The sequence below is a fragment of the Mucilaginibacter ginkgonis genome, assembly GCF_009754905.2.
Taxonomy (GTDB): Bacteria; Bacteroidota; Bacteroidia; order Sphingobacteriales; family Sphingobacteriaceae; genus Mucilaginibacter; species Mucilaginibacter ginkgonis.
Genome location: NZ_CP066775.1, coordinates 1,614,274 through 1,729,616, shown reverse-complemented (window position 1 = coordinate 1,729,616; position 115,343 = coordinate 1,614,274). Strand labels below are relative to the sequence as shown.

The 115,343-nt window shown below is 44.1% G+C and carries 99 protein-coding genes and 1 tRNA gene (2 of these 100 only partly in view); 56 read left to right on the top strand and 44 right to left on the bottom strand.

Annotated elements, in window-relative coordinates; all coding sequences use genetic code 11:
• The 7 genes from lepA to mnmA form a co-directional block, all read right to left on the bottom strand.
• A protein-coding gene (gene lepA / locus GO620_RS07995; RefSeq protein WP_157524052.1) for a translation elongation factor 4 crosses the window boundary here: on the bottom strand, positions 1-336 show its beginning. 1,452 nt of this gene lie to the left of the window's left edge; 336 of the gene's 1,788 nt are visible here — the first part of the coding sequence; its start codon is at positions 334-336; its stop codon lies beyond the left edge, outside the window.
• A gap of 207 nt (positions 337-543) precedes the next feature.
• A complete protein-coding gene (gene bla / locus GO620_RS07990) occupies positions 544-1,296 on the bottom strand; it encodes a subclass B1 metallo-beta-lactamase (RefSeq protein WP_157524050.1) in 753 nt (250 codons plus the stop codon).
• Positions 1,297-1,339: 43 nt separating this feature from the next.
• Positions 1,340-1,882 (bottom strand): hypothetical protein, encoded by a 543-nt coding sequence (locus GO620_RS07985; protein ID WP_157524048.1) that lies wholly within the window; start codon positions 1,880-1,882, stop codon positions 1,340-1,342.
• A complete protein-coding gene (locus tag GO620_RS07980) occupies positions 1,867-2,862 on the bottom strand; it encodes a PorP/SprF family type IX secretion system membrane protein (protein ID WP_157524046.1) in 996 nt (331 codons plus the stop codon). Before GO620_RS07980 ends, GO620_RS07985 begins: the two co-directional genes overlap by 16 nt.
• 4 nt (positions 2,863-2,866) lie before the next feature.
• Positions 2,867-5,281, bottom strand: a complete 2,415-nt coding sequence (locus GO620_RS07975; protein ID WP_157524044.1) for a gliding motility-associated C-terminal domain-containing protein — start codon at positions 5,279-5,281, stop codon at positions 2,867-2,869.
• A gap of 75 nt (positions 5,282-5,356) precedes the next feature.
• Complete coding sequence (gene topA / locus GO620_RS07970; RefSeq protein ID WP_157524042.1) at positions 5,357-7,789, bottom strand: type I DNA topoisomerase; 2,433 nt, start codon at positions 7,787-7,789, stop codon at positions 5,357-5,359.
• A 439-nt stretch (positions 7,790-8,228) separates the two neighbouring features.
• A complete protein-coding gene (mnmA, locus tag GO620_RS07965; protein ID WP_157524040.1) occupies positions 8,229-9,317 on the bottom strand; it encodes a tRNA 2-thiouridine(34) synthase MnmA in 1,089 nt (362 codons plus the stop codon).
• A 371-nt stretch (positions 9,318-9,688) separates the two neighbouring features.
• On the opposite strand from mnmA, the gene GO620_RS07960 reads away from it, so the two are divergent.
• Genes GO620_RS07960 through GO620_RS07950 form a run of 3 tightly spaced genes read left to right on the top strand, consistent with a single transcriptional unit; the run spans position 9,689 to position 12,341 of the window.
• On the top strand, positions 9,689-10,156 hold the full coding sequence (locus GO620_RS07960; RefSeq protein WP_157524038.1) for a RidA family protein: 468 nt from the start codon (positions 9,689-9,691) through the stop codon (positions 10,154-10,156).
• The gene (locus tag GO620_RS07955) at positions 10,153-11,271 is read left to right on the top strand and encodes a D-TA family PLP-dependent enzyme (RefSeq protein WP_157524036.1); all 1,119 of its coding nucleotides are present in this window, start codon (positions 10,153-10,155) and stop codon (positions 11,269-11,271) included. Before GO620_RS07960 ends, GO620_RS07955 begins: the two co-directional genes overlap by 4 nt.
• The gene (locus GO620_RS07950; RefSeq protein WP_317198318.1) at positions 11,232-12,341 is read left to right on the top strand and encodes a dipeptidase; all 1,110 of its coding nucleotides are present in this window, start codon (positions 11,232-11,234) and stop codon (positions 12,339-12,341) included. The genes GO620_RS07955 and GO620_RS07950 overlap by 40 nt, the downstream gene beginning before the upstream one ends.
• On the opposite strand, the gene GO620_RS07945 is transcribed toward GO620_RS07950, so the two are convergent.
• Together GO620_RS07945 and GO620_RS07940 are read right to left on the bottom strand one after the other, a co-directional pair.
• Positions 12,338-13,090, bottom strand: coding sequence for a YdcF family protein (locus tag GO620_RS07945; RefSeq protein ID WP_157524034.1), 753 nt, complete (start codon positions 13,088-13,090; stop codon positions 12,338-12,340). The genes GO620_RS07950 and GO620_RS07945 overlap by 4 nt on opposite strands.
• A 3-nt stretch (positions 13,091-13,093) precedes the next feature.
• The gene (locus GO620_RS07940; RefSeq protein ID WP_157524032.1) at positions 13,094-13,447 is read right to left on the bottom strand and encodes a hypothetical protein; all 354 of its coding nucleotides are present in this window, start codon (positions 13,445-13,447) and stop codon (positions 13,094-13,096) included.
• 165 nt (positions 13,448-13,612) lie between these two features.
• Between GO620_RS07940 and GO620_RS07935 the strand changes: the two genes are divergently transcribed.
• Positions 13,613-13,963, top strand: a complete 351-nt coding sequence (locus GO620_RS07935) for a phosphoribosylpyrophosphate synthetase (protein WP_157524031.1) — start codon at positions 13,613-13,615, stop codon at positions 13,961-13,963.
• On the opposite strand, the gene GO620_RS07930 is transcribed toward GO620_RS07935, so the two are convergent.
• Positions 13,964-14,518 (bottom strand): hypothetical protein, encoded by a 555-nt coding sequence (locus GO620_RS07930; RefSeq protein ID WP_157524029.1) that lies wholly within the window; start codon positions 14,516-14,518, stop codon positions 13,964-13,966. It lies immediately after the preceding gene.
• 83 nt (positions 14,519-14,601) lie between these two features.
• On the opposite strand from GO620_RS07930, the gene GO620_RS07925 reads away from it, so the two are divergent.
• From GO620_RS07925 to guaB, 3 genes are all read left to right on the top strand, one after another.
• A complete protein-coding gene (locus tag GO620_RS07925; protein ID WP_157524027.1) occupies positions 14,602-15,864 on the top strand; it encodes a M16 family metallopeptidase in 1,263 nt (420 codons plus the stop codon).
• 3 nt (positions 15,865-15,867) lie between these two features.
• Entirely contained in the window at positions 15,868-17,145 is a 1,278-nt protein-coding gene (locus GO620_RS07920) for a M16 family metallopeptidase (protein WP_157524025.1), read from the top strand.
• Between the two features lie 558 nt (positions 17,146-17,703).
• Positions 17,704-19,170 (top strand): IMP dehydrogenase, encoded by a 1,467-nt coding sequence (gene guaB / locus GO620_RS07915; RefSeq protein WP_157524023.1) that lies wholly within the window; start codon positions 17,704-17,706, stop codon positions 19,168-19,170.
• A gap of 26 nt (positions 19,171-19,196) precedes the next feature.
• Here guaB and GO620_RS07910 read toward each other — a convergent pair whose 3' ends face one another.
• Positions 19,197-19,439, bottom strand: coding sequence for a hypothetical protein (locus GO620_RS07910; RefSeq protein WP_200230825.1), 243 nt, complete (start codon positions 19,437-19,439; stop codon positions 19,197-19,199).
• 175 nt (positions 19,440-19,614) lie between these two features.
• On the opposite strand from GO620_RS07910, the gene fdhD reads away from it, so the two are divergent.
• The 5 genes from fdhD (at position 19,615) to GO620_RS07885 (ending at position 23,929) form a co-directional block, all read left to right on the top strand.
• A complete protein-coding gene (gene fdhD / locus GO620_RS07905; protein ID WP_157524021.1) occupies positions 19,615-20,487 on the top strand; it encodes a formate dehydrogenase accessory sulfurtransferase FdhD in 873 nt (290 codons plus the stop codon).
• The gene (locus tag GO620_RS07900) at positions 20,477-20,836 is read left to right on the top strand and encodes a DUF7009 family protein (RefSeq protein ID WP_157524020.1); all 360 of its coding nucleotides are present in this window, start codon (positions 20,477-20,479) and stop codon (positions 20,834-20,836) included. Before fdhD ends, GO620_RS07900 begins: the two co-directional genes overlap by 11 nt.
• On the top strand, positions 20,829-23,141 hold the full coding sequence (locus GO620_RS07895; RefSeq protein ID WP_157524019.1) for an FdhF/YdeP family oxidoreductase: 2,313 nt from the start codon (positions 20,829-20,831) through the stop codon (positions 23,139-23,141). The genes GO620_RS07900 and GO620_RS07895 overlap by 8 nt, the downstream gene beginning before the upstream one ends.
• Positions 23,142-23,197: 56 nt before the next feature.
• Positions 23,198-23,563: a methionine-R-sulfoxide reductase gene (locus GO620_RS07890; protein WP_157524018.1), complete on the top strand. Its 366-nt coding sequence runs from the start codon at positions 23,198-23,200 to the stop codon at positions 23,561-23,563.
• Positions 23,564-23,716: 153 nt separating this feature from the next.
• The gene (locus tag GO620_RS07885) at positions 23,717-23,929 is read left to right on the top strand and encodes a cysteine-rich CWC family protein (protein ID WP_157524017.1); all 213 of its coding nucleotides are present in this window, start codon (positions 23,717-23,719) and stop codon (positions 23,927-23,929) included.
• 15 nt (positions 23,930-23,944) lie between these two features.
• On the opposite strand, the gene GO620_RS07880 is transcribed toward GO620_RS07885, so the two are convergent.
• Positions 23,945-24,340, bottom strand: coding sequence for a hypothetical protein (locus GO620_RS07880; RefSeq protein ID WP_157524015.1), 396 nt, complete (start codon positions 24,338-24,340; stop codon positions 23,945-23,947).
• 406 nt (positions 24,341-24,746) lie between these two features.
• On the opposite strand from GO620_RS07880, the gene GO620_RS07875 reads away from it, so the two are divergent.
• From GO620_RS07875 to GO620_RS07820, 12 genes are all read left to right on the top strand, one after another.
• Positions 24,747-24,965: a hypervirulence associated TUDOR domain-containing protein gene (locus GO620_RS07875; protein WP_157524014.1), complete on the top strand. Its 219-nt coding sequence runs from the start codon at positions 24,747-24,749 to the stop codon at positions 24,963-24,965.
• 53 nt (positions 24,966-25,018) lie between these two features.
• On the top strand, positions 25,019-25,783 hold the full coding sequence (locus GO620_RS07870) for an ABC transporter ATP-binding protein (RefSeq protein WP_157524013.1): 765 nt from the start codon (positions 25,019-25,021) through the stop codon (positions 25,781-25,783).
• A gap of 94 nt (positions 25,784-25,877) precedes the next feature.
• Entirely contained in the window at positions 25,878-26,981 is a 1,104-nt protein-coding gene (locus GO620_RS07865) for an ABC transporter permease (RefSeq protein ID WP_157524011.1), read from the top strand.
• A complete protein-coding gene (locus GO620_RS07860) occupies positions 26,969-27,469 on the top strand; it encodes a hypothetical protein (protein WP_157524009.1) in 501 nt (166 codons plus the stop codon). The genes GO620_RS07865 and GO620_RS07860 overlap by 13 nt, the downstream gene beginning before the upstream one ends.
• 182 nt (positions 27,470-27,651) lie before the next feature.
• A complete protein-coding gene (eno, locus tag GO620_RS07855; protein WP_157524007.1) occupies positions 27,652-28,950 on the top strand; it encodes a phosphopyruvate hydratase in 1,299 nt (432 codons plus the stop codon).
• A gap of 69 nt (positions 28,951-29,019) precedes the next feature.
• Complete coding sequence (locus GO620_RS07850; RefSeq protein ID WP_157524005.1) at positions 29,020-29,472, top strand: WapI family immunity protein; 453 nt, start codon at positions 29,020-29,022, stop codon at positions 29,470-29,472.
• A gap of 122 nt (positions 29,473-29,594) precedes the next feature.
• Complete coding sequence (locus GO620_RS07845; RefSeq protein WP_157524003.1) at positions 29,595-30,854, top strand: DEAD/DEAH box helicase; 1,260 nt, start codon at positions 29,595-29,597, stop codon at positions 30,852-30,854.
• 74 nt (positions 30,855-30,928) lie between these two features.
• A complete protein-coding gene (locus GO620_RS07840; RefSeq protein WP_157524001.1) occupies positions 30,929-31,231 on the top strand; it encodes an FtsB family cell division protein in 303 nt (100 codons plus the stop codon).
• Between the two features lie 167 nt (positions 31,232-31,398).
• On the top strand, positions 31,399-33,915 hold the full coding sequence (locus GO620_RS07835) for an outer membrane beta-barrel family protein (protein ID WP_157523999.1): 2,517 nt from the start codon (positions 31,399-31,401) through the stop codon (positions 33,913-33,915).
• An 84-nt stretch (positions 33,916-33,999) separates the two neighbouring features.
• Complete coding sequence (gene rlmH, locus GO620_RS07830; protein WP_157523997.1) at positions 34,000-34,473, top strand: 23S rRNA (pseudouridine(1915)-N(3))-methyltransferase RlmH; 474 nt, start codon at positions 34,000-34,002, stop codon at positions 34,471-34,473.
• A gap of 80 nt (positions 34,474-34,553) precedes the next feature.
• Positions 34,554-35,492, top strand: a complete 939-nt coding sequence (locus tag GO620_RS07825) for an aspartyl/asparaginyl beta-hydroxylase domain-containing protein (RefSeq protein ID WP_157523995.1) — start codon at positions 34,554-34,556, stop codon at positions 35,490-35,492.
• Between the two features lie 4 nt (positions 35,493-35,496).
• The gene (locus GO620_RS07820; protein WP_157523993.1) at positions 35,497-36,414 is read left to right on the top strand and encodes a cation diffusion facilitator family transporter; all 918 of its coding nucleotides are present in this window, start codon (positions 35,497-35,499) and stop codon (positions 36,412-36,414) included.
• A gap of 158 nt (positions 36,415-36,572) precedes the next feature.
• Here GO620_RS07820 and GO620_RS07815 read toward each other — a convergent pair whose 3' ends face one another.
• On the bottom strand, positions 36,573-37,076 hold the full coding sequence (locus GO620_RS07815) for a DUF5606 family protein (protein ID WP_157523991.1): 504 nt from the start codon (positions 37,074-37,076) through the stop codon (positions 36,573-36,575).
• Positions 37,077-37,155: 79 nt separating this feature from the next.
• Positions 37,156-37,593, bottom strand: coding sequence for a peptidylprolyl isomerase (locus GO620_RS07810; protein WP_157523990.1), 438 nt, complete (start codon positions 37,591-37,593; stop codon positions 37,156-37,158).
• Positions 37,594-37,856: 263 nt separating this feature from the next.
• Here GO620_RS07810 and GO620_RS07805 point away from each other — a divergent pair, with 263 nt between their 5' ends.
• The gene (locus GO620_RS07805; RefSeq protein ID WP_198173530.1) at positions 37,857-39,038 is read left to right on the top strand and encodes an asparagine synthetase B; all 1,182 of its coding nucleotides are present in this window, start codon (positions 37,857-37,859) and stop codon (positions 39,036-39,038) included.
• 239 nt (positions 39,039-39,277) lie between these two features.
• On the opposite strand, the gene GO620_RS07800 is transcribed toward GO620_RS07805, so the two are convergent.
• The 3 genes from GO620_RS07800 to lpxK are packed head-to-tail and all read right to left on the bottom strand — an operon-like array spanning position 39,278 to position 43,215.
• Positions 39,278-41,377 carry a putative porin gene (locus GO620_RS07800; protein WP_157523986.1) on the bottom strand — a complete coding sequence of 700 codons (2,100 nt, stop codon included), beginning with the start codon at positions 41,375-41,377 and terminating at the stop codon, positions 39,278-39,280.
• A complete protein-coding gene (locus tag GO620_RS07795; protein ID WP_157523984.1) occupies positions 41,370-42,191 on the bottom strand; it encodes a purine-nucleoside phosphorylase in 822 nt (273 codons plus the stop codon). The genes GO620_RS07800 and GO620_RS07795 overlap by 8 nt, the downstream gene beginning before the upstream one ends.
• The gene (gene lpxK, locus GO620_RS07790; protein ID WP_244139478.1) at positions 42,154-43,215 is read right to left on the bottom strand and encodes a tetraacyldisaccharide 4'-kinase; all 1,062 of its coding nucleotides are present in this window, start codon (positions 43,213-43,215) and stop codon (positions 42,154-42,156) included. Before lpxK ends, GO620_RS07795 begins: the two co-directional genes overlap by 38 nt.
• A 91-nt stretch (positions 43,216-43,306) precedes the next feature.
• Between lpxK and GO620_RS07785 the strand changes: the two genes are divergently transcribed.
• Positions 43,307-44,224 carry a serine hydrolase gene (locus GO620_RS07785; protein ID WP_157523980.1) on the top strand — a complete coding sequence of 306 codons (918 nt, stop codon included), beginning with the start codon at positions 43,307-43,309 and terminating at the stop codon, positions 44,222-44,224.
• Here GO620_RS07785 and GO620_RS07780 read toward each other — a convergent pair whose 3' ends face one another.
• The 4 genes from GO620_RS07780 to GO620_RS07765 all read right to left on the bottom strand — a co-directional run bounded on the left by GO620_RS07780 (position 44,225) and on the right by GO620_RS07765 (position 49,609).
• Complete coding sequence (locus GO620_RS07780) at positions 44,225-44,728, bottom strand: DUF4251 domain-containing protein (protein ID WP_157523979.1); 504 nt, start codon at positions 44,726-44,728, stop codon at positions 44,225-44,227.
• Between the two features lie 144 nt (positions 44,729-44,872).
• Complete coding sequence (htpG, locus tag GO620_RS07775; RefSeq protein ID WP_157523977.1) at positions 44,873-46,756, bottom strand: molecular chaperone HtpG; 1,884 nt, start codon at positions 46,754-46,756, stop codon at positions 44,873-44,875.
• Between the two features lie 167 nt (positions 46,757-46,923).
• Positions 46,924-48,267 (bottom strand): sensor histidine kinase, encoded by a 1,344-nt coding sequence (locus GO620_RS07770; RefSeq protein WP_157523975.1) that lies wholly within the window; start codon positions 48,265-48,267, stop codon positions 46,924-46,926.
• Entirely contained in the window at positions 48,257-49,609 is a 1,353-nt protein-coding gene (locus GO620_RS07765) for a sigma-54-dependent transcriptional regulator (RefSeq protein WP_157523973.1), read from the bottom strand. Before GO620_RS07765 ends, GO620_RS07770 begins: the two co-directional genes overlap by 11 nt.
• A 291-nt stretch (positions 49,610-49,900) precedes the next feature.
• Here GO620_RS07765 and GO620_RS07760 point away from each other — a divergent pair, with 291 nt between their 5' ends.
• The 11 genes from GO620_RS07760 (at position 49,901) to GO620_RS07710 (ending at position 70,076) form a co-directional block, all read left to right on the top strand.
• Positions 49,901-51,154 carry an efflux RND transporter periplasmic adaptor subunit gene (locus tag GO620_RS07760; RefSeq protein ID WP_200230812.1) on the top strand — a complete coding sequence of 418 codons (1,254 nt, stop codon included), beginning with the start codon at positions 49,901-49,903 and terminating at the stop codon, positions 51,152-51,154.
• 83 nt (positions 51,155-51,237) lie between these two features.
• Positions 51,238-51,915, top strand: a complete 678-nt coding sequence (locus tag GO620_RS07755) for an ABC transporter ATP-binding protein (protein WP_157524346.1) — start codon at positions 51,238-51,240, stop codon at positions 51,913-51,915.
• Between the two features lie 101 nt (positions 51,916-52,016).
• Positions 52,017-54,371 (top strand): ABC transporter permease, encoded by a 2,355-nt coding sequence (locus GO620_RS07750; protein WP_157523971.1) that lies wholly within the window; start codon positions 52,017-52,019, stop codon positions 54,369-54,371.
• 44 nt (positions 54,372-54,415) lie between these two features.
• A complete protein-coding gene (locus GO620_RS07745) occupies positions 54,416-56,836 on the top strand; it encodes an ABC transporter permease (protein ID WP_157523969.1) in 2,421 nt (806 codons plus the stop codon).
• Between the two features lie 29 nt (positions 56,837-56,865).
• On the top strand, positions 56,866-59,301 hold the full coding sequence (locus GO620_RS07740; RefSeq protein ID WP_157523967.1) for an ABC transporter permease: 2,436 nt from the start codon (positions 56,866-56,868) through the stop codon (positions 59,299-59,301).
• 26 nt (positions 59,302-59,327) lie between these two features.
• Entirely contained in the window at positions 59,328-61,682 is a 2,355-nt protein-coding gene (locus tag GO620_RS07735) for an ABC transporter permease (RefSeq protein WP_157523965.1), read from the top strand.
• Positions 61,683-61,861: 179 nt separating this feature from the next.
• The gene (locus GO620_RS07730; protein ID WP_157523963.1) at positions 61,862-64,285 is read left to right on the top strand and encodes an ABC transporter permease; all 2,424 of its coding nucleotides are present in this window, start codon (positions 61,862-61,864) and stop codon (positions 64,283-64,285) included.
• A gap of 31 nt (positions 64,286-64,316) precedes the next feature.
• Entirely contained in the window at positions 64,317-66,746 is a 2,430-nt protein-coding gene (locus GO620_RS07725; RefSeq protein WP_157523961.1) for an ABC transporter permease, read from the top strand.
• A 65-nt stretch (positions 66,747-66,811) separates the two neighbouring features.
• Positions 66,812-67,849 (top strand): DUF4097 family beta strand repeat-containing protein, encoded by a 1,038-nt coding sequence (locus GO620_RS07720; protein ID WP_157523959.1) that lies wholly within the window; start codon positions 66,812-66,814, stop codon positions 67,847-67,849.
• A gap of 222 nt (positions 67,850-68,071) precedes the next feature.
• Positions 68,072-68,752: an ABC transporter ATP-binding protein gene (locus GO620_RS07715; RefSeq protein ID WP_157523957.1), complete on the top strand. Its 681-nt coding sequence runs from the start codon at positions 68,072-68,074 to the stop codon at positions 68,750-68,752.
• Position 68,753: 1 nt separating this feature from the next.
• Positions 68,754-70,076: a TolC family protein gene (locus GO620_RS07710; RefSeq protein ID WP_157523955.1), complete on the top strand. Its 1,323-nt coding sequence runs from the start codon at positions 68,754-68,756 to the stop codon at positions 70,074-70,076.
• 59 nt (positions 70,077-70,135) lie between these two features.
• On the opposite strand, the gene GO620_RS07705 is transcribed toward GO620_RS07710, so the two are convergent.
• The 5 genes from GO620_RS07705 to GO620_RS07685 all read right to left on the bottom strand — a co-directional run bounded on the left by GO620_RS07705 (position 70,136) and on the right by GO620_RS07685 (position 75,049).
• Positions 70,136-71,230 (bottom strand): DUF3667 domain-containing protein, encoded by a 1,095-nt coding sequence (locus GO620_RS07705; RefSeq protein WP_157523953.1) that lies wholly within the window; start codon positions 71,228-71,230, stop codon positions 70,136-70,138.
• A 27-nt stretch (positions 71,231-71,257) separates the two neighbouring features.
• Positions 71,258-72,517, bottom strand: a complete 1,260-nt coding sequence (locus GO620_RS07700; protein WP_157523951.1) for a nucleoside permease — start codon at positions 72,515-72,517, stop codon at positions 71,258-71,260.
• 115 nt (positions 72,518-72,632) lie between these two features.
• On the bottom strand, positions 72,633-72,965 hold the full coding sequence (locus GO620_RS07695) for a Rieske (2Fe-2S) protein (protein WP_157523949.1): 333 nt from the start codon (positions 72,963-72,965) through the stop codon (positions 72,633-72,635).
• Between the two features lie 5 nt (positions 72,966-72,970).
• Positions 72,971-73,735, bottom strand: a complete 765-nt coding sequence (locus GO620_RS07690) for a hypothetical protein (RefSeq protein ID WP_157523946.1) — start codon at positions 73,733-73,735, stop codon at positions 72,971-72,973.
• 228 nt (positions 73,736-73,963) lie between these two features.
• Entirely contained in the window at positions 73,964-75,049 is a 1,086-nt protein-coding gene (locus tag GO620_RS07685) for a mannose-1-phosphate guanylyltransferase (RefSeq protein WP_157523944.1), read from the bottom strand.
• Positions 75,050-75,299: 250 nt separating this feature from the next.
• On the opposite strand from GO620_RS07685, the gene recQ reads away from it, so the two are divergent.
• Positions 75,300-77,489 carry a DNA helicase RecQ gene (recQ, locus tag GO620_RS07680; protein ID WP_200231095.1) on the top strand — a complete coding sequence of 730 codons (2,190 nt, stop codon included), beginning with the start codon at positions 75,300-75,302 and terminating at the stop codon, positions 77,487-77,489.
• A 130-nt stretch (positions 77,490-77,619) separates the two neighbouring features.
• Here the strand turns inward: recQ and GO620_RS07675 are convergent, their stop codons facing one another.
• From GO620_RS07675 to spt, 11 genes are all read right to left on the bottom strand, one after another.
• Entirely contained in the window at positions 77,620-79,515 is a 1,896-nt protein-coding gene (locus GO620_RS07675; RefSeq protein ID WP_198173525.1) for an OmpA family protein, read from the bottom strand.
• 38 nt (positions 79,516-79,553) lie between these two features.
• Complete coding sequence (locus GO620_RS07670; RefSeq protein ID WP_157523940.1) at positions 79,554-80,177, bottom strand: 7-carboxy-7-deazaguanine synthase QueE; 624 nt, start codon at positions 80,175-80,177, stop codon at positions 79,554-79,556.
• A gap of 128 nt (positions 80,178-80,305) precedes the next feature.
• A complete protein-coding gene (locus tag GO620_RS07665; protein ID WP_157523938.1) occupies positions 80,306-81,040 on the bottom strand; it encodes a hypothetical protein in 735 nt (244 codons plus the stop codon).
• A gap of 136 nt (positions 81,041-81,176) precedes the next feature.
• Positions 81,177-82,124, bottom strand: coding sequence for a phosphatase PAP2 family protein (locus GO620_RS07660; RefSeq protein WP_157523936.1), 948 nt, complete (start codon positions 82,122-82,124; stop codon positions 81,177-81,179).
• Positions 82,124-82,747, bottom strand: a complete 624-nt coding sequence (locus tag GO620_RS07655) for a sterol desaturase family protein (protein ID WP_157523934.1) — start codon at positions 82,745-82,747, stop codon at positions 82,124-82,126. The genes GO620_RS07660 and GO620_RS07655 overlap by 1 nt, the downstream gene beginning before the upstream one ends.
• 6 nt (positions 82,748-82,753) lie before the next feature.
• Positions 82,754-83,332: a DUF4833 domain-containing protein gene (locus tag GO620_RS07650; protein ID WP_198173524.1), complete on the bottom strand. Its 579-nt coding sequence runs from the start codon at positions 83,330-83,332 to the stop codon at positions 82,754-82,756.
• A 22-nt stretch (positions 83,333-83,354) separates the two neighbouring features.
• On the bottom strand, positions 83,355-84,083 hold the full coding sequence (locus GO620_RS07645; protein ID WP_157523932.1) for a CDP-alcohol phosphatidyltransferase family protein: 729 nt from the start codon (positions 84,081-84,083) through the stop codon (positions 83,355-83,357).
• Positions 84,084-84,329: 246 nt separating this feature from the next.
• Positions 84,330-85,652, bottom strand: coding sequence for an inositol-3-phosphate synthase (locus tag GO620_RS07640; RefSeq protein ID WP_157523930.1), 1,323 nt, complete (start codon positions 85,650-85,652; stop codon positions 84,330-84,332).
• 27 nt (positions 85,653-85,679) lie between these two features.
• Positions 85,680-86,654: an NAD-dependent epimerase/dehydratase family protein gene (locus GO620_RS07635; RefSeq protein WP_157523928.1), complete on the bottom strand. Its 975-nt coding sequence runs from the start codon at positions 86,652-86,654 to the stop codon at positions 85,680-85,682.
• A complete protein-coding gene (locus GO620_RS07630; RefSeq protein WP_157523926.1) occupies positions 86,651-87,766 on the bottom strand; it encodes a GNAT family N-acetyltransferase in 1,116 nt (371 codons plus the stop codon). The genes GO620_RS07635 and GO620_RS07630 overlap by 4 nt, the downstream gene beginning before the upstream one ends.
• Before the next feature lie 54 nt (positions 87,767-87,820).
• Positions 87,821-89,026, bottom strand: coding sequence for a serine palmitoyltransferase (gene spt, locus GO620_RS07625; protein ID WP_157523924.1), 1,206 nt, complete (start codon positions 89,024-89,026; stop codon positions 87,821-87,823).
• Between the two features lie 300 nt (positions 89,027-89,326).
• Between spt and GO620_RS07620 the strand changes: the two genes are divergently transcribed.
• The 5 genes from GO620_RS07620 to GO620_RS07600 all read left to right on the top strand — a co-directional run bounded on the left by GO620_RS07620 (position 89,327) and on the right by GO620_RS07600 (position 96,925).
• A complete protein-coding gene (locus tag GO620_RS07620; RefSeq protein ID WP_157523922.1) occupies positions 89,327-90,790 on the top strand; it encodes a TolC family protein in 1,464 nt (487 codons plus the stop codon).
• A 4-nt stretch (positions 90,791-90,794) separates the two neighbouring features.
• Positions 90,795-92,060 carry an efflux RND transporter periplasmic adaptor subunit gene (locus GO620_RS07615; protein WP_244139477.1) on the top strand — a complete coding sequence of 422 codons (1,266 nt, stop codon included), beginning with the start codon at positions 90,795-90,797 and terminating at the stop codon, positions 92,058-92,060.
• Positions 92,061-92,075: 15 nt separating this feature from the next.
• On the top strand, positions 92,076-95,366 hold the full coding sequence (locus GO620_RS07610) for an efflux RND transporter permease subunit (RefSeq protein WP_157523920.1): 3,291 nt from the start codon (positions 92,076-92,078) through the stop codon (positions 95,364-95,366).
• A 293-nt stretch (positions 95,367-95,659) separates the two neighbouring features.
• Positions 95,660-96,274 (top strand): hypothetical protein, encoded by a 615-nt coding sequence (locus tag GO620_RS07605; RefSeq protein ID WP_157523918.1) that lies wholly within the window; start codon positions 95,660-95,662, stop codon positions 96,272-96,274.
• An 84-nt stretch (positions 96,275-96,358) separates the two neighbouring features.
• The gene (locus GO620_RS07600; protein WP_157523916.1) at positions 96,359-96,925 is read left to right on the top strand and encodes a hypothetical protein; all 567 of its coding nucleotides are present in this window, start codon (positions 96,359-96,361) and stop codon (positions 96,923-96,925) included.
• A gap of 14 nt (positions 96,926-96,939) precedes the next feature.
• On the opposite strand, the gene GO620_RS07595 is transcribed toward GO620_RS07600, so the two are convergent.
• Positions 96,940-98,133 carry a pyridoxal phosphate-dependent aminotransferase gene (locus GO620_RS07595; protein ID WP_198173523.1) on the bottom strand — a complete coding sequence of 398 codons (1,194 nt, stop codon included), beginning with the start codon at positions 98,131-98,133 and terminating at the stop codon, positions 96,940-96,942.
• A gap of 93 nt (positions 98,134-98,226) precedes the next feature.
• On the opposite strand from GO620_RS07595, the gene GO620_RS07590 reads away from it, so the two are divergent.
• The 4 genes from GO620_RS07590 to GO620_RS07575 are packed head-to-tail and all read left to right on the top strand — an operon-like array spanning position 98,227 to position 101,528.
• Positions 98,227-99,216 (top strand): cation diffusion facilitator family transporter, encoded by a 990-nt coding sequence (locus GO620_RS07590; protein ID WP_157523914.1) that lies wholly within the window; start codon positions 98,227-98,229, stop codon positions 99,214-99,216.
• Positions 99,203-99,649, top strand: a complete 447-nt coding sequence (locus GO620_RS07585; protein ID WP_157523912.1) for an NUDIX domain-containing protein — start codon at positions 99,203-99,205, stop codon at positions 99,647-99,649. Before GO620_RS07590 ends, GO620_RS07585 begins: the two co-directional genes overlap by 14 nt.
• Positions 99,646-100,905: an adenosylmethionine--8-amino-7-oxononanoate transaminase gene (gene bioA / locus GO620_RS07580; RefSeq protein WP_157523910.1), complete on the top strand. Its 1,260-nt coding sequence runs from the start codon at positions 99,646-99,648 to the stop codon at positions 100,903-100,905. The genes GO620_RS07585 and bioA overlap by 4 nt, the downstream gene beginning before the upstream one ends.
• The gene (locus tag GO620_RS07575; protein ID WP_157523908.1) at positions 100,902-101,528 is read left to right on the top strand and encodes a hypothetical protein; all 627 of its coding nucleotides are present in this window, start codon (positions 100,902-100,904) and stop codon (positions 101,526-101,528) included. The genes bioA and GO620_RS07575 overlap by 4 nt, the downstream gene beginning before the upstream one ends.
• Here the strand turns inward: GO620_RS07575 and GO620_RS07570 are convergent.
• The 4 genes from GO620_RS07570 to GO620_RS07555 all read right to left on the bottom strand — a co-directional run bounded on the left by GO620_RS07570 (position 101,518) and on the right by GO620_RS07555 (position 106,644).
• On the bottom strand, positions 101,518-103,386 hold the full coding sequence (locus GO620_RS07570) for an LTA synthase family protein (RefSeq protein ID WP_157523906.1): 1,869 nt from the start codon (positions 103,384-103,386) through the stop codon (positions 101,518-101,520). The two genes, GO620_RS07575 and GO620_RS07570, sit on opposite strands and share 11 nt — an antisense overlap.
• A 68-nt stretch (positions 103,387-103,454) precedes the next feature.
• A complete protein-coding gene (locus tag GO620_RS07565) occupies positions 103,455-104,099 on the bottom strand; it encodes a DUF4412 domain-containing protein (RefSeq protein WP_157523904.1) in 645 nt (214 codons plus the stop codon).
• Positions 104,100-104,160: 61 nt separating this feature from the next.
• Positions 104,161-106,299: a ComEC/Rec2 family competence protein gene (locus tag GO620_RS07560; RefSeq protein WP_200230799.1), complete on the bottom strand. Its 2,139-nt coding sequence runs from the start codon at positions 106,297-106,299 to the stop codon at positions 104,161-104,163.
• Between the two features lie 9 nt (positions 106,300-106,308).
• Complete coding sequence (locus GO620_RS07555) at positions 106,309-106,644, bottom strand: MerR family transcriptional regulator (RefSeq protein ID WP_157523900.1); 336 nt, start codon at positions 106,642-106,644, stop codon at positions 106,309-106,311.
• Positions 106,645-106,713: 69 nt separating this feature from the next.
• Between GO620_RS07555 and GO620_RS07550 the strand changes: the two genes are divergently transcribed.
• From GO620_RS07550 to GO620_RS07525, 6 genes are all read left to right on the top strand, one after another.
• Positions 106,714-107,130: a DUF1801 domain-containing protein gene (locus GO620_RS07550; protein WP_157523898.1), complete on the top strand. Its 417-nt coding sequence runs from the start codon at positions 106,714-106,716 to the stop codon at positions 107,128-107,130.
• Between the two features lie 238 nt (positions 107,131-107,368).
• Positions 107,369-109,594 carry a phosphoribosylformylglycinamidine synthase subunit PurL gene (gene purL / locus GO620_RS07545; protein ID WP_157523896.1) on the top strand — a complete coding sequence of 742 codons (2,226 nt, stop codon included), beginning with the start codon at positions 107,369-107,371 and terminating at the stop codon, positions 109,592-109,594.
• A 15-nt stretch (positions 109,595-109,609) separates the two neighbouring features.
• Complete coding sequence (gloA2, locus tag GO620_RS07540) at positions 109,610-109,981, top strand: SMU1112c/YaeR family gloxylase I-like metalloprotein (protein ID WP_157523894.1); 372 nt, start codon at positions 109,610-109,612, stop codon at positions 109,979-109,981.
• Positions 109,982-110,005: 24 nt separating this feature from the next.
• The gene (locus GO620_RS07535; protein ID WP_157523892.1) at positions 110,006-110,713 is read left to right on the top strand and encodes a tRNA1(Val) (adenine(37)-N6)-methyltransferase; all 708 of its coding nucleotides are present in this window, start codon (positions 110,006-110,008) and stop codon (positions 110,711-110,713) included.
• A 3-nt stretch (positions 110,714-110,716) separates the two neighbouring features.
• Positions 110,717-110,995: a hypothetical protein gene (locus GO620_RS07530; protein WP_157523890.1), complete on the top strand. Its 279-nt coding sequence runs from the start codon at positions 110,717-110,719 to the stop codon at positions 110,993-110,995.
• Positions 110,992-111,483, top strand: coding sequence for a metallophosphoesterase family protein (locus GO620_RS07525; RefSeq protein WP_157523888.1), 492 nt, complete (start codon positions 110,992-110,994; stop codon positions 111,481-111,483). Before GO620_RS07530 ends, GO620_RS07525 begins: the two co-directional genes overlap by 4 nt.
• A gap of 1 nt (position 111,484) precedes the next feature.
• Here the strand turns inward: GO620_RS07525 and rnhA are convergent, their stop codons facing one another.
• Positions 111,485-111,955: a ribonuclease HI gene (gene rnhA, locus GO620_RS07520; RefSeq protein WP_157523886.1), complete on the bottom strand. Its 471-nt coding sequence runs from the start codon at positions 111,953-111,955 to the stop codon at positions 111,485-111,487.
• Between the two features lie 333 nt (positions 111,956-112,288).
• Here rnhA and GO620_RS07515 point away from each other — a divergent pair.
• A tRNA-His gene (locus GO620_RS07515) sits at positions 112,289-112,362 on the top strand.
• A gap of 58 nt (positions 112,363-112,420) precedes the next feature.
• Here GO620_RS07515 and GO620_RS07510 read toward each other — a convergent pair.
• Positions 112,421-112,909, bottom strand: a complete 489-nt coding sequence (locus tag GO620_RS07510; protein WP_157523884.1) for an ankyrin repeat domain-containing protein — start codon at positions 112,907-112,909, stop codon at positions 112,421-112,423.
• A 232-nt stretch (positions 112,910-113,141) separates the two neighbouring features.
• Here GO620_RS07510 and GO620_RS07505 point away from each other — a divergent pair, with 232 nt between their 5' ends.
• Entirely contained in the window at positions 113,142-113,690 is a 549-nt protein-coding gene (locus tag GO620_RS07505) for a YciE/YciF ferroxidase family protein (protein ID WP_157523882.1), read from the top strand.
• A gap of 1 nt (position 113,691) precedes the next feature.
• A protein-coding gene (locus GO620_RS07500; RefSeq protein ID WP_157523880.1) for a catalase crosses the window boundary here: on the top strand, positions 113,692-115,343 show its 5' portion. 535 nt of this gene lie beyond the right edge of the window; only the first 1,652 of its 2,187 coding nucleotides appear in the window; it begins with the start codon at positions 113,692-113,694; its stop codon lies beyond the right edge, outside the window.

Genomic DNA, 115,343 nt, shown 5'->3' with positions numbered 1-115,343 from the left:
TATGGTTTGCGCCTGTATACCTTGCGACGCATCTACAATTAGCAGCGCGCCTTCGCAAGCGGCAATAGACCGTGAGACCTCATAAGAAAAGTCGACGTGGCCGGGTGTATCAATCAGGTTCAGCACATATTTTTGCCCGTCAAGCTCATAGTCCATTTGTATGGCGTGGCTCTTAATGGTAATACCACGCTCACGCTCAAGGTCCATATCGTCAAGCAGTTGCGCCTGCGATTCGCGTTTGGTAACGGTTTCAGTATACTCTAACAACCTGTCGGCAAGGGTACTTTTGCCGTGGTCTATATGTGCTATGATGCAAAAATTACGTATGTGCTGCATTGAACCGCAAAAGTACGGTTTTTAAGGGAGATTTGTGGGGTTGGATTTCGGTATAATTGCGGGAGACTTCCCCTAAATAAACAACGAAATTTCAGGATTAATTATGCTTTGGCGTTACCCTCTCCCGATAACTAGCGGGACGGGCCCGCGCTATTCGCTTTATCTGCTTCGCAGGATGCCGCTTCTATCGTTAACGCGATCCCAAATCTACTTCGCCTTTCCCTGATTCAACAGATCGAGCGTGTGTCGGATAGAATCGCCGCGCCAGCCATCGTGGCCGGGGATCACAATAGCTGCATTGGGATACCGCTGCATTAAATTTTTCAGGCTGTTTGGCCATGCGTTCAGATCAGCATCCGCTATGTTACCCAAAGTGCTGTCGTCGGTGCTTTTTATCATGCAACCGCCAAACAATATTTTCTGCAGCGGGAACCAGACCACAATATTATCCGCTGTGTGGCCCGCGCCCGGAAAATAGATATTGGCCGGAGTAATGCCGGCATAAAGAACAGTGTCAGTGCTTTGCAAAGGAGTTAGATCTCTTTGCAGTTTAGGGTCAACCCTGGCTATTGTAGCTGCAGTAGCGTAGGCTTTTATACCGCGCTGATGGTAAACATCAAGTCCGCCAACGCGGTCGGCGTGATAATGCGTATGAATAGAGAACAGAATTGGTTTGTGCCGGGTGCTGTCTATCCAGGTTAACAATTGCCTTGTCTGCAAAGTATCCCAAGGCGCGTCAACAATTATGAGCCCTGTCTCGCCTTCACAGATCAATCCGTTTGCAGAAACTTGCTGACCGTTGTAATTGCCGTACGATTGATAAATCCAAAAACCCGGTGCAATGGAATCAACTTTTATTTTAGTTGGTGTTGTTTGGGCAAAGGTTTGTAGACCGGCAATTAAAACGCTGACGAAAGTCAGAAGGACTGCAAATTTGTTGAACATAGCTGTGTTTTGCATAACAAAGTTTGACTATCCAAAAATGTTTGTTCGCGATAGTAATTTATTGCAATGCAGGCTGGAAGCACCTGAACATTTCTGTAAACAGGGATTCATCCGGCGCAAAAACTTCTGAAAATTTAAAATTGAACGCTGAGTTGATCTCTATCGTTTTTACCGGTGTAGCTGCCAGCTTTTGAATAATGTCGGATGGCAGATCAACAGAATAACTATTCAAATGGATATTTGGATTGTCGGTTTTGCCAATCGCGACAAACCTCATTGGTAGTTTAATTTGTTCACCAGAGGTAAAGTTTATCACTAACCATTGTCCTTTGCGTAGAATATTGGAAAATGCAAACTTCAAATTAAGCGTGTAGGCAGGGCCGTTGCTTTTTACTGTCTGCGAAAGGATTAATGACAATGCGTTATAATCTGTAGTTGTGCGGTTGTAGATATACCGTTCAGGTATTTCTGAGAATATTACGCCGTTTCTCTTTACTTTTTTGATTACGCATTGCGCGTCTACAACCGGAGAGAAAAGACTTGTGAGCGCTGCGATTATGGCAGTAACAACTAAAAATTTGAGGGTTAAAATCTTAGGCATCTGTCGGGTGTTTTTGAACCAACGCGGTACATCAAAGAAACTTCAAAAGTGGCCGGGTGATAATTTAATGAGCTATAAGATGTTTCGTAATTAAAGCCCGCACTAAAATTCTGAATATCAGCGCCAAGATAAGGTATAAAGGTGTTATTGTTGGCATACCACAAACCCGCGTAAAAGTTAACCCTACCAGTTCCCCGAAAACGGTCGAAAGGGCGTTTAAGGCACCAGGCGCCGCCGATACGGCTATCCGTTGCTTCCGCCTGTTTTGAGTAAATGCCGCTGAACAAAACAGAAGATACAGGCGAGATATTTATCTCGCCACCTGCAGAGAGCGTTTTGCGATAGGGTATCGTGCTAACGGTATTAAATAGTGATTCCACAGGTTTGGCAATGTGGTAAAGTGACACGCCGGCGTAAAAGTTAGCTTGTTCTAAGTGCGCGGCATAGAGCAACCCGGCATGTATATCCGCATAGTTGCTGTTGGGGTTTGCGGCATTAATGTATCCCGGTAAGGTTGGGTCGAAGTCCGTACCGTTAAACTGCGTGGCAAACGTAAGCCGGTTATAGTCGAAACTTAAGGCCGCATATGTTGCCTGCACCCCCAGGGTAAGCATGTGCCGCCCTTCTTCTGCCAAACTCTTATGATATGCGGTTGAAAACGATAAATAGTTGCTTTTATATGCGCCGCTAAGTGAACTATCGAACATACCGGATACGCCTACCGCGAAAATATCATACTCAGGTATTGCATTTTCAAGGATCTTGAGATCAAATGAAAGTGATGTTGTTGAGTAAGCGGAGCCAATGTTTGCCCACTGTTGCCTCTCATTGGCTGCAAACCTTAGTTTGCCGTCAAAGAATCCGGTGTTTGCGGGGTTAACGGTCAATGGCGAAGCAAAATACTGGGAAAAATGAGGGTCTTGAGCCCTTGCGATAAAGCAGCTTAAAATAATCAAACCCGTCAGCAAATACTTTCTCATTTGGCTATTTCAAAATCAAAGTATTGCCGGTACGATGCACCAAATTTCCCAATTGGTCATATCCCTCGGCCACCCAGCTATAGGTATCCATAAAGTTTATTTTTCCATTAGTGTTACCATCCCAGCCTGCGCCCGGTGCCGCGTTTGAGGTTTGAAAAACCAGGTTTCCCCAGCGGTTATATACCTTAAAAACTTTAAGTAACTTAATACCGATAAGGAAAGGATACAACCTGTCGTTTGTGGTTTGTCCCGGCGTAAAAGCCTTTGGTACTTTTATATCAGGTACCTCTGCTACAATAATTTTTACGGCCGCACTTGTATCGCAACCATAAACGTTCTCGGCTTTGATATAATAAGTACCTGTTGCCGATACCTTGTATTGATTGGGTACCCTAATTGTGAGAGTGGAGTCTAAATAATAAGAGAAATATAGTCTTGGCGAGCTGCCTGCAGTTACGGCAGGCGCAGCCAGATTTATAGTTTGTGGTTGATAGACACCTGCCGGCGCTGTGATTTTAAGTACCGGTAACTTATGGATGCCAACTAGAACAGAGTCTACCGTTTCGCAGCCAAAAACACTTGTGGCCTTAATATAATACTTTCCACTGTCTGTAACACTTGTGGGATTATTAAGCGCGATCGTCGCTTTGGCATCTCGCCAGTAACTCAATTTGTTGATGTCTTTACTGCCTTTTGTAATGTATGCCTGCGTTATGTCTACATTGCCCGGAAGGCAAACATCTTTCGGCGCCGTAATTTTTAAAGTAGGAAGGCTGTGAACGGTGACATTAACCGGTTTAATAACCTGACAGGCATTGGGGTCTATCAGTTTGATGTAGTAAACACCGCTATCAATTATTTTTGTTGGGTCAACCAGCGGCACGGTCGCGTTGACATCTTTCCAATAACTTAATACACCACCGGTTGATGTGTTGTTAGCTATGCCGGGTGTTGTGATATCGACCGTGCTGGGAAAACAAACCGCCCCTGGGTCTTGGACAACAAGGTCAATAGGCGGATAGAAAGTTATGTTAACCGCCTGTATGGTGCTGCATCCGTATTTATTGGTTCCAACAATATAGTAGGTACCAGCAGCTTTTACTTTGCTGTAGTCTGTTAGGGGTACGGTCGCGTTAGCATCCGCAAAAAAGGTATAAGTAAGGCCGGCATCGCTTCCTGCAACTATCGCTGCAGCGCTTAGGTCCACAGTTTCGTAGCTGCAGGCAGTAGGTGGATTAGTGACCTTTAAATTTGGTTTAGGGTTTACCGTTACATTAACAGACTGGGTTAACGAACCGCAGGTGAGATTATAGGCCTGGATATAATAGGTACCGCTTGTAGCTATTGCTTTTGGATCATCAACCGGATTGGTGCACGCAGCATCTGTAAATACGTTTATCACGGCCAGGTCATCCGTTACTTTTACGGCTTTGGTAACATCAACTGTTGCAGGGTAGCAAACAGCAGGCGGGTCTGTCACCGTCATCGCTAAAGAACTTTTGTGCAACGTAGTGGTTAGTGTGGCTGCACAGCCAAAACCATCGTAAGGGGTCAGGTCGAGAATCACCTTTTGGCCGTCTACGGGTTTTATGATCAAGGGGTTGGTTGTCCCCAACAATGTCGACCTGTCTTCATTATACCACTGATAAGTGGCGTAACCTGCAGGCCCTAACAGTGGCACATCTGTTGTATTAGCGCAATAATTGTTACCATTTATAATACTTGAACAAGTGCGGTTAACGTCTATATAGGCGTAGCCAAAGTGGCCGCCTTGCGTACAATCAGCAGTGGTAAATTCTAATTGCATCTGCCTGCCCTTAAATGCCGAAAGATCAATGGTAACAGGCGTCCAGCCCTTGTAAATAACCATGTTGCTTACTGTTGACTTTTTAAAGCCGGGGATATTAGCGGTTGCAACGTAGTTGAAGGATGAACAGGAGATGTAGGTATTGGTAGTAAGGTCCAAAACTTTTGCAGTAAACCTTGGCTGTTGCTCTGCGGAGTGGTTTGGATCTTGCAGCACCACAGCGTACTGATAGGTAAGGGCAAAATCTGTTTGCGGCACTGTAAAGTTGTAAGACAGGCGTTCTGCCTGGGCACCGGTACCGTCATTGCCCAACCTTACAGCATATTTGCTGCCATCAGGCGGGGTGATGGGAAACTTGCCATACGGGTCAAGCTGGGTACCCTTGGGAATAATGGTATGAACGCCATTCGTGGGTGAACTTTGATTTACAGAAATATAATTGGTCTGACCGGAAGAAGAAGTCACGCCACGATAACAGGTCCATTGATTAAAATCACCGTTTTCAAAATCAACATTTACAGGACAGCCTTGCGCAAAACTAATCCGTGGCACTGCGGCAGCAGCAATGAATACGATAATAAAAATACAGTTTCGTAAAAGTTTAAGCTTCAAATGATAAGGTTAATTGTGGTTGATTATCAGCTACTATACTCAACAAAACTAACCAAAATTTAGCTTTAAGACAATTTATTTCTTACCTGTGGATTTCTTAGCCGGCGCATTCTTAGCCGGCGATTTTTTCGCGGCTTGCTTCTTCGCCGTAGTTGCTTTTTTTGCTGCCGGAGCAGCTTTTGCAGCTATCACTTTGCCAAATCGTCCTTTTTTAGGTTCGGCGGCGGTAGCATCTGCAAGCGCTTTCACCTCATCGAAAGTAAGCGTATGCGGGTCTTTATCTTTAGGAATTTTAACGTTCAGTTTTTCAAATTCTATGTATGGTCCCCAGCGGCCATTAAGGATCTTTACCTCGGGATTTTCATCGAAGGTTTTGATCAATCTTTCTGCATCACGCTTGCGTTTATCAAGAATAATCTCAATTGCCTGATCTTCTGCAACGTCTAACGGATCTATACCTTTAGGAAGCGAATAGAACGCACTATTATGGCGTATGTAAGGTCCGAATTTGCCGATAGCTACGGTCATCTCCTTTTCTTCAAACAGGCCAACTTTTTTAGGCAACTTGAATAGTTCCAATGCCTCCTCAAGGCTGATTGTTTCTATCATCTGGCCCGCACGCAGGCTGGCATATTGTTTCTGCTCATCGTCCGCTTCGCCGATTTGCACAAAGGGCCCGTAACGGCCGATACGAACTGAAAGCTTTTTGCCGCTTTCGGGGTGAACGCCTAATTCGCGCTCCCCGCTGGCGCGGTCAGCGGTTGCTTTGGTGGTTTCTACTTCCTGATGAAACGGGTCGTAAAACTTGCGGATCATAACCGTCCATTCCTGCAAGCCCTGTGCAATTTCGTCGAACTGCTTCTCAACACCTGCGGTAAAATGATAGTCGACAATACCATTAAAATGCTGCACCAGAAAATCGTTCACTACCGCGCCAATGTCGGTCGGGAACATTTTGTTCTTATCGGCTCCTGTTATTTCGGTCTTTTCTTCTTTAGCTATGCTGCTGTTCTTTAAGGTTAGTACACGGTAGGCGCGTGTTTTGCCTTCGCGCTCTTCTTTAACCACATATCCGCGGTTTTGGATAGTAGAAATGGTAGGGGCATAGGTAGACGGCCTGCCAATGCCCAGTTCCTCCAGTTTTTTTACCAGGCTTGCTTCCGTGTATCTTGCCGGGGGACGTGAGTAACGCTCCACCGCCGTCATTTCTGTTAATGATAATAATTGCCCTTTGGTTAACGGTGGCAGTATGGCGCTGTCGCCTTCTTCAATATTGTCTTCCTTTTCGTCCTCGTCAGTAGACTCCAGATAAACCTTCAGGAAGCCATCAAATTTCATCACCTCACCGTTCGCCACAAGTTCTTCCGGGCGGGTAGATACGCTGATTCGTGCAACGGTACGCTCAAATTGAGCTTCGCTCATTTGCGATGCGATGGCGCGTTTCCAAATCAGTTCGTACAAACGTTTTTCCGCGTTATCGCCCTCAAAACTGTGGACATTGAAGTAAGTTGGACGGATGGCTTCGTGCGCCTCCTGCGCGCTGGCCGATTTAGTTTTATATTGCCTTTGCTGATGATATTGCTGTCCGTAAGCCGAAACGATTTCGCTTGCGGCAGCATTTAACGCTGTGTCCGACAAGTTAACAGAATCGGTACGCATATATGTGATACGGCCCGATTCATAAAGTTTCTGTGCTACAGACATCGTCCTCGATACAGAAAAGCCAAGTTTGCGGCTGGCTTCTTGCTGCAGGGTTGAGGTAGTGAATGGCGCAGCCGGCGAACGTTTTGCCGGGCGTGTATCCAGAGACTTGACATTGAAATCAGCACCTATACAATCGTTCAGGAACTTTTCGGCATCCTCTTGCTTTGCGAAACGCTCATTCAGTTCGGCTTTAAATGCCTCACGGCCTTTACCAAAAATGGCAGTTACACGGAAGGCGGCTTCAGACTGAAATTTGTTGATCTCGCGCTCGCGGTCTACGATCAATCTCACGGCAACAGATTGCACACGACCGGCTGATAAAGACGGTTTAACTTTCTTCCACAAAACGGGCGAAAGCTCAAAACCCACCAAACGGTCTAAAACCCTGCGTGCCTGCTGGGCATTTACCAAATGGTAGTTAATGGTGCGCGGATTTTCAATTGCGCGTATGATGGCCGGCTTTGTAATCTCGTGAAATACAATCCGGCGGGTATTAGCTTCTTTAAGCCCAAGTGTCTCAAACAAATGCCATGATATGGCTTCCCCCTCACGGTCCTCATCGGATGCGAGCCATATCACCTCTGCCTCTTTTGCTAATTTTTTTAACTCGCTCACTACCTGTTTTTTATCGGCAGGTACTTCATATTTCTGTTGAAAATCATGAGCGATATCTATGGCATCTTCAGACTTTACCAGATCGCGGATATGGCCATAACTCGACTTTACAACAAAGTCTTTGCCCAGATATCCTTCTATAGTTTTGGCCTTCGCCGGTGATTCTACGATCAGTAAATTTTTTGCCATTATTCTGCAAATAAACACAAAGAAACCGAAACGCAAATTTTTGCTTTGGTTTTAGATTGTGATTTTAACCGTTAACTAAATAGTGATAGAAAGGTTTGCGCCTCACCCAACCTTCTCCAAAGGAGAGGGCTTAATTTGCGCTAACTGCTTCATCCAAGTTACTTGTACTTCATTGCCTTCAGGATTATGAACCTGACTATAGCAAAACCATTTTAATTTTCTGTCACTCGGCTAGAGCCGAGCGACTGCCAGAGCTGATGCCCTAATCTGAGTTTGTGTTTTAGGGCGTTACCCCGATAGATCGGGGTCGGGCCATTCGCTCTATCTGCTGCGCAGGATGGCGCTGTTGTCCCTAACGCAAATCGTCTGAACCAGAATTTTAGGATTGTCAGAATTAAAAGCAAATCTAAATTCGAAATTGAACATTCGAAATTCGATATTACATCAAAAATCCACCGCCAAGCAGGTCATTGCCTTCGTAAAACACGGCAGACTGGCCGGGTGCAATACCTGACACATTGTGCACAAAGTCTACTTTCATGTGATCGCCAAGTTGCTGAATGCTGCTGGTAGCGCCGGCGTCTTTATAGCGTATTTTAGTTATAGCCTCAATCGGCTCAAAAATGTTTTCGTACTTAATGAGGTTCAGGTTCTTCACCCAGGCTTGTTTCCTTTCCAGTTGTTCTTGCGGGCCCAGGGTAACAGTATTGGTTGCCGGGTCTATCTTCGTAACAAAAGCCGGATAACCTAAAGCTATACCTAATCCCTTACGCTGGCCGATGGTATAGAATGGATATCCCTGATGTTTACCTACAACAGTGCCATCCTGCAAGATATAGTTACCCGGGCCTATTCGCTCGTCGAGGTCTTCTACCTTGTGGCGAAGAAACGCGCGATAGTCGTTATCAGGCACAAAGCAGATCTCGTAACTTTCGCTTTTGTTGGCTAGTTCCAACTGACCCATGTCTAGCGCCATTTGGCGTATTTCCGATTTCGCAAAACTACCCAAAGGGAACTTGGTACGTGCCAGATTTTGCTGCGATACACCCCAAAGCACGTAAGACTGATCTTTATTTTCGTCCTTACCTTTCGAAATCACGTGACGGCCGTTATCATGCCGGCGGATGTTCGCGTAGTGGCCGGTGGCAATAAACTCACAGTCGAGCTTGTCTGCACGTTTAAGCAGGGCATCCCACTTAATATGCGTGTTACATAAGACACATGGATTAGGTGTGCGGCCGGCAAGATATTCGTCTACGAAGTTATCGATCACAAAATCGCCAAATTCGCTGCGGATGTCTAAAATGTAATGCGGGAAACCGTAACCAACGGCAAGCGAGCGGGCATCGTTAATGCTATCCAAACTGCAGCAACCGGTTTCCTTGCTACTACCGCCAGATGAGGCATAGTCCCAGGTCTTCATGGTAAGGCCAATCACTTCATAGCCCTGCTCATGCAGCATCACTGCCGCTACAGAACTATCAACCCCGCCACTCATGGCTACCAATATCCTACCGTGCTTACTCATAAAACGCTGCAAAAGTACGGTTTTTAAAGCGGTAACTGATTGTGCGTACGTCAGTGAGGGGTAAAATACACTTCAGCCCAACTTGTCCCAGAGAAGACTTATGAGAGAACGTCTTTTTCGCTTAAGTGTAATGGTGTATAATTGTAAAAAACGATCCGATGCAAAAATGCGTTAGCGATTGAAACGGATACCGCCCGCCGAAGGCGGAGGTATGAGCGTAAAGCGCGACCCGCAACGCGGGTAACGCTATAATTATTAGATTATTAAATAAAATAAACGACAGCATTAATTTATAGAAGATACAAAGCCTAAACTTCCTTTCATAAAATCTATAAACACAAATTAGTCTTACCTTAATAAAAAACAACACGATGCCTACACCGGAAGAAAATTTTGCCGCCCTTAATCTACAATTGCCGCCTGCACCGTCGCCATTAGGTGTTTATAAACCTTGCCTGGTCGATGGTAAATATCTGTACCTCTCAGGCCACGGAACAGTTCAACAGGATGGTACCTTGATTATTGGCCGTGTCGGCGAAACCATTGATCAAGACAATGCGAAACTTGCAGCGAGACAGGTTGGCCTGGCAATGTTGTCGACAATTAAACAGAACTTAGGCAGCTTAGACAAAATAAAGCGCGTTATCAAGGTGCTAGGTATGGTTAACTGCACCCCGGATTTTGAAAAGCACCCTTTCGTGATCAATGGCTGCAGCGAGCTTTTTGCGAGTGTTTGGGGTATCGACAACGGTATTGGTGTACGCAGTGCTGTAGGTATGGGCTCGCTGCCCGATAATATTCCTGTTGAGATAGAGGCGATGTTTGAACTGGCAGAATGAGCGATCAAACTTTAAAGTGGTTTGAGCTTGCCGATGCAGGCGAAGTAGATTCGCCTGCCTTGTTGGTTTATCCGCAAAGGGTAAAGCATAATATCGACCTTGCAATACACATGGTTGGCGACCCTGCGAGATTGCGACCACATATTAAAACGCATAAGTGTGTAGAAGTCGCTCAGTTACAGATCGCAGCCGGTATCACTCAATTTAAATGTGCTACCATTGCCGAAGCCGAATTATTAGGAATGGCGGGCGCGGCAGATGTGTTATTAGCGTATCAACCCGTTGGTCCCAAGCTAAAACGCTTTGTCGAAGTGATAAAAATGTGTCCGCAGACACTTTATTACTGTCTCGTGGATAATATGCACTCGGCCAATGAAGTGTCAACAGCTGCTTTAGCCCATAATACAAAAATCCCTGTCTACGTAGATATAAATGTTGGGATGAACCGCACGGGACTGGTACCGGATAAAGTGGCAGAATCGTATCTGCAGCTTTTTGCATTGCAAGGTGTAAAGCCACTGGGTTTACATGCTTACGATGGTCATATCCACGAACCCGACATTGATGTTCGAAACTTTAAAGCTGCTGCGATACACGAACAATTAAAAGCTATTACGAGAGAAATTAAGAAAGCCGGTTTACCTGAGCCCATCATTGTCGCGGGCGGCACACCAACATTTCCGTTCTGGGCGCAGCAACAGGAAGTAATTTGCAGCCCTGGAACGTTCGTTTATTGGGACGCCGGTTATGCCGCGACGTGTAAAGAACAAGAGTTTTTGCCCGCTGCAGTTTTGTTGACTCGGGTCATTTCTTTGCCCAACGATACTACCGTTTGCCTCGATTTGGGACACAAATCTGTGGCGGCTGAAAACACGATAGACAAGCGGGTTAGCTTCCTTAATGCCCCCGATCTGCAGATCATAGGCCAAAGTGAAGAACACCTGGTTGCCGAAGCTGGAGTAGGGCATACGTACCAGCCCGGCGACGTTATTTATTTATTGCCCTGCCATGTTTGCCCAACCGTCGCGCTTTTTGAGCGCATGTTAACAGTAGAACTTAATCACGTTACCGGCGAGTGGCTGAACCTGGCAAGAAACCGCAAAATAACCTGCTGATGTTTATTGTTGACGCACATTTGGATCTTAGTATGAACGCGCTGGAATGGAACCGCGACCTGCGGCAACCGGTAGCTGATATAAACGCGCGTGAAGCCGGGCTGAACGATAAACCCGACAGGGGTAAGGCGACGGTATCACTACCCGAATTGCGTAAAGGCAATATTGGTTTAGTAGTCGCGACGCAGATAGGAAGATATGTAGCGCCCGATAACCCTTTACCGGGGTGGCACTCGCCGCAGCAGGCCTGGGCGCAAACACAAGGGCAGCTAGCCTGGTATAAAGCCATGGAAGCCGAGGGCGAGATGGTACAGGTTGCCGACTTGCTAACGCTGGAAAAGCATTTGACACTTTGGAATAATGGCGAGCCGAATGACGCCAAACCGGTAGGATATATTTTGAGTCTCGAAGGGGCTGACTCGATCATTGATGTAAGTTACCTGGAAAAAGCATATCAAAGCGGGTTACGGGCTGTCGGTCCGGCGCATTACGGCCCGGGGCGGTACGCAAACGGTACAGATGCTACGGGGCGCCTTAGTCGACAGGGTTTTGAGTTGCTAAAAGAGATGGAGCGGTTGAACATTATTTTAGACGCAACGCATTTATGCGATGACGCTTTTTGGGATGCGCTAAACGTATTTGGTGGTCATGTATGGGCCAGCCACAACAACTGCCGGGCATTGGTAGATCACAATCGCCAATTTAGTGATGACATGATAAAGGCTCTTATTGAAAGAGGCGCTGTCATTGGTGCAGCGCTCGATGCATGGATGATGGTGCCGGGTTGGCAGCGGGGGGTATCTGACCCAAGCGCCATGAACTGCAATATCGATGTAGCCGTTGATCATATCGATCATATCTGCCAGATAGCGGGGAACACGCTGCACGTTGGTATGGGTACAGATTTAGACGGCGCTTTTGGCCGCGAGCAGTGCCCGTATGATTTAGAAACAATTGCCGATCTGCAAAAATTTACAAGCCTGTTTGAAAAGCGTGGTTATACTTCCGTAGATATTGAAAACATGGTGCACGGAAACTGGCTTCGCTTTTTACGAAAGGCGTGGGCTTAAAACTTCCTTATTTTAGCTACTATCAATCCCACAAACTCTTTGGTGTATAGTTGCCAGCGCGCAAGCGCGTCTGCAGACGGTATAAAAGAACTGTAAGATGTTCTGCTAATGCCGGCTATGTAATTTGCGGGGTAGGGCACAACATCAAGTCCGGCTTTTTTAAAAACATAGTCAGCACGGCGCATGTGAAAAGCAGAAGTCACCAGCAAATAAGGTGGCTGCAAATGATTATCGGCAAGCAGCTTTTTAGTGAACTGAGCGTTCTCTATCGTGTTCTTAGACTTCCCTTCTATAAGTACTAAACTATCGGGCACATTCAATTTAGCCAATTCGCCGCGTACCCAGTTTGCTTCGCTAAAACCCCGGGAATCAAGGCTGCCATCACCTCCAGTAAGCAAAATATGGCTCGCTTTATTTGTATTTAATAACTCAATGCTTTCAACTAATCGATCTACGGCAACGTCAAAAAAACCGGTGCCGTCTTCTTTCTCTCCCGAGTAACCCCCTAAAACTATTACACAACTGTATTTTTTATTGTTAGGAAGTTGTGTTTGAGGATAGTCCCACAAGCGTGCATACGTATCAATAAAAAACGGAATTGAAAAAACAATTAATACACATACCAAGCTAAGTAATAAACGTTTTTTCGTTTTTTGATTTTTGGCTAACAATGCGCATAGCGCCAAAATAAGCACCCATGTGATGGGTAGTAAAAGCGGGAGTAAAACTTTTGAAAGGATAAATTGCATCCCTTAAGGATTTGTTTTTTGCACTACCTTGCCTATTGGTTTAATTAGCATGGCAAAGTGCGTGGTTTCGGTATCACCTAACTTTGCAATGGGCATGTGATCTGTATCTTGTGGCCGGGTAAAAGGCATTGGCACGGGTTGTGTCCCCCGCTGAAGAGCAGCCAGGGCGTTAGCTTTTGTTACCGCAATACGGATGCTGTCAAATTTTGTGTCGATATGTGCTTGTTTGAGATAGATACCCGGGTCGCTGAATTTTTTTATGGCATCTATTCTATCATAATTTAAACGATAGGTCTGCGCTTTAGCTGCTAAGCTAAAACATGTCAACGTGATGATAATAAAAAAGCCTTTTTTCATGACTTCAGGTTTTGTAATCAAACATAATTAATTAAATCTCAGCATTGACCAAAGCAACCGCATTTTAACATTTTTTAGGTGGTTTTAAGCAATTGCAAACAAGAGCACCGCTTTTAAGGTTTAATACTTACAACCACGCAAAACACTTACATACCAAATATCACCATGAAAAATTACGAAACTTTAGTGGATGCCACTAACGACCTTTTACAAAGAGGATATACAGCCAATTTGAGCTTCGAGGATGACAGCGATAAAATTCAGGACAAATCACAAAATATTGAATTAGGCGCAGATGACTTCGAGGTGGACGAGTTTTACCGTTTCGAGGGGCCAAGTAACCCGTCAGATATGTCAATTGTTTACGCTATCTCATCGCAGCGTTACAACCTTAAAGGCACGCTTGTAGACGCCTATGGCACATATGCTAATAGCAGCGCATCAGCGGTTGAAGCTAAGTTGCACCATCACCAGGTGAGTGACAATCTGCATGGCGAAGACCGCCCGAAAGCTTAATCATAACTTGCTCAACAGTTTCTTACCACGAGATTGCATGGCCGCACTGCCATCGCGCATCAGGTAAATAAGCTGCTCCTTTAATTCGCCGCCTATCCATTGGTACCTGTCTTTAAGATTGAACAATGTTTGGGCGGCGAACACTTTTACAGCCACCAGCACATTTGGGTCTATCAACCAATCAAAACACTTCGACACGATAGGTTCGAGGTCGATATATATTAGCGCATTTTTAATTATCTTGTTGTTTGATCCTGTTAAATGCATCGCAATTTTAGCGTAATGGCGCATGCAACTCTCATACTTTACCAGCGGGAATTTTTCTATAACATAATGCAGATCATCAATACAGCCATCCGGGGAAAGCAGAATTAAATTTTCTAACAGCCACGCAGAGCGAAAGGCTCTCATTTTATCTTCATGGAAAGTTAGGTCGATAAGATCTGGCAAAAAGAATTGCTGATCCTGTAATAACGCCGTCAGCTTCACCACTTTAGTTTTAGTAAGTGTGGTTTCAATTTGTTTAAGCAGTTCTTCTTTACTTAGTAAGGCCATTTATTTTGACAGTCCAAATATGGTATACACTGATTGCATATTTGCTTAAAATTATACATTTGCCCTTTACAAATACTTAATACATGGTTAAATTTAACCGATACACCTTAAGCAACGGCTTGCGGGTTTTAGTCCACGAAGACCATACTACGCCAATGGCGGTGGTGAATATTTTATATGATGTGGGCGCCCGCGATGAAGATGAATCGCAAACCGGTTTTGCGCATTTATTTGAACACCTGATGTTTGGCGGGTCGGTTAATATTCCTGTTTACGACGAACCTTTACAGCGCGCGGGCGGCGAAAACAACGCCTTCACCAGTAACGATATTACCAATTACTACATCACGCTTCCGGCAACCAACATAGAGACCGCCTTTTGGCTGGAAAGTGACCGCATGCTAAGCCTTGCCTTTAGCGAAAAAAGCCTTGAGGTGCAGCGCAATGTGGTAATGGAAGAATTTAAGCAACGCTACCTAAACCAGCCTTATGGCGATGTGTGGTTAAAACTGCGCCCAATGGTTTACAAGCAACATCCATATCGTTGGGCTACTATTGGTAAAGAACTGTCACATATTGAAAACGCGCACATTGATGATGTTAAGGCGTTTTTCAAAAAGCACTACAATCCGCTTAACGCAATTATGGTGATAGGTGGAGATGTAGACCCGGCACAGGTTATCAATTTGGCAGAAAAATGGTTCGGGCCTATCCCGGCAGGTGAGAAATATGTACGTAACCTCCCGGCGGAACCGCAGCAGGACGAAATTCGCCGCGATACCGTTCATGCTAACGTTCCGCTCAACGACATATACATCGCTTTTCAAGCTCCGGACCGCTTGCACAACGGATATTATGCTGTCGATCTGTTGGGTGACATTTTATCGCGCGGAAATTCGTCGCGCTTATATCGCACATTGGTGAAAGAGCAACAACTGTTTGGCGAGATACACGCTTACATTACCGGCAGCATCGATACCGGGATGTTTGTAGTAGAAGGTAAACCGTTAGAAGGTATCAGCATAGATGTTGCTGAAGCTGCAATCTGGGACCAGCTCGAGAAGATCAAAAATATGGATGTGCCCGATGACGAATTGACCAAGGTGAAAAATAAAATAGAGTCTACGTTGATGTTCTCTGAAATGTCGCTGCTCGATCGTGCCATGAACCTTGCATATTACGAATTATTAGGCGATGCCGATATGATGAACGAAGAGGCCGCCCATTATTTAAATGTTACATCTGCCGATATACGTGAGCATGCCAATAAGATCTTTAGAAAGGAAAATTCATCGACATTGATCTACATCGCAGAACCGCAAACCGCTGACCTGGAAACTGAATAAGTTATGAGCCTCGACAGAACCATATCACCGCAATTCGGCGCTATCGACCATATTAAACTGGTTGAACCTGTAAGGGTTGACTTGCCAAATGGCTGCACGCTGTTTTATTTCAATTCGGGCGGGCAAGACCTGGTGCGGATAGAGTGGATTTTTAACAACCTGCCTTTCGACTCGGCAAAGCCGATATTAAATCACGTAACAAATGCGATGATCGTAGAGGGAACAAACAGTCTTGACGCCTCGCAGATCGCGGATAAGATAGACTACTACGGTGCCTTCCTGCACGCTGATTATGGCTTTGACCATTCGCAAGTTACGATGCACAGTTTAAGCAAGCACCTGGGCGAGGTATTATCGGTTATAAAAGACATATTAACCGACGCCATCTATCCCGAACTGGAAGTGCAGACTTTTGTACGCAACCAGCAGCAAAAACTACAGGTAAGTTTAAAAAAGAATGATGTGCTGGCCCGGCGTGCGTTCAACAAAGCTGTTTATGGCAACAATACCTATGGCCACAGCACAGAGATAGCAGAACTGCAACAATTGCAGCGCGAAGATATCTTGGCGCACTACCGCGAAATGTATCAGCCGCAGAATTGCACCATATTCGCTGCAGGAAAAATTGACGAAAATACCTTAGCCCTGCTTACAGAAACGTTTGGCACAAACTGGGAAAATAAGGGCGCACCGCAACTTGCCGAGCCGCAAATTACACCGTCTTCAGAGCATTTCATATACATCGATAAACCGGGCGCTTTACAATCGGCTATCCGCATGGGCTTGCAAACCATTAACCGTACACATGAAGATTTTCCGGCCTTGCAGGTTTTGAACACCGTTTTAGGGGGCTATTTTAGTTCGCGTTTGATGGACAACATTCGCGAAGATAAAGGTTACACGTATGGCATCGGTTCGGGCGTTAGCTCATTAAAATATGCAGGTGCGTTATTTATTGCCACAGAAGTGGGTGCCGATGTAACTGCAGACGCGCTTAAAGAAATAGAGAAAGAGATCATCCTCTTAAAAACAGAACTGATACCTGACGATGAGCTGGCACTGGTTAAAAACTATATGCTGGGTTCACTGCTGGGAAGTTTAGAGAACATCTTTTCGCACGCCGACAAATTTAAGAACGTTTACTTCTCGGGCTTAGATTACTCATATTACGAACGATACACAGATGTTGTAAAGTCGGTTACATCAGAGCAGTTATTAGAACTCGCTAACAAATACCTCGACCTGGATAAGATGTACAGGGTTGTGGTAGGGAAGATGTAAGGTCTGTTTAGTTATCACGGTTTCAATAGGGACCTAAAGAGATATTTATTTTAAGGCGCTCAATCGCCGCTAGGCTCGTTACTTTGTGTTAGCAACAAAGTAACCAAAATGCCAAGTCAGCGCAAGGCTTCTTTTGCCGCACATGGCCTTTGCCCTGCAAAATATTTTGCAAGCATCATCACACAAGCCCTGAGTAGCGCAAAATATTTATCACCGAAGCTGCGCGCTGACAACAGAACCTCCAATTTTCGCGTTAGGGATTGAAATGAAAACCCCGCAGTCCAAACGACATTGTTGGGACGAGGAGTTGAAATGTAAAGCCCGACCCAACGAAGGAGGGTAACGCCCATAATATTATCTTTATTCCACCTAAGACCTACTACGCACTAAAACTAATACGATATTTAAAATAAAAGTTTCTAACCTACAAGGTCTCCTAATTTATACTTTGTCCGCCGATTGTAAGTAAGCATAAATCCGAAATTGAAAATTCGAAATCCGAAATAAAACGCTACCTTTGCCCGGCAAATAACTATAACTCAAAACAGTTTATTTGCCATGCTCAACCCCTCAAAATTTATTGCCGAAGGTTTAACCTACGACGACGTATTGCTTATCCCGGCTTATTCTGAAGTTTTACCGCGCGACGTTGACACCAGCACCTATCTTACTCGCAAGATCAGGTTAAATGTGCCAATTGTTTCGGCGGCCATGGATACCGTTACAGGTTCGTCGCTGGCAATTGCCATTGCGCAGGCAGGTGGTATTGGTATACTGCATAAAAACATGACTATTGCGCAACAGGCTGAAGAAGTGCGCAGGGTGAAGCGGTCAGAAAGCGGTATGATCCAGGACCCGGTTACTGTAAGTGTTGACGCATTAGTTGGCGACGCGGTAAAGATCATGAAGGATTACAGGGTGGGGGGCATACCGGTAGTGAATGCAAATGGCAAACTGTCTGGTATCATTACAAACCGTGACCTGCGTTTCTTAAAAGATATGAGCAAACCTGTGCGCGAAGTGATGACCGGCGATGGGCTGATCACTGCACCCGAGGGCACAACTTTGCTTCAGGCAGAAGAAATTCTACAGGCACACAAGATCGAGAAGCTTCCGGTAATAAATGCCGACAATAAACTAGTTGGGCTGATCACCTTTAAGGACATCCAAAAATTTAAACATTACCCAAAAGCGTGTAAGGATGAGCATGGCAGGCTAAGGGTTGGCGCAGCTGTTGGCGTATCGGGCGATAATATCGACAGGGTAAAAGCCTTAGTTGCCGCGGGTGTGGATGTGATTGTTGTGGATACCGCACACGGACACTCAAAGGGTGTTATAGATATGGTAAAGGCAGCTAAGAGCCTTTATCCCGAATTGCAGGTCATTGCCGGAAACATTGCTACAGCCGATGCAGCGCGCGCTTTGGCCGATGCCGGCGCAGACGCGGTTAAGGTAGGAATAGGTCCGGGTTCCATTTGTACAACACGTATTGTAGCAGGCGTAGGCGTTCCGCAATTGTACGCCGTTTATGAATGTGCCGAAGCGTTGAAAGACATAGGCATACCGGTTATTGCCGATGGTGGTATTAAACAGACGGGAGATATTGTTAAAGCTATTGCCGCGGGTGCCAGTTCCATCATGGCCGGTTCGCTGTTCGCTGGTGTGGAAGAATCGCCGGGCGAAACCATCCTTTACGAAGGCCGTAAGTTCAAGTCATACCGTGGCATGGGTTCTGTCGATGCTATGGAGAAAGGCTCTAAAGACCGGTATTTCCAGGACGAAACAGACGTAGTGACTAAATTGGTACCCGAAGGTATTGTTGGCCGTGTACCTTACAAAGGTACTTTGGCAGAGGTGATCTATCAGTACATTGGCGGTTTACGTGCAGGTATGCACTACTGCGGTGCTACAGATATCCCACAATTGCAGGATGCTAAATTTGTGCGGATTACCGCTGCCGGTATGCGCGAGTCGCACCCGCATGATATCACGATCACAAAGGAAAGCCCGAATTATACGAGGTAAATATCGCTTGTTACTTTCTTTGACCGTCAAAGAAAGTAACCAAAGAAACTCGCGGCTGCACCCTGCGCTACAATGCTTGTGCTGGTTTCACGGCTTGTGGTTGCCGCACAGACTGATGCCGCATTTTTCGGTGTTGTCAATTCAGTGCCAACATATTCCGCGTTCGAAGCATCAGCGCGCAGCTTCGGTGATAAATATTTTGCGCCACTGAGGGCTTGTGTGATGAGGGCCTGCGAAATATTTTGCAGGGCAAAGGCCTTTTGCGGCAAAAGAAGCCTTGCGCTGACTTGGCATTTTTGGTTCTTTTGTTGCTAAGACAAAAGAACATAGCCCAACAGCGAATGAGCGTAGCTAACCAACATTCGCATAAGATTCTTCGCTTCTCTCTGAATGACAATTAATATTTTGCTAACATAATACCTGCATGGTTGTATATTTATAACCATGTCTAACGCTTCATCCATATCGCTGCCTGTTGTCAAAGTAAATCAGCATGGCTCAACAGAAGTTGCAGATGAGTTGGCTGTTGAAGAGCCTCTTGAGATAAGACTTGAAAGCGGCCCGGAAGAAGCGAGGTCTGTCAAAAATATCTCGGTGACGATGCGCACGCCCGGTAATGATGCAGAACTGGCAATCGGTTTTCTTTTTACTGAAGGCATTATCCAAAGCAAAGACGACGTAGCAGACGCATCGCACTGCTTTATTGCTTGCGCAGAGAATAAAGAAAATGTCATACAGGTTAATGTTAGGCCAAGCGTCACCGCCAATCTCAAAAACACTGACCGGAATTTCTACACCACCTCCAGCTGCGGGGTTTGCGGTAAAGGTTCTATAAACGCAATCCGTACGGTTGGCACTTACATTGATACGAAAGACCATAACAGCGTAAAGCAGGATATTCTTTTACAACTACCCGAAATCTTGAGGCAACAACAAGAAGTTTTTGACAGCACCGGTGGGCTGCATGCTTCGGCATTGTTCACTACCGAAGGCGATTTGATTACCCTTCGTGAAGATGTCGGCAGGCACAACGCTTTGGATAAAGTTATCGGCGCTGCGTTAATGGCAGATATGCTGCCGCTTGGCGATAAGGTATTACTCCTTAGCGGCCGCGCAAGTTTTGAGTTAGTGCAAAAGGCTGTTATGGCAGGCATCAATATTATCGCTGCGGTAGGGGCGCCTTCTACATTGGCCGTTCAGTTAGCAGCCGAATTTAATATTACACTTATAGGTTTTTTGCGGGGTAGCCGGTATAACATCTACACTGGTTCCCACCGCGTAAGACATTCTTCTCTTGTTTATAATTATGAAAGTTAGATTAAAGGCCGGCAGCCTTCGTTACAGGCTTACCCAATCAGACGTGGCGAAATTTACCAAAGAGGGCGTGGTGCACGAAATCTTAGATTTCGGCGATGATAAGTTAACTTACGTTTTGCAGCGCACCAGTCAGCCAAATATGTTTGCCACTTTTAAAAATAACATCATTACCTTATTTGTGCCCGAAAAGGATGCCGATAAATGGACCGCGACGGAAACTGTAGGCGTTGAACATAAAGGAAACCAGCTGCATTTACTGCTTGAGAAGGATTTTACCTGCCTGGAAAATGTCGACGAAGACCAGAGTGACAACTATCCCAACCCCTTAGCTAAAAAAGATCATGAGTAAGGAGCTAGAAGAACCGGCTGCATTAAACCCCGAAAAGCTGCAAGATATTGAGTTAGAGGAGCCGAAAAAGTGGGCAGCGGGTATCCCCGCGATCACCGCGTCTTTTGCTGATATTTTACAGGAAACAGGTGCAACGCGTGGTATGGGTGCGTTGCTTAAGATGAATCAAAAAGGCGGATTTGACTGTTCCAGCTGCGCCTGGCCGGACCCCGATGATGACAGGTCGCCTATTGCGGAGTATTGCGAAAATGGTGCTAAGGCCCTGGCCGAAGAAGCAACGCTAAAAAAATTAACACCTGAATTTTTTGCTGAAAATTCTGTGGCGGATCTTGCCGCATTGACCGATATGGAAATAGGTAAAAAAGGACGTATCGCGCAGCCTGTTTATTTGCCTAAGGGAGCTACACACTACCAGCCCATCAGTTGGGACGATGCCTTTAAAAAGATTGCCACTCATCTAAACGGGCTTAATTCCCCTAACGAGGCTGTCTTCTACACATCGGGTCGCACCAGTAATGAGGCTTCTTTCCTGTACCAATTATTTGTGCGCGAGTTTGGCACTAATAATATGCCCGATTGTTCTAACATGTGTCACGAAAGTACCAGCGTTGCTTTGGCAGACACCATTGGCATAGGCAAAGGAACGGTCACGCTTGACGATATTCATAACGCCGAGGTGATCATTATCATGGGCCAGAACCCCGGCACAAATCACCCGCGAATGCTTACAGCCTTGCGCAAGGCCAAAGAAAATAATGCTAAGATCATAGCTGTAAACCCGCTTAAAGAGGCCGGACTTATGGCGTTTAAAGACCCGCAAACAGTGAGAGGTTTCATCGGTACCAGCGTGCAGATTGCAGACGTTTATTTGCAGGTAAAAATCAATGGCGACATGGCATTGCTTAAGGCACTTGAGTTGTTGCTTTATCAGGCAGAACTCAAAGCACCGGGAGCCGTATTCGATAAAAAATTCATCGATGAAAATACCAGCGGTTACGAGGATCTCATAACCCACATCAAAACGTTCAACCTTAATGAACTTTCTGTAGCGTGTGGCGTACCAACCGGTTTGCTGCAGCAGGCTGCCGATATACTTGCAGCCAAAAGCAAGATAGTGATTTGCTGGGCTATGGGCATTACACAGCATGTTAACGGCGTTGCCGTGGTAAACGAGATCGTTAACTTGGCCTTACTCAAAGGCGCTATTGGAAAACCCGGCGCGGGCTTGTGCCCGGTACGTGGCCATAGCAATGTGCAGGGTAACCGAACCATGCTAATCTGGGACAAAGCCAAACCCGAACAACTAGCCAAGATCAAAGAAGTATACGGATTTGATCCACCCGAAGAGGAAGGGGTAGACGTTGTCAAAAGCATTAAAGCCATGCACGAAGGGAAGCTTAAAGTTTTCTTTGCGATGGGCGGCAATTTTTTGTCGGCTACGCCTGATACCAATTATACAGCAGAGGCCATGCGAAAACTGAAACTGTCTGTGCATGTGTCGACAAAATTAAACCGCAGCCATCTGGTGCATGGCGAAGAGGCGTTGATCCTGCCCGCTCTTGCACGCAGTGATAAGGACATGATTAACGGCATACAGCAGATTGTAAGCTGCGAAAATTCGATGGGTGTGGTGCAGGAATCAAAAGGGATGCTACAGCCTATATCAGATCAGATGATGAGCGAGCCGCTGATCGTTTGCAACCTGGCTAAAGCTACATTGGGCGCTAAAAGCATGGTGCCTTGGGACAAATACGCCGGGCATTATGATAACATCCGTGATGATATTGAAAAGGTTGTTCCGGGGCATGAGGAATATAACAAAGAAATACGTAAAAAGGGTGGTTTTTACATTCCAAATGGTCCGCGGGCAGGTAAATTCAATTCTAAAAAAGTACCGGGGAAGGCAGTTTTCAGCATTTCGCCGCTTCCTGTGCATGATATAAAAGACGGTGAATACTTTTTAACGACGATCCGCAGCCACGACCAGTTTAATACCACGGTCTATGGTTTGCATGACCGTTACCGCGGAATAAATAACGAACGTCGCGTGGTTTTAATGAATGAAAAGGACATCGCGTTAGCGGGTTTAAAAGCTGGTGATAGAGTAAATATCTCAAGTCATTACGATGGCGTTAAGCGTGAAGCAAAGCTTTTTGTTATTGTACGGTATGACATCCCTGACCGTAATGTGGCTGTTTACTATCCCGAAGGCAACATACTTGTGCCATTAGATCATGTTGCCGAGAAAAGTAATTGCCCTGCAACAAAAATGGTTTTCGTGCGCATCAATAAACACAAACCCTGAACCAGGACGTTATATCGTTAACGGGTGAAAGCGAAATCACCGGTGTAATTAGAATAATGGAATACAATAAACTGACGCCCGAAGAAGAACGGGTAATACTTCATAAAGGAACCGAACGCCCATTTACCGGCGAATTGCTAAATAATAAAGCGCAGGGCGTATACGTATGCCGCCGTTGCGACGCGCCGCTATACCGCAGCGAAGACAAGTTCGAATCATTCTGCGGATGGCCAAGTTTTGATGACGAGATCCCCGGCGCAGTACGCCGCGAAACGGATGCCGATGGTAGCCGTACTGAAATACTTTGTGCCAACTGCGGCGCGCATTTGGGCCATGTATTTACCGGCGAAAGATTTACTACTAAAAACACACGCCACTGCGTAAATTCTGTTTCTATGAAGTTTGTACCGCTGGCTGATTAGAGAAGATATCATTTACACTTTGTCATGCTGAGCCTGTCGAAGCATCTTAATGTAAGTGCCTATTCTACAAGATTCTTCGCTCCGCTCTGAATGACAATGTAAATAGTAGCCTAAGACAATTGCTTGCTTTTATGCTGTCCCGTAAATTTGCAAATGCTTACATCTTCAAAACATGAGATCATCCGCTGCGACAGGTGCGGTTCAGCTTTCGAGTGTAAAGCAAATTCTTATACCAAATGTGAATGCACTAAGGTACAACTGACGATAAATGAAACGCAATACATCAGTGAAAGTTATGACGGGTGCCTATGCAACTCTTGCCTTGTTACGCTGAGAAATGAATTTCAGGAGCAAATCCGTTCTTGATTGTTAAATCTCAATTTACTCTTTCACATATACCTCGCCCTTATAAGGGCTCAATGCTGAGTGATAACTAAAGCCCGCCACGTGAAGCAGGTAATACGTCATGATATCGCACCAGCATATCTCGTCATGAAACATGGGCACCTTAGGGAACGTGCCTTCTTGCTTGCTTTCTTCTTTGTTATAAATATACTCGCCGCCATGTTTCTTGATCCATTCACGGAATAAGTCGAACTCTTTAGGGTTGGAAAAGACAATTTTGAAATGGGTCTCTTCTGTAACCGACTTCAGATCGTCGTTCATGTAGTGGTGAAACTTGTGTCTGTGGCGTATTATCTTTGCTGTTTGCATATACCGGCTGATGTGAAATACCTTAACAACGGTTATCCGCAATAGTTCGCTGATAGTTTTCACCGCCAAGTCATTATTCGGCCAGCGGTATATTTCGTTTACCGAAGAAATGCCGTCGCTTACCTAAAACCGTTCGGCAAAACGCACCGTACGATACAACTTTGTAGTGTCAACAAAACAAAAGATCATGAAAACACTACTCATCAACACCGTCATTTACCTCATTGAAAAAGCCGAGGTATTGATCCACATATTTCATACGCTTACGAATTAATCGGCACAAAATGCCAGTTAGTCAATAAATAGCCATAATGGCAACCCGACAGCGCAATTTTAGCGTAGTGAAAGAAAGTGTACATCTGCCTATGAAATTCTTTACCGGTTTAGTTGCGCTGTTGTTTTTGGTGGGCACCTGTTGGCACCGACATTAAACAGGCACTCTTTTTGCACCCCTTCCTTAAAGGCAATCATGAAAAAAGGAGATACCGTACACTGGGAATGGGGCGCGCACGAAGCCGAAGGCAAAGTGGTAAAGAAAGAAACCAAGACTGTTAACAAGAGAATTAAAGGAGCCGAAGTTAAGCGCAAGGGCACTAAAGAGGAACCTGCGGTCACTCTGAAGACCGACAAAGGCCAAACCGTTTTAAAATCTGAAAGCGAACTGAAAAAAGGGCCGAAGAAGAAATAACGGTTCCGAAAAATTCTCTCAATTTTTACCCGGCTAAATATTACATTTAGCGTATGGTAAAAGACCCCATTATCAAGGTAAGTAACCTGGTAAAAAAGTACGATGATTTTACTGCGGTAAATGGCATCAGTTTCGAAGTTTTTGAAGGCGAAATATTCGGCTTGCTTGGCCCCAACGGAGCCGGCAAAACCACCACGCTCGAAATTATTGAAACCTTACGTGATAAAACCTCTGGCGAGGTGATCGTCGACGGCTACAACGTTGATGCCGACCCGGGTAACATTAAAAAGCGCATTGGCGTACAGTTACAGGCTGCGGGATATTACCCTAACCTTAACCTTGCGGAGTTAGTTAAACTTTTCTGTGGTTTGTATGGGGTGGAGGTAAGCCCTATGGAAATGCTGGAGAAGGTGGCGCTCACTGATAAAGCCAAAGCCAAATACAAAGACCTTTCGGGCGGGCAAAAGCAGCGGTTCTCAATAGCTACGACACTCATTAACTCACCGCGCATTGTTTTCCTGGACGAACCTACTACCGGCCTTGATCCGCAGGCACGCCGCAACCTTTGGGACCTGATACGCGATATTCGCGCTGCAGGCACCACAGTAGTTATCACCACCCATTATATGGATGAAGCAGAGGTGCTGTGCGACCGTGTTGCCTTTGTAGACGGCGGGCAGATCATCGGCATAGACACACCCGATAAATTTATTGATAACCTGGTAGCATCGGGCTTTGAGCGTAAAAAGGAAGTGAAGAACGCTAACCTCGAGGATGTATTTATAAACCTCACGGGTAAGGAGTGGAGAGAGAATTAGCTAATAGCTGATAGACCATAGACCTTGGCATCACAATTAATCAAATCAAATTTTAAAACTCCCTCTCCTTTGGAGAGGGTTGGGGAGAGGTAAAATGAGTAACCAAAAACCATACAGCAATTTAAACGCCACGCTTGCCATAGCCAGGGCAAGTTTAAGATCTATACTGCGCAGCCCATCGGCCGTGGTATTTACACTGGCTTTTCCGCTCATCTTCATCGTTGTATTTGCCAATATCGGCGGGGGCGGTGTAACGGTAGATGTAGGTGTCGCGAAAGGTGCTGATACGTTGAGCCCTATCTACAAAGCGTTGACGACCGTTAGTGTGGTGCGTTTAAATACTCAATTAACCGACAGCCTGCTTAAAAAGAACCTCGAAAAGGGCAGTCTCGACGCGGTCATCGACATTAAAAAACAGAATGCCCAACCTCCGTATGTGGTAAACGTTAAGTACACCAAAGCTTCATTAGAGAAAGGCAATATCCTTAAGTCTTTGTTAAACAGTATTTTATTCAGAATAAATAGTGCGGTTAGTACAGCGCCTCCGCCGGTTGTTTCGCTCAAAGAAGAAACAGTAAGCGGCCGCGAGTACAAATACATTGATTTTATATTACCCGGGCAGCTTGGTTTCTCATTGTTAAGCACGGGTGTGTTCGGCACAGCCTTCGTATTCCTTAGTTTAAGGCAAACGCTGGTGATCAAACGCTTTTTTGCCACTCCGGTAAAACGTTATAGCATCATCCTTGGCGAGATGCTTGCACGGATCACCTTTGGTTTAACCGGTGCCTTGTTCATTATCCTCATCGGCCATTATGCATTTGGCTTTACGTTGATACATGGCTGGACAACGGTCATAAACATGCTCATCCTGGCGTTCTTTGGTTTGCTGATTTTTATGGGTTTTGGTTTTACGGTGTCGGGCCTGGCTAAGAATGAAAGTTCAGTTCCGCCGATATCAAACCTCATCACTTTACCACAGTTCTTATTATCGGGCACTTTCTTCTCAACCAGCGCGTTCCCAAAAATATTACAACACATTAGCGAAGTGTTACCGCTTACGCATCTCAATAATGCTATGCGCCAAGTGGCTTTCGAGGGCGCCGGAATTGGTGACGTTGGCAAAGAGTTATTGATCCTTTTAGCATGGGGTGTGGTGATCTATGGCGTGGCAATCAAGACGTTCAAGTGGGAAGTTTAGAGCACTGGCAAGTAACAAAATCGATATTTGGAATAGCAACTTTTTGTTTAATTTTCATTTGTAATCAACCGAAAACATTACGTAAGTACCAAGAACACGCCATTCCCAAACTTGAAATTGATAGTTCGTTAACAGCAGGGAAAAATGTCTTTTATTATAGGCTACTATTGAAAGTTGGTAAAGAAACACGCGAACTATATAGGGTTAAGAACAGAGATCACAGTATTGAATTTAAAAGGCAGCGAATAAAACAACCCTTACAATTTATAAGCTACGAAGTCTATGACCTTCCAACTGGCGTAACCTGGAATGTTTTATTCCATTCAATATCAAAGCTTTGCTATGTAACGGACCATTACGATTTCGAAGCTATGGGAGATAAATTGATTGCTAATAGCGTCGATTTCAATCACATGACCGCAAAAGTTTTGACATATCGAACAAAAAGAATTTATACTATAAAACTAAAAAAGATCTGGCCTGAATAACCTGTTGGTATTAATTAGTTTATGCTGTTGCAATAAAGACGTTCAAGTGGGAAGTGTAAATTCTTGAATACAAATTCTCAAAGTGTCCATTAAACACAAATAAACTTTCGATTTTCCGTTTTTGCTTTAACTTAGCAACCGATTTGTAAATTTTTACAATGACCATTAAAAACTGACTACACATGAGCTTAATTATTGACGTTCACGCCCGCCAGATACTCGATTCGCGCGGCAATCCTACCATTGAGGTTGAAGTTTTGACAGAAAACGGCGCATTAGGCCGTGCCGCTGTTCCGTCTGGTGCATCAACAGGTGCGCATGAGGCGGTAGAACTTCGTGACAACGACAAATCTAAATTTATGGGCAAAGGCGTGTTAACCGCCGTTGCCAACGTAAATGATATAATTGCTAAAGAACTGCAAGGCGTAGACGTTTTTGAGCAAAACGCTATCGACGCATTAATGATAGAATTAGACGGTACAGAAAATAAAGGTAAATTAGGGGCTAACGCAATTTTAGGTGTTTCTTTAGCAGTGGCTAAAGCTGCAGCACAAGAAAGCCGTCAGCCGTTGTACCGCTATGTAGGTGGGGTTAACGCCAACACATTGCCTATTCCAATGATGAACATCGTTAACGGTGGTTCTCACTCAGACGCGCCTATCGCATTCCAGGAGTTTATGATCATGCCTGCAGGCGCACCGTCATTTTCTGAAGCATTGCGCTGGGGTACAGAGGTGTTCCACAACCTGAAGAAGATCTTGCATGACCGAGGCCTTTCTACAGCAGTGGGCGACGAAGGTGGTTTTGCACCGACCTTTGACGGTACAGAGGATGGCGTTGAAACCATTTTAAAAGCTATCGAGAAGGCGGGCTATGTACCGGGAAAAGACATTTTCCTGGCGTTTGATTGTGCTGCGTCGGAGTTTTACGTTGACGGCAAATATGACTACACTAAATTTGAAGGCAATAAAGGGGCTATCCGCACCAGCGAAGAGCAAGCAGAATACCTGGCATCGTTAGCGGCTAAATATCCTATCATTTCTATTGAAGACGGTATGGCCGAAGATGACTGGGATGGCTGGAAAACATTGACCGAAAAAGTTGGTGATAAGGTTCAGTTAGTTGGCGACGATTTGTTTGTAACCAATGTTAAACGTTTACAACAAGGCATCGATCAGGATATCGCTAATTCGATATTGGTAAAGGTTAACCAGATAGGTTCTTTAACTGAGACCATCAACGCGGTGTCGCTGGCACAAACCAACGGTTATACATCTGTAATGAGCCACCGCTCTGGCGAGACAGAAGACGCAACTATCGCCGACTTAGCAGTAGCGTTAAATTGCGGTCAGATCAAAACCGGTTCGGCTTCACGTTCAGACAGGATCGCTAAATACAACCAGTTGTTACGTATAGAAGAGGAGCTTGGCGCTAACGCTAAGTTCATCGGTAAAGATTTTAAATACGTTAAGAACAGGTAATTAGCAATAATTTTATAGATTTAATATCCGTTAACATCCTGCTAACGGATATTTTTTTTATCAAATTTTATGAAAGAAAGTTTTTGTGTCACAAACGGCGTCCATAAAATAGAGATAATATTCGGCGAAGTGTTGGGATTTCCAGATACTACTACGTTTCTCGGAGGATATGATATTAAAGGTTTAGTGAACATTAAGGCTGGATGCTTCATTGGGGCATGCGCCATTTGGACTTCAACCGGCCAAATGTTTGAGTTATATACCCAATTGTCTAAGATTAATAACGTACTTAAAGGCGAAGTTAGTTTTTCCAATTATTACGACGATAACCTAAAATTTAAATTAGTCTATGATAGTCTAGGCCATGTTGCGGTGACCGGAACCCTTTATGAGTCCAGCGAGCCAGAAAACGTTTTAGGGTTTGAATTCACAACTGATCAAACGTTTATAAGTAAGACGGTGAGTCAATTATCCAGCATAATTAAAACATATGGTGATAGTAGAGGGATAATTAGCCGATAATGCTTCACCTTCGTTAAGGGCCTTTAATACGACGTCTCACATAGATAATATTCTGTATATTTGCACAAAATCACAGGGCACATTTTATAGTACATCTCAACAGCCCATTGCAAATCAGATAAATGTTATTTCAGGATCTTAAATTAATTGAGCCTATCCTCAAGGCTTTAAAAATAGAGGGATATACCACGCCTACGCCAATCCAGGAACAAGCTATACCCATTATTTTACAGCACAAAGACCTTTTGGGTTGCGCGCAAACAGGCACCGGTAAAACGGCAGCGTTCGCCATTCCCGTGCTGCAAAATCTTTATAACAACCGTACGCAGCACAAGGAACAAAAAACCATTAAAGCCCTGGTGCTTACCCCAACCCGCGAACTGGCTATACAAATAGATGAAAGTTTCGCCGCTTACGGCCGGCACACCGGTATTAAGCACGCAGTAATATTTGGCGGGGTATCACAAAACCCGCAGGTGGATGCCTTGCGTCGCGGAATAGATATATTGGTAGCCACGCCCGGCCGTTTGCTCGATTTGATGAACCAGCGTTTTGTGAACCTTTCGCACCTGCAGGTTTTAATTTTAGACGAGGCCGACCGTATGCTGGATATGGGCTTTGTGAATGATGTAAAAAAGATCATCGCTAAAGTACCGGCTAAAAGGCAAACGCTGTTTTTCTCGGCTACCATGCCTAAGGAGATACAGACACTTGCGGATACGATATTGTACAAACCAGAAAAGGTAGAGGTTACACCTGTTTCTTCGACTGCAGATACGATCAACCAATCGGTTTATTTTGTAGGTAAGCCGGATAAGAAACTGTTGCTTTCGCACATCCTGAAAGACAAGAGCATCGGCCGTGTGTTGGTATTTACCCGCACCAAACATGGTGCTGATAAAGTGGTGAAAGACCTGCACAAAGCAGGGGTGACTGCCGAGGCCATTCATGGTAACAAATCGCAAAATGCCCGCCAACGCGCCTTAACCAATTTTAAGAACAGCACTACAAGGGTTTTAGTGGCTACGGATATCGCGGCGCGCGGTATAGATGTTGACGATCTAAGCCACGTTATCCAATATGAGTTACCAGAGATACCGGAAACGTATGTACACCGCATTGGCCGTACAGGCAGGGCAGGCTTAAATGGTACGGCTTTCGCCTTTGTAGATGAAGAAGAAAAAGACCTGCTTAAAGATATTCATAAACTGATAGGTAAAACTATTCCGGTGGATGCTGCCCACCCATATCCGTTAAAGGAGCTGACTGCTGCCGAGCGCGTAAAGCTGGAACTGCAGCAAAAAGAAAATAAGGCTAACAAGGCATCGCAACCAAAACGTGGCCGCGGATTTGGCCGTGGCGGGAATAAAGGCAGGCGTTGATATGTTGATTAATATTCTTTGCAACTTGTTTAACTAATTCTTTATATTTATTCCATCAATCACAACCTGCTGATATGCAACGCCTTTTAAACCTGGTACGCAATAAATATTTTTTGGTAACGGTAGCCTTTGCCGTTTGGATGATCTTCTTTGATAAGAACGATGTGTACACCCAGTACCAGCAGCACCAGCAGGTAAACAAGCTTAAACAAGAGCGCGACTTTTACCAAAAGGAAACCGAGCGGGTATCTAAAGACTTGGAAGAACTTACCAGTGACAAGGCCCGTTTAGAGAAATTTGCCCGCGAAAAGTACTTCATGAAAAAAGAAAATGAAGATGTTTTTGTAGTGGTGAAACAAAAATCAAGCGACAAATAATCCGCGCCTTAAAGTCGGTAACTCACTCATAGTCAATATCATAATCGGCGTATAATTTCGTTCCTGGTGTATTTGTTACACTTTTGTTACGTTGTTTTTTTAAATTAATTAAAACAACCTGTAACATTTCCTATTTTCGCGCCTCTAATTCCCAAAAATCATTCTAAATGAAACGTATAATACTACTTTTCGCAATTATTTCACTTGCAATATCTGCCAAAGCGCAAATGGGCGTAGGCGGCGGAGGTTCTACAATTACCGGCCGTATATCGGGCGTTGTAATCGACTCAATTTCTAAAAAACCCCTTGACTATGCTACTGTAAGTATCTTCCGCAGCGGCGGTAAAGTGCCTCTGAACGGTGTACTGACCGACTCGAAAGGTAGCTTTAAACTGGACAATGTTAAAGCCGGTAAATGGAAAATTGTGGTAAGCTTCATCGGCTACCCAAATAAAACTATCGACCCGGTTACAACAACTTTATCAAAACCCGATATGAATATCGGCGAAGTGGTTGTAGCCCCAAGCTCAAAAACATTAAACGAGGTTAAAGTAACCGGTCAGAAAGCACTGATCGAAAACCATATCGACAAGATTGTTTTTAATGCAGAGAAAGATATCACCTCTACGGGTGGTAACGCCAGCGATGTGTTACAAAAAGTGCCTTTGGTTGCAGTAGACATTAACGGTAATGTTTCTGTACGCGGCGACCAAAACGTGCGTGTATTGATCAACGGTAAACCATCAGGTGCTATGTCGGCCAGCGTGTCAGACGTATTAAAAACCATCCCTGCAGACCAGATCAAAAGCGTAGAGGTGATCACTTCACCGTCTGCAAAATATGACGCGGAAGGTTCTGCCGGTATCATCAACATCATTACTAAGCAGAAAAACGTATCAGGTATCAGCGGATCTATCAGCGGTGGTGTAGGTACACGCCAAAACAATGGTAATGCCAACATTAACTATAATCAAAACCGTTTTAGCTTATCTGCAAACGCAGGCGGTAACTTTACATGGCCTCAAAAATCTATCACCACCTTTAACCAGGTGTTTAACGCGGGCAACGCCAATGACCATACCTTAAACAGTACGTCTGAAAGTACCATTAAACGTTATGGCGCCATTGGTTCTGTTACAGCAGGTTACGATGTAAACAATTATAACAGTTTCAGCTCAACAATCCGTTTAAACCAGGGTGGTTTTAACATAGAGGGTAACTCTGCAGCAAAACTTGCAGGCTTTGCCGATGCGACACGTAACTTAAGCTACACCGGCACTACTACAAACCACAACAAGTTTGGTGGCTTTGACTGGAACCTTGACTACACACATAAGTTTAAGAAAGAAGGTGAGGAGTTGACCATATCAGGCCAATGGAGCCACAGCATTGTAAATACAGACTACCTTAACTTTTACACTGCCGTTAACCCTAACCAAAAAGGCAGCAATGATGGCCGCAACAACGAGTATACCGGTCAGGTTGACTACACCCTGCCAGCTACCAAATTCTTAAAGATAGAAGCTGGTGGCAAAACCATCGTCAGAAAGCTGAACAGTAACTATCAGGTTTACGGCCTAAACGGCGGTAGCTTTGTATTAGATAACAACAACTCGAACATTTATGATTACGATCAGAACGTGGTTGCAGGTTACAGCGTTTTAACGTTTACACTTCCAAAAAGCTACTCTATTTTGGCTGGTGCACGTTATGAAAACACAGACATTAAAGGTAACCCGGAAACAGTGCTTACCGGCCTAACCGGCTTTAGCCAAAACTATGGTACGTTTATCCCGAGCTTGACATTGCAAAAAATGATCAACTCTACCAATACCATCAAGTTAAGCTACAGCAAACGTATACAACGCCCAAGCTTGTTGTTATTAAACCCGTTCATCAACCGTGCTAACCCGCAAAGCCAAAGCGTTGGTAACCCAACATTGGCACCGGAAGTTTCGCAAACGGTAGAGTTCAACTACAATACGTTTATTGGTACATCGATCATCAACGCGTCTGTTTATTATAAACAAACTAATGGCCTGATCGAGGGTATCTTAACGCCGCTTAGCGAGGTGTTAGACGGTACGTTAATTACCGGTACAAGATCTACTAACCAAAACATCGGTCAAAACCATTCTGTAGGTGGCAGCATCTTTGGTTCTGTTAACCCGGTTAAATGGTTAACGCTTCGCGGTAGCATCAATGCTTATACCTACAACCCTAAAGTTTATTCGCAATACGCGTCGTTCTTTAGCCAAACCGGTGTTTACTGGCAGTACACAGGCTTTGCCAGCGCCTCTGTAGACTTTGGTAAAGGCTTTATTGCCGAGGGCTTTGGTTTTACTAACTCTGCCCGTCGTACTATACAAGGTACCAGCCCGTCGTTCGGTATCTATGTAATAGGTGTTAAAAAACAATTCTGGGACAAGAAAGCTTCCCTTGGTTTCAACACAGTTACGCCGTTTAGCGAAAACAAATACTTTAACCAGGATATCACCAGCGCAGGCTTTAGCCAGCACAGCAGCACCGCGTTCCCGTTCCGCTCGTTCGGTATCAGCTTTAGCTACAACTTTGGTAAGCTAAACTTTAGCGCCGAGAAGAAAAAAGGTATTAACAATGATGATATCAAACAAGGTGACCAAAACGGCGGCGCACCAGGTGGTGCACCAAGTGGTGGCCGATAAGTAATTCGAAACCGACTTTACACACAGCCGACCCCTAACAGGGTCGGCTTTTTTGTTGCCGCCGATTGTGCTAATTTTGGCCTCATGAAGATCACCCTGATTACTGTTGGAAAGACCGAAGACGCCTATGTTAAGGAGGGGATAGACAAGTATTTGAAACGGCTGAAACATTATTGTAAAGCAGAGATAGTTGATCTGCCCGAATTAAAAAATACGAAGGCGCTATCAGAAGATCAGCAGAAAAGCAAGGAAGCCGAGCTGATTTTAAAGCGGATTAATGCAACTGATTTTGTGATCCTGCTGGATGAGAACGGAACAGAATACACCTCGGTTAAGTTCTCGAACTACTTAAACAATAAGGCTATAGCCTCGATTTCAAATCTTGTTTTTGTAGTGGGAGGGCCCTATGGTTTCGACCGAACAGTACATGAGCGTGCGAACGATAAGCTATCACTTTCTAAGATGACCTTCTCGCACCAAATGGTACGGTTGTTTTTTGTAGAGCAACTATACCGTGCGTTCACCATTATAAAAGGGGAGCCTTACCATCACCGATAGTCAGCCATATCTAATTACTATCCAGCAACTTTGGTTTTAAAGGGCTTTAATGGTAATTTTGATAAAGTTAATCCCGTTACATGCAATCCATTTTACATGAATTACTGTCTGTAAAGTTCTTTATACTTTATAGTTTGATCATAGCAACCGTTATTGTGCACTACCGTGGCAGGGTACGGTATAAGTTTTTCCGCCAGGTGTCAGATCATTCTACCTTTATGGCGCCCATCAATGTGCCTATGTACGCCTTGTCCGCGGTAGAGAACAAACCCTATATCAGCACGGCCAATTTTCCACAGTTGAATCTGCTTAAAACCAATTGGCAAACTATCCGGGATGAAGCTATCCAGCTTGAACAAGCCGAGCTGATAAAAGGCTCTGACACGCTGAACGATGTTGGTTTTAACTCATTTTTTCGCCGCGGATGGAAACGTTTTTATTTAAAATGGTATGGTGATTTTCACCCGTCGGCAATGCAGCATTGCCCGCAAACCGTGGAGTTTTTGAAGAATACGCCAAACATAAAGGCTGCCATGTTCGCGGTTTTGCCGGCAGGTAGCCAACTAATGCCCCATCGCGACCCATACGCCGGTTCGCTGCGTTACCATTTAGGTTTGATCACGCCAAACTCAGAGATGTGCAACATCGTTGTTGACGGGCAGCCTTATGCCTGGAAAGACGGAGACGATGTAATGTTCGATGAAACCTACATTCACCATGCCCATAATGATACAGATAAAGACCGCTTGATATTGTTCTGCGATGTTGAACGCCCTGTTAAAACCATTTTCGGCCGTGCGTGGAACAGTTTCTTTGGCTGGTTTATCATCGCGTCTGCAGCTTCGCCAAACATGGGGACGGACAAGACCGGTAACATAAATAAGATTTTCAGGTACGTATACTCTATTCGCCTGGTAGGCAAAAGGTTAAAGGCGTTTAACCGAACTTTATACTATGCGGTAAAATACGCACTGATGCTGCTGATACTTTGGGCTTTATTTTTAAGGCACTTTATATAGCAGCATGGCCCTCGATCACGACCACTCGCACCACCATCATAACCATGCTCCAAAGCTTGATCACATCAACACCGCGTTTATAGTTGGTATCCTGCTTAATTCGGCATTCGTTGTGGTAGAAGCTGTAGTTGGCTGGGCGCAGGGTTCATTGTCGTTATTGACAGACGCCGGACATAACCTTAGTGACGTGGCAAGTTTAGCTTTAGCATTGCTGGCATTTAAACTGGCAAAGAAAAGCTCGACCTCACGTTATACATACGGCTATAAACGGTCCACAATTATTGTTTCTTTAATTAACGCGGTCATTCTGTTAGCAGCCGTCGCGATCATTGCTTACGAGGCCGCCATGCGGCTTTTGCATCCTCATCCTTTAGAGGGGATCACCATTGCGTGGGTAGCCCTGGCAGGCATCGGCGTGAACGCTGTTACTGCTTTCCTTTTTGTAAAGGATAAAGATAAAGACCTGAATATTAAAGGCGCATACTTGCACATGGCGGTCGACGCGCTGGTATCGCTTGGTGTGGTCATATCCGGAGTGGTTATTTACTTCACCCACCTGTACATTATTGATAGTATTGTTAGCCTCGTTATTGTGGTTGTCATCATAGCCGGCACCTGGCGCTTGTTAAAACATAGCGTGATATTGGAAATGGACGGCGTACCGGCCGAAATGGACCTGGAGAAAATAAAAGCAGAATTATTAAAAGGCAAAGGCGTAGTTGATGTGCATCACATACACGTTTGGGCGCTAAGTACCACCGAAAACGCCCTGACCGCGCATATCGTGGTCGACAAGGAAAATATCGTCCACTTCAATACCATTAAAAAAGACCTGCGCCACCGCTTAGAACATCTTGAGATTTCGCATTGCACCTTTGAGGCCGAACTGGTGACAGAGAAGTGCGAACAGGTGGAGTGTTAAGGTTTTGCCTCACCCAACCCTCTCCCAAGGAGAGGGCTAAGCGATTTATAGCAGTATGTGTCATTGCGAGACACGAAGCAATCTCAGAGGACATTCTATCGCATATGCTAAGATTGCCGCGCTTCGCTCGCAATGACATGGTAGATGATAAGCTTCTTCTATTTCTTAGCAGCCGCTTTCTTAGCCTTCGGCTTTGCCTCAGCTGCAGCAGGTTCTGCAATTTTTTCAGCAGGTATTTCGACAGCAGGCTCTTCAGCAGCAACCGGTGCATCATCATTTGCTGCCTCATTAAAACCGGGATGATCTTTTAAGATGCCAAACCAGCTGATCACCTTCTTTATGTCAGAACTGTAAACCCGGCTTTCATCATGGTCGGGGGCAACTTCGTAGAAGTAAGCGCGCAGCTTGTTTCCGTCGGCTTTAGGGTCTGGAATATCAGTGGTCGACTTCATTTTCTCTAACACATCGGTCAGTTTAATGTCGTCTTCGTTACCAAAAATAGTGATCTCGTCAAGCGCAGCTAACTTCGCTGTAGCTGTGTTAACTACTAATTTGGTTTTAGCCGCATCAAGGCTTTCTAAAACAAAGCCGGTTTTATTTTGCGCAATGGCCCGCCAAAGACCGGGTTTTCCCGATACGGCAACTATTCCGTGTATATTCATATGATTTAGTTGTCTATTATCAGTTATGAATTGTGTGCAATTTTATTTGCAACCTATAACTCACAACTCACAACAGAATTTATCCTTCTATAACTTCAACGCCGGTAATTTTATCACCCTGGCGGATCTGGTCAACCACTTCGACGTTCTCTACCACTTTACCAAAGCAAGTATGGTTGCGGTCAAGGTGGGCTGTATTATCGCGGCTATGGCAGATAAAAAATTGTGAGCTGCCGGTGTTGCGGCCCGCGTGTGCCATTGACAGCACACCACGATCGTGATATTGGTTACCGCCTGTTAATTCGCAATCAATACGTTTGCCAGAACCGCCCGCGCCTGTACCTGTTGGGTCGCCGCCCTGTACAACAAAATTAGGGATCACACGGTGGAACGTTACGCCATTGTAGAACCCGCTTTTAGCCAGGTCTAAAAAGTTTTTAACGGTATTAGGGGCATCCTGATCGTAGAATTCAACGGTCATGTCGCCTTTTTCTGTTTTGATTATTGCTTTGCTCATAGGGTGGCAAAGGTAAGAATAATGTGTGTAAACATAAACGTCATTGCGAGAAGTGCCGATAGGGACGACGTGGCAATCCCCGATTAGTTGAGCCTAATTTGGAGATTGCTTCGTCATGATATTCCTCGCAATGACGCCCGGTTGTAATAGCTTCATTAAATATTCGTTAATTTAGTTACCGCATGCATAAGTTCCAATACCTTTTAGCTTTCTCCTTTCTCCTTTTATCCTTATTCACAAAAGCGGCTTCCATTCTCATCCCGATGGACGAGGCGCAGAAAGATCACCTCAAGTCTTACGGTATTGCTTTTTGGGTGTTAAAGAACGGGCAGGAATTAAACTGGCTGCTTAATTATCGTGGCGGCAGTTTCATGACGGGATACGCCAAGAACATAGAAGACGAGTGCAAGATACGCGGGGTAAGCTACGAGGTTTTAGCCGACGCAAAGGCCAATAGTGTTTTAGCAGAGATCAACGACCCCTCTGCCAATATGGATGTAGTGAAGCTGGAAAAGGCACCACACGTGGCCGTGTATTCGCCTAAAAGCAAATTGCCGTGGGACGATGCCGTTACCCTGGTATTAAAATACGCCGAGATACCCTACGACGTTTTGTATGACGAAGAAGTGATACGCGGCGACCTGCCCAAATATGATTGGCTGCACCTGCACCACGAAGATTTTACCGGGCAGTACAGCAAGTTTTACGCGGCTTTCAGGACAACGCCCTGGTATGTTGACGATGTAAAAGGGCAGGAGGCCATGGCGCATAAACTGGGTTTCAAAAAAGTATCGCAAATGAAACTGGCCGTAGCACAGCACATACGCGATTTTTCCGCCGGCGGCGGATTTCTGTTTGCCATGTGCAGTGGGACAGATACCTTTGACATTGCGCTGGCTGCTGCGAATACGGATATTTGTGAGCCCATGTTCGACCATGACCCGGCTGCGCCTGATGCACAACAAAAACTGGACTTCGGTCAGACTTTTGCTTTTCAGAATTTTTACCTGGATCAAAATCCTATGTCGCATATCTTCAGCAACATCGACGATACCTACACCCGCCGTGTGAACCGTGAGGAAGACTTTTTCACGCTGTTCGATTTTTCGGCCAAGTGGGATGTGGTGCCAAGCATGCTTACCCAAAACCACGATAAGGTGATCAAAGGCTTTATGGGCCTGACAACCGCTTACAATAAATCTGTTTTAAAGCCCGGCGTTACCGTAATGGGCGAAATGAAAACCGCCAACGAAGCGCGCTACATCCACGGGGAATATGGCAAAGGCCAGTGGACGTTTTACGGCGGCCATGATCCCGAAGACTACCAGCACAGCGTAGGCGACCCGCCGACTGATCTGAAATTGCACCCCAACTCGCCCGGCTACCGCCTTATTCTGAACAACGTTTTGTTCCCCGCAGCGAAGAAAAAAAAGCAGAAAACGTGATAAAGTGATAGTTATTTAGCATTTGATGACATTACAATGCCAGTGTAACACCTGTTACAAATATGTGACACTTTTAGACGATTTTTAGCAATCTTGAAACACTGACAAGATCATGCATCGTTGATGCACAGTGGTTTATCTCACTGACATTTTGGTGTCAAATACGAATAAGTCAGTATTTAATAGGGAAAGTGTAACATGTTACACCCGCGGATTATAGGTGTCAAATGATCTTTTTATCAATTATAAAAAGTCCAGCTGACACCAAACTTAAACAATGATTGCTGACCGGGATAGCGGTTCACTGTATAGTACCCATTACTAAACAAGCCCTGGTTAGCATAATCATATTGCGCAAAAATGTTGGTGCGTATCAAGGTTGCTTTAAAGAAAACGCTGGCGATAGGATAGGAATTAAAGGTAACATCCTGCCCGTTGTAAAACTGGCTTAACCCGGCAGCATAGGACGGTGCCAGGTATTTGGTATTGTACCGCACATTAAAACCAACAGACGAGTTGAGGATATTGAACAACAGCTTGCTATAATACAAACTGGTGTAAGCATAGACCTCAGGCGTGCGTAAAAGCGGTTGTTTATCCGTTTTCTGATAAACAGCATAGTTGTCAAAGTGCCAGTGGCCAAAGGTAAGATCTTTACCGGCGCTTATCTTCAGCAAACTAATAGGTCCGGCTTCCTGGGCAGGGTGCGCGTCTATACCGCCATTAGTGGCTGTAAAATAAAGATAGTCGCTGATGAGGAAATACTCGGCCTTGAGGTTAAATCGTAGCTTATCATTGATGTAATTGAACGCGACGTTATTGATCTTCTGATTTTTGAAAGAGTAACCAACGGTATTATAATGGTTGCTTATCCAGTTGGTAAATACCAATGGCGCACGGTTGCTTTGCGAATACCCTTCGAAGAATACGCGCCCTGCCTTACTTCCGCCATAAAGATTGATCCGGGCATCGTACAGGTAATCGCCGAAATTGTAACCCACGGCAACCTGCTGCAGGTTTGCGTCGAGCCCAACACGGTCGCTAAAGCGATAGCCAAGCCTGGCTTTTAAGGTAATATTTTGGAAATCGTTCTGGCCTTTTTTGACAGAGAGCGGAATCTTCGTCCCGAATTGGTTGATCACCGAATCGAGTACATTCTGTGTGTAATGGTAAAGGTCCTGGGTAAGCCCCAGGTCTACCTTTAGCTCGTTTTTCACAAACGAATCAGACTTGCCTCTCAGGTAGAACGAATAGTTAAAATCATTTTGCAGATGGTTGATCCGCAATGAATCGCGCGAATTGGTGGCGCTGTAAAAATAGTCCGGAAATACGCGGTACTGGTCGGTTTCGTTTTGCAAAAACTTATACTGGGTGCTGGTATAGCTAAGCGTGTAGGCCACGCGGTTTGTAGGCAGCACCTTAGAAGTATCTGAACCTTTGCGCAGATTATCCAGCCTGCCAATGTAGTAGAATTGTTTTAAGTAAAACCCTGTAGAGATCACCGCATCTGATGCGGTGTTCAGCTTAACCGGCTCGGCGCTTTTCTCAAGCGCGTTAGCTGTGGTGGTACCATCGGGCGATCCAAATATTGCCTGGTTAACCACTCCGCCGTTTACAGGTGCCTTGTGGTTATTATAGATGATATTGCCCAACAAATTATAGCGTTTGTTTTTAGACTCGTACCATGTAAAAAACGCCAGATTGGTATTGCTGACGTTTTGCCGCGCATAAAAACCCCGTGAACCTATGGTGCTATAGTTTACACCAACATTCCAGTTAGGCTTCACATTCTGTGAATGGATTACCTTAAATATCTGCTCGGACTTGCCGCCCGATATCAAATAGAGATTGGTGAAACCCACACGCGCCCGGTAGTATAAAATGTCGTTTGGAGTAAGCAGATAAGGGTCATACGCATGCTGCCCAATATCAAATCCTAGAGTTTTAGGCGGCTCGAACAACAATGGCCGCTGCGCTAACCCCACACTGCCCAAACCAATGCGCGGACTGGTAACCTGGTAAAGCGGACTGTAATTCTCAAAGTTTCTTAGTGTAGTATCAAGCGGAAAAACCTGTGTACTATCGTTAAGCAACCGTTCGCTGGTAACACGTATAAATTTAGCGCTGAATATTACGGTATCCTTCTTACGGTCTTCCTTGGCGCGCAGGGTATCCATCAACTGTTCGTCAGTCAGTTTGGGCTTTGACTTAACCGTATCGCGGCCATAATTAGTAGGTTGGGTGCCCGGCGGCGTACCCGGATAGGTTGATTGCCCTACCGACCTTAGGGCAGTAAGGGTAAGCAATAGCACCAATAAATAACTGCACTTTTTAAGCATCAAGCCCTGCGATCAGTTCTTTAAGTATCAATGTCATTTTTGGTTCGGCGGTTTGTGCAACAGCAATGATCTCATCAATGGATACCGCCTTCAGCGTATCAGGGAAACCCTCATCTGTCAAAACCGATATCGCAAAAACCGGCAAGCCCATGTGGTTGGCCGCAATTACCTCAGGCGCGGTACTCATGCCTACGGCGTCGCCACCAATAATGCGCAGATAACGGTACTCGGCACGTGTTTCAAGGCTCGGACCTGTAACCGCAACATAAACGCCCGTGTGGCAGTTGATATTGTTGTTTTTGGCTACTTCGATGCCTTTTTGTATCAGGTTTTGTTGGTAGGGCTCGCTCATATCCGGAAAACGCGGGCCTAATTCATCTTCATTCGCGCCAATAAGCGGATTGGTAGGCTGCAGGTTGATGTGATCATTGATGATCATCAGGTCGCCTTTTATGAAGTCGGGGTTGAGCGCGCCGCTGGCGTTAGACACGAAAAGCGTTTTAATACCAAGCGCTTTCATCACCCGCACCGGGAAAATGATCTGCTGCATATTGTAGCCTTCATAGTAGTGGAAGCGCCCCTGCATGGCGATCACCTTTTTACCTGACAAAGTACCAAAGATCAATCTGCCCGAGTGGAATTCGAGGGTTGAGATGGGAAAGTCCGGGATATTAGGGTATAGTAATTGTTTCTCAATTGCTATCTCGTCAACTAAACCACCAAGCCCCGTTCCTAAAATAATGCCCACTTCGGGCTCAAAATCGCCAATGCGGCTTTTAATGTATGCCGCTGTGCGTTGTATATTTTCTAACATAGTTTTCTATCAAATTATTAAAAGCAGCACCTTCGTTATTTAAAAACTGCACACCAATAGGCTGAACCATTACCGGCAGGTTTTTTAACAGTTCTAATATTTCGGGCCGCTTAAGCCGCTCGGCATCTTTTTCTGTCGTTATAATTAATTTATCAGCCGATGCCGAGGCATTAAAATCATCGACAAGTTTAGTGATATTTTTTAAGGTGAAGGTGTGATGATCGGCATATTTGTGATGGACCGCGTTGCAACCTGCGTCCTGTAAATGCTTTACGAGTGGGGCCGATCCGGCAATGCCTGTCAGCAAAAAGACTGTACTGCCGACCTTCAACGTCGCCTGCTGAGAATCTCCAAAACCGAATAAGGCTTGGTACGCAATAGACGTAAAAAATAAATGCTGTTTTGGGTAAGGTTTCAGCCTGGCCGCGATAGATTCCTGTTCTGCTGCATTCATTCCTGGAGGGCATTTGCTTACAATCAAAATGTCAGCCCGCATTTTACCGCTCGTGGGTTCACGCAGGTCTCCGGCAGGCAACATTAGTTGTGGCCCATGCAATTTATTATAGTCGAACAGCAAAATGTTAAGTCCGGCTTTCAATGCCCTGTGTTGAAAAGCATCGTCCAATAAAATTACTTGATGATCGTCCTTCAAACGCTCAACACCTGACACCCGGCTTTCACATACCGCAACGATGATATTCGGAAATTTCTGCTTGAATTGCGCCGGCTCGTCTCCAATTTCATGTGCGTTGCTGTCCCTATCGGCAATGATAAAGCCTGTTGTTTGTCGGCCGTAACCGCGGCTTAACGTGGCAACTTTATAGTTTGATTTTAGCAGCGCGATCAGGTACTCCGTCATCGGCGACTTACCGGCTCCGCCAACAGCAAGATTACCAACCGTAATGAGCGGCAGATCAAAGGACGTACTCTCAAACCACCCCGCATCGTAAAACCAATTGCGGATAACCACAATTGCGCCGTAGACCAAAGAAAATGGCCAAAGTAAATAGCGCAGGTATTTCATTAGAATGGTAAAGATACTAATTAGCAATCGGCAGATCTGCCAATGTGTTAAGCTCATTCGATTTTCATACATTGCTTGTCAAATAATCAAGATGAAATATATCCTAACACTTGTTGTAACTGTCCTTTCTATAAGTGTATTTGCGCAAACTGATAAAAGACTAACGTCAAAACTACAGGAAGCGGTGCAGGGCTATAATGGCGACATCGGTATTTATGTGCACAATCTAAAGACAGGTAAAACAGCGGCTTTTACCTCTGCCAATGCCGATACACTTTTCCCCACTGCCAGCATGGTAAAGGTTAGCATACTTTGTGGTGTGATGGATAAGATAGAAAAGCGAGAATTGCAATACAATCAGAAACTGGTTTATAATGATTCACTGCTGTACAAGGGCGAAGATATTTTAGGCTCTTTTAAAAACGGCGACACAATTCAATTAAGTAAGGTAACTATGCTGATGATTACCATGAGCGACAATACAGCCAGTTTGTGGTTGCAGCGGCTGGTAGGTACACCATACATCAACAATTGGCTAAACCAAAACGGGTTTAAATCTTACCGTGATAATTCGCGCGACCCGGCACGGCAGGAGTGGCGCGCTAAATATGGTTGGGGTGTGAGCACACCGTATGAAATGTGCCGCATTTTCCAAATGATCCGCGAGAGGCGTGCTATTAGCCCGGCAGCAAGCGAACGGATGTACCGAACTCTCAATCGTATCTATTGGGACGATAAAGCGTTGTCAGAAATCCCGCCGTATGTGCAATGCATCTCGAAACAGGGCGCTGTAGACCAGGCAAAATCAGAAACTGTTTTAGTGAACGCGCCCCATGGCGACTATGTATTTTCTGTAATGACCAACAATATTAAAGACCGCCGCTGGACCGATGATAACGAAACTGCTGTTATGATCCGCAAGATATCGGCGTTACTATGGCATTACTACGAACCCAAAGACACCTGGAAGCCCGCAGTTGGCATGGGTAAGTTCATGAAAAATGAATAGTTAGTCTTTCCGTTTTTCAGGCGCTTCAACGTATCCGTCGAAGCTGATAAAACTCCTGTTAGTGATATTCATACTTAAAGAGGCATTGCCGTTTGGCGAGATACTGAAATATAACTTTTGATAATATCTTGAATCCGCCGGTTCGATCAACACATCCCAACCGCCCTTTTTCTTAGGGGTAACTTTGTAGGAGAATTTTGTAGAAGTAAATTTAATACCGCCGTCGGTAGGATTGTATGGCACATCAAAATAAGCCTGGCCAAAGTAGGGCAGGTATGCGATTACAGAATCTTTACGCACCTTAAGATCATAGGTAGAGGTTAAATACCTGCGGCCGCCGCCTTGTGGTGTAACGTATTGCGCCACAAAATCAAACCGCTGATTATCAACCATTGCTTTTATGGCTGTTTGCTGCGCTACTTTTTTATCTGCTTTACTTTGTGCACTTACGGTTAACGCTGTGGCACAAGCAATTACCAGGACTATATATTTTAAAACTTTCATAACCGGTTTTAATACTAAACGCTGACATGCATTAAAAAGTTTATGAGCCTAATTATAGCTAGCGGGGGTGGAACCTAAAAACTTGTAAATAAAAAGCCGCCCGTTAACAAACGGGCGGCTTTTTATTGAACTACTTAGTCTTATTTATATTAAGTTAACACTACGGGTCACAAACTCGGTAAGGTCTGCACCGGTTAATAGGCCTTGCGATAGTAAAGCCAGATCAAATGCCTGACGGGCCAATTTAGCCTGAACCTCCGCGTCACCTTCATTTAGGATACGGGTGATCAATTTGTGATTGCCGTTTACCACAACTTTATAGTTGTCGGGCATCTGGCCATAAAAGCCCATACCGCCTCCCATTGCTGCCATATCTTTCATGCGGCGCATAAACTCATCCATTGTCACAGTCACAGGCAATTCCTCAGGGTTTAAACTTTCCAGCTCAACCTTATATGCAGGTTTATTTATCGCCTGATCAAATATAGTTTTCACCTGAGTAGTTTGGTCTTCGGTAAGTACAGTTTCAGGCGCATCGTCTTTCTTAATCAGCTTATCAGCCACATCAGCATCCACACGTTTAAGCGATGTATTTTCCAGTTTCTGCTCAAGGTGACTGATGAAATGTGTATCGATAGGAGAGTTCATCAGCAGTACATCATAGCCTTTCTTGTTTGCCGATTGAATAAACGCGTCTTGCTTATCCGGGTCGTTTGTGTACAGATACGTTAAGCGGCCGTCTTTGTCGGTCTGCAGATCGGTAACCTTTGTTTTGTATTCATCAAGCGTAAATGTTTCTTTCGCCGTGTTTGCCAGCAAAACAAAGTCTTTGGCTTTCTCTGCAAATTTCTCATCGCTGATGTAGCCATATTTTACAAACAGGCCAATATCGTTCCATTTTTCTTCATACGCCTTACGGTCGGCTTTAAATAGCTCGGCCAGTTTGTCAGCAACTTTTTTAGTGATGTAGCTGTTAATTTTTTTAACGTTACTGTCGGCTTGTAAGAAACTGCGGGACACGTTCAGCGGAATATCCGGTGAATCTATCACACCATGCAACAGCATCAAAAACTCAGGAACAATGTCTTTAACCTCGTCGGTAATAAATACCTGGCGCGAGTATAATTTGATCTTGTTACGCTGAAACTCGTAATCGTTCTTCAGCTTAGGAAAATAAAGTACACCTGTTAAATTAAATGGGTAGTCTACATTCAAATGTATCCAGAATAGCGGATCTTCTGAGAACGGATATAACTCTTTATAAAAGTTAAGATAGTCCTCATCTGTCAGGTCATTTGGCGATTTGGTCCAGATCGGGTTGGTATCGTTAATGATATTGTCGACCTCAACCGATTTATATTTCGGTTTACCTTCTTCATCCTCGCCATCAGGCTCAGATTCTGTCTTAGTACCGAATTTCACCGGCACGGGTAAAAATTTGGCATACTTGTCAAGTATTTCCTGGAGACGATGTTTCTCTAAAAACTCTTCAGACTCGGCGTTAACGTGCAAAATGATATCTGTACCACGGGTTTCGCGGCTGCCCTCCGTAATCTCAAATTCGGTGCTGCCGTCACAGATCCAGCGTGCAGGCTCTGCACCATCTTGATAAGATAACGTGTTGATCTCTACCTTATCGGCAACCATAAATGCCGAGTAGAAGCCTAAACCAAAGCGCCCAATGATCTCATTAGCGTCTTTAGCCTCCTTGAATTTCTCCATGAACTCGGTAGCGCCTGAGAAGGCTATCTGGTTGATGTATTTCTTGATCTCGTCGGCTGTCATACCCAAGCCGTTATCAGAAATAGTAATGGTTTTTTTGTCGGCATCAACGGCAACTTCAACCTGCAGCTGCCCAAGTTCGCCGGTGTATTGGCCTAAAGAGGAAAGGCGTTTAATTTTTTGCGTAGCGTCGACACCGTTTGATACTAGTTCGCGTAAAAATATCTCATTATCAGAGTATAGGAACTTCTTGATAATAGGAAAAATGTTCTCGGTGTGGATGGATATAGTTCCTTTTTCTTGCATTATCTATTGATTATAAAGTGATGTTAAAATGGTTCGTCACTTAATAATCAACTTGCATTCCAAAGGGTGGTAGCTTGTCAAATTGGCAGGATTGTTAATTAAACCGCGCATCAAAATCAAGCCGAATAAGATTCTTCGCTGCGTTCTGAATGACTATAATAGAATAATTAAAAAGATAATATAAAGACCGAGCCCTTACCCTCTACAGATTGCACCTGGATGTTGCCTTTGTGAAGCATCATAATCTGTTTGCATAGACTCAGGCCAATGCCGCTGCCGGTTTTACGGGTGCTGAAGAAAGGGATAAAAATTTTCTCGATTATCTCAGGTGGCATGCCTATGCCATTATCGGCGATTTTTATTACTGTCTTACTGTTCGGCTGAATTTCTGCTGATAATGTGATCTGCGGTTCGTCAACGTCTTTTACAGCCTCTATGGCATTTGTAAGCAGGTTGATCAACACTTGTTCTATAAGATTTAAGTCGACCTCAATGGCTATAGAAAGGTCGCGAAGAATGATATCCAGCTCGATAAACTTTTTCTCGAGTGTTGGCTGCATCAGCGTGTTAAGGTTCTCGAACAGGTCGCATACCAATATCCGTTCAAGGTCAAGCTTGGTTATCTTGTTGAGATTGCGGTAACTTTCCGTGAATTTCAATAAGCCCTGGCTGCGCTTTTTGATAGTATCCACACCTAGTTCCAAGTCTTCCAGATCATCATTAGGGGTCGGGTTGGCCTGGTTGATGGACTGTAAGCGGTTCTTGAGCGTATCAGCCAGAGAAGAGATCGGCGCTACCGAATTCATGATCTCATGCGTCATCACGTTCAACAACTTTGACCAGGCTTTAGACTCATTATCGTCTAATGCCTCGCTTACGTTTTGAAAGGCCAGCAATTTATACAGTCTGTCGTCGCTGCGCAGTACGCTTGCAGAAACCAGCACCTTGTAAATTTGCCTTTCTCGTGTAAAAGAAACCACTTTGCTATCCCCAGGCTTAATGTCGATGATGTCGTCGTAAAGCTTTTCTTCGCGTTTTTGCAGCGAGGTAATAGTTTTGAGGTAGGGTATGCCCATCAATTTTTTGAACGACTCATTGATCCAGGCTACCTCGCCGGTTTCCTGGTCGAATGATATGATGCCTGTGTCAACCAGTTCTAGTATCTTTTGCAAATAATAATATTGCGTTTCGCGTTCGCGACTGATGGATTTAAATGTGGTGTTGATCTGATTGAAACCTTTGCGCAAAGGCTTTAATTCGTTGGGCGCGCGGCGCTCGTCAAAATGGCGAGAGAAATCACGGTAATGAACCGATTCTACAAACTGCTCAACCTCATCCTGTGCCTTGCGCTGAAAGCGTATCAGGTCTGCTACCTCGTAAAACACAACAGGCACCATAACGGCGGTGTATAAATAATAGCCATTGCTAGCTAAAAATGCCATGAGTATCAAGGTCAGGAACATGACCAGCACCCGCAGTATCAGCCGGAACTCGAAGCCGCTAAATGTCATATTTGTTTAGTCTGCGGTATAACGCGGTGCGTGTAAGGCCCAGCTCTTTAGCGGCACGGGTAATGTTACCGTGATGCTTTTCAATGACCTTTAAAATGGCGTTTTTTTCCAGTTCGCTCAATTGAATGTTTTCGTTTTCCAGAACATTCTCAACGGGAGAAGTTTCAAGAGATGAGAAGATTAGGTCATCTGCCTTCAACACAGCGTCATCAGCCATGATCACGGCACGCTCGATTGTGTATTGCAATTCGCGTACGTTGCCGGGGAAATGGTATCCTTTTAATTTTTGCACGGCGCTCGCGTCAAAATCCATTGCCTGCTTTAAATATTTGGTAGCATATACCTTGGCAAAATGCTTGGCTATCAATATGATATCGCCATTGCGCTTACGCAGTGGAGGCATTGTGATCTCAACCGTATTTATGCGATAGATCAAATCCTTACGGAAACGGTTCTCATTGGCAAGTTCAAATAACGGCACGTTGGTAGCGCAAATGAGCCTTATATCTATATCGATAGGTTTATTAGTGCCAAGGCGTGTAACCTGCCTGTTTTGTAAAACAGTTAGCAATTTGGCTTGTTGCTGCAGGCTGATATTCCCTATTTCGTCCAGGAACAAAGTGCCGCCGTGCGCGTCTTCAAAACGACCGGGGCGGTCATCGCGGGCATCTGTAAACGCGCCCTTCTTATGGCCGAATAGTTCGCTTTCAAACAGCGTATCTGTTAGCGCACCTACGTCTACTTTTATAAAAGGCTTGTCGGCACGCAGCGAACGCTCGTGTATGGCTTTTGCTATAAGATCTTTACCGGTACCGTTCTCGCCAAGGATAAGGATGTTAGCATCGGTAGGGGCTATCTTATTTACTTTATGGAAGATATCGTCCATAGCGTCAGATTCGCCAAGGATCAAAGTGGTTCCTTTAGATTTTACAGATTTTGAAGGCTTATCGCCATCTTTCTTCTCTAGCAGGTCCTTAACCGTCTCGATCAACTTCTCGTTATGCCACGGCTTTACCACAAAATCGCTGGCACCTTCTTTAAGCGAGCGAACGGCCAGGTCAATATCGCCATAAGCGGTGATCATGATAACGCATAGGTTAGGTTTCCACTCCTTTACTTTACGCAGCCAGTATATACCCTCATTGCCCGTGTTAATGGCGCTGTTAAAATTCATGTCGAGCAATAAAACGTCGACGTTATTTTTTTGCAGCAGCCAGTTAAGATTTTCGGGATTTTTATCGGTGATCACTTCCTGCGCTTCGGGCTTCAGCAAAAGCTTTACGGCTGTGAGCACATCAGGGTCATCATCTACAACAAGTACAGTTGCTTTTTTAAGTATCATTAGCTTAATTGATCAGGAATTAGTCTTTAAAAATACAAAAAAACATATTCCGTCATAAGACAAGTGATAAATTCAAAACGTTACAGCTGCCTCATATTTAAATCTTTGCTTCGTTGCATGAGAGCTTCAATTAACAAATTTTCAGCGTGAGCATCACTGTATCAATACCGAACAGTATTTGTAACAGAAGCGTACGCTGAATTTGCAATACATGCATTTAATCTATTGATAATCAAAGAATTATATTGTGGCACATGTTTTTATTATTAACTGAAAAATTTATATCAAAACGTGGATAGAGTAATACAAAAAAAGAAGTGGAACAATAAACGCATCATGACCATTGCGGGAATCGCAGCAGTAGTTATACTCGTTGCGGGCAGTATCATGTTCACTTCGGGAAAAAATAAGCTAAACGTAGATACCGAGCGTATTACCGTAAGTGACGTTAGCAAAGGCGCATTCCAGGAATTCATACCGGTTAATGGTGTGGTGATGCCCATCACTACAATTTACCTCGACGCCGTCGAAGGCGGCCGCGTTGAACAGAAATATGTTGAAGATGGTGCCAATCTCAAAAAAGGCGACCCCATACTGAAGCTTGCGAACACCGATTTGGAACTGACACTTGCCAATCAGGAAACCAACGTTTATGCCGCGCAAACGCAAATGCAAATTTCGCATAACAATGCGCAGCAAAATACCATCAGCAAGTTAAACCAAACTGCAGATGTAGATAACGCCTTCCGCGAAGCAGAACGTGTGTACAAATTGGATAAACACCTATACGAGCAAAAAGCTATCGGATCGCAAGAGTTTCAAAAGGCGCAGAATGATTACAACTACCAGGTGCGCCGCAAGAAATTGACCGAACAGATCATGAAGCAGGATACCTCACTTACACGCCAGCAAGACGCGCAAAGCCGCGAGCAGTACACCCAGATGAAAAAGACGCTGGAACTGATGCGCAAAAAAGTGGCGGACCTTACTGTACGTGCACCTATAGACGGTCAGCTAACTTCGATGGATGCAGAAGTTGGCCAGAACAAAAACAAAGGCGAGCACCTGGGCCAGATAGATGTGACTACCGGTTTTAAAGTACGTGTTGATATTGACGAACACTATCTGTCGAGGATATTCACAGGGTTGATGGGCGATTTTAGCTTTGCCGACAAAACTTATAAGCTTAAAATAAACAAGGTGTTCACGCAGGTTACTAACGGCCGTTTCCAGGTAGACATGGTTTTTGTTGGCGAAGTGCCTAAAGGCATTCGCAAAGGCCAAACATTGCAGATCAGGTTAGCGTTGAGCGACGAAACCCGCGCGGTATTAGTACCTAAAGGCGGCTTCTTTCAGCAAACCGGTGGTAACTGGATATTTAAATTGTCCGAGGATGGCAAAACTGCTTATCGTGTCGACATTCAGTTAGGACGCCAAAACCCCGACTACTACGAGGTGCTGCAAGGCCTGAAACCGGGCGACAAAGTGATCACATCAGGATACGATAATTACAATGACTACCAGGAACTGGTACTTAAGAAATAGAATTAAGAATCAATAGGCAAGAATCAAGTATTTAAATTATAAAGACATCAATTTAAGCCATAATTCATAGCACAATGGAACACATGATAAAAATTACCGATCTGGAAAAGTATTACCGCACAGATGAGGTTGAAACTATAGCGCTTAACAAACTGAGCATGGAAATTAAACGAGGCGAGTTTGTGGCCATAATGGGCCCATCAGGCTGCGGCAAATCTACCTTGCTGAACATTTTGGGTATGCTTGACGATCCGGATGGCGGCAGTTATGTGTTTAACGACATTGAGGTAGCCCACTTTAATGAACGCAAACGTGCAGATCTGCGCAAGCATAACATTGGCTTTGTGTTCCAAAGCTTTAACCTGATAGACGAACTAACCGTTTTCGAAAACGTAGAGTTGCCATTGATTTACACTGGTGTTGCTGCCGCAGAGCGTGTAAAAAGGGTAGAAGAGGTTTTAGATAAAATGCAGATCATGCACCGCCGCAACCATTATCCGCAGCAATTATCGGGTGGTCAGCAGCAACGTGTCGCTATCGCTCGCGCGGTGGTAAATAAACCGAAGATCATACTTGCCGATGAGCCTACAGGTAACCTGGATAGCAGCAACGGTAATGAAGTGATGGAATTGCTGACAGACCTTAATGAACAAGGCACTACCATCATAATGGTGACCCACTCTGAGCACGACGCGCGTTACAGCCACCGCATCATCCGCCTTTTAGACGGCCATACGGTAATGGAAAACATAATGATATAAACCCCACCCGAACCTCCCCTAAAGGGGAGGAGCAAACGTCACACACAATTTATAATTCACCTAAACATAGTCGCTCCCCTTTAGGGGAGAAGGAGGGGTAAATGCTTAAAAACTACATTAAAATTGCCTGGCGTAACCTTTTAAAAAACAAAGGTTTTACGTTCATCAATATAACCGGATTAGCCATTGGTATGGCCAGCGCTGCGCTCATTTTATTCTGGGTAACAAACGAGGTGAGTTTTGATCGTTTCCATGAAAAAGGCGATCGCATAAACGTTGTTTACAACCTTGAGAAGTTTGACGGCGTACTGCACTCATGGAACACCACGCCAAAAGTACTTGGGCCAACATTGAAATCCAGCGACCCTGATGTTGAAGATGTTGCCCGCCTGAGTGAGTGTAGTTTTTTATTTACTGTTGGCGATAAGCGGATCATCGATCAGGGAGAGTTTACAGATCCCGGCTTTCTTACCATGTTCACCTTTCCCTTAATTAAAGGCGATGCAAAAACAGCGCTAAATACGCCTACCGGCATTGTAATTACGCAACGGTTTGCGCAGAAAATGTTTGGGACGGATGACGCATTGGGGAAGATCCTTAAGCTTGACAGCAATGCCAACTTTACGGTTAGTGGGGTAATGAAAGACCTGCCAAATAACACCCGGTTTAAATTCAATTACCTGTTGCCGTGGTCATACTTGAAGACTATTAAACAGGATGATGTAAACTGGACCAACAACTCTGTTAAAACCTATGTATTGCTGAAACCAAACGTAGCTTTGCAGACTGCAAACGCGCATATTAAATACTTTACCAGGTCGCATTCTACCAGAAAAGACAATCAAAACTTTTTATACCCGGCAAGCAAATGGCGGCTCTACAACAAATTTTTAGATGGCATACCCCAAGGCGGAAAAATAGAGACGGTACAATTGTTCGCGCTAATTGCCGGGTTCATTTTATTGATCGCTTGTATCAATTTTATGAACCTGAGCACTGCCCGAAGCGAGAAACGCGCAAAGGAAGTGGGTATCCGCAAGGTGGCAGGCGCGCCACGGGAATTACTTATCGGTCAATTCTTGGCAGAGTCAATTTTGATATCACTAATTGCAGGCATTTTTGCTTTTGCCATAGTTTTTTTCGCATTACCTGCTTTTAACCAGCTTACGGAGAAGGAACTAACTATCCCGTTTGAATCGGCAACTTTTTGGCTTACAGCTGTCGGATTTGTGTTGCTCACAGGCCTTATAGCAGGCAGTTATCCTGCGTTTTACCTGTCGTCGTTCAAGCCGGTTAGTGTGCTAAAGGGAACGTTCAAAGCTGCCAATGCGCTGGTTACACCGCGTAAGGTTTTGGTGGTGATGCAGTTCACGTTTGCGATCACGCTTATAATCTGCACCATCATCGTTAAAAACCAGATCCAGTATGCGCAAAACCGCGATTTAGGTTATAAAAAGGACAACTTGGCTTATACAGTAATGTCGGGCGATATTGAGAAACACTATGCTGCCATTAAAACCGATTTACTAGCCAGCGGTGCTGTTATAGGCGTAACCAAAACCAGCGCGCCGGTAACGCAAGCGTGGAGCGATAGCTGGGGGTTTGAATGGAAAGGCAGCCCGCCTGAATCTAAGCTCGATTTCGATATTATGAACACAGATGGCGACTTTGTAAAAACAATGAATCTCAAAATGGCGGAGGGCAGGGACATTGATCCAAAAACATACGCCACGGACTCAACAGCCATGTTAGCTAACGAAGCGGCGATTAAAGCAATGGGTTTGAAAAACCCGGTTGGCGAAACCGTTAAAGGTCAAGGCCACACATGGCACATTGTAGGTATAGTTAAAGACTTTATCCTTCAATCGCCGTATGAACCTGTAAAACCCATGTTGCTTTTAGGGCCGAAGTCGTGGTTCAACGTAATGCACTACAAACTTAATCCTGCGCATTCAACAGCAGAAAACCTTAAAAAGATAGAACATGTGTTCAGCGTGTACAACCCGATGTATCCGTTTGATTATAAATTCATTGATGAGGAGTATGCTGCCAAATTTAGTGACGAGCAAAAGGTAAGTGCTTTAGCAACCCTTTTCGCCTCGCTAACCATTATCATTTCTTGCCTTGGCTTGTTTGGCCTGGCTACTTATATGGCCCAGAACCGCGTTAAAGAAATTGGCGTGCGCAAAGTACTTGGTGCATCCGTAGCAAATATAACCACGCTACTGTCTACAGATTTTATGCGCCTGGTGGCTATATCATTTGTATTGGCCACACCACTGGCCTGGTGGGGGATGAGCACCTGGCTGGCTAAATATCCATACCGTACAGAGATCAGTATTTGGGTCTTCATACTGGCGGCGATCGCAACAACCGTGATAGCCATACTAACGGTTAGTTATCAGTCGATAAAAGCGGCGATAGCCAACCCGGTAAAAAGCCTTCGGTCAGAATAGGAGATGTGTATCCGTTTTAACAGCAACATCATAAACTAAGCACAATGATCAAGAATTATATAAAAACAGCTATACGCAGCTTAAACAAAAATAAAGGGTTTACAGCTATCAATATCCTGGGACTTGCGCTAGGGTTGGCAGTAAGTTTATTGATTGTTTTCTATGTAGTTGACGAGCTTAGCTATGATAAGTTTAACGTAAAAGCCGACCGCATTTTTCGTATCAATGACGCTGTAAAATTCGGCGGCAATGAAAACACATGGGCCGTATCTCCGGCACCACTTGCAGCTGCGTTGCATGAATTTCCTGAAGTTGAATCTACTGTAAGGTTTAGACAAACCGGCAGTATACGGCTTAAAAAAGGCAATAACATAATTCAAGAAAACCGGGTAACATTTGCAGACCCTTCTGTTTTCTCTGTTTTTACGTTACCGATGGTAGATGGTACACCTGCAACAGCATTAAACGAGCCGCATACCGCGGTTATTAATGAAACTATAGCCCGCAAATATTTCAATACCATTAACGCTGTTGGCAAAACATTTTTGGTAAATGATACAGCAAATTACAAAGTAACAGGCGTGATAAAAGATATGCCTAAGCAATCGCACTTTGTATTTGACATCTTTTTATCTATGCCATCGCTGGCTGAATCAAAGGATCCCAGCTGGTTGAATAATAATTTTCAGACTTATGTTTTGCTAAGGCCCGATATAAATTTTAAGCAACTAGAAGACAAATTTCCGCCTTTTGTAAGTAAACACATTACTGCTCAATTAGAAGCATTGCTGCACGTAACTTATGAGGAATTGGCTAAAACGGGCAGCTATTTTAAATTGACTGCTATACCTGTGAGAGACATACACTTGCATTCAAACATCCAGGCAGAAATGGGTGACAATGGCAATATTCAATATGTATACATTTTTTCTGCCATAGCCGTTTTCATCCTGCTAATCGCGTGTGTAAATTTTATGAATTTGTCAACAGCGCGTTCGGCCAATCGTGCCCGCGAAGTTGGTGTTCGTAAAGTTTTAGGTTCGGGTCGTAAACAACTCATTACTCAATTTTTAGCCGAATCTATTATAGTAACTCTGGTTTCAATGGTGATTGCGATAATAATCAGTTTATTGCTGTTGCCTACCTTTAATCAAATGGCCGATAAAGATTTATCGATCACTATAACCTCCCTAACATGGCTAATACCGGCTATAGTTATCGTTATTATTTTGATTGGATTTTTAGCAGGCTCTTACCCGGCATTTTTCTTATCCGCATTTCAGCCAATAGAGGTGTTAAAAGGCAAGCTATCTTCTGGATTTAAAGGTGGTTTCCTGCGCAGTTTTTTAGTTGTGTTTCAATTTTCGATTTCTATATTTCTTATCATCGGTACGCTGGTTATTTACAATCAACTCAAATTCATTCAGCAAAAAGATTTAGGTTATAGTCGCAACCAAGTAATGGTTGTCAAAAATGCCGATGCATTAGGCACTCAAGCACAGATATTTAAGCAAGAAGTAAAACTACTAAAGGGTGTAACCAGTGCTTCGCTTACCGGGTTCACGCCAACAAGTGGTTGGCGAAACAGTAATTCTGTATTTAAAAGCCCGGTGCTAAACACTGCCAACGCCTTAAATACTCAAATGTGGGAAGTTGATGCCGAGTATTTAAAAACCATGGGAATAAAGCTTTTGAAAGGACGGGATTTTTCTGACCAGATGCTGACGGATTCTACTGCTTTAATCATTAACCAACAGGCCGCTAAAAACCTTGGGTTTACCCACCCGGTTGATAAAATGCTTTACCTGCCTCAGAATAACCAAGGCACTGTGATGAAGGAATATCATGTTGTCGGTGTAATGAAGGACTTCAATTTCAATTCGTTACGACAAAATGTTTCGCCGGTGATCATTACCATGGGTAGAAATCGGGGTGCCCTTAACATACGTTTTAATACCGCTAACACCACCGCCCTGGTGGCACAGGTAGAGAATAAATGGAAGGCTATAAATCCTAATAAAGCTTTTGAATATTCTTTTATGGACCAGGATTTTGACGGTATGTATCGCGCTGAACAACGCATAGGTAAAATATTTATCTCGTTTACGTCACTGGCTATAATTATTGCTTGCCTTGGGCTATTCGGTCTTGCGGCGTATGCTGCAGAACAACGCAATAAAGAGATAGGTATCCGCAAAGTGTTAGGCGCAGGTCTGTCATCAATAGTGCGTATGCTTACCGCAGATTTTATAAAACTTGTACTTGTAGCATTAGTTATTGCGGCACCGCTCGCCTGGTTTGCTATGCAGCAATGGTTGCAGGGCTTCGCTTATCGCCAAAATATACAGTGGTGGACAATAATAGCGGCAGGTGCGGGCGCAATACTGATAGCCTTCGCGACCATTAGTTTTCAATCGGTGAAAGCTGCATTGATAAATCCTGTAAAAAGCTTAAAAGCCGAATAACACAATATCAAACCGAAAAACCTGGAACCATGATAAGAAACTACATTAAAACAGCTTGGCGAAGCCTGATGAAGAACAGGGCTTTTACGGCGATCAATGTTTTTGGGTTGGCATTAGGGCTAACCGCTTGTTTACTTATCGTTCTCTATGTGGTTGACGAATTAAGTTTCGACAGGTATAACACCAGGTCAGACAGGATATACCGTGTTAACGAAGATCTAAAATTAGGTAACAACGCCGTAAAATATGCTGTCGCGATGGCGCCACTGGCGCAGACCTTGAAAAACGATTTCCCGGATGTAGAAAATGCTGTGAGAATAAAGAATGCAAACAGCTGGCACATCAAAAAAGGTGCAGAAAAGATACTGGAACCAAATGTTGCTTTTGCTGATCAGTCTTTGTTTGATGTGTTTACACTACCAATGCTCGACGGCAACCCGTCTACAGCTTTAAAAGAGCCTAACAGCATGGTGATCACTGAAACAACAGCTAAAAAATATTTCAACACTACAGAAGCCGTTGGCCGCAACCTCACCATTGATGACAACACTTTATTTAAAGTAACAGGCGTAATTAAGGATATACCTAAAACATCGCACTTTAATTTTAACATATTGGTGTCGATGTCGACGTTCCCCGATAGCCGTGATACCCATTGGCTGCGCAGCGACTACAATACTTATGTGCTGCTAAGAAAAGGCGCCGACCCTGCCAGGCTTGAGGCAGCGTTTCCACAATTGCTGCGAAAATACTCTGAAGGAGAGATGGAGAAAGAGCTGCACCAAAGCATCAACGACTTTGAAAGGAGCGGCAGCCACTTTTCTATGAACCTTATTCCGCTGACAGACATTCACCTGCACTCAAACATATCCGGCGAGTTGGGCAGCAATTCAACAATGCAGTATATCTACATTTTTTCTGTCATTGGTATATTTATCCTCTTTATCGCATGTGTAAATTTCATGAACTTGTCTACAGCACGGTCATCGAACCGGGCCAGGGAAGTGGGGGTTCGCAAGGTGTTGGGGTCATCACGCAACTATCTTATAGCACAATTTTTAACAGAATCGTTGCTTATCACGCTCACTGCTGCGATCATTGCTTTGGCAGCAGCTGTTGCATTGCTGCCGTTGTTTAATCAGCTTGCAGGTAAAGAGGTTAGCATCACAATAAACACGTTGGCGTGGCTGATACCTGTATCTATCTTCCTGGTTTTGGTGATAGGCTTTTTAGCAGGGGCCTATCCGGCATTTTTCCTCTCGGCTTTTCAACCCGTGGATGTATTAAAAGGCAAAATTGCTACAGGCTTTAAAGGTGGCTTTTTGCGAAGTTTCCTGGTTATCTTTCAATTCTCTATTTCCATCTTCCTGATCATCGGCACACTGGTTATTTATAACCAACTTCATTACATACAAACCCGCAATCTGGGATATGACCGTAAGCAGGTACTGGTCATCAAAAACACTTTTGAGTTAGAAAAGCAGGTGCAGACCTTCAAACAGCAGGTAAAGGAATTACAAGGCGTAAGCAATGCAACCGTTACCGGCTTTATACCAACAGGCCAAAACCGTGGTACGGCTATTTTTTACAAAGATGCGGCTGCACATGACCAAGCCAATTCTATATTTCCACAAACCTGGCCGGTTGACTATGACTATTTGAACACCCTGGGCATGAAGCTGTCGGCGGGCCGAAACTTTTCTCAAAACATGGGTTCAGATTCGTCGGCGGTACTTATAAATGAAACTGCTGCAAAGTTTTTGGGCTTTAAAGACCCGATCGGCAAAACCTTGTACAGGCGCGTTGGAAAAGACAACCTGGTAGAAAGCTTTAACATAATTGGCGTAATTAAAGATTTTAATTTCAATTCGTTACGCGAAAACATTAGTCCGGTTGTAATGCGATTGGGCAGCCCGAGGGCCGAGAATGACATCAGCGACGTAAGCGTAAAAGTAAGCACAGCAAATTTACCGGTACTTTTGTCGCAAATACAAGTTATCTGGAGCAGCCTTACACCAACTCATTTTGAATATTCATTCATGGATGAGGACTTCAACAATCAATATAGGTCAGAACAGCGCATAGGGCAGATATTTATCATTTTTACATCATTGGCAATTTTAATCGCCTGCCTTGGTTTGTTCGGCCTGGCGGCGTATGCTGCGGAGCAACGCACAAAGGAGATAGGCATTCGCAAAGTGCTGGGCGCGAGCGTATCGGCAATTGTTGGAACGTTGTCTAAAGATTTTCTTAAGCTTATCATAGTAGCGATAGTATTAGCTTCGCCTTTAGCGTGGTACGCCATGCATAAATGGCTGCAAGATTTTGCCTATCGTATTAATGTACAGTGGTATACGCCGGTCATCGCGGCCATCGCCTCCATGATAATCGCTTTCATTACCATCAGCTTTCAATCTGTTAAAGCCGCGCTGATGAATCCGATAAAAAGTTTAAAGAACGAATAACCATAAACCTTACTAACCTAAATACCATGATAAAGAATTACATTAAGATAGCATGGCGGAACCTGATAAGAAGTCTTGGATTTTCGCTGACTAATGTGCTGGGTCTAAGCATAGGCATAACCTGCACCATCCTCATTTTCATGTGGGTGAAAAATGAGTTGTCGTACGATAAGCATAACGAGAATTACAATGATGTTTATCAGATCTTAGCTAACCGCGATTTTAAGAACACTATTTTTACTGATGAAAGCATGGCGTTCCCGCTTTCGAGTGCACTGCAAAACAGCAATCCTGCAATTAAAAGCGCTGCAATTACAACCCATGCAGAAGATCATTTAGTTGAATACAACGGTAATAAATTGAAGAAAACCGGCCGTTACACGGGCGGCGACTTTTTCGACATTTTTACCGTTAAGTTTATGATAGGGAGTGCTGCCGCGCTTAAAGACCCCCGCTCTGTCATTATAAGCCAGTCAACCGCGAAAGCCTTCTTCGGGGATGCAGATCCAATGAACAAAGTACTGAAATTTGACAACCAGAATAACTACAAAGTGGCGGCTGTGACTAAAGACATGCCTCAAAATAGTACCGTTCAATTCGATTTTCTGGTACCCTTTGACTATTCATCGCCCAATGTACAGGCTTCTATGAAAGAGTGGGTAAACTCGTCATGGTACGTATACATTAAAACTGCTCCCGGCGCTAATATCGCATCAGTTGAAAAATTTATAAACGATGTTAAACACCAGCATGATACGCATGACCAGATAAGTACCTATTTCGCCTTTCCGATGAGCAAGTGGCATTTGCAAAGCGAATTTAAGGAAGGGAAAAACGTTGGCGGGATGATTCAGTATGTAAAACTGTTCACCATCATAGCAATAGTGATCCTCATTATCGCCTGCGTTAATTTTATGAACCTATCTACAGCCCGCAGCGAAAAGCGGGCAAAAGAAGTAGGTATTCGCAAAACGTTGGGATCTGATAAGAAGCAACTCATCATCCAGTTCTTCTTTGAGTCGATGATCTTGTCACTTATAGCGTTTGTAATCTCTGTTCTGACGGTTTTGCTATTGCTCCCGGCATTTAACAATTTGGTGAACCAGCGTTTGAGCCTAAATCTTACAGACCCTGTTTTCTGGCTTGGTGCGTTGCTCATCATTCTTTTTACCGGTATAACGGCCGGAAGTTACCCTGCTATTTATCTGTCGTCATTTAATCCCGTAAAGGTTTTGAAGGGCACTTTCGCGGCAGGCAAGAGCGCAGTGCTGCCCCGCAAGGTATTGGTGGTGATGCAGTTTGTCACTTCTATACTGCTCATATCTGTAACCATTATTGTTTACCAGCAAATACAGCATGTTAAGAACCGCGATATTGGTTACAATCCAAACAACCTAATTATGATTCCTTCATCGCAAGCTGTGGACAAAAGTTATTCGGCGGTGAAGAATGAATTGCTCGGTACAGGCGTGATAAGCGCGGTAAGCCGTACAATGTCGCCAATAACCCAGGTATGGTGGAAGTCGCCGTCACCCGATTACGATGGCAAGCCGGCAGACGTAAACGTGATATTTACCGGGCTGAATGTTGATGTTGATTACACTAAAACCGTAGGAGCAAGGATAATTAAAGGCCATGATTTTACAGGTAAGCCGTCAGACTCATTGTCAATGATGCTGAATGAGGCTGCAGTTAAGGTGCTCAACCTTAAAGATCCTATAGGTATGCAAATGCGGTACGGTCGCAGAAAATTTACGGTTATAGGCGTTACCAGCAACGTGGTTATGGAGTCGCCGTTTAAACCTGTCGACCCGCAAATGATTTACTACCGTCCGGATGGATCTTCTATGGTGAATGTGCGCGTTAAAAACGGCGTAAATCCTAAAAAAGCGATTGCCGCACTCGAGCCCATATTTAAGAAATATAATCCCGAAAATCTGTTTGAGTATCAATTTGTAGATCAGGAATTTGGAAAGAAATTTATTACAGAGGAGCTAATCGGCAATATCACTAACATATTTGCAGGCCTGGCTATTCTGATCTGCTGTATTGGTCTGGGCGGACTTGCATCTTTTACTGTAGAAAAACGTTTCCGCGAAATTGGGATCCGCAAAGTGGTAGGCGCCAACGTGCAGCAATTGTTAAGCCTTATCTCTAAAGAGTTTATGCAGCTGGTGGGTATCGCGTTCATTATAGCTGTGCCACTTACTTGGTGGCTCATGTACAAGTGGCTGCAAAATTATGAGTATAGGGTTAGTATCCAAATATGGCTATTCGGTATAGTTGGCGTGATCATTTTACTGCTAACCTTAATTATCGTAAGCCTTAATACTATTAGGGCAGCTCTGGCTAACCCGGTCAAGAGTTTGCGATCTGAATAGTGGTTGGACGTTCACTACCGTGAATTTTTCTGTTACAGCCGGCAACTTGTATCGTAACCGAACATAAACTGTGTTACAAGCGGACGTTCATAGCTAAACTATATTTTATAACATATTGAAATACAGCACAGTGTGTAAATGGTACGGATTTGCCATACGCATCAATACAAAATTTACTTATGCTTAAAAATTATATTAAAACGGCATGGCGCAACCTTTGGAAAGGGCGTGTATTTAATTCTATGAATATTGTCGGCCTGGCAGTTGCCGTAGCTAGTTCTACATTACTACTGCTAACTGTCTACTTTGAATTTTCGTATGATAAATTTCATAAGAACGTAGACAATATTTATCAGTTCTACACCACCATAAATCATACCGGTGTACCGGAAAAAAACACAGCCATGGCGGTGCCGTTTGCGCGCGCTGTAAAAGCAGATTATCCCGGCATCAAAAATATCACAAGGGTAGCAAGCGGTGGCGCCCTGGTAACTTATGGCGATAAGCAAATCTCAAAAGGGATACTATTTGCAGATGCCGATTTCTTTAGAATATTTACCTTCCCGGTGGTTGAGGGGAATGCAGGTGCCTTAACCAATCTTAATGATGTTGTGATCACAAGGTCTGCAGCTAAATCTATTTTTGGCGACCAACCTGCTGTTGGTAAAAGCATTACGTTAAAGTATGGCGAAAAACCTCAGCCTTTCTTAGTAGCAGGCATTATAGATGATATGCCTGCGAATTCGAGCTTTGAAACAGATATCTTTGTTCGCTTCGAAAATGTGCAGGGTTACCAGGAAAACCTCAAACACTGGGACAACCAAAATCATCGCGTGTATGCTTTATTAAGCGATAACGCTAATCCACAAAGTCTGGAGAGTTCATTTTCACCATTCATACACAAATACTTTGCAGATCAGCTAAAAGATTTAATACGTGATGGCGCTAAACCTGTTTTCAACAACGATCGCATTTCTCTAAACCTGGTACCATTTAAAGGGTCGCATTTAAACACCGATGTAAGCGGCATACAAGGATCGCCAATTAACAAAACCTATGTTATTGCATTATTGGTGATCGCGGTTTTCATCTTATTGATCGCGTGTATCAACTTCATTAACCTGGCGGTTGCAAGGTCTTTTATCCGTGCCCGCGAAGTAGGCGTGCGCAAAACGTTAGGAGCGGGCAAATGGCAATTATTAACCCAATTCTGGACAGAAACGTTAATGATATGTATTGTTGCTTTTGCTATTGGCATTGCCTTAGCAGCATTCATTCTGCCAGGTTTCAATGCAGCTTTTCGCAGTCATATTAGCCTGAACATGCTGCTGCAACCTATGCAGCTTTTGAGCATAGCAGGAATATTTATTTTCATCACAGCGGCCGCAGGTTTTTACCCGGCTATGCTAATGATGCGTTATAAAACTACACAGGTTTTAAAAGGTTCTGTCAATACGCAGAAGCCCGGCCAGGTGCGTAATATTTTGCTGGTAGTTCAATTTTCTATCGCAACTATCTTAACCATATGCACGTTAATAACTTGGCAACAAATAAGTTACTTGCAGCAAAAACCCTTAGGTTATAGTAAGACCGAGGTTATAAGCATTCCAATCGGGCAAAGCATCAATGGTACGGAAGCAGTGGAGCGTTTCAGGAACCAGGCAACAGGCCAGGCCGGGATAGTTGCCGTAAGTGGAGGCTATTTAAATTTTGGCCGTGGTAATGATGGTAGCGCCAACAGGTCTATACTTGGCTTTAATTATAAAGGCCATGAAATACGCACGCATGAGCAGGGTATAGAATATGACTATGTTAAAACCCTCGGGCTTAAATTGGTTGCCGGCCGTGATTTTTCGAAAGATTATCCTGCCGACAGCAACAGCGTTGTGATCAATGAAAAAATGGCCGCACAGATTGATGGCGGCAAAGATGTGGTTGGCAAGTATCTGCCCATGCATGACGATAAAAAGCCTCAGCAAGTAATTGGTATTGTTCAAGACTATAATTTTGAGTCGCTGCATGACGACATTGCGCCTATGAGCATGGAAATGACCAGGCAATATGCTATGCAATATGTATTCGTACGATTGAAATCTAATAATCTACAGAATGATTTTAAGCGTGTGAAAGCATTGTGGAACACCACCTTTCCTAACACAGAGTTTAATGGGTCCTGGTTAGATGAAAACACCCAGCGCCAGTATAAAAGCGAGCAGCGCTTGTCTACGATATTCATTTCGGCTGCCATCATCGCCATTGTAATCTCCTGCATCGGTTTACTAGCTATCTCGATAATGGTCATTGTTCAGCGGACAAAGGAAATCGGCATCCGGAAAGTACTAGGATCAAGTGTGGCCAACATTGTGATGCTTATCTCCAAAGAGTTTGTGCGGTTGGTATTGCTCGCGGCAATAATCGCTTTTCCTATCGCCTGGTTTACCATGCATAAATGGCTGGAAGGCTTCGCGTATAGGATAACTATACATTGGTGGATTTTTGCACTTGCAACGGTTATTGCATTGGTAATAGCCATGCTTACCATAAGCTATCAAGCCATTAGAGCGGCGTTAGCTAACCCGGTTAGAAGTCTGAAAAACGAATAACAAAAGCCATACATCACCTAAATCACACGCTATGAATTTGATCAATCTTAAACTTGCAGTGAGAAATATAAGCCGCAATGTCACATTCAGCGCGGTAAACATACTTGGGCTGGCTTTAGGCTTAAGCATCTTTTTATTGATCGCGGAGTATCTGGCCTTTGAATGGAACGCAAATCGTTTTCACACAAACTATCAGCAGTTGTACAGGGCAAATCTTTTTACGCCGGCCAAAGAAAAAGGTGACTACTATCTGCCGCCGGGGCTTGCCGGTGCCATCAGTTCCCGCGTGCCCGGAGTGAGGCAGGTTGTACGTATGGCCGAGGGTTTAGGCAGCGGGGTAGTGGTGTCTGCTGATAGCGATGGCGGTCGCGTTTTTACAGAGAATAATATCTCCTACACAGACGGAAATTTCTTTAAGGTATTTTCTTTTTCCCTTGCGTCAGGCAGTGGCGACCTCTCTGGCGCACAAACTGCAGCGATTTCTGCAACTACAGCCAAAAAGTATTTCGGTACTGCAAACGCTGTAGGCAAGACGTTAACGGTAAAAAACCAATTTGGAAACACTACCTACACGGTCACCACGGTTTATAAAGACATGCCGCAACAATCCGACATCAAGGCTGATATATTGCTCTCTTTAAAAACGCTGGAAAATCCGGCTTTCAGGAACGGCAATGACTGGGCCGACCCCAATACCCTTGGCCCACGCTTTTGTTTCAACTACGTTCTGCTGGACAAAGCTGCAGACCCGGATAAGATCGATAAAGCAGCGACAGCGGTTATGGCACAAGTGCTGCCGGAGAAAGATCGCAACGACTTAAAATTTCGTTTGCAGCCTTTTAAATATCTCCACCTTGCGGATGGATTTAATTATCCCTTTCAAACTACCGGCAGTTTGGTAATGGTAGTCTCTTTTCTTGTTGTCGCACTACTGATCATTGTCATCGCTTGGGTTAATTATATCAACTTATCTACGGCGCAGGCCTTGCAGCGCATAAAAGATCAGGGTATACGTAAAATATTGGGAGCGAGCAGGTTCCAGGTTGCAGGATACCATTTTACAGAAAGCTTTGTTTTTACAGCCATAAGCTGTGGCATTGCGCTGTTATTAGTGGTAGTTGTTCAACCGTTCTACAACTTGTTTCTAGAAAAAGAACTTTCGCTTAAAATACTAAACCAGGCGTGGTATGGCGCTGCTGCGATCTCTATAGTTATTGCGGGATATTTTCTTGCTGCAGCATACATTTCTTTACTTACGTCGGCACCCAACGGGCTGCAGGCTATAAAAGGTAAAACAGGTTTTGTTAAAGGCAACGTCTTGAAACGTGTTATGGTGGTATTTCAATTTACTATATCCATAATCCTCATCATCGCAACTGTAACGTTATACCGGCAACTAAGCTTCATGCAGTCGCAAGACCTGGGCATGAACATAGACCAACGCCTTGTAATCACAGGGCCGTCTGTAGTAAATAGCGAGCATAAAACTGCATCGGCGACATTTGCCAATGAATTGCGCCATTTGCCATTTGTTAAAATGGTGGCAGGATCTAATAACATTCCGGGGCAAGGTTACAATTTTGCAGCAGATGGGATCACGAACCTAAATCCATCACCGGGTGACGAAAAGAAGTCGTATGCTATGTTGATCGTCGATGGCAGCTACTTCGAAACATATGGCATAAAGTTTAAAGCCGGTAACAATTTTTCTGAGCAAGACATCAATACTGGCTGGTCAAAGGCCGGCAAGGTTATACTAAATGAAGCAGCAGCGCTTCAACTCGGTTTTAACGATCCCGCTCTTGCCGCAGGTCAAAAAATTAAATGGGGTAAAGATTATGAAGTGGTAGGGGTGATAAAAGATTATCACCATCTTTCGCTTCATCAGTCCATTCAACCAATGGTATTTTTGCCCGCTGTTGCAGATGGTTATTTTACCATTAAGGTAAATTCGCGCGAAATGAAAGCGCACATCAGCCAGCTTCAAGCTCTGTATCGTCAAACCTTCCCTGGCGAGCCATTCGCATATGCATTCGAAGATGAATTATACGGTCGCCAATACCGCTCTCAAGAGAAGCTAGGAACGCTATTCATCGCTGCCGCCGTTGCCGCTATTTTCATCGCAGCCTTAGGCTTGTTCGGTCTCGCGGCGTTTGCAGCACAGCAAAAGGTCAAAGAAATTGGCATCAGAAAAGTATTAGGGGCGGGCGTAGTAAACATTATCAACCTTATCAGTGCCGATTTTATTAAACTTGTTGCGCTGTCAGTAGTTATCGCGTCGCCAATTGCGTGGTTTGTAATGGATAAGTGGCTAATGGATTTTGCTTACCGCATACACATGCAATGGTGGATATTAGCTTTAAGTGGTGGCATTGCGCTTCTGATCGCTTTGGTTACTGTAAGTATACGATCATTCATGGCCGCCATGGCTAACCCGGTTACCAGCCTAAGAAATGAGTAAATTTATTTTTGATGCAACATCCTTTCTAAAACACGCGTCTTATCATTAACCAAAACTAAAATATTATGAAAACCAGCCTCTTACTACTCCTATTGTGTGCAGGTAGCTCGGCGTTTGCCCAACGCGCAAACCAGGAACCGTACATGACCAAAACCTTACCCGGTAATATTAAAGAAGCCTTTGTAAATACGTCGGGCGGAAGTATAACTGTTAGAGGAACTACAGCGGGTGACACCCGTGTCGATGTATTTGTAAATGGTAATAACGGTCAGCCTCTTGACAATGCCGAAGCTAAAAGCCGTCTTGAAAAGGATTACACGTTAATCGTTGATGTGCAAGACGGTGAAGTTCACGCTACAGCTAAATCAAAAAATAACCGGGGCTGGAACTGGAACAATAACAATATCAGCGTGTCGTTTCGCCTGTATGTGCCGGTGCGTACCGCAACCAATCTGGAAACCAGTGGTGGAAGTATCACGATGGACAATCTTACCGGCACGCAACAATTTGGCACCAGTGGCGGCAGTTTGCACTTAGACCATTTAACAGGAAATATAAAAGGGGAGACCAGCGGTGGCAGCATCACAGTTGCTAATTCAAAAGAAAACATTAATCTTCAAACCAGCGGTGGCAGCATCCACGCGGACAATTGCAATGGCATCATCAGGCTGGAAACCAGCGGTGGTTCGTTAACACTTAATCATCTAAGCGGTAACATTAAGGCCGGAACGAGCGGCGGCAGCATACATGGCGACGGCATAAACGGTGAACTTATCACCAGCACTAGCGGTGGCAGCATCACGCTGGATAATCTTTCTGCAAGTCTTGACGCGTCGACAAGCGCGGGCAGTTTACACGCGAACTTTAAACAAGTTGGCAAATATGTAAAGCTGGATGTTAGCGCAGGCCATATTGACCTTACCCTTCCCGCTAAACAAGGCCTAGACCTTGATCTAAGCGGCAACCGTGTAACGGGCGAATCTTTACCCGGTTTTAGCGGCGAACATGACCGAGACAGGATCCGGGGCAAAGTAAATGGGGGGGGTGCTACTGTAAAAGCTGATGCAGGCAGCGGGCACGTTAATGTTTCCTTTACCAATTAATGGTCTCAACCAGATAATGCAAAGGCCTTTCGCTAAAACGGAAGGCCTTTTTGCTTAGCATCTATTGTATCATAACCGAACGCCCTTTGTCGCACAACCGTACACCAATTGCCTAATTACACTTAATAACGTACTTGTAATCAATTACTTATGTGTTTGGTACATTATTGATATAGCATTGTACGGTTTGTAATTATAACTTCATCGTTTAAACAACCTTTTATGTTATCACTAAAAAATATATCCAAGTATTACCAGGCCGGCGGCAACAAAGTGTCGGTTTTAAATAGTGTAAGCCTCGACGTTGAGGCGGGCGAATTTGTATCAATCATGGGCCCGTCGGGCTCCGGGAAATCAACGCTGTTGAATATTGTCGGTATGTTAGATGAGCCGTCGGAAGGGTACCACTATTTTATGGGCGAGGCGGTTCACCTGCTGAAAGACAAGCAACGCTCAGCCTTGTATAAACAATACATAGGCTTTGTATTCCAGGCTTATCATCTGATCGATGAATTGACAGTTTATGAAAACATCGAGACACCTTTGATCTACCACGATTATAAAGGCGCTGAGCGCAAGGCAATGGTAGCTGATATGCTTGACCGGTTCCAAATTGTCGGCAAGAAAGATCTTTTTCCTTCGCAGCTATCGGGCGGACAACAGCAATTAGTAGGAGTGGCCCGCGCGTTAATAACTAAACCCACTTTACTTTTGGCCGACGAGCCTACAGGTAACCTAAACTCTAAACAAGGCGAAGAGGTAATGGAACTTTTTCAAAAGCTTAACCGGGAGGATAAGGTGACCATTATACAGGTTACCCACAGCGAGAAAAATGCCGAATATGGCTCGCGCATCATTAATTTAATGGACGGCAAGATCGAGTCGTCGCGAAATCTGAGATAAAATGAAATTTTTAAGATACGTTATAATTGCACTTTTACTTGGGCAAACGGGCACTACACTTGCCCAAACCGTAGACACTTTATACACTTTACAGCAATGTATAGATATCGCTATCCGTAATAATCTGGACGTAAAGAAAAGCGAGATAACTGCGGAGCGCGACCGTATTTATTGGAACCAGGCTCGAGAAAATCTGTTGCCAACCTTTAGTGCGAGCATTAACCATGGGGTAAACAACGGTCGCAGTGTGGATCCTACTACTTACCAATACACTAATCAGCAAACGGTATATGCGCAATATTACGCAAATGGTAACCTCATTTTATCGAACGGGTTAACACTGATTAACACTATCAAGCAGACATCACTTAATTATCAGGCAGGTAAACTGGATTATCAGCAAGCAAAGAACGATATTACCTTAAACGTGATCTCCACTTATTTGCAAGCACTTGAAAGTACAGACGCCCTTGCGGTAGCAGCCCAGCAGATAGAGGTTTCGCAGCAACAAGTTAACCGTTTGGATATATTGAATAAAGACGGCAGCATTTCTCCAGCGGATCTTTCAGATCTTAGAGGACAATTGGCCGCTAACAAATTATCGCTCATAGATGCTAGGAACGCCATGTATGCTGCAAAATTAAACCTGTTGCAGTTAATGAACGTTAATTACAACCGGGATGTGAAACTGCAGCGCTTATCTGCAGAAGAAACGCCGGGTAAATACAAGGAAAATGCAGAACAGGTATACTCCACCGCGCTAAACACTTTACCACTGGTTGCGGCGGCTGACTTGCGTTATAAAGGTACACAGAAAGAGGTTGCCGCGGTTAAAGGCCTGCTTTTTCCTACCTTGGCTTTGACAAGCGGCTTGCAAACCAACTACGCAAATATTGGTAATTCGGGTTATTGGTCGCAGTTGAGCAACAATTACAATTACGGATTTGGTTTGGGTTTGCAGATTCCTATCCTTAACGGCTTTAGGGCACGTAATAACGTTAAGCTCGCTAAGCTTGACATGCTAAACGCCAGATATACTACCGAGACAACGAAAATCACGTTAAAGAAAAACGTCGACCAGGCGTATATCAACATGCTTTCTGCATATGAGCGTTACCAAACGACACATGACCAGGTTGACGCCTACACTCAATCCTTCAATGTTGCCCAAGCTAAGTTTAATGCAGGCGTGTTAACCTCGGTTGATTTTGTTACGGTGAAACAGCGCCTGGATAGCGCCAATTTAAACTTGATAAGCGCGCGCTATGATTATTTCATCCGCGCCAAAATTTTAGATTACTATCAAGGTAAGCTTAATTTATAAGATAGTTTTAGTTTAGTTAGTTATGTCAAAGCCGCCTCGAAGATGAGGCGGCTTTTTTGCTATACGAGTGCCGTAAGGACTACCAGCCCTAACATGCAAAAAGAAAATGCTATAAGGTATACGAAAGAAATTCCGAACATTTTAGAAATAGTCCGTCCGTTACTGCGATGATATACTACCTTAAAGGCTTTGAAAATATAGTAAACCACCCAGAAGAAAACGATCGTATTTATCCATCCGGATAAGCCCCATGTTTCGGGCAGTATCCAGTTGAATTGTATAGCAATTAACCATAGTAAAAATACAAAGCAGTGCAGATGGAAAGAGAATATGAGATGCTCCACGTAGTATTTGTGGTTTTTCCAGAAAGCGAGGCGAAGTATCAACGCGAACAACGGAAGCAGCACAAACATCATTTTAGGTATGTTATGCTTTATGTCTTCAAGAAATATCTCTTTTGCCTCGCTGCCATACTTTTTATAACTAAAGGCTTTGCGCTCAAACTGGCGTTTAAAAAATCCGTCCCGCTCATCAGCACGTAGTTTTTTTTGTTCGGCTTCATAATCGGCATATGTCTTAAAATCAGTATCACCAATGTTTGCTAACCCAAAAAAGTGGCCACTGTCATCGTTGTCATTTACGTCTACGTCATCTTCTCCATCTTTTCTAGCACGCTTTTGCTTTTCTTTTAATGAATCGGCAGACGCCTGCTTTTTCATTGCATTGATGATCATCGTCTTCTGTCCATCGCTTAAAACCTTAGCACTATCGAGCGATTTTTTTGTGGCTGCAATTTCTTTGTTTGTGACCTTTTTATGCTGAATAGCTTGCTCCTTATCGTCGCCAGATTTTTTGAACAGCATCACAAAGAAAACCAGGCTAATGAAGATATACATCTTAATAGGGTGCAGGTATTGCGCCCTTTTGCCAGCCATGTACTCGTTGGTGAGGTGGCCGGGTTTAAATAAAAGCGGTTTTAGGGTATGAAAAAACTGGTGGTCGAAATGAAAATAATCGCTGATGGCGTGGTTCATCAGGTGGCCAAAGTTTTCTTTGATCTCCAGATTTTCCTGGCCGCAGTTATGGCAATATTTACCATCGAGTATAGTACCGCAGTTAAGACAATTATTCTCCGATCGGTAGTGTTTTTTCATGGCATTAATTTAAACCAATTTCTTAAACTACGCATGCAGAATGGCTTCTTTCAGCGCGTCGTTGTGACGGTATTTGAACACGAATGGGAAAATTACCGCAATGATCAGGGCATAAATAGCGAAGCTTAACCAGATGCCATGCCAGTTTTTGCTGTGGTCTGCAAGGGTGAAATATTTATCTATTACTATGCCGCTTAACGTGCTGCCGATAAGTGCACCAAAGCCATTTACCATCATCATAAATAGTCCTTGGGCGCTTCCGCGGATCTCCGGAGTGGTTTGCGTTTCCACAAACAGTGAACCCGAAATATTAAAGAAGTCGAAAGCCATTCCATATACGATACATGAAAGAATGATCATCCATAACCCTTCTGCCGGGTTGCCATAAGCAAACAAGCCGAAACGCAGCACCCATGCCAGCATACTGAATAACATGACATATTTGATGCCGAATTTTCGTAAAAAGAATGGTATCGCGAGAATGAAAAGTGTCTCTGATATTTGCGAAATGGACATAATGATCGCAGGATATTTCACGGCGATGGTGTCTTTGTAGGCTGCTATGCCTGCAAAATCATGAATGTAAGTGTCGCCGTACGCATTGGTCAATTGAAGAGCAGCGCCAAGCAATAACGAAAAGGCAAAAAATATAGCGAACCGCTTAGACTTAAATAAAACGAAGGCATTTAGACCTAACAGACTAACCCAGGACTGTGTATTTGTAGTTTGAAGCAACGGTGGGCATTTGGGCAATGTAAAAGCATATAAACCTAGTGCCAACGCTACGCCTGACGCTATATAAAATTGATTGGCAGACGTTTCGTTGTGGGTTAAGCTAACTGTCCATAGCGCAACGATAAATCCTATAGTGCCCCAAATACGAATAGGAGGGTAGTCTTTTACAACATCCAGATTAGCGCGTTTAAGCGCCGAATAAGCTACTGTTATTGATAAGGACATGGTTGGCATGTAGAACACCATGGTCAGCAACATTACCCAAAAAAATGCTACCGGATCAGTTACCATGGGTAGCGTAAACAGTGCAGCAGCTTGCAGGATATGCAATACGCCGTAAAGCTTTTCGGCGTTAATAAATTTATCTGCAATAATGCCGGTAATGGTAGGCATAAATATAGCCGCGATCCCCATTGTAGAGAAGATGGCACCAAACTGCGCTCCCGACCAATGTTTATTTTGAAACCAGTATGCACCAATGGTGAGCAACCACGACCCCCATATAAAGAATTGCATAAAATTCATGAGTATCAGGCGCAGCTTAACAGACATATGAAATCTTTATTTCCGGTTTAATCAAGGTTTTAATTCAAAGGCGGAAAATAGCGAAATATTGCGATTTGGAAAGAATGAAATTCGGCGGTTACTTATAAAATCCAAACTAAGATTATAGCTTGCTATCAAATATGTCCCAAAAAGATTGTAAACCAACGTATACGCCATCGTCGCGTACTTCGGTAGGATAGGTGTCTACGTAATCATTCTGACCCGGATCACCGCGACCGGTTTTAATATCATAAGCATAGCGGTGGAAGGGGCAGATGATCTTTCCATCTTTGCACCACCCGCCTGACAAGTCGGCTCCGGCATGCGGACAGTAAGCGTTCAGGGCAAAATACTCTTCTTGATATTTTATGAGCACCAGCTTTTTACGTCCAACAATAATGCGTTTCAACGTTACATTTTCCGAGGTCAGGGGGGCGGCAAAGTACCATTTCATGACCGCTAAAAATCTATCTTAAGATCCATAACCGTGGGGTTCTGCATCATCTCGTCCATGTTGGTCACCAAAGTAACCGTCTTGCGGTCGGCCGATACCAGCGCCTTTTTGTTATTGATAGTTTTCACGGGCTTTGCGAAGTTGAGCACCAACTTGTATGGCGTCTCAATCAGCATAGCCTTTGCCGCAACGAATGTTGCTTTTGTCTTTTTTAAGAAAGCGTTGAATTTCTCTTTATCGACCAGGCGATAAAACTTATGCGGCGTGATGTCATAGTCGTAGTAGTTCTGACCTGATACCAATTGCCCTGCATCAAAACCTTTGATGGCTTTGGTTTCTTTCGACATGTAATTTAACTGACTGCTGTTGGCTACCTTGGATATGTGCTCCAGGTAATACTTTAGATCGGCAGCATTTTTTGCCTGGTGCGCAATACTTACCTTCATAAGGTTTTGCCGCAAATTCATGTTGATATTAAGATTACTGCCTTTTGCTAATTTGGCCTCATCAGCAGTTAATTTCTGTTGGGTGCTATCAGGCATCGCCGCGTAAAAATTTAGCGAGGTGTCTTTGGCTATCGTAAATTGCGGGGTTGCGGCAACTGAATCAGATACCAGATTCATTAAAATAGCCACTGCATGGCTCATGTCAAAGTTGTAAGCCACATCGCAACTGCCATCAGCCTTAAAACTATAGCGTTCTTCAATATCAACGCAAGAGCTAAGGCAAATAATGGCAAGAAAAAGTACAATTGAGTAACGTTTTCTCATGGGCTTAATTTGAGGTAATGATAACAAATTACACTCTCAATTAAAAGGCATTATCTATTTCTTGTCTATGGGGCTATAAAAAAAGCAGGCCCGGATATTTCCGTGCCTGCTCCAATCACTCTAAAACAATCACCTCTAAAAGAAGTCTCTTTACTTAGAGTTAAACGTTAAAACATGTAATTCTATTATGCAGATCTTTATTTTTTTGAAAAGCTGCTCTTAAAAGTCTTAAATGTATTTATTGCCAAACTTTTGTTTTACATCTGCCACTATCTGTTTCACACTTTGCTCCTGGTCACGCGGGCAAATCATTAACGTATTGTTGGCTTCTACAACTATAAAATCGTGCATACCTTGCAATACCACCAGCTTTTCGCCCGGAACGTTAACCATACAGTTAGACGAATCGTACATGATCACTTTTTCTGATGGGATCACGGCGTTGCCTACATAATCTTTTTCAGCAAGCTGATAAACAGAAGTCCATGTGCCTAAATCAGACCAGCCAAACTCCGAAGGTAACACATAAACGTTGTCCGCCTTCTCCATAATGCCGTAATCTATTGAAATATTGGTACACTGCTGATACGCATTACTGATATGCTGACGCTCATTTTCTGTGTTGTACACACTGCGTGCATCCGCGAAAATATCCGTCATATCAGGCAGGTACTTTTCAAAGGCTTTCACGATTGATTTAGCCGACCATACAAAAATCCCCGCGTTCCATAGAAAATCGCCGCTTTGAAGAAAGGTTTTCGCAATGTCAAGGCTTGGCTTTTCTGTAAAGGTTTTTACTTTGTGGAAATCACCATTCAGTAACTGATCGTTGTATTGAATATAGCCATAACCGGTATCGGGGCGCGACGGTTTTATACCCAGCGTAATCAGGCAGTCGTTTTTAGCGGCGGTTTCCATCGAAAGGTTTACACTTTCAATATATTTGGGCTCATCAAGTATTAAGCTGTCAGAAGGTGCTACCGCCAAGATAGCATCAGGATTAAGATTTTCAATTTTGAAACTGCCATACGCCACACAAGGTGCAGTATTGCGCATTACAGGCTCTGTAAGTATTTGATGATCAGATATTCCCGGCAGTTGTGTTTTTACCAGGTCAGAATAATTTTCGTTGGTTACAATGTAGATATTTTCCTGCGGGCAGATCTTTAAAAAGCGGTCGTACGTCTGTTGTATTAAAGTTTTTCCTGTGCCCAGTATGTCAATAAATTGTTTAGGGTGTGAGGTGCGGCTTATAGGCCAAAATCTACTGCCTATACCGCCTGCCATAATAATGGCGTAGTAATTTTTATTCATGAAAAGTGTAAAAGTTGTGCAAAGTTACCACACTAATGTTAATTGCAAATTATTTGTGCTTTATTGAAATAATCAGCGCATTTAACCGTATCTTAACTGTTGTGTTAATTGCACATTAATACAACCATTGGCCGCTAAAGTTTCAAGGAAATATCATATTTAGTATGAATGCTTCACCTTATGGCGCCAAATAGAAAAAATTAGTTAAATTGTCGGTTTGGCAACATTGGTCAGTATTTAAATAGAAATGGTGGAAGCAAAAAAGTCGCTCTTTGATAATCTTCAAAATTTTTTCGGTTTTGATAATTTCAAAGGCGAGCAGGAAGAAATAATTACAAATATTTTAGCAGGTAACGACACGTTTGTGATAATGCCCACAGGTGGTGGAAAGTCAATGTGTTACCAGTTGCCTGCATTGATGAGCGAGGGCACTGCGATAGTGATCTCCCCGCTTATCGCACTGATGAAAAATCAGGTAGACCAATTAAGGGCATTCGGCGGCACAGATAGCATAGCTCATTTTTTAAATTCGTCACTTACCAAAGCCGACGCCGCGCGTGTTAAGGAAGACGTACTGGCCGGCAAAACAAAATTGCTGTATGTAGCGCCGGAGTCGCTTACCAAGCAAGAAAATGTAGAATTTTTAAGGTTAAATAAAGTATCTTTTGTTGCAGTAGATGAGGCACACTGTATTTCTGAGTGGGGCCACGATTTCAGGCCCGAGTACAGGAAGATACGTCAGGTGATTAGCAATATTGGTGAAAATATTCCAATCATTGCACTTACTGCTACTGCTACACCAAAGGTGCAGCACGATATTCAGAAGAACCTGCAGATGAATAATGCGACGGTTTTTAAATCGTCTTTTAACCGTTCAAACTTGTTTTATGAAGTACGTGCAAAACGCAATGTGCTTAAAGAAATTATCAAGTTTGTTAAGCACAACCAAGGTAAATCGGGCATTATATATTGTCTTAGCCGAAAAAAGGTTGAAGAAGTTGCCGAGGCGCTGTCTCTTAATGGGGTAAAGGCATTACCATACCATGCAGGCCTTGATGCCAAGGTGCGCGCCGATACACAGGATAAATTTCTGATGGAAGATGTCGATGTTATTGTTGCTACCATAGCCTTTGGGATGGGTATTGATAAACCGGATGTTCGGTACGTGATACACCACGACATGCCTAAAAGCATGGAAGGTTATTACCAGGAGACAGGTCGTGCAGGCCGCGACGGTGGCGAAGGTGTTTGTGTAGCTTTTTATTCTGAAAAGGATATTGATAAGTTACAGAAGTTTATGAAAGATAAACCTGTTTCTGAACGTGAAATAGGTACGCAGATACTAAAAGAAGTAATTGACTACGCAGAATCTTCCGCTTGTCGTCGCAAACAGATACTGCATTACTTTGGAGAGGACTTTAACGATACTACCTGTAACCGTATGTGCGACAACTGTGCTACGGAACGCCAGTATTTTGATGCTGAAGAACATTTGCACCGGGCTTTAACCCTGATAAAAGGTTTAGGTGAAAAATTTGACGATCATCACATCCTATGTGTGCTGATGGGAACAGACGATCCGCAGGTGCATTTTTACGAGCACCACCTGATCAAAGAATTCGGCTCCGGCAAGGAGCAAGGCGAGGACCTTTGGAAGTCGCTTTTAAGACAGGCCATGCTCGACAATTATTTGTCGAAAGATATTGACCAGTACGGCTTATTACATATTACAGAAAAGGGCAACGAGTTTATCGATAATCCGCATAGCATCCGTCTGATAATGAATAAGCCGATTGAGGCGAGTGACGACGAGGATGCAGAGGATGGCAAAGGCGCAACCGGTGCGTTAGATACTCAATTATTACAGATGCTGAAGGATCAGCGTAAAAAGCTAGCCAAAGCTAAAGGCTTGCCGCCATTTGTCATATTCCAGGATCCGTCGTTAGAGGAAATGTGTACGCATTACCCTATCACGTTAGACGAATTGAAACAGATCTCGGGTGTTGGTGCCGGTAAAGCTGCGAAGTTTGGCGCGCCGTTTATAGAACTGATAAAAAAATACGTTGAGGAGAACGATATAGACCGCCCCGTTGACATGGTGATCAAAAGTGCGGCAAATAAGTCGGCACTTAAGGTTTATATCATTCAAAATATCGACCGCCATTTAGACTTGGAAGATATTGCCAGCTCTAAAGGGCTATCGTACGAAGATATACTACGTGAGGTTGAATCGATAGTAAACTCTGGTACTAAGCTTAATTTAAACTATTACATCAACGAAGTAATAGATGAAGACAAGCAGGATGAGGTATTTGATTACTTTAAAACAGCCGAAGACGATTCTATCGAGAGCGCCATGTGCGAACTAGGTGAAGAAGATTACACCCGCGAAGAAGTGCAGTTAATGCGCGTTAAGTTTATGAGCGAGTTGGGTAATTAGGCCTTAACAAGAATCACAATCTTGTCATTGCGAGCCGCAGCAGGCGGCGCGGCAATCCCGTCGTATTGTTTTATTAAATAGCTACGGGATTGCTTCGTGCCTCGCAATGACAAAAAACATAAAATTTCTTTCACTTCCCAATCACTTTAAACTCCGTGCGGCGGTTCATAGCACGGTTTTCTTCTGTGGTGTTCGGCATCAGCGGCTGCGTTTTGCCATAGCCCTTAAACATTAAGCGGCCGGCACCAATGCCATTGGTTACCAAGTACTCATAAACAGATTTCGCTCTGTTCTGCGAAAGTATCTGATTGGCTTGGTCATTACCAACGTTATCTGTATGCCCGGATATTTCTATACGTACTGTTGGATTTGTATTCAGGAACTCAATAATTTTCTGCAGCTCCGCTTTAGAGTCTGCCTCTAATTGATATTTGTTGGTGCCGAAGAAGATATTGTTAAGAATAACTTTCTTGCCTACCTCAATGGGGTTAAGGCCAACGTTGGCAATGAACGGCTTATCAGCAGCGTGATTTTTCAATGAGAAATTTTGCGAATAAAAGAGGTAACCCTCCTTTGAAATATTCAAGCCATAGTTTTTGCCGCTGGCTAACGTTGCCAGGAAAAAACCTTCGGGCACGGAAATATCTTTGTACACCTGCTGATTTTTCTCCAGGTCGATGATCTCAACTATAGCATCTAACGGCTTTTTAGTTTGAGCATCAGTAACCGTTCCTTTAACATAGGTCACCATTCGTGGCCTAACAGCTACCGGCAACTCAAACATATAAATATCATAACCACCAATGCCATTAAGGTTATCAGAAGCAAAGTAAGCGTACGCGCCGTTTGCAGTAATGGTTAACCCGTTTTCGTCGCCGCTGGAATTAATTGGATAGCCAAGGTTCTGGGGTTTTTGCCATTTACCTTCCTTGTCCAGCCTGCTGATAAATAAGTCTTTGTTTCCCATCCCGGGCCATCCGTTAGAGCAAAAGTATAAAGTGCTGTCATCCGGGTGGATAAAAGGAGATTGCTCATCAAAAGGGGTATTAACAGTTGGGCCAAGGTTTACCGGCTCCTGCCAGCCTTTCGGGCCTAAGGTAGACTTCCAGATGTCGTAACCCCCATAACCGCCTTTACGATTGCTGGTAAAATAGAGCGTTTTGCCATCGGCACTTACTGACGGCTGCGACTCCCAGCCGGGCGTGTTTACCGGCGATGGAAGGTCAAAGGGTTTCGACCAGTCATCACCCTTTTTCTGCGACACGTAAATATCGCAGCGGCCCAGGCCGTCGGGGCGGTTACATCCTGTAAAGAAAAGATACTTACCATCTTGCGAGATAGACTGGGCGCCTTCATTATAAAACGGCGTATTGATCTGATCGCTTAAGTAAACAGCTTGCTGCCATTTTCCTTTGACCTTTAAGCTTTTGTAAAAATCTTCGTTGTTGTTGATGCGCCTCGTAAAAATGAGCATGCCTTCGTCGGCTGTAGCAACAGGTAAATATTCATCGTCTTTTGTATTGATCTCCGGCCCCAGGTTTATCGGTTTAAACGCCACAGGGTGTTCTAATGCTTGTATAGCAAACTCGCAATCGGCAGTCAGTTTTTTTGCATATTGTCTATCGCGGTCGGTAATGTATGGGAACGATAAATACTTAACCAAGTGCGCTTGGGCATCTTTGTAGTGGCCGGTATTCACCTCCATTTCGCTCAGCTTGTAATAAAGTTGCCGGTTAAATTCGGGGTTGATGGCTGCTGCTTTTTGAAATTGCTCTAAGGCGCCTTTAAAATCGCGCTTTATGCGGTACACGTCCCCTAGTAAAAGATAGGCCTCTAAAAATTTTCCATCCGCTGATATAGCCTGTTGCAGCAGTAAAACAGCTTCGTCATACTTATGAACTTCAACAAAAGAGCTTGCCCTTGCATAGTCTTTTATAGCAGTTTCATTGCGGGAACTGTAATTGCTCTGCGCTAAAAGCGCAAAAGGCAAAAAAATTAACAAAGCAATCAGTCGCAATCCCTTCATCAGGCCACAAAATAATTGGTAAGCCTAATCTAAGGCTTTTATGGGATATTTAAGTACTTGTGAGTTTGAAGCGATATTTCCCATTTTGGGTGAGCCATCACATAATCAATAATTAACGGCGTTACTTCCTTTGCTTTAGACCATTCGGGCTGCAGGTATAATTTGCAATCGGGCGCGACCATTTGTGCATGCTGCTCTGCCCAGGCAAAGTCAGATTTGTTAAAAACGATAACCTTTAATTCATGTGCCTGCTTTGCGATGGAAGGTACAGGTGCCTTAAATTTTTTTGGAGACAGGCATATCCAATCCCAATGACCGGATAGGGGATATGCGCCTGAAGTTTCGATAAAGGTGGTTATTCCATGCTCTTTCATGTGAGCGGTCAAATAATTCAGATTATAGATCAAAGGCTCACCCCCCGTAACTACAATGGTTTTTGCCGGGTATTGCATGGCGTGTTGGACAATAGTATCGGCTGATGTAAGCGGATGCAAACTAGCATCCCAGCTTTCTTTTACATCGCACCAATGGCAGCCCACATCACAGCCTCCTAATCTGATAAAATAAGCTGCTTTACCGGTGTTAAAACCTTCGCCTTGTATAGTATAAAACTCTTCCATTAAAGGAAGATGGGTGCCATCTTCGGGAACTTGTGCTATCATTTACGGTGCAAATATAGCTAAACCCGCAAATTCAAATGTTTGGATAGGGTAATAACAAAAAAGCAGCTAATTTTTAGCTGCTTTTTTGTTTCGTATGGCAATAACAGTGGCTACTATAGCCGCGCAAATTATAACGATGTATAGGCTACCGCTGTTTTTGGTATTGTGTTTTTCACTAACCTTGCGGTAACTGGTAACGACTTTTTTTTAGTGACAACTTTGGCCATCACTTTAGCGGCGGAATCTTTAGTCATACTATCTTTCATAAAAGCATAGCGGGCTTCTGCTTGCGAAGCTTTTAGCGGCCTATGCAAATTTCTCCAAAGGCGTGTGTAAGATAACATGACATCTGCCTGTTGCTCAGAAAAGCGGTTTATGGAAGCGATAGCCAATGCTTCGCCCAGATCGCCCTCTGCCCAGTCATAGTTCTTGTTATCCATTTTGATTCCCGCAAGTGTGATCAATGATTCTGTGATGTAGGGCAAATCATTTTGTGCGCGGGCAATAGTGTTTGCTTGTAAGATGTACCATTTTGCCTGACTGTATTTGCGTTGGTCGCGATAGATTTTAGCCAAACGGTCAAAGCTGGTGCGCAGGCTACTGCTGTCATCTAACCTCGAATAAGCGTGTATGGCATTGAAAGTATATTTTAAGGCTTTTTCCTGGTATTCTGCCTTAACCGATCTATCCTGAATAGACGGGTAATTCATATATGCAGTTGCCATTTGATTAAAGATGGCGGCTTTAGTTACATCGGGTGTAGTTGGCGTTATTTTGTACTGAAGGCTATCGATAGCATTTTCTGAAGCGCGTGCGCTAAGGATGCTTAAAGAAATGACAGCTAATAGTAAAACCTTTTTCATAGGATTTCATAAATGTAAATAATCTTACAACTAATATCAAAGCCTGTGCCTAACCAATTGCAATCGTAACAAACCGCTGTAAATCAGCTCATAAAAATTTTTATTTAAACTTATACTTAATACTGTAACTGACTTGTTACTTACTGATGATCTGATGGTAGGAATTTAAGAAACGTTGGAAGGTATGACTTGTTTTGAGCGCAACATTAAAAATCCCGATGCCTAAAATAGCGCAAAATATACCGGCAACAACGTCAAGCACATAGTGGTGACTGGCGTAAACAGCCGCAAACCAAATACCACACATTACCACCACAAAGAAAATATTTATTAAACCTAGCCTGTTCTTTAGTCCATAAAATAGTACAATGACCGGGTAGGCTGAATGAAGGGAAGGCATTGCGGCAAATACATTCGAACTTTTGGCGTAGATAGATTTGAACACACCTGCATGGCAAAAATCGTCAAAGCGACTAAGCGCACCTGTATTACCCGGCGTACCTGCAATAAAATTAAAACCGTGCAACTGAACATACCACGGTGGCGCTGCAGGATATAAATAATAGATGATGAAGCCGATTAGATTTACCAGAAAGAAGGTAAGCGCGAAACACAGAAACTGTTTCGGCTTGGTAAAAAGCAGGAAAGCCGCGAAAGCTAAAGGAACAGGTACCCAGCACAAGTAAAAAACGCCTGACATGACATCGAGAAAGACTTTGTGATTGGCTTTCCAAAATTCATTTGGTGTTAACAGCTGCCCCTTAAAACGAATACCGAAAAGGTGCTTTTCCGAATTGTACAAATCTGCAATGTGTACGGTGTTGTAACGATAATTCGGAAACGCCTTCATGTAATCAAAGATGATCCAGTAGACGATGAAGATCGCAAAGCCTAAAATAAACCTCCGTGTAAGCGGACTGGCATAAAATAACCCGTTAAATAACACTGCAAGAAAAACCTGGTCTGTTTTAAAACCAACAAGCTGCCACGAAAGCAGAAAGTAGACAATAGTGGCTACGGTAACAATGATAACCTGCCTTGGCGTTACCGCTTTAGCGTTTTGATCAATGGCAGTAGCTGCCATTATTGTTTATCAAAATCCGAACGGAAAACTTTGTCCCACAGAGCAGAGCTTACACCATAACCTTTTGAAGGATCTTGATAATGATGCAGCATATGGTGCCTCTTAATAGTTTTCCAGATACCGCCTTTAAAATTAAAGTGGTGGATGGCGTAATGGCCAATATCATAAACTAAGTAGCCTAAGATGAAACCGGGAAAGAAACCAAGCACATCAGTATGAAAAGGCAGCAGTGCACGGAATAAAAAGAAAAAGCCGGTGGCTAAGGGGATACTTGCAGATGGTGGCATAACCAAACGTTTCGCATCACTCGGGTAATCATGATGTACGCCATGAAATATGAAGTGCAAACGCAAAGCCCATTCCGCCTTAGGCACATAATGAAACACAAAGCGGTGTAAAATGTATTCGGTGAATGTCCAGATAAAAAGCCCGCCAAAAAAAAGCACGGCGTAACGACCTATACTCATTTGGGTATCGAACAAAGCCATGTAAGTGCAAATAAGAATAACCGGTAAAAAGATGATGATCGGCACAAAGAAATGCACCTTAGACAAACTTTCCAGAAAGTCGCTTTTAAACATCCGTACAGACTCTTGCGAGTTTGATACATAATTCTTTTTCATCAATAATCAGGGTTTAAAACGCTCTGTGAGCTCCTGACCGGTTGATGGATCAGTGCCCTTAAGCTCAACATAAACAACATTAGGTATCCAAAAAGAACCACCCTCTATCCGTACAAAAATACGGTTTAAAATGGCTTGTTTTTGTCCAAACAATGCAAAAATGTGATATTTTCCGTCATTGCCTTTCATCAACTCCATAGCCAGCTTTTTGTATGACACAAAGCGGATGTCCCATTTATCTGTACCAAGCCTTTTCTGGTTAAGGCCGTAAGCAAATTTACGCTGAATGTAATTCAGTTCTTCGTGCTGGCCCTTGTCATTATATTTTATCCAATAGGGATGAATAGGCTCATCTTCATTCAACTGGCCGTTCTTGATGTTAAGCTCATAAATGGCAGTATTTGGATTAGGATCACGTTGAACGTAAAACATCCGGTTTGGATTGACAGGAGGCGTAGGAAAAATTACCGGCGGCTTCCCTTTCTTTTTCGTCGTATCGGCACTTAAAGTCGTACCGGCGGCATGCGCGTTTAAAGTAAAAACTGCAGCATAAGCAGCCAGGATAATAAAAATAAGCTTCTTCAAAATAAGTATGGATTGATAATAATTAGCGGCCTTGTTCTTCTAAGGCTTTTTTAGCGTCCTTAAGGCGGTTGAACGCTGTAATATTCGTTAGCACCGCAAGAGCCGCTATCGGAATGGTAAAAATCGACATGGTTTCGAACACGTGATAGCGAATGCCAGGCAAAAAGAGTTTGTAGTCGCCACCAATATATAAAGATGTTACGCCGCAAAGTATTGCGCATAGGCCAATAGTAATGACACGCTCGGGGCGTTGCATTAAGCCACCTTTGCATTCTACACCAAGACCTTCGGCCCGGGCCCTCACATAACTTACCATCATTGAACCCATTAAGGCTATGAATGCGAAAAGAGAACTAAGAAAGTAATGGTGTGCTACAAGGTACCAGCAGATACCCAAAAACATGATTAACTCACTATAACGGTCTAAGACAGAATCATACAATGCGCCGAAAGTAGACTTCATATTTCCCAAGCGGGCGACCTGCCCGTCAAGCATGTCAAATAAACCGGCGAATAATATTAAACCGCCGGCCCAACCAACGTAGGTAAGATCAGAGCGGTTACCTTCTTCAGCGCCGATGATAAATATCACCGCTACGCCAATGTTCAGAAAGAAACCAATAGAAGTTACCGCGTTTGGGGTGAGGCCCAATTTGATCAAAATCTTTACAAAAGGATCGATTACTTTATAAATAGCAAGCTGCACGCTTGTACGTAAAGATCGCGGTGCCGTTTCTACTTGTTCTGCCATTTTAGTTTTTAAGATCCATTCCGTATATAGATGTAAATTGTTGAACAATCACTTGCCGGATGAATTTACTGATTAATTTAATAACTACACTCGCCATTCGCTAAGGTTTTAACCTGTTTAGGCGAATTTGCTCTGCGAAGGTGGAAAAAATCTGCAAGATAATTGTTTCGATAAAGTAAAAAGTTAATCAAACGATTAACAAAAAAGCCGCTCAATTGAGCGGCTTTTAAACCTTGCTGATCTAACTTACAATGATTCCACAAGGTCTTGATAATAATCCAGACCAAGGTGAGTGATCAAATCTTCGCCCATCATGTGGCGAAGTGTATTTTGTAACTTCATCAATTGTTTAAAGATGTCATGCTCTGGGCGTAATCCTGGCGCGGACTGCGGTGATTTCAAGTAGAATGATAACCATTCTTGAATACCGCTCATGCCTGCACGTTTAGCCAAATCACTAAACAATGCCAGGTCTAAAGCAACCGGCGCTGCCAGGATTGAGTCGCGGCACAAAAAATTGATCTTGATCTGCATCTGATAACCTAACCAGCCAAAAATGTCTATGTTATCCCAGCTTTCTTTGTTGTCACCGTGAGGCGGGTAGTAGTTGATACGTACTTTGTGGTAGATGTCGCCGTACAACTCAGGGTTCAGTTCAGGCTGAAGGATATCATCCAACACGCTCAGTTTGGATACTTCTTTGGTGCGGAAGTTATCCGGATCATCCAGCACTAAACCATCGCGGTTGCCCAATATATTGGTAGAGAACCAACCTTTAATCCCCAGGGAACGTGCCGCAAGTCCGGGAGCTAAAATGGTTTTCATTAAGGTTTGGCCGGTTTTAAAATCTTTGCCGGCGATAGGTGCCTGGTTACGTTTAGAAAGCTCTACCATTGCCGGCATATCTACCGTTAAGTTAGGGGCACCATTAACAAACGGATAGCCTAATTTAAGCGCCGCATAAGCATAGATCATACTAGGAGAGATCAGCTTATCATCAGCGGAAAGCGCTGCCTCAAACTGTTCTACACTCTGGTGAATGTCGCTTTCTTCAAAATATACTTCGGTAGAGCCGCACCACAATACAACAATACGGCTAAGGCCATGCTGCTCTTTAAAGTTTTTAATATCTTCTTCAACCTGTTGTGCAAGTTCTAAACGGGTACCCGTTTTTACGTGCTCGCCCGACAAGTTCTTAGCATAAGCCTTATCAAACGCGGCGGTCATAGGTACAATGGCTTCCAACTCGGGGCGTACAGCATCTAACAAGCTTTTATCTAATACGCTGGCGTGTACCGCGGCGTCGTAAACGTTGTCGCTATAAACGTCCCATCCACCAAAAACAATGTCTTGAAAATCTGCCAAAGGCACAAAATCTTTAATCTTTGGATAGCGGTTTTCTGTTCTTTTACCTAAACGTATATTGCCCATTTGGGTTAGCGAACCAATTGGTTGTGATATGCCTTTGTTAACGGCAACTACGCCGGCGATAAGGGTTGTAGCAACTGCGCCAAGGCCGGGTATTAAAATACCTAACTTACCTTCTGCAGGCTGAACTTTGTTTTCCATCTATTTCTGTTTTATTATAGTAATGTATTATATCCAGTTTTCTTTCTTGTACCAGAGGAGGGTTTCTTTAACGCCTTTATACAGGTCAAAGCGTGGTGCAAAATCCAAATCTTTTCTGGCTTTATCAATACTGCAGTTCCAATTTGTGGCTGCTAGTTCGTTCAATTTGTCGGTATTAAGGGGAGCAGGCTTTTTAGTGAGGTAACTGATCTTATCTGCTGCAAGTGCAATCAGTTTTACCAGGGCCATTGGCAAATTGATTCTTAGGGTGCGCAAATGTAACACATCCTTAGAAATTTCTGCAAGCTTGTTGCGGTCATAGGCGTTTCCGTCCGATAAATTATACCCCCCGGAGCCCTGCTTTAAAGATTTTATTACAACATCTGCTAAATCTTTACAATAAATAAACGAAAGCTGCTGCGGTTTTCTGCCGATGTATAACTCAATGCCTCGCGTCAGTTGCTTAAACATGATGAATATCCCTCTCTCTCGCGGGCCGTATACAGCAGTTGGTCTCAATATCACATAAGTCAAACCTTCTATTTCTCTGATTTCTGTTTCTGCCCGCAATTTGCTTTCGCCGTAATAGGTGACAGGTGCCGGAGGTGTTGCTTCTGTGATCTGTCCGTTAAGATCTTTTAATGGGCCAATGGCGGCAAGACTGCTTAAAAATACAAAGCGTACTCCAGAGTTAGCCGCTGCTTGGGCCAGGTTAACCGTGTAAGTGGTGTTGAAGTAATTATAGTCGGCAGGAGTTAGGGCTGATGTTACCCCGGCAGCGTGTATAACATAGTTGTAGTTATTTTGGGCGATATTATCCTTTAACGCATCGACGCTATTGAAATCGAGATCGGTATATTGGATAGCAAATTCGCTTAGGTGTTCCACCTTGCTCGACTTTCTAACGACCGCTGTTACGTCATAGCCCGCGGTCAGCAACGCTTCGATGATATGAAAACCAATAAACCCGCTCGCGCCGGTCAGCAGCACGCGTTCTTTCATATCGCCTTTTCGTACAACCTATAGGTTTTATATGGGTCGCCATTAATGTCGATCAACGCTTTGTTCATCAGATCATTATTTTCAAGTATCCAGCCTGCTTCGGCATACTTTAAACCGCGTTTTTTATACTCGCGAATAACGTCGCCATATAAAACGGCTTCAATCCCACGCTTACGATAGCCTTCAATAACACCTAGTGCGAATATGCGGATGCCTTTGACCTTGCTTTTGCCCAACAATAGCTTGAAGATACCTGTTGGCAGCAAACGACCCCGTTTAATTTTGATCAGTATCTCGTTTATATTCGGCACTGTAATAGAGAAACCAACGATCTTACCTTCATGCTCTGCAACTTTACAAAAAGCAGGATCGATTATTAATTTCAAGTCTTTTGCCAGATAGTCGAACTCCTCATCGGTCAAAGGCACAAACCCTGTATTGCTGTCCCATGCGGAATTATAAACTTCGCGCAGGGCATCGGCCTCTTGTTTAAATTTTTTAAGGTTGATAGGCCTTATAATGATATCACTACGTTTTAAACGTTCTTGTAAAACATCAAGCATTTTATATGACCGCTCGTTATAGCCCTCATCACCAAACTTGTAAGCAATAAGGTCTATCTTCTTTTTAAAGCCCGCGTTTTCCATCAGATCGATATAATATGGGGCATTATAAGTCATCATAACCACCGGCGGGCTGTCAAAGCCATATACTAGCAAGCCACTCGGCTCATTAGTTGAAAAATTAACCGGGCCAATTATACTATCTACTTTTTGATCCTGAAGCCAGGTTGTAGCTGTCTTGAATAATTCATCGGCTACTTGCTGGTCATTTATCGCATCGAAAAATCCAAAGAACCCTTCGTTAACCTTATTAAACTCGTTATGGTGGTTATTCAATATAGCAGCGATACGGCCAACAATTTTACCATCGCGGTAAGCCAGGAAGCATTGCAACGGGTTATGTTTTACAAAGGGGTGCTTGGTAAGCAGATCGCGCTGGGCTATAAAAAGCTCGGGCACATAATTTGGATCGCCTTTATATAGGTCGTGCGGAAAATCAATAAATGCCCCAAGTTCTTTCTTTGAACTTACAGGAGTAATTGTGATCATGTGGAGGAATAATAAGGTGAAACAAAAAAGGCCTTTTTTCGAGGCCTTAAATTGTTAAATTCTTTCTTTAATGGTTTCTACACCAACTTCTTTGCAAACCCGTACCATTTTTTCAATGGCTTCATCTATCTGCGCAAAGGTATGTGTCGCCATTAATGAGAATCGTAATAATGATGAGTCTGAAGGAACAGCCGGGGAAACGACAGGGTTTACAAATACTCCCGAGTCTTGCAGCATCTTAGTCACCATAAATGTCTTATGGTTATCGCGGATATAGATTGGTAATATCGGGCTAGCGGTTGGGCCAAGGTCAAAACCTTCTTCAACCAATAATTTCATGGCATAGTTAGTATTATCCCAAAGCTTGGTGATGCGCTCAGGCTCAGATTCGATGATATCTAACGCGGCAATTACGCTGGCTACAGAACCTGGTGTCATACTTGCGCTAAACATTAAAGAACGTGCGCGATGTTTCAGGTAATCAATAGTTGCATAATCAGCGGCAATAAAGCCGCCTAATGATGCAAATGATTTACTGAAAGTACCCATAATAAGATCTACATCTTCAGTCATGCCGAAGTGCGACGCTGTACCTGCACCTTTGTCGCCGATAACGCCTAAACTGTGGGCATCATCAACCATAATGTTTGCGCCGTACTTATCAGCAAGTTCAACAACCTCAGGTAATTTAACCAAATCACCCTCCATGCTGAATATGCCATCAACAGCAATTACTTTAACGGCTTCTTCAGGTAGTAAACTTAATTTACGCTGAAGGTCTGCCATGTCATTGTGGGCATATTTAATCACCCTTGAAAATGACAAACGGCTGCCATCTATTATAGAGGCGTGGTCGTATTCATCTAAAATCAAATAATCGTTACGGCCGGTAATGCATGATAACACACCTAAATTAACCTGAAAACCTGTGCTGAATAAAACTGCGGCTTCTTTCTTTACATAATTAGCAAGTCTTTCTTCTAACTCAATGTGTATATCAAGGGTACCGTTTAAGAAACGAGATCCGGCACAACCGGTGCCATACTTATTTGTTGCTTTTACTGCAGCTTCTTTAATAGCAGGATGGTTAGTTAAACCCAGGTAAGAGTTAGAACCAAACATCAACACCCGCTGACCATCAATAATAACCTCAGTATCCTGGCCCGAAGAAATTGGCCTGAAAAAGGGGTAGGCCCCCGATTTCCGAACGTTGTTGGCGTCCTGGAACTGAGCGATTTTATCGTGTAGTTTTTTACCCATCTATTAACTCTGCTTAAATTTTTTGTAAAAATACCATGAAAAACGAAAAATCCGAATACATGGTATGTAATTTTTTGGATTTAGCTGGTTAGGCAAACCCGTACTAATAGGCAAATTAATTAAAAATTTATGTTATCCGATAAGTATTTTTTAAAAATTTACCCACATCAGGATTAGGTCAAAAGCCCATTTATTGCTGTTTGGATGCGTATGTTAAGAAATTGTAACAATTCTGATTTTTTTTATTTTCCGTAAACTAATGCTGTATCTATGCGTTTCGCCTGTGATACCGTATAGTTGATGAAAAAATCTTGCCACACTTTATATCCGTTCTTGCTGATACTTTTTTCTCTAAATGTTAATGCGCAAACTTCAGTTGATACCGCAACCCGCGTTCTTACTATCCAGCAATGCATCGATTTTGCTTTACGAAACCAGCCCGCTGTAAGACAAGCGGCTATTGACGAGCAGATAAATGAGCGTGATATCCGCATTGGTTTATCTGCATGGTTGCCGCAAATAACATCTTCTGATAGTTACCAACGCTATTTTCAACGGGCTGCAAGCACATTACAAGGTAGTGGTACAGGCACCGGAACAACTACCGGTACAGGAACAACCACAGGAACGGGAACCGGCACCGGCAGTGGTGGAACAACAGGTGCCGGAACGGGCGGCACAACAGGCACTGGCACTACAACACCAACGTCTACCTCTGTGACACAAACTGCGATAGCGCGTAATGTTTCAACCTTAGGTGTTCAGGCAAGTCAGGTTATTTATAATAACGATGTATTACTTGCATCGCGTGCCTCAAAATACTCACGCTCTTATTATAAAGAAGGAACAGACTTGGCACGTATTGCTGTTGTTACTGATGTTAGTAAAGCTTTTTTTGATGTTTTGCTTTCACAAAAACAGCTAGACATCTTGAATGAAGATATCAAGCGCCTGCAGCGAAGCCTAAAAGATTCTTACGTTCGGTACCAGGCAGGTGTGGTAGACAAAACGGATTATAAGCAAGCTACTATTTCGCTTAATAATTCTTTGGCCAGCCGCAAATCTACCGCCGAAGCAGTTAAAAGTAAGATCGCTTATCTTAAACAACTAATGGGCTTTGCACCAGAGCGCGGGATTGCATTAAGCTATGATTCAACCCGGTTGTCTGCGGAAACGAAGATAGATACCAACCAGGTGTTGGATATCTCCCGAAGATTGGAGTTCCAGCAACTTGCAGCGCAAAAGAATTTGCAAGGCTTGAACGTTGAGTATTACCGCTGGGGATTTTTGCCATCTGTGTCTGCAGTAGGCAGTTATAACCTGCTGTATTTTAATGACGATTTCGGAAGGCTTTACGACAATGCTTTCCCAAATTCATTTGCGGGGCTTAATGTTACTTTCCCAATTTTTACAGGAACCAAACGTCTCCAGAATTTAAGTAAGGCCAGATTACAGGTTGTCCGTGCCGACCTGGATCTGCAAAATTCACGAAACGTAATTAATACAGAATACGTGCAGGCCTTAGCAAACTATAAAAGCAACTACGCTAACTGGGTTTTGCTTCAGCAAAACGTAGACCTGGCAAAGGATGTATATAATGTGATATCACTGCAATATCGCGAGGGAGTAAAGACCTACCTGGACGTGATTGTCTCGCAGGCCGATCTGCGCACCGCCGAACTCAATTATTACAATGCACTTTTCCAACTGCTGAGCAGCAAAATAGACCTGCAAAAAGCACTTGGCATAATACAAGTAAGATAACGATATGATGAAACTACGATACCCCGCACTTGCCTTAATGATAAGCGTAGGCTTATTCTCTTGCAAAGGAAAGGATGATAAACAAGCCCAGGCACCACAGGCTACTCCCGTATCTATAGACAGCGCACGGATAGCCAAAGCTATTTACTACGACCCGTACCAGGCTACAATTGTCGCTTTAAAAACTGTAGAAATACGCAGCCAGATACAAGGCTTCATTACCGGCATATTTTTTAAAGAGGGATCTGTTGTAAAACAAGGCCAGCCGCTTTATGAAATTGATAAACGCAAATATCTGGATGCATTACAACAGCAAAAAGCAAACTTAAGCAGCGCGATCGCTAACCAGGTTAAAGCACAAAAAGATGCCGACCGGTATTCGTTCCTTTTAAAAAATGATGCTGTAGCCCGCCAGACTTATGACCAGGCTATTGCGCAGCTGCAAACTAATAAAAGCCAGGTGGCAGTTGCAAGGGCTGCAGTGGCTTCCGCACAAACAGACTTATCATACGCTACCATACGTGCGCCTTTTACAGGCAGGATTGGTATTTCGCAAGTAAAGCTTGGCGCACAGATTACGCCGGGAAGTACTCTATTGAATACGTTATCATCAGAAAATCCAATCGCTGCTGACATTATCGTTAACGAGAGTGACATCAATCGCTTTTATGGCTTCCAGAAACAGGGCTCAGATTCAACCTTTCGCCTGCAACTGTCAGACGGCACTAAATATTTAAAGCCGGGAAAAATATTCGCTATTGATCGTGGCGTGAACAACCAAACCGGTAGTATAAAGGTACGTGTGCAATTCCCTAACGACCAGGACATTTTGAAGGATGGCATGAGCGCTGTATTAAATGTCTTGAATACAGTTTCCGGGGATAGGGTACAAATACCTTATAAAGCGATCACTGAGCAAATGGGTGAGTTTTTTGTATTTGTGGCGAAGGATACCACAGTAACTAAAGAGGACAGCATCAACACGGTAAAGAAAGATACTGCCGCAGCTAAAGCCGGTGGAATCCAAACTGGCAAGTATATGATCGCCAAACAGCAAAAGGTAACCATAGGCCCGCGTGTAAATGCGGATGTGGTTGTGTTGTCGGGCTTAAAAGCAGGTCAGCGTATTGTTACGGCCGGTTTCCAGAGATTAAAGGACGGCGGCAAAATCACTTTAGGACAGCCGCAGGGGCAAGGAGCTCCCGGACAAGGCGGTGGTCAGTCACAGGGCGGCGGACAAGGACAAACCGGTAAACAACAGGGAAAATAAGCAGAAGACACTAACATGATCGCAGATACCTTTATACGCAGGCCCGTAACCGCTATCGTAATTTCGATAGTGATAGTTGTTGTGGGTTTGCTCGCACTTAATAGTTTACCTATTGGTCAATACCCCGAGATCTCGCCGCCAACCGTACAGGTTACGGCTACATATACCGGTTCCGACGCGCTGACGGTTGAACAAACGGTAGCCACCCCGGTAGAAATACAGGTGAACGGCACACCGGGCATGACGTACCTTCAAAGTAACAGTACCAACAGCGGCCAAATGAACATGACCGTAAACTTTGAAGTAGGAACTGACATTAACATTGCCGCTCTTGATGTTCAAAACCGTGTTGGTATTGCTACACCAACATTGCCGCAAGAAGTGCAGCGTCTGGGTTTGACCGTTCGTAAACGTAATCCAAGTATTTTGATGCTGGTGGCCATGTATTCGCCCAATGGCAGCCACGCGGTAACATTCCTTGATAATTATACCAATGCGATTGTACGTGACGCGTTGTTGCGTGCCAAAGGTGTGGGCGACGTATTCACCCGTGCGGACGACTTTAGTATGCGTATCTGGCTTAAGCCAGATAAAATGGCCGCTCTCGGCTTAACCGCTGCCGATGTAACCGGCGCCCTTACTGAGCAAAACGTGCAGGTTGCAGCGGGTACGGTGGGTGCACCGCCTGCAAAAAATAACCAAACGTTTGAGTACACGGTATTAACTAAAGGACGTTTAGTAAAACCCGAAGAATTTGAAAATGTAATTGTGCGTACGCAGCCATCAACCGGTGCGATAGTACATTTAAAAGATGTTGCGCGCGTGCAGTTAGGTAAGTTCAATTACTCAGGTAACTCTTTTGTAGACGGCAAACGTGCATCTTACCTGCTGGTTTACCAGGCGCCGGGCAGTAACGCTTTGGAAACCGCCAAAAATGTTTACGCCACTATGGAACAGTTGAAACAGTCTTTCCCTGCCGGGATAGATTATGTAGTTCCGTTCGAGTCTGTTACTGTGGTAAAGGTTTCTGTGAAAGAAGTGGTTGAAACGCTGCTGATCGCGTTGTTACTGGTAACAGTTGTAGTATTTATCTTCCTCCAGAGCTGGCGCGCAACGTTGATCCCGGTATTGGCAATCCCTGTTTCTATCATTGGTACATTTATCTTTTTTATTCCGCTTGGCTTTACCATTAATACGTTAACACTATTTGGTTTCGTACTCGCTATCGGTATTGTGGTTGATGATGCTATTGTAGTGGTAGAGGCAGTGCAGCACCATATAGACGAGGACAAAATGTCGCCGTTTGACGCGACAGAAGCTGCTATGGCAGAGATATCCGCTCCGGTTATTGCCATCGCGCTCATCCTCGCGGCCGTATTCGTTCCGGTGGGCTTCGTACCCGGTATCGTTGGGCGGTTGTATCAGCAATTCGCCATTACTATAGCTATCTCTGTATTGATCTCTGCGTTTGTCGCGCTTTCTTTAACGCCGGCCTTATGTATGCTTTTATTGAAGCCGCATGAGCCTGATAAAAAGAAAAACTGGCTAGACAGGATGTTCGAGAAGTTTAACAACTGGTTTGAGCGCACGTCAGAAAAATATCAAAACGCGGTTGACTATTGCATAAAGCATTCTAAAACTGTTTTCATTGTCTTAGTTGTAATCGTGGGTGCAACTGTTTTCCTGTTTATGAACAAGCCGACGGGTTTTATACCTACAGAAGATGATGGCCGTGTGTATATTACTTATGATTTACCTGAGGCCGCTTCAACGCAACGAACTGTAGAGGTGCTACAGGGTATGATGAAAACGCTGGACAGTATACCGGCCATTGGCCACTATGCTGCTTTGGGCGGTTTGAACGTAGTAAGTTTTGCTACCAAGTCTAACAGTGCTACGATATTCGTTCAGCTTAAGCCGTGGGATCAGCGGGAAGACAAGCAATCGCAACTGTTTGCGCTTGTAGGGCAGCTGCAGCAAAGGCTTTCGAGATTTAAAGATGCAAGTGTCGTAGTAATACCGCCGCCGGCTATCCCCGGTTTGGGAAGTACGGCCGGTTTCTCATTTATCCTGGAAGAAAAACAAGCCGGAGGCGATATCAGCAAGTTTGACGCGACATTACGAAACTTCATTGGCGAGGTGTCCAAGCGACCTGAAATTGCAAAAGCTTTCTCGTTTTTTACGTCGCATACGCCGGCATATCAACTGACCATCGACAGGGAGAAGGCTAAGAAATTGGGTGTTCAGATATCGGATATTAATAACGCCTTGCAAGTGTATATGGGTAGCTCTTTCGTGAATGACTTTACCATCTACGGACGTAACTTCCACGTTGTGGCGCAAGCCGATACCAACTACCGGACAAACATCGGCAACATTGGCCAATACTTTGTGCGCAATTCTGCCGGTGCCATGGTGCCGCTAAGTACGCTCACATCTTACAAGATCATTGAGAACGCGCCGTTGATATCGCATTATAATTTATTCCGCTCTGCCGAAGTTGACGGTAACCCTAAAGAAGGTTATAGTAGTGGTGACGCTATTACAGCGCTCAAAGAAGTTGCCGCAAAGGTATTGCCTGAAGGTTTTGGTTATGAGTTTTCCGGGCTGAGCCGTGAGGAGATATTATCCGGTTCTAAGACGATCTACATCTTCGCGCTGTCGATCGCTTTCGTGTTCCTGTTTCTGGCAGCCTTGTATGAAAGCTGGTCGGTGCCATTCTCTGTATTATTAGCGGTACCACTTGGCGCGTTTGGCGCAATGCTATTTCTTACGTTAAAACCATCACTTACCAATAACGTTTACGCGCAGATAGGTTTGATTACGTTGATAGGCCTCGCGGCGAAGAATGCGATTCTGATAGTGGAATTCGCCAAAGAGCGTGTAGACAAAGGCATGGAAATAGAACAAGCCACGCTTGAAGCGGTGCGCTTACGTTTGCGGCCGATCATCATGACATCCCTCGCGTTTATGTTGGGTGTGTTGCCACTACTATTCTCGTCGGGCGCCGGTGCAGAAGCACGTAAAACAATAGGATGGACCGTATTTGGTGGTATGCTTTTCGCAACGTCGCTGGCTATATTTGTTGTCCCTGTATTGTTTAATGGCATAAGCGGGTTGGCTTACAGTAAGGAAAAACTTGCCGAGTTGCGTAAAAAGCATGAGGAAGATGAGAAAGCAGCCGAACATAAAGCACGGCACCAGTATGCTATTGTAAGCGGGGAAGCAAAGGAAAAGGCCAAACCAAAGGACGAAAAGGAATCCGATAAAAAGGATAATATTAGCGACGATGACAAGTCGAAATAAACAGTAAGAGGCTCAGGCCTCTTTTTTGTTTACAGGCTTTTGTACAGTATAAGTTACATTTTCACGGTTCGCCCCCCATTTTACTTAAGGACGGAAAGGTTAGTTTCGGTTTAACACGTCGTAACGATTGCGTTGGCTGTAAATTGTTGAAATACAGCTAAAAATGAGTGTTTTTATACCGGATTGAAAATTGTTCATACTTCAAAAAGTATTAAAATTGGTTGGAATGGCAAAGTATTTGCAAGTCGGCAGGCGATGATAATTTCATCAATTGTTTAATAAAACATACGACTATGAATTTTAAAAACTCAACAAAACTGGCGCTTACTTCATTAGCATTTGCCGGTTTACTATTTGCCGGTAAGGCAAACGCACAAGAAAAAAAAGGTTTAGCGAGCGGCAGCGATTCGCAAGGCTTTAGGATAGGCATCGGTGTAGAGCCGGGTATCCCGACAGGCGACCGTATTCGTCCATACTCTCATTTTGCTTTAGGCGGAAATCTGAGAGCACAATATGATTTGAAAGGACCGGTATCTTTAATGCTGACAGCAGGATACACTAACTTTTTCGGCAGAGACTACACTTCTAGCGCAACTATTGGCGGGACTACCGTAACCTCAACTACTAAAGCCCCGGATTACGGATTAATTCCTGTAAAAGCAGGTATTAAAATTTTTCCAGCCCACAACTTCTATTTTAGCGGTGAGGCAGGCGTCGGCTTCGAAACAAACAACAATTACGAAAATGCCGGAAATAAAAGTGCTAAATTAATTTTAGCCCCTGGGTTAGGCTTTGCTGAATCTTACACAGGTTTAGATATTGGTCTGCGCTATGAGAATTATTCTGGAGGCAATAGTGGAACTTTTGGACAAGTAGCGTTGAGAGTTGCTTATGGCTTCGGTAACTAACATCGTTAAATCCTCATCAAAACGCCCTTTCAATTAATTTTGAAGGGGCGTTTGTTTTTATACCTTTAATCCAGATATAAATTTATGAAACTGGGTATCCTGACAATATTTACTTTAGCTATTCTTACTGTAACACTTAACACTTACGCACAAGTGGTTAGCAAAAACCGCTTTTTTACAGGCAACGAAGACAAAGCGTGGCGATTCGGAATAGGAGCTGAAGTTGGCATTCCATTAGGCACTGACATCAATAATTATTCATCATCTGCCTTAGCCGGCAGCGCACGTTTACAATACGATTTTAAGGGCGCGCTGGCGTTAATGCTTACCTCTGGCTACACGCATTTTTTCGCAAAGAGCTATTCTCTTGGTAACGTTGCAATTAGCCCCAAAGATTACGGTATGATGCCGGTTAAAGTAGGGGCAAAGTATTTCGTCAGCAAGCAGTTTTATCTTAGTGGTGAGGTCGGCCCCGGTTTTGAAACTAGTGGCATGTTTAAAAGCACAAAGTTTATCTTCTCTCCGGGTATAGGGATAGTAGTGTCAAAAACAAACATTGATGTTGGCCTGCGATATGAGAATTATTCGGGAGGTAAAAGCGACAATTTTGGGTTAGTGTCCTTACGCGTAGCCTACGGTTTTAAATTGTAAGACGAATCACGCCTTTACCGGAGCTTACCCAGCGCCGCCTTGATTCTTTTAACTGCTTCTACGAGCTTTTCATCAGCGGCAGCGTAAGATAAGCGGATGCAGGTTGGGTCGCCAAATGAGTCGCCGCCTACCGTAGCCACGTGACCTTCTTCGAGAAGGAAAATGCTCAGTTCATTAGAGTTTGTTATTTTTTTACCATTATAGCTTTTGCCGAAAAATGAGGTCACGTCCGGGAAGAAATAGAATGCACCATCGGGCAGGTTAACTTTTAATCCGTCAATTTCCTTTAACAAACCATACACCAGGTCGCGGCGGCGTTTAAAAGCGTCGCGCATTGCATGAACAGATGCCAATCCACCCTGGTATGCAGCAGTACCTGCACGTTGCGTGATAGAACAGGTGCCAGATGTGATCTGCCCCTGCATTTTATCACAAGCGGCAGCAATTTCGCTATTCGATGCGGTGTAACCTATCCGCCAGCCGGTCATGGCATATGCTTTAGAAAAGCCATTGATGATAACAACTCGATCTTTTATGGAGTCGAATTGCGCGATAGATTCGTGGCCGCCTATGAAATTAATGTGCTCATAGATCTCGTCGGACAAAATATAAACATGTGGATTTTTCTCGAAAACTTTTGCAAGTGCCGCCAACTCATCTTTGCTGTAAACGCTGCCTGTAGGGTTACACGGTGAGGAAAACATAAATAGCTTGCTTTTTGGCGTAATCGCAGCTTCCAGTTGCTCGGGCGTAATTTTAAAATTTTGTTCAACCGTGGTGTTGATGAATTTGCTTACGCCTTCGGCAAGTTTTACCACTTCTGAATAAGACACCCAGTAAGGGGTGGGGATGATCACTTCGTCGCCCGGGTTAACCAAACATAGCACCGCGTTGGCTATAGCCTGTTTTGCACCTGTAGAAACTACAATCTGTGATGCGTCATAATCCAGGTTATTCTCATTTTTCAGTTTAGCGGAGATAGCTTTACGAAGATCCGGATAGCCTGCTACAGGCGTATAGTATGTGAAGTTTTCGTCCATTGCTTTTTTAGCCGCGTCCTTCACATAATCAGGGGTATGAAAATCGGGTTCACCAAAACTCAGGCTGATCACATCAACGCCCTTTGCCGCCAGTTCGCGGCCCATCTTGGCCATTTTAATAGTTTGCGACTCAGACAGATTATTTATACGGTTACTTAAAGCGTTCATTACAAAGTGTTAATAGCTACTGCGGGCAAATATAGAAAATTAGTTTACTGCATATTGGCGGGCAGTGCTTAAATTTGGGCTTAATCAACTGTTTTGCAACAAAAGCGCACCATTGTTCTTATTGCACTCGCTGTTAGTGTTGTGCTAATGCTGGCTAAGTTTGGTGCCTATTTTATCACTACCTCAAACTTTATACTAACAGATGCGGCAGAGAGCGTGGTAAACGTTTTGGCGAGCGCTTTCGCGTTTTTTAGTATATATCTTTCTTCGCAACCGCGTGATATTAATCACCCTTATGGCCACGGTAAGGTAGAGTTCTTTTCGGTGTTCATTGAAGGGACGTTGATCACTATTGCCGGCGTAACCATCCTTTTTAAATCGGCTTACAACCTATTTTACCCGCACGAAGTGCATAACGTGGTAAAGGGTGCAATAATCATTGGCATCACCGGGGCTATTAACGGCGGGCTTGGTTTCTATATGATCGCCAGGGGCAAGTCACTTAACTCTATTACCATTGAGGCCGACGGCCGCCATTTGCTTACAGACATGGTAACCAGCGGCGGACTGGTTGTTGGTTTGTCTTTAATGTACTTCCTTCCGTATTTATGGCTTGACAGCGTCTTATCTATGGGCGTCGCTATTTATATCGTTATAACCGGGTACAAACTGATACGCAGGTCTGTCGGCGGGTTAATGGATGAGGCCGACTTTGATACCGTTGAGCATATTGTGAAGATCATGAGCGATAACCGAAAGGACGCATGGATAGACGTACATAACCTGCGCGCACAAAACTATGGCCATGAGGTTCATATAGATTGTCACTTAACGCTGCCAAATTATTTCGACCTGATACAGGTACACGAAGAAGTAAAATCTGTGGAAGACCTCGTTAACCGGGACGCCGGCCAGCACGTAGAATTTTTTATTCATACAGACCCGTGCCTGCCCAAGTGCTGCCACTATTGCAATATGCCCAACTGTCCAATTCGTGCAGAGGCTAAGCGCATAGAAATTCCGTGGAACATGGAAAACACTACCCGTAACGCAAAACACTTTGAATTAGATGGCGCTGTTTAATGTTAGGGTTTACGGCCTTTTAATAAATGAAGTCAACGAGTTGCTGGTGAGCGACGAGCAGGAGTATGGCATGCGTTTTACAAAATTCCCTGGCGGAGGGTTAGAGTTGGGTGAAGGATTGACTGATGGCCTGAAGCGGGAATTTATGGAAGAATGTAATGCCGAAGTTGAAATACTCAGTCATTTTTACACTACCGATTTTTTTGTTAAATCTGCTTTCAATGATTCACAGATCATTAGCGTGTATTACAAAGTGAAAAATCGGTCACCACTTAATCTTAACTTCAAAACAACGGTATTTGACTTTGGCACTGATGATTTGAAACAGGTGGTACAATGTTTCAGATGGGTGCCGCTAGGCACGCTAACAGAAAATGAAATGACTTTCCCCATCGATAAACACGTGGTGAAACTTTTAAAAGAACAAATATGAGTCTTGCCGAGCGCGACGCAAAGGTGATCTGGCACCCCTACACCCAAATGCAAACTGCAGGTTTACCCGTAGGCATTGTACGCGGTGATGGTGCTTGTGTATATGACGAGGACGGGAAAGAATACATAGATGCGATATCAAGCTGGTGGGTGAATTTATACGGACACGCTCATCCTTATATCGCGCAAAAAGTTGCCGAGCAATTGCGCAAACTGGAGCACGTGATCTTCGCCGGCTTTACGCACGAGCCTGCCGTAGAACTGGCGGAGCGTCTGCTAACTATCTTGCCACCAAATCAGAAGCGGGTCTTTTATTCTGATAACGGCTCGACCGCGGTAGAGGTAGCTTTGAAGATGTGCCTTCAATACTGGCACAACCAGGGCATTACCAAAACCAAAATTTTGGCATTCAAGAATGCCTACCATGGCGATACTTTTGGTGCGATGGCTGTGAGCGGGCGAAGTGTATTTACTGCCGCGTTTGATAATATGTTGTTTGAGGTAGAATTCATTGATTTGCCAAATCAGCGTAATATTGATAGCCTCAAGTCGCACATCTCACATCTTAAGTCAGAATTAGCGTGTTTTATTTTCGAGCCATTAGTGCAAGGATCGGCAGGAATGATCATGTACGAGGCCGAATGGTTGGAAGAGTTAATTGCTTATTGTAAAGCAGAGAATGTCCTAACCGTTGCCGACGAGGTCTTTACCGGATTTGGCCGCACAGGTAAACCGTTTGCTACAAACTACATCACTACCCTGCCAGATATTTATTGCCTGTCTAAAGGCCTCACCGGCGGGACCATGGCCATGGGGGTTACCACTTGTACCAGCGAGATATTCAATGCCTTCCTGTCTGATGATAAAATGAAGACGCTGTTTCATGGGCATTCTTACACCGCCAACCCGGTGTCATGCGCAGCAGCTTTAGCCAGCATGGACTTGTTTACATCTGCAGAAACGCAGCAGAATATAGACAGGATCATTGCACGTCATCAAGCATTCGGAGAGAAGATTAAGGCTCATTCGAAGGTTAAAGATCTAAGACAAACAGGGACCATCATCGCTATTGAATGGTACACAGAAACTTCGTATTTAAGCCCGCTTCGCGACAGGTTATACAACTACTTTTTAGATGCCGGCATCATTATGCGCCCGCTGGGTAACATTATTTATATTTTACCTCCGTATTGTATTACAGATACGCAGCTCGACTATATTTACGCAAAAATTGAGCAAGCCTTAGAAGATATATGAGTTTAAATACCGTTTTAGAAAAGATAGTAGCCGATGACCATTTGCACGCACGCTGGTTAAATACATTGTCGCTGATGGAAAATACCGGGGCGCGAAAAATATCCGCTTGCGAAGACTCCGAGACTGTAACCTACATCATCTTAAAACACGCGGCTGAGGAGCACCGCCATGCGTTTTATTTAAAAAAACAAATAGAGAAAACTGCTATTGATACCTGCCCGACTTACGCTACCCAATATCTGGTGGCGCCTTACAGTAGTAAATATTACTTAAACCAGCTGGACGTTTCTGTTTGCCGGTATTTAAAATCAACATTGAATTTAAAAGGTGCTGAGTTGCGTTTCGCTGCATACCTGTTAGTTACTTATGCTATCGAGGTCCGTGCCGATGAGTTATACCCGGTTTACCAGGATGTGCTTACTGCGCAAAGCAGCAAAGTGAATGTTAAGTCCATTATCCTGGAAGAAGAAGGTCATCTGGAAGAGATGATCAATCAGCTTAAATCATTTTCACCGGATTGGGAAACGCATGCTCAAAAAGCTGTGGAAATTGAAACCGGCCTGTTTAATCAATGGGTTGCAGAGCTTAACAAGGAATTACTTGGCGAAGCTGTTAATAATTAAGATACTGCGTAAAGATCTTTTGCAGGTAGGCCTGGCCTTTTAACAATTGCTTATCGGTTTGCTGTTGTGTGGCGTTAGCTTTGGTATTAAAGATGATCTTGTCGCCCTCGTTATCATAAGAAACAGATTGCTGAGGCTCCATAAAACCAAGGCCGTTATCCCAGTCAAAAAACGCGAATTGTTTACTATATGGGTTAAGCAAGTCCTTTGACCATTCAAAGCTTTTGTGGCTGATTTTTAATTGAGCAAGCAGTGTTGCTGCTATATCTGTTTGGTTGCCCAGCAAGCTAATCTTTTTACCGCGGTACCCTTCTTTTATAACATCGCCGAAAAAGAGCAGCGGAATGTGATATTTTGCAGGATCATATGCCTCTGAAGTATTCCTGGGCAAGCGGTGGCCATGGTCGGCAACTAAAATAAAAAGCGTATTCTTATACCAGTCGGTCTTTTTTGCCTTTTGCAGATAATCATTCAGCACAGAGTCTGTGTACCAGGCCGTACTTCTAAATAGGTTGCTCTGATCTTTACCGGGAAAATGATGAGCGCCCTGCAACTCAAACGGCTCGTGGTTACTTAACGTTTGTACGTAACAGAAGAAAGGATGTTTCTGTCGATCTAGAAAGCCGATGTTCTTGTTGAACATTACACCATCATACGCTCCCCACTTAGAACCAATTTCTTTTTTGTTAAAGCTTAACTCATCTATTACACTATCAAAGCTGTGGTGCTTTATGTACGAATCGAAATTCATATAGCTGCTTTCGCCGCCATAGAAATAGGAGGTAATATAGCCTGCTTTTTTTAATGCGACCGATATAGCGGGCAGTTTACGCTGCTTGCTATCAGCGGTGATAATTGTACGCGTTGCCTGCGACGGGAAGCCGCTCAAAATTGCCACTATCCCCTTATCTGTACGATCGCCGGCAGCATAAATATGATCGAAGAACAGGCCGTTTTTGATAAATTCTTCGAAGTGTGGCGCAACACCTTTGTCGCCACCCAGAGATTCTATGATGTCTGCAGTGTAGCTTTCTAACTGAATGATTACCACATTGGGACGGTAAGTCTTGAGAATGCTTGTGGTTACATCCCTTTTTACTGTATATAAGCTATCTACTATCTGGTAAGCCTTTTCGAGCGGCAGGTATTCATACGGATTGTAAGGGCTGCGCAGGTTCTCCACCACATTATTCATCAGGTTCCACTCAGTATTTAATACCGCCTGATTAAGTATCTGTTTATTAGAAAAATAGGCTCTGTGCTCGTTAAGCGGTGCACCGCGTAAACCACCGCGGATCAATACAAAGGTTACAAAGCAAAGCAGCAGTGATACCGGGATCTTGAATTTTATTTTTTCGACGGGTTTTTTAAAATTGAAATCGACAACATACAGTGACGTCGCCACTCCAAGTACCAGCAATACTACACCTATAATAATACTTGATGCGATAGGGGATGAGCCACTCGACGCTACAGCCTCCGCAGGTGCGTTATATATGGTATTGAATACCCTGTAATTTACCTTAGTGCCCCATTCTGTGAAAATACCCAGGTCGAGTATGGTTAAAAACGCAATTGCGAATACAAAGAACCAGGTATATACCTTAAGCCAAATTGGCTTTACATGTGTATTGGGGAAGAACCATCCCACTACAAAGACCAATACCGGAATGATGCAGAGATAGGCAGAAGCGGAATAATCGAGCCACAAGCCATGACTAAAGGTTTGCAGCACCTCTAAGGCTGACAGCCCCTTGAACTTGTTGTAAAAGTAAAGTTCAAAAGTTACACGCGAGAAGAAGAAGATGATCAGCCAGAAAACAAAGTAACGGGCAAAACTAAAAAAGCTTCTTAACATGGGGCGCAAAAATAATTAAATGCCCTAATGTTAAGAAGCTTATATTATAATGTAAATCTAATTTTTAATTAGTGACCGCCACGCATGTTTTTAAGGTCAGTCAATGTGATCTTGTCAAAATCGGCAGGAACGCTAAATGTACCTGCAGGCACTTTCTCATCGCTGATAGATTTTACGCTCATGCTGATTTCCTGACCCATTTGTACAGTAGTGAATTGGATAGGGAAACCACCTGCAGAAGCAAAATATTTAGTCAGCACGTTAACAGGTACAGTAAAATCGTTGGTTACCCAAACGTCGTAGCTTTTGCCTGTTTTGTCATCTTTAGCAGTTACTTTTTTACAGTTAAAACCGTTGATCACTTTAGTTTCAGATGTCGGTGTGAAAGTGAAGCTTGGTTCAGAGTCTTTCGCTTCCTCTAGTTCTGCCGGTGTAGCGATAGCTGCCTTTTTCATATTAGCAACAGGCACATCTATTAGGATAGCCAAATAGTCGCCGCCTTTAGCCATTATGGTCTTAAAAGACGCAGGGCCTTGTTTTCCGCTGGTTGAGCTTGAGTCGCCTTTGAAATACATTTTAGAATCTACGTTAGTACCCATTACGGTAGCGGTGTATGAGATAGATCCTTCTTTGTACGCCTTTTGAGCAGACGCTGTAAAAGCTATAGTAGTTAACGCGATGCCCGAAACAAGGCTTAATAAGTTTAATTTCATGAGTTAATTTATTGGGTTTTGTTGTTAGATACTTATTCTCTTAATAGTTTAAAATCAATCGTCATTTAGATACCACAATTAACGATTTGTTACGCTTCAACACAACAAATTTAATTTTTAAGTGCGAAGCCTCATCTGCAAGGCGCTTTAAGGTTGCTGCAGAATTTGTTGAATCGATTATCAGCAGATCAAATTTATAACTGGTTGCCAGGAAACCAACGCTTGTTTGCGGGTTACTTGTTACATAAAGGTACGACACATTTATCTTTTTCGGCGGAATAAAGTTTTCAATTTCTTTATCGAACAATAGAACGGTTGAATTTAGACTCTGAATGAGGTGACCTTCCTTAAGAAACCAATTGTTTCGATAATCATCGGTTAAAGAATGGATAGCCAGATCGCTAATGCCGCTGCTGTCCGCAGCAGGCTTAATGTTATAAGTGAATAGTTGGTCAGCAGGTTTAATGTCTGAAATAGTTACGCCATCGTGCCCATGTTTAAAAAGGATCGCCGGGTGCTTGCTAATGGTGAGGAAAGTAATACTGTTTGTATTTTCTGCGGATATGGTTTTAACTGTAAATGATACGCACAGCAGTAATAAACAATTTAAGCTAAACAGTAGTATGGCTTTACACTTGTTGAACGCGAAGTAGAAGAACGCCATCAATGCAATAAATAGCAAGGCACACTCAGCCCCTGTGAACCATATCCGGTCTATCGTCGAAAACCTTTGCTGCTCGATGAGGGTCAAGCCCTTATTCATGATTATGATAGTGTATTCAAGACCTTTGTATATCAGATTGCCGATGAATCTGATATTACCGAACAGCATGACAAGGATGCCGCAAAACAGTGCGAGCTCTGACGGGATGATGATGAGCAGGTTGCTGAGTAAAAAGTAAAGCGGAAATTGATGAAAATAAAAGGCGCTTAGCGGGAAAGTGATCACTTGTGCTGCCAGCGATGCGGAGATCAAATACCAGAATTTACGCGTCCATTTATTTTCGAAACTAAACCAGTTGAAGATCACCGGCTGTAGAACAATGAGTCCGAAAACCGCAAGATAGGAGAGTTGGAAGCCAATATCTGTAATGAGTAACGGGTCGTAGACCAGCAATAAAAAAGCAGAGAACGCCAATAAATTGATCTGATTAACGTTACGAAAACCAGACCGGCCGATAATGATACATGAGAGCATAATGGCAGCCCGGCACACCGGTGGCGAAAAGCCTGTGAGCATTGCATAAGCCCAAATAAGCAATATGCTAAGCATGCTTTTGACCCATCTTGCCCTTGCCGACACACCCAAAAAGCCGAGAACGAAGTTAATGAAGACGTATACGAAAGCCACGTGCGCCCCTGATACAGAAAGTACGTGAATGGTACCCGTTTTTGAGTAGACCTTCTGAACCTCGGCACTCAAAGTTGCTTTATAACCCAACACAAGGGTAGTGGCAACGGCGGCTGCATCTGTATCCTTAATATTCGCCATGAACTGTTTGGCAAAATGCTGCCGCAGCTGCAATGAATAGGCAATGACGGGGTTACCTGTATTGCGCCTGACAATTTTATACTGACCCGGAAACAGAAAGCTTTGATAATAGATATGGCGATTAGCCAGGTAGTTTTTATAATTAAAAGCAGCCGGATTGTAAGGCGCATATACCGGCTTGTAATTAGCCGGGATCAGTAACTCATCGCCATATTTAAACAAGTTTGCGGTATCTGCCAGAACAGTAAGTATCAATTGGCCGCTCGCGGTCGCCGTTTTACCTTGAGTTTTCGAAGCTTTTACATCCGCGCTAAAGTGCCAGTATTTGCCTTTTAAAGTTGGCTCGGTGTTGACCATAACCACAAGATGCTCGCTATGCCGTTTACCAAAATAATCAGCCGCGTTTCTGGTGTCGCGCAACTGTACCATCAGCATTCCCCCTAAAAAGAATAGCAAATGGAGCAAAGCGCCACCAAGCCAGTTGAATTTGTAAACCTTCAGCTTTGCGTAGAAAACATTAAGCATGACAAAACCCAAAAAAACAATGCAAAATATTGCGGCGAAAAGAAATGATACACCCAATCCTTTGGCTACAGACAATATTATGCCCGCGATGGAGGGCAGCACGTAGACTAAAAAGGGGACTTCGCCTTTATGACGGGCAATCATGGTAGGGTTTATAAAGCTATCCCGTAATGGGTACAGCAATATAAACAATTAAAGGTTATCGCGCACTTCGATCAGGAAATCGCGCATACTTTCCAGGCTGGCAATAATTCGCTGCTGGTTTTTCTCGGCATCTGTATTTTGGCTCATATAAGCCCGGGCACCTTCTATGGTAAACTTCTTATCGCGGATAAGATGCATGATGATCTTTAAGTTCTCGACATCTTCTGCGGTGAAATGGCGGTTGCCCTTTTTATTCTTTTTGGGTTGCAGGATGTCAAACTCCTTTTCGTAATAGCGTAAGAGCGATTGATTTACGTTGAACATGGCCGAAACTTCGCCCATGGTATAATACAGCTTATTAATGTCACGTTCTTTGTACGCCATACGCAAATATATAGTAATGCTTTGTGATTAGTTGATGCAGAAACTTAACTTTATGAAAATCAAATCTATATGGCAAAAAACAAAACCACAGAAACTGCCGCCAGCGTTGGCGATTTTATTGCTGCTGTGGCCGATGATTTAAAACGGGTTGACAGCCAAAAACTGGTATCCATTTTTGAAAATGTCACCGGGCAGCCGGCAAAAATGTGGGGAGCGGCTATTGTAGGCTTCGGCAGTTATCATTATAAATATGACAGCGGCCATGAAGGCGATGCGCCTTTGGTCGCGTTTTCACCAAGGGCCAATGCCATTTCACTTTACCTTTCTTCGCAGTTCCCCACCCGGGGCGGGTTGCTGCAAAAACTGGGTAAGCATAAAAGTGCGAAGGCATGTATTTATGTGAAAAAGCTAAATGATGTTGATGAGGGCGTGCTAAAAGAGATGATCAGGGACGCATACCTATATTCTGAAAAGTTTCATCAATAAATATTCGCGACGCTTTTGCCGTTGTGAAGTTTTCAAAGGCTTACATGCAACTTGTTGGTGACAACACCAACAAGGGCGGCAACTTCTATCCTCGCTCGATATTCTTTTACAGTTTATTTCACCACTCACCGTTAACCCTTTTAACAAACCTGCTATTTATCAACTTCATAATGTTTTAACTCATCCTATCCCCATTTTTCTTAATTTCGCCTATCCTTTCAATTTAACACATACTACATTGGAGAATCCGGAACTTACCACCGTTGAAACCGCCAAAGATTTAGGCTTACTACCACAAGAATATGACCGCATAAATGAAATATTGGGCCGGGTGCCAAATTTCACAGAGCTGTCTATATTTTCTGTGATGTGGAGCGAGCATTGCTCCTATAAAAACTCTATCAAATGGCTTAAAACGCTTCCGCGCGATGGTTCACGCATGCTGGCTAAAGCGGGTGAAGAAAATGCCGGCTTGGTAGACCTTGGCGACGGCATAGGGTGTGCCTTTAAAATCGAATCGCATAATCACCCTTCTGCCTTAGAGCCGTATCAGGGCGCTGCGACAGGTGTGGGCGGCATTAATCGTGATATTTTTACCATGGGTGCGCGGCCAATTGCGCAATTGAATTCGCTGCGGTTCGGCGATCTGAGCCTCGACCGTACTAAATGGCTGGTTAAAGGCGTAGTTAAGGGTATTGGTGATTACGGTAATGCCTTTGGCATTCCTACAGTTGGCGGCGAACTATTCTTCGATGAAAGTTATAATGTAAATCCGCTGGTGAACGCCATGAGCGCGGGTATCGTAAAAGCCGGCGAGACAGTTTCGGCTACTTCTTATGGCGTAGGCAACCCGGTTTATATTGTTGGCTCGGCCACAGGCAAAGATGGTATACATGGTGCGGCTTTCGCGTCTAAGGATATTACGGAAGATTCTGTTAACGATTTGCCGGCTGTTCAGGTAGGCGACCCATTCCAGGAGAAATTATTATTGGAAGCTACGCTCGAGGTAATTAAAACCGGTGCAGTTATTGGCATGCAGGACATGGGCGCGGCGGGTATCATCTGCTCGAATTCTGAAATGAGCGCCAAAGGTGAACATGGCATGATAATCTGGCTGGACAAAGTGCCGATGCGACAGGAAAATATGAAGCCTTATGAGATCCTTTTGTCAGAATCTCAGGAACGCATGCTTATCGTGATAGAAAAAGGCCGCGAAGCAGAAGTGCAGGCGATTTTTGACAAGTGGGACCTAAACTGCGTAGCTATTGGCAAAGTGACCGATACTAAACGTTTGGTTTATTATATGGACGGCGAAATTGTTGCCGACGTTCCGGCTGACGACCTGGTCCTTGGCGGCGGCGCCCCGGTTTATGACCGTGAATATACAGAGCCTGCTTACTTTAAAGAGTATCAGAAATTTAAGATAGAGGACGTTGCAGAGCCCGCCGACCTGGTTGATGTTGCCGAGCATTTAGTGGCACACCCCAATATTGCCTCAAAACGCTGGGTGACCAATCAGTACGACTCGATGGTAGGTACAGCTACAATGACGACCAACCGCCCGAGCGACGCGGCAGTGGTAGCGGTAAAAGGCACCAACAAAGCGATAGCCTTAACGGTGGATTGTAACTCGCGCTATGTAAATGCAGATCCGCAAAAAGGCTGCAGCATTGCCGTGGCAGAGGCTGCGCGCAACATTACCTGCGCGGGCGGCGAGCCGGTTGCAATTACTAATTGTCTTAATTTTGGCAACCCATACAAACCCGAAGTTTTCTGGCAGTTTGTAAGTGCCATTAAAGGTATGGGTGAGGCTTGTACGAAATTCGACACACCGGTAACGGGGGGTAACGTAAGTTTCTACAATCAATCGAGCGATGAAGGCCCGGTTTTCCCTACACCAACTATTGGTATGTTAGGCGTATTGGATGATAAGGATAACATCATGACTTCCGACTTTAAACAGCCGGATGACCTGATCTACTTAATCGGCGAATCGAAGAACTGTATCGCCTCGTCACAGTACCTGGCGTCATACCACAATGTAAAAGCATCGCCTGCGCCGCACTTCGATCTGGAAAGTGAGTACGCAATGCACCAGGTAGTTAAGCAATTGATATTGAATAAGGTGATTCAGTCGGCACATGACATAGCTGATGGTGGTTTATATATCAACTTACTTGAGTCCTCGATGCCTAATGGTTTGGGGTTTGATATTGCGTCTGACAGTGAGATCCGCAAAGATGCTTTCCTGTTTGGTGAAGCGCAGGGCAGGGTTGTGGTTTCTGTAGCGCCGGATGATGAAGCGCGATTTGTAGAAATGATGGCTGCTTCAGAAACACCTTTTAGTTTATTGGGAACAGTCACCCACTTGGGGAACTTAATTGTCGACGGCGAGTTATTCGGCAATATCACTGACATCAAATTGGTATACGATAACGTTCTGCATGTAGCACTGGGCGATTAACCGGCATTCGATCAAATGCTGAAACTTAGTAAGATACACCACATCGCCATTATTTGCTCTGATTACGAGGTGTCTAAACATTTTTACACCGAAATACTCGGGCTGGATATCGTACGCGAGGTTCATCGCGAAGCACGGCAGTCTTATAAGCTTGATCTTTCCGTCGGCGGCGACTACCAGATCGAACTATTTTCTTTTCCGGGTCCGCCTGCGAGGCCTTCAAGACCCGAGGCACAAGGCTTACGACACCTGGCTTTCGAAGTCGGTAACATAGAAGATGCGCTGAGAAGTTTACGGGATAACGGTGTTGTAGTTGAGCCCATTCGCGTTGATGAATTTACCGGCAAACGCTATACTTTCTTTGCGGACCCGGATGGTTGCCGCTAGAGTTGGTGGAGAAGTAAGATTAACATGGTCTTTCAATTCAAGCAATTTGCTGTAGACCAAACAGGTTGCGCCATGAAGATCAATACAGATGGCGTCTTGCTTGGCGCTTTGGCAAATCACATTAATCCAAAACGAATTCTTGATATTGGCACAGGTACGGGCGTCATAGCGCTCATGCTGGCACAGCGTTATTCCTCCGCTGTGATTGATGGTGTAGAGATTGACAAACTTGCAGCAGCAACGGCTTCACAAAACTTTGCAGCATCACCTTTTGCAGACAGGCTGAATTGCTCCTCGCAAGGGTTTGAAAAATTCTTTGATCAAAACCACGACATCAAGTACGACCTCATAGCCAGCAACCCACCGTTCTATATCAATTCGCTTAAATCACCCGCCGATCAAAGGACTGTTGCCAAGCATGCGGATAAGGAGTTTTTTAGCAAATTCATCGCCGGGGTCTCAAACCACCTGACCAATGTCGGTTTGCTATGGCTAGTTTTGCCTCTTGCTACAGCCGAGATGTTGAAGGAGATAGCCTTAGCGCAGGGATTGTTTTTAGTAGCGCGAATCGATATTAGTTCATACCTAGGTTCTGAACCACACCGCCAAATTGTTGCTTTTTCATTTTCAGAAACCTATCTTAACAGCGGCAAACTAACCATTTACCATGAACCTAAAAGTTACACCGCTGAATACTCGGCGTTGTTGAAAGACTTTTTTACTATTTTTTAGAGAATGAGAATCCTTAATATTTTGATGATCGTGCTGCTGGGCGTCTATCTTGTTATCGGTGGCTTAACCATATGGCAGGTATACCACACCTACGAACATGTATCTATCCCGCCACCCTTATTAAAACGCCTCGTTTATCCTTATCAATTATTCGAAGGCCTGTGTGTTGTAGCGACTATTTATGTTATTAACCGTTTTTTGAAGAAAGCGTATGCACCCGCAGTTTACGTAGCATTTGTCTTTATCATTTTGAGCGGTATTTTCTTCGCGTTGCATAAATGATGCGTATTGGGTTGATTTCTGATACCCACGGCTATTTGGATGAAGCCGTTTTTAAACATTTTGAAGACCGCGATGAGATCTGGCATGCGGGCGACTTCGGTACTATCGGCTTAGCCGACCAATTGGCCGCTTTTAAACCGCTTAAGGGCGTGTACGGGAATATCGATGGGGCAGACGTACGCGCCGTTTACCCCGAGCATTTGCGGTTTAAGTGTGAAGATCTTGATGTTTGGATGACCCACATTGGCGGCTACCCCGACCGGTACAGCGCTAAGGTCAAACCCGAGATCTATACCAATTCGCCGGGGCTGTTTATCACGGGGCATTCGCACATTTTAAAGGTGATATTTGATAAAAAGATCAATTGCCTGCACATCAACCCCGGAGCGGCAGGTAAGCAGGGCTGGCATAAGGTGCGAACGCTGGTAAAATTTAGCGTTACCGGCGATAAAGTACACGACGTTAGTATTATCGAAATGAAGCGGTAAACTACAACAGTTTTGCCTTAGCGCTTTCTGCCTCGAACACTGTGTCTATCAACAGGTCTTTTTGTTTGTAGGCGGCAACAGCCAGCTGGTCGCAGCGCTCATTTTCGGGGTGGCCATTATGACCGCGTACCCAAGTAAATTTAATCTGGTGAAGTTTACTTAATTCGAGATACCGCAACCACAAGTCTTTATTTTTCTTGTCCTTAAAACCCTTGGCTACCCAGCCATGTACCCATCTCTTTTCAATAGCGTCGATCACGTACTTTGAGTCGCTGCAGATCACAACCTGTTGATTTGGTGCTTTTAATGCCTCGAGGGCCTTAATAACGGCAAGCAATTCCATGCGGTTATTTGTAGTTTTTCTGTAGCCTGCAGACAGTTCTTTATAATGCTTGCCTGATCGCAGCACCACACCGTAGCCACCCGGGCCGGGGTTGCCGCTTGCAGCACCGTCAGTGAATATCTCTATCATAAAACGACGCAATTATAGGAAATTAATAATTATTGCTGATCCGTCAGCTGACGGACGGGTGTAACATGTGACAGTATATATACTGAATACTGACTTATTAGTATCTGACGCTTAGTTGTCAGCATTCTAACAGCTTGATTATCAACAATGCACGATCATGTCAGTGTAACATAACTCGTCAAAATCAAGCAAAAGTGTCACACATCTGTAACGGGTGAAACAGTGATACAACCATGTGAGTAAACGTTATGCTTGCGTCTTTAGAGAGGATAAATTTTGCAAAAAAGCATTTGCAATGCCTGCATATTATGTTATTTTTGCACTCCCAACACGGTAGATGTAGCTCAGTTGGTTAGAGCATCGGTTTGTGGTACCGAGGGTCGTGGGTTCGAGCCCCATCATTTACCCTAAAGCCTCTCAGGCAACTGAGAGGCTTTTTCATTTGCATATTAAGTCTACCAATAACTACTTCCCCTCTGCTGCCTTCTCAAGGATCTCAATAGCCACCTCGTTGCCCTGCTGTGCCGCAAGGTCAAACACAGAGAGGCCGCGCGAGTCGACTATCGATATGTCTGCGCCCTTGTCCACTAGCAGTTGGACAATGTCGTTACGCCCAAACATAGCCGCGAACATAATAGCGGTGCCGCCATTACCGTGCTGTAAATCAAGATCTGCCCCGCGGTCAATCAGCAACTCCGCAATGTCTTTGTAGCCTTTAAAACAAGCACCCATTAAAGCGGTGTTACCACCAAAATCAGTCCCGTTGACATTTGCTCCGCAATCCAGCAGTAGTTTGGCGGCCTCGGCTTGTTTGTTATAACAAGCTATGATCAGGGCGGTATAACCCTGGCTGTTACGGCCTTCCAGGTTGTCAGCTTTGGCGATAGCTTCTTTTAATACAGCTAAGTCTCCCGCGCGTGCGGAATCAATTAAAGATTGTGTAGCGTCTTCCATATAATCGATTCGGATTGCAAGATCAAAATGTGATATTAGAACGGGTACTTCAAACAACTGTTTTGATTATTAAAAAAATAGGATATAACTTTTCTTTTTAATTAAATCTAATAGAACAAATGTCTTATTCAACGGTTGCTTAATTATCCGAATCTGCTTCCGCAACCAATATTTAAAGCCCTTCCTATTCGGATCAAAGCACCACAAATAAATCATATTATAAATACACTTTATGAAAAAAGAAACCGGAGACCCCAAGTTTAGCACCAAAACGTCGCCCGAGCAGCAACCGGCATTGTTAGAGCTATTTGTAGACAGCATTAAGGACATTTACTGGGCAGAGAACCACCTGGTAACCACCTTGCCAAAAATGATCGCCGCAGCTACATCGAAAGCGCTTATCGATGGCATTGAAAAGCATCTCGAAGAAACTAAAATTCATGTAACAAGGTTGGAAAACATTTTTAACCTGTTAGAAGAAAAAGTGCAGGCACAAAAATGCGATGCCATGGAAGGCCTGGCCAAAGAAGGTGAAACCATTGTCGAAAGCACAGAGGCAGGCACCGCTACACGCGATGTAGGCATTATACTGGCTTCTCAAAAAGTAGAGCATTATGAGATAGCCACCTACGGCGGCCTACACCAGCTTGCTGTTACACTTGGCCTGCAGGAAGTTGCCGATATACTTGCCGAAACATTGGCAGAAGAAAAGGCTGCGGACGAACAATTAACTCAGGTTGCCGAAAGCGACATTAACTATACAGCGGCGGAGGAAGCATAATATGGCAGCAAAGAAACCATCACCAAAATTGGGTACCGAGCAGGCGATCGACAAGAAGCTTGCCCCGCAGCCGGATAATGATAAAACCACTAGTCTTGCGCCGCATACCGCGGATGCCCTTGGCGAAAAAATGACCACCAATACCGGTTTGCCCATTAATGACGATCAAAACTCGTTAAAGGCAGGCGAACGCGGGCCGTCGCTCCTGGAAGATTTTATCTTCAGGGAAAAGATGACCCACTTTGACCACGAGCGTATCCCAGAAAGGGTAGTGCATGCCCGTGGTTCCGGCGCGCATGGCGTGTTCAAACTATACGAACCTATTCCAGAATTAACTAAGGCGGGTTTCTTGAACGACGCGGAGATAGAGACGCCGGTGTTTGTGCGCTTCTCTACGGTAGCAGGGTCAAGAGGCTCGACAGACCTTGCCAGGGACGTACGCGGTTTTGCCGTTCGTTTCTATACACAAGAAGGCAACTTTGACCTGGTGGGTAACAACATGCCGGTATTTTTTATCCAGGATGCGATTAAATTCCCCGACCTGGTACACGCCGTAAAGCCTGAACCAGATAATGAAATTCCGCAGGCGGCATCGGCCCATGATACGTTTTGGGATTTTATCTCACTAACACCGGAGTCGGCCCACATGGTCATGTGGCTGATGAGCGACCGTGCCATACCACGAAGCTACCGCATGATGGAAGGTTTTGGCGTGCATACTTTCCGCTTTGTAAACGCCGAAGGCGTAGCCAGTTTTGTAAAATTCATTTGGAAACCATTGTTAGGTGTACACTCCGTAGCGTGGGACGAAGCGCAAAATATCTCGGGCAAAGACCCGGACTTCCACCGCCGAGACCTGTGGGATGCTATTGAAAGCGGTGCCTACCCGGAGTATGAACTTTGTGTGCAGATTGTGCCCGAAGAGGATGAGTTTAAGTACGATTTCGACTTATTGGATGCTACTAAGATCATTCCAGAAGAATTGGTACCTGTCCAACGCATTGGCAAGATGACGCTAAACCGTAACCCGGATAATTTCTTTGCGGAGACGGAGCAGATAGCATTCCACCTGGGGCATGTTGTGCCGGGTATAGATTTTACTAACGACCCATTATTGCAAGGCCGTTTGTTCTCTTATACCGATACGCAACTGACCCGGTTGGGCGGTCCGAACTTCCAGGAAATACCTATCAACCGCCCGGTGGTGCCTGTGCATAACAACCAGCGCGATGGCTTTATGCGCCAAACCATTAACAAGGGGAAAACCAGTTATAATCCAAATTCACTGTCCGGCAACGACCCTCAACAGGTTAAGGCGGCAGAAGGCGGCTTTGTAAGTTACCTGGAAAGGATAGAGGCGCGCAAAATGCGGGCAAAGAGCAAAAGCTTTTTCGACCATTTTAGCCAGGCCAGGCTGTTCTTTAACAGCCAGAGCGAACCCGAAAAAAATCACCTGATAGACGCGCTGACCTTTGAGCTGGGCAAAGTAAAAACAGTGATGGTGCGCGAGAGGATGTTGGGCATACTTGCGCAAATAGATAAAGGCCTTGCAGCACAAGTGGCATTCGGCCTTGGTTTACACATTCCAGAAGCGCTGCCTGTAAACCAGCATGTGCCTGCAGACGGTGACCCTGCAGACTACCAGTCGATACA

Bases quoted from the DNA above. Each gene is read 5' to 3' on its own strand.
- GO620_RS07655 (WP_157523934.1), bottom strand. From the start codon at position 82,747: ATGAAAAAGAATTATGTATCAAACTCGCAAGAGTCTGTACGGATGTTT.
- lpxK (WP_244139478.1), bottom strand. From the start codon at position 43,215: ATGAAATACCTGCGCTATTTACTTTGGCCATTTTCTTTGGTCTACGGC.
- GO620_RS07525 (WP_157523888.1), top strand. From the start codon at position 110,992: ATGATGCGTATTGGGTTGATTTCTGATACCCACGGCTATTTGGATGAA.
- GO620_RS07795 (WP_157523984.1), bottom strand. From the start codon at position 42,191: ATGTTAGAAAATATACAACGCACAGCGGCATACATTAAAAGCCGCATT.
- topA (WP_157524042.1), bottom strand. From the start codon at position 7,789: ATGGCAAAAAATTTACTGATCGTAGAATCACCGGCGAAGGCCAAAACT.
- GO620_RS07620 (WP_157523922.1), top strand. From the start codon at position 89,327: ATGAAAAAATCTTGCCACACTTTATATCCGTTCTTGCTGATACTTTTT.
- GO620_RS07630 (WP_157523926.1), bottom strand. From the start codon at position 87,766: ATGATCACAATTACTCCTGTAAGTTCAAAGAAAGAACTTGGGGCATTT.
- GO620_RS07960 (WP_157524038.1), top strand. From the start codon at position 9,689: ATGCCTACACCGGAAGAAAATTTTGCCGCCCTTAATCTACAATTGCCG.
- guaB (WP_157524023.1), top strand. From the start codon at position 17,704: ATGCTCAACCCCTCAAAATTTATTGCCGAAGGTTTAACCTACGACGAC.
- GO620_RS07725 (WP_157523961.1), top strand. From the start codon at position 64,317: ATGAATTTGATCAATCTTAAACTTGCAGTGAGAAATATAAGCCGCAAT.
- GO620_RS07765 (WP_157523973.1), bottom strand. From the start codon at position 49,609: ATGATACTTAAAAAAGCAACTGTACTTGTTGTAGATGATGACCCTGAT.
- GO620_RS07875 (WP_157524014.1), top strand. From the start codon at position 24,747: ATGAAAAAAGGAGATACCGTACACTGGGAATGGGGCGCGCACGAAGCC.
- GO620_RS07510 (WP_157523884.1), bottom strand. From the start codon at position 112,909: ATGGAAGACGCTACACAATCTTTAATTGATTCCGCACGCGCGGGAGAC.
- GO620_RS07665 (WP_157523938.1), bottom strand. From the start codon at position 81,040: ATGAAAAAGGTTTTACTATTAGCTGTCATTTCTTTAAGCATCCTTAGC.
- GO620_RS07835 (WP_157523999.1), top strand. From the start codon at position 31,399: ATGAAACGTATAATACTACTTTTCGCAATTATTTCACTTGCAATATCT.
- GO620_RS07845 (WP_157524003.1), top strand. From the start codon at position 29,595: ATGTTATTTCAGGATCTTAAATTAATTGAGCCTATCCTCAAGGCTTTA.
- GO620_RS07730 (WP_157523963.1), top strand. From the start codon at position 61,862: ATGCTTAAAAATTATATTAAAACGGCATGGCGCAACCTTTGGAAAGGG.
- GO620_RS07605 (WP_157523918.1), top strand. From the start codon at position 95,660: ATGAATTTTAAAAACTCAACAAAACTGGCGCTTACTTCATTAGCATTT.
- GO620_RS07815 (WP_157523991.1), bottom strand. From the start codon at position 37,076: ATGAATATACACGGAATAGTTGCCGTATCGGGAAAACCCGGTCTTTGG.
- fdhD (WP_157524021.1), top strand. From the start codon at position 19,615: ATGTCTAACGCTTCATCCATATCGCTGCCTGTTGTCAAAGTAAATCAG.
- GO620_RS07925 (WP_157524027.1), top strand. From the start codon at position 14,602: ATGGTTAAATTTAACCGATACACCTTAAGCAACGGCTTGCGGGTTTTA.
- GO620_RS07700 (WP_157523951.1), bottom strand. From the start codon at position 72,517: ATGTCTGTTAAGCTGCGCCTGATACTCATGAATTTTATGCAATTCTTT.
- GO620_RS07600 (WP_157523916.1), top strand. From the start codon at position 96,359: ATGAAACTGGGTATCCTGACAATATTTACTTTAGCTATTCTTACTGTA.
- GO620_RS07720 (WP_157523959.1), top strand. From the start codon at position 66,812: ATGAAAACCAGCCTCTTACTACTCCTATTGTGTGCAGGTAGCTCGGCG.
- GO620_RS07755 (WP_157524346.1), top strand. From the start codon at position 51,238: ATGATAAAAATTACCGATCTGGAAAAGTATTACCGCACAGATGAGGTT.
- GO620_RS07615 (WP_244139477.1), top strand. From the start codon at position 90,795: ATGATGAAACTACGATACCCCGCACTTGCCTTAATGATAAGCGTAGGC.
- GO620_RS07505 (WP_157523882.1), top strand. From the start codon at position 113,142: ATGAAAAAAGAAACCGGAGACCCCAAGTTTAGCACCAAAACGTCGCCC.
- GO620_RS07770 (WP_157523975.1), bottom strand. From the start codon at position 48,267: ATGACATTTAGCGGCTTCGAGTTCCGGCTGATACTGCGGGTGCTGGTC.
- GO620_RS07870 (WP_157524013.1), top strand. From the start codon at position 25,019: ATGGTAAAAGACCCCATTATCAAGGTAAGTAACCTGGTAAAAAAGTAC.
- GO620_RS07900 (WP_157524020.1), top strand. From the start codon at position 20,477: ATGAAAGTTAGATTAAAGGCCGGCAGCCTTCGTTACAGGCTTACCCAA.
- GO620_RS07785 (WP_157523980.1), top strand. From the start codon at position 43,307: ATGAAATATATCCTAACACTTGTTGTAACTGTCCTTTCTATAAGTGTA.
- GO620_RS07550 (WP_157523898.1), top strand. From the start codon at position 106,714: ATGGCAAAAAACAAAACCACAGAAACTGCCGCCAGCGTTGGCGATTTT.
- GO620_RS07955 (WP_157524036.1), top strand. From the start codon at position 10,153: ATGAGCGATCAAACTTTAAAGTGGTTTGAGCTTGCCGATGCAGGCGAA.
- GO620_RS07745 (WP_157523969.1), top strand. From the start codon at position 54,416: ATGATCAAGAATTATATAAAAACAGCTATACGCAGCTTAAACAAAAAT.
- GO620_RS07935 (WP_157524031.1), top strand. From the start codon at position 13,613: ATGAAAAATTACGAAACTTTAGTGGATGCCACTAACGACCTTTTACAA.
- spt (WP_157523924.1), bottom strand. From the start codon at position 89,026: ATGGGTAAAAAACTACACGATAAAATCGCTCAGTTCCAGGACGCCAAC.
- GO620_RS07890 (WP_157524018.1), top strand. From the start codon at position 23,198: ATGGAATACAATAAACTGACGCCCGAAGAAGAACGGGTAATACTTCAT.
- htpG (WP_157523977.1), bottom strand. From the start codon at position 46,756: ATGCAAGAAAAAGGAACTATATCCATCCACACCGAGAACATTTTTCCT.
- GO620_RS07535 (WP_157523892.1), top strand. From the start codon at position 110,006: ATGGTCTTTCAATTCAAGCAATTTGCTGTAGACCAAACAGGTTGCGCC.
- GO620_RS07780 (WP_157523979.1), bottom strand. From the start codon at position 44,728: ATGAAAGTTTTAAAATATATAGTCCTGGTAATTGCTTGTGCCACAGCG.
- GO620_RS07895 (WP_157524019.1), top strand. From the start codon at position 20,829: ATGAGTAAGGAGCTAGAAGAACCGGCTGCATTAAACCCCGAAAAGCTG.
- GO620_RS07710 (WP_157523955.1), top strand. From the start codon at position 68,754: ATGAAATTTTTAAGATACGTTATAATTGCACTTTTACTTGGGCAAACG.
- GO620_RS07985 (WP_157524048.1), bottom strand. From the start codon at position 1,882: ATGCCTAAGATTTTAACCCTCAAATTTTTAGTTGTTACTGCCATAATC.
- mnmA (WP_157524040.1), bottom strand. From the start codon at position 9,317: ATGAGTAAGCACGGTAGGATATTGGTAGCCATGAGTGGCGGGGTTGAT.
- GO620_RS07805 (WP_198173530.1), top strand. From the start codon at position 37,857: ATGGACGAGGCGCAGAAAGATCACCTCAAGTCTTACGGTATTGCTTTT.
- GO620_RS07585 (WP_157523912.1), top strand. From the start codon at position 99,203: ATGGCGCTGTTTAATGTTAGGGTTTACGGCCTTTTAATAAATGAAGTC.
- GO620_RS07810 (WP_157523990.1), bottom strand. From the start codon at position 37,593: ATGAGCAAAGCAATAATCAAAACAGAAAAAGGCGACATGACCGTTGAA.
- GO620_RS07740 (WP_157523967.1), top strand. From the start codon at position 56,866: ATGATAAGAAACTACATTAAAACAGCTTGGCGAAGCCTGATGAAGAAC.
- GO620_RS07570 (WP_157523906.1), bottom strand. From the start codon at position 103,386: ATGTTAAGAAGCTTTTTTAGTTTTGCCCGTTACTTTGTTTTCTGGCTG.
- gloA2 (WP_157523894.1), top strand. From the start codon at position 109,610: ATGCTGAAACTTAGTAAGATACACCACATCGCCATTATTTGCTCTGAT.
- GO620_RS07670 (WP_157523940.1), bottom strand. From the start codon at position 80,177: ATGATAGCACAAGTTCCCGAAGATGGCACCCATCTTCCTTTAATGGAA.
- GO620_RS07980 (WP_157524046.1), bottom strand. From the start codon at position 2,862: ATGAGAAAGTATTTGCTGACGGGTTTGATTATTTTAAGCTGCTTTATC.
- GO620_RS07660 (WP_157523936.1), bottom strand. From the start codon at position 82,124: ATGGCAGCTACTGCCATTGATCAAAACGCTAAAGCGGTAACGCCAAGG.
- eno (WP_157524007.1), top strand. From the start codon at position 27,652: ATGAGCTTAATTATTGACGTTCACGCCCGCCAGATACTCGATTCGCGC.
- bioA (WP_157523910.1), top strand. From the start codon at position 99,646: ATGAGTCTTGCCGAGCGCGACGCAAAGGTGATCTGGCACCCCTACACC.
- GO620_RS07610 (WP_157523920.1), top strand. From the start codon at position 92,076: ATGATCGCAGATACCTTTATACGCAGGCCCGTAACCGCTATCGTAATT.
- GO620_RS07705 (WP_157523953.1), bottom strand. From the start codon at position 71,230: ATGAAAAAACACTACCGATCGGAGAATAATTGTCTTAACTGCGGTACT.
- rlmH (WP_157523997.1), top strand. From the start codon at position 34,000: ATGAAGATCACCCTGATTACTGTTGGAAAGACCGAAGACGCCTATGTT.
- GO620_RS07840 (WP_157524001.1), top strand. From the start codon at position 30,929: ATGCAACGCCTTTTAAACCTGGTACGCAATAAATATTTTTTGGTAACG.
- GO620_RS07865 (WP_157524011.1), top strand. From the start codon at position 25,878: ATGAGTAACCAAAAACCATACAGCAATTTAAACGCCACGCTTGCCATA.
- GO620_RS07530 (WP_157523890.1), top strand. From the start codon at position 110,717: ATGAGAATCCTTAATATTTTGATGATCGTGCTGCTGGGCGTCTATCTT.
- GO620_RS07800 (WP_157523986.1), bottom strand. From the start codon at position 41,377: ATGCTTAAAAAGTGCAGTTATTTATTGGTGCTATTGCTTACCCTTACT.
- GO620_RS07885 (WP_157524017.1), top strand. From the start codon at position 23,717: ATGCTTACATCTTCAAAACATGAGATCATCCGCTGCGACAGGTGCGGT.
- GO620_RS07635 (WP_157523928.1), bottom strand. From the start codon at position 86,654: ATGAAAGAACGCGTGCTGCTGACCGGCGCGAGCGGGTTTATTGGTTTT.
- rnhA (WP_157523886.1), bottom strand. From the start codon at position 111,955: ATGATAGAGATATTCACTGACGGTGCTGCAAGCGGCAACCCCGGCCCG.
- GO620_RS07735 (WP_157523965.1), top strand. From the start codon at position 59,328: ATGATAAAGAATTACATTAAGATAGCATGGCGGAACCTGATAAGAAGT.
- GO620_RS07820 (WP_157523993.1), top strand. From the start codon at position 35,497: ATGGCCCTCGATCACGACCACTCGCACCACCATCATAACCATGCTCCA.
- GO620_RS07690 (WP_157523946.1), bottom strand. From the start codon at position 73,735: ATGAGAAAACGTTACTCAATTGTACTTTTTCTTGCCATTATTTGCCTT.
- GO620_RS07850 (WP_157524005.1), top strand. From the start codon at position 29,020: ATGAAAGAAAGTTTTTGTGTCACAAACGGCGTCCATAAAATAGAGATA.
- GO620_RS07555 (WP_157523900.1), bottom strand. From the start codon at position 106,644: ATGGCGTACAAAGAACGTGACATTAATAAGCTGTATTATACCATGGGC.
- GO620_RS07695 (WP_157523949.1), bottom strand. From the start codon at position 72,965: ATGAAATGGTACTTTGCCGCCCCCCTGACCTCGGAAAATGTAACGTTG.
- GO620_RS07595 (WP_198173523.1), bottom strand. From the start codon at position 98,133: ATGAACGCTTTAAGTAACCGTATAAATAATCTGTCTGAGTCGCAAACT.
- GO620_RS07940 (WP_157524032.1), bottom strand. From the start codon at position 13,447: ATGAAAAAAGGCTTTTTTATTATCATCACGTTGACATGTTTTAGCTTA.
- GO620_RS07645 (WP_157523932.1), bottom strand. From the start codon at position 84,083: ATGGCAGAACAAGTAGAAACGGCACCGCGATCTTTACGTACAAGCGTG.
- GO620_RS07945 (WP_157524034.1), bottom strand. From the start codon at position 13,090: ATGCAATTTATCCTTTCAAAAGTTTTACTCCCGCTTTTACTACCCATC.
- GO620_RS07575 (WP_157523908.1), top strand. From the start codon at position 100,902: ATGAGTTTAAATACCGTTTTAGAAAAGATAGTAGCCGATGACCATTTG.
- GO620_RS07920 (WP_157524025.1), top strand. From the start codon at position 15,868: ATGAGCCTCGACAGAACCATATCACCGCAATTCGGCGCTATCGACCAT.
- GO620_RS07825 (WP_157523995.1), top strand. From the start codon at position 34,554: ATGCAATCCATTTTACATGAATTACTGTCTGTAAAGTTCTTTATACTT.
- GO620_RS07565 (WP_157523904.1), bottom strand. From the start codon at position 104,099: ATGAAATTAAACTTATTAAGCCTTGTTTCGGGCATCGCGTTAACTACT.
- GO620_RS07640 (WP_157523930.1), bottom strand. From the start codon at position 85,652: ATGGAAAACAAAGTTCAGCCTGCAGAAGGTAAGTTAGGTATTTTAATA.
- GO620_RS07750 (WP_157523971.1), top strand. From the start codon at position 52,017: ATGCTTAAAAACTACATTAAAATTGCCTGGCGTAACCTTTTAAAAAAC.
- GO620_RS07675 (WP_198173525.1), bottom strand. From the start codon at position 79,515: ATGAAGGGATTGCGACTGATTGCTTTGTTAATTTTTTTGCCTTTTGCG.
- GO620_RS07930 (WP_157524029.1), bottom strand. From the start codon at position 14,518: ATGGCCTTACTAAGTAAAGAAGAACTGCTTAAACAAATTGAAACCACA.
- bla (WP_157524050.1), bottom strand. From the start codon at position 1,296: ATGCAAAACACAGCTATGTTCAACAAATTTGCAGTCCTTCTGACTTTC.
- GO620_RS07685 (WP_157523944.1), bottom strand. From the start codon at position 75,049: ATGAATAAAAATTACTACGCCATTATTATGGCAGGCGGTATAGGCAGT.
- GO620_RS07715 (WP_157523957.1), top strand. From the start codon at position 68,072: ATGTTATCACTAAAAAATATATCCAAGTATTACCAGGCCGGCGGCAAC.